Source organism: Silvimonas soli, assembly GCF_030035605.1.
Lineage (GTDB): Bacteria > Pseudomonadota > Gammaproteobacteria > Burkholderiales > Chitinibacteraceae > Silvimonas > Silvimonas soli.
Genome location: NZ_CP106736.1, coordinates 2,536,059 through 2,651,401 on the forward strand (window position 1 = coordinate 2,536,059; position 115,343 = coordinate 2,651,401).

The 115,343-nt window shown below is 57.9% G+C and carries 107 protein-coding genes and 2 tRNA genes (1 of these 109 only partly in view); 51 read left to right on the forward strand and 58 right to left on the reverse strand.

The annotated features are described in order from the left end of the window. Window positions 1-93: 93 nt before the first annotated feature. From N7220_RS11675 to N7220_RS11720, 10 genes are all read left to right on the forward strand, one after another. A complete protein-coding gene (locus tag N7220_RS11675; protein ID WP_283147699.1) occupies window positions 94-1,773 on the forward strand; it encodes a tetratricopeptide repeat protein in 1,680 nt (559 codons plus the stop codon). After that, window positions 1,773-2,327: a lipoprotein insertase outer membrane protein LolB gene (gene lolB, locus N7220_RS11680; RefSeq protein ID WP_283151434.1), complete on the forward strand. Its 555-nt coding sequence runs from the start codon at window positions 1,773-1,775 to the stop codon at window positions 2,325-2,327. Before N7220_RS11675 ends, lolB begins: the two co-directional genes overlap by 1 nt. Continuing rightward, a complete protein-coding gene (ispE, locus tag N7220_RS11685) occupies window positions 2,309-3,229 on the forward strand; it encodes a 4-(cytidine 5'-diphospho)-2-C-methyl-D-erythritol kinase (RefSeq protein ID WP_390901490.1) in 921 nt (306 codons plus the stop codon). Before lolB ends, ispE begins: the two co-directional genes overlap by 19 nt. A gap of 19 nt (window positions 3,230-3,248) precedes the next feature. Continuing rightward, a tRNA-Gln gene (locus tag N7220_RS11690) sits at window positions 3,249-3,325 on the forward strand. Between the two features lie 61 nt (window positions 3,326-3,386). Then, window positions 3,387-4,337 (forward strand): ribose-phosphate pyrophosphokinase, encoded by a 951-nt coding sequence (locus N7220_RS11695; protein ID WP_283147700.1) that lies wholly within the window; start codon window positions 3,387-3,389, stop codon window positions 4,335-4,337. Between the two features lie 137 nt (window positions 4,338-4,474). Then, window positions 4,475-5,056: a 50S ribosomal protein L25/general stress protein Ctc gene (locus N7220_RS11700; protein ID WP_283147701.1), complete on the forward strand. Its 582-nt coding sequence runs from the start codon at window positions 4,475-4,477 to the stop codon at window positions 5,054-5,056. A gap of 157 nt (window positions 5,057-5,213) precedes the next feature. Then, window positions 5,214-5,804: a hypothetical protein gene (locus tag N7220_RS11705; protein ID WP_283147702.1), complete on the forward strand. Its 591-nt coding sequence runs from the start codon at window positions 5,214-5,216 to the stop codon at window positions 5,802-5,804. 132 nt (window positions 5,805-5,936) lie between these two features. Then, a complete protein-coding gene (pth, locus tag N7220_RS11710) occupies window positions 5,937-6,545 on the forward strand; it encodes an aminoacyl-tRNA hydrolase (protein ID WP_283147703.1) in 609 nt (202 codons plus the stop codon). Further along, a complete protein-coding gene (locus N7220_RS11715; protein WP_283147704.1) occupies window positions 6,542-7,189 on the forward strand; it encodes a ParA family protein in 648 nt (215 codons plus the stop codon). The genes pth and N7220_RS11715 overlap by 4 nt, the downstream gene beginning before the upstream one ends. Beyond that, window positions 7,156-8,244 (forward strand): CobW family GTP-binding protein, encoded by a 1,089-nt coding sequence (locus tag N7220_RS11720; protein WP_283147705.1) that lies wholly within the window; start codon window positions 7,156-7,158, stop codon window positions 8,242-8,244. The genes N7220_RS11715 and N7220_RS11720 overlap by 34 nt, the downstream gene beginning before the upstream one ends. Here the strand turns inward: N7220_RS11720 and N7220_RS11725 are convergent. The 4 genes from N7220_RS11725 to N7220_RS11740 all read right to left on the reverse strand — a co-directional run bounded on the left by N7220_RS11725 (window position 8,241) and on the right by N7220_RS11740 (window position 12,918). Beyond that, window positions 8,241-8,804, reverse strand: a complete 564-nt coding sequence (locus tag N7220_RS11725; RefSeq protein ID WP_283147706.1) for a hypothetical protein — start codon at window positions 8,802-8,804, stop codon at window positions 8,241-8,243. The genes N7220_RS11720 and N7220_RS11725 overlap by 4 nt on opposite strands. 246 nt (window positions 8,805-9,050) lie before the next feature. After that, the gene (ccsB, locus tag N7220_RS11730) at window positions 9,051-10,172 is read right to left on the reverse strand and encodes a c-type cytochrome biogenesis protein CcsB (RefSeq protein WP_390901491.1); all 1,122 of its coding nucleotides are present in this window, start codon (window positions 10,170-10,172) and stop codon (window positions 9,051-9,053) included. Further along, a complete protein-coding gene (locus tag N7220_RS11735; RefSeq protein WP_283147707.1) occupies window positions 10,169-12,226 on the reverse strand; it encodes a cytochrome c biogenesis protein ResB in 2,058 nt (685 codons plus the stop codon). Before N7220_RS11735 ends, ccsB begins: the two co-directional genes overlap by 4 nt. 74 nt (window positions 12,227-12,300) lie before the next feature. Beyond that, window positions 12,301-12,918 carry a c-type cytochrome gene (locus N7220_RS11740; RefSeq protein ID WP_283147708.1) on the reverse strand — a complete coding sequence of 206 codons (618 nt, stop codon included), beginning with the start codon at window positions 12,916-12,918 and terminating at the stop codon, window positions 12,301-12,303. A gap of 104 nt (window positions 12,919-13,022) precedes the next feature. Between N7220_RS11740 and yihA the strand changes: the two genes are divergently transcribed. After that, window positions 13,023-13,640, forward strand: coding sequence for a ribosome biogenesis GTP-binding protein YihA/YsxC (gene yihA / locus N7220_RS11745; protein WP_283147709.1), 618 nt, complete (start codon window positions 13,023-13,025; stop codon window positions 13,638-13,640). Window positions 13,641-13,938: 298 nt separating this feature from the next. Next, on the forward strand, window positions 13,939-14,451 hold the full coding sequence (locus tag N7220_RS11750) for an O-acetyl-ADP-ribose deacetylase (RefSeq protein WP_283147710.1): 513 nt from the start codon (window positions 13,939-13,941) through the stop codon (window positions 14,449-14,451). Window positions 14,452-14,477: 26 nt separating this feature from the next. Here the strand turns inward: N7220_RS11750 and N7220_RS11755 are convergent, their stop codons facing one another. Further along, window positions 14,478-14,744 carry a hypothetical protein gene (locus tag N7220_RS11755; RefSeq protein ID WP_283147711.1) on the reverse strand — a complete coding sequence of 89 codons (267 nt, stop codon included), beginning with the start codon at window positions 14,742-14,744 and terminating at the stop codon, window positions 14,478-14,480. A 49-nt stretch (window positions 14,745-14,793) separates the two neighbouring features. Further along, a complete protein-coding gene (locus N7220_RS11760) occupies window positions 14,794-15,444 on the reverse strand; it encodes a diguanylate cyclase domain-containing protein (RefSeq protein ID WP_283147712.1) in 651 nt (216 codons plus the stop codon). A 110-nt stretch (window positions 15,445-15,554) separates the two neighbouring features. Here N7220_RS11760 and waaC point away from each other — a divergent pair, with 110 nt between their 5' ends. The 3 genes from waaC (at window position 15,555) to N7220_RS11775 (ending at window position 18,401) form a co-directional block, all read left to right on the forward strand. Continuing rightward, window positions 15,555-16,514: a lipopolysaccharide heptosyltransferase I gene (gene waaC, locus N7220_RS11765; RefSeq protein ID WP_283147713.1), complete on the forward strand. Its 960-nt coding sequence runs from the start codon at window positions 15,555-15,557 to the stop codon at window positions 16,512-16,514. Next, a complete protein-coding gene (waaA, locus tag N7220_RS11770) occupies window positions 16,511-17,797 on the forward strand; it encodes a lipid IV(A) 3-deoxy-D-manno-octulosonic acid transferase (protein WP_283147714.1) in 1,287 nt (428 codons plus the stop codon). The genes waaC and waaA overlap by 4 nt, the downstream gene beginning before the upstream one ends. A 67-nt stretch (window positions 17,798-17,864) precedes the next feature. Then, complete coding sequence (locus N7220_RS11775; RefSeq protein ID WP_283147715.1) at window positions 17,865-18,401, forward strand: hemerythrin domain-containing protein; 537 nt, start codon at window positions 17,865-17,867, stop codon at window positions 18,399-18,401. A gap of 46 nt (window positions 18,402-18,447) precedes the next feature. Here N7220_RS11775 and N7220_RS11780 read toward each other — a convergent pair whose 3' ends face one another. Next, window positions 18,448-19,167: a MarC family protein gene (locus tag N7220_RS11780; RefSeq protein ID WP_283147716.1), complete on the reverse strand. Its 720-nt coding sequence runs from the start codon at window positions 19,165-19,167 to the stop codon at window positions 18,448-18,450. A 274-nt stretch (window positions 19,168-19,441) separates the two neighbouring features. Between N7220_RS11780 and N7220_RS11785 the strand changes: the two genes are divergently transcribed. The 5 genes from N7220_RS11785 to moaC all read left to right on the forward strand — a co-directional run bounded on the left by N7220_RS11785 (window position 19,442) and on the right by moaC (window position 23,452). Further along, complete coding sequence (locus N7220_RS11785) at window positions 19,442-20,176, forward strand: peptidylprolyl isomerase (protein WP_283147717.1); 735 nt, start codon at window positions 19,442-19,444, stop codon at window positions 20,174-20,176. A gap of 246 nt (window positions 20,177-20,422) precedes the next feature. Continuing rightward, on the forward strand, window positions 20,423-21,625 hold the full coding sequence (locus N7220_RS11790) for a molybdopterin molybdotransferase MoeA (protein ID WP_283147718.1): 1,203 nt from the start codon (window positions 20,423-20,425) through the stop codon (window positions 21,623-21,625). A gap of 21 nt (window positions 21,626-21,646) precedes the next feature. Next, window positions 21,647-21,907, forward strand: coding sequence for a molybdopterin converting factor subunit 1 (gene moaD, locus N7220_RS11795; protein WP_283147719.1), 261 nt, complete (start codon window positions 21,647-21,649; stop codon window positions 21,905-21,907). Window positions 21,908-21,909: 2 nt separating this feature from the next. After that, the gene (moaE, locus tag N7220_RS11800; protein WP_390901492.1) at window positions 21,910-22,380 is read left to right on the forward strand and encodes a molybdopterin synthase catalytic subunit MoaE; all 471 of its coding nucleotides are present in this window, start codon (window positions 21,910-21,912) and stop codon (window positions 22,378-22,380) included. Then, complete coding sequence (gene moaC / locus N7220_RS20840) at window positions 22,370-23,452, forward strand: cyclic pyranopterin monophosphate synthase MoaC (protein WP_425326770.1); 1,083 nt, start codon at window positions 22,370-22,372, stop codon at window positions 23,450-23,452. Before moaE ends, moaC begins: the two co-directional genes overlap by 11 nt. 86 nt (window positions 23,453-23,538) lie before the next feature. Here moaC and N7220_RS11815 read toward each other — a convergent pair whose 3' ends face one another. The 3 genes from N7220_RS11815 to N7220_RS11825 form a co-directional block, all read right to left on the reverse strand. Further along, on the reverse strand, window positions 23,539-24,090 hold the full coding sequence (locus N7220_RS11815) for a hypothetical protein (protein ID WP_283147720.1): 552 nt from the start codon (window positions 24,088-24,090) through the stop codon (window positions 23,539-23,541). Between the two features lie 71 nt (window positions 24,091-24,161). Next, window positions 24,162-25,064, reverse strand: coding sequence for a hypothetical protein (locus N7220_RS11820; RefSeq protein ID WP_283147721.1), 903 nt, complete (start codon window positions 25,062-25,064; stop codon window positions 24,162-24,164). A gap of 138 nt (window positions 25,065-25,202) precedes the next feature. After that, a complete protein-coding gene (locus N7220_RS11825) occupies window positions 25,203-26,360 on the reverse strand; it encodes a citrate synthase family protein (protein ID WP_283147722.1) in 1,158 nt (385 codons plus the stop codon). A gap of 94 nt (window positions 26,361-26,454) precedes the next feature. Here N7220_RS11825 and N7220_RS11830 point away from each other — a divergent pair, with 94 nt between their 5' ends. After that, window positions 26,455-27,543, forward strand: a complete 1,089-nt coding sequence (locus tag N7220_RS11830) for a citrate synthase (protein WP_283147723.1) — start codon at window positions 26,455-26,457, stop codon at window positions 27,541-27,543. Window positions 27,544-28,000: 457 nt separating this feature from the next. Here the strand turns inward: N7220_RS11830 and N7220_RS11835 are convergent, their stop codons facing one another. The 5 genes from N7220_RS11835 to N7220_RS11855 all read right to left on the reverse strand — a co-directional run bounded on the left by N7220_RS11835 (window position 28,001) and on the right by N7220_RS11855 (window position 37,943). Next, window positions 28,001-33,976 carry an Hpt domain-containing protein gene (locus N7220_RS11835; protein ID WP_283147724.1) on the reverse strand — a complete coding sequence of 1,992 codons (5,976 nt, stop codon included), beginning with the start codon at window positions 33,974-33,976 and terminating at the stop codon, window positions 28,001-28,003. Between the two features lie 208 nt (window positions 33,977-34,184). Next, on the reverse strand, window positions 34,185-36,356 hold the full coding sequence (locus tag N7220_RS11840; RefSeq protein ID WP_283147725.1) for a methyl-accepting chemotaxis protein: 2,172 nt from the start codon (window positions 36,354-36,356) through the stop codon (window positions 34,185-34,187). A 164-nt stretch (window positions 36,357-36,520) separates the two neighbouring features. Further along, entirely contained in the window at window positions 36,521-37,033 is a 513-nt protein-coding gene (locus tag N7220_RS11845; RefSeq protein ID WP_283147726.1) for a chemotaxis protein CheW, read from the reverse strand. 69 nt (window positions 37,034-37,102) lie between these two features. Beyond that, window positions 37,103-37,465 carry a response regulator gene (locus N7220_RS11850; RefSeq protein WP_283147727.1) on the reverse strand — a complete coding sequence of 121 codons (363 nt, stop codon included), beginning with the start codon at window positions 37,463-37,465 and terminating at the stop codon, window positions 37,103-37,105. A gap of 85 nt (window positions 37,466-37,550) precedes the next feature. Next, window positions 37,551-37,943, reverse strand: coding sequence for a response regulator (locus tag N7220_RS11855; protein WP_283147728.1), 393 nt, complete (start codon window positions 37,941-37,943; stop codon window positions 37,551-37,553). A 386-nt stretch (window positions 37,944-38,329) separates the two neighbouring features. On the opposite strand from N7220_RS11855, the gene N7220_RS11860 reads away from it, so the two are divergent. Next, on the forward strand, window positions 38,330-38,896 hold the full coding sequence (locus tag N7220_RS11860) for a YidB family protein (RefSeq protein ID WP_390901493.1): 567 nt from the start codon (window positions 38,330-38,332) through the stop codon (window positions 38,894-38,896). 41 nt (window positions 38,897-38,937) lie between these two features. On the opposite strand, the gene N7220_RS11865 is transcribed toward N7220_RS11860, so the two are convergent. The 5 genes from N7220_RS11865 to N7220_RS11885 are packed head-to-tail and all read right to left on the reverse strand — an operon-like array spanning window position 38,938 to window position 46,363. Continuing rightward, window positions 38,938-40,263 carry an NAD(P)/FAD-dependent oxidoreductase gene (locus tag N7220_RS11865; protein WP_283147730.1) on the reverse strand — a complete coding sequence of 442 codons (1,326 nt, stop codon included), beginning with the start codon at window positions 40,261-40,263 and terminating at the stop codon, window positions 38,938-38,940. After that, window positions 40,260-41,267: a lysylphosphatidylglycerol synthase transmembrane domain-containing protein gene (locus N7220_RS11870; RefSeq protein WP_283147731.1), complete on the reverse strand. Its 1,008-nt coding sequence runs from the start codon at window positions 41,265-41,267 to the stop codon at window positions 40,260-40,262. Before N7220_RS11870 ends, N7220_RS11865 begins: the two co-directional genes overlap by 4 nt. 10 nt (window positions 41,268-41,277) lie before the next feature. Continuing rightward, a complete protein-coding gene (locus tag N7220_RS11875; protein WP_283147732.1) occupies window positions 41,278-42,264 on the reverse strand; it encodes a glycosyltransferase family 2 protein in 987 nt (328 codons plus the stop codon). A gap of 24 nt (window positions 42,265-42,288) precedes the next feature. Then, window positions 42,289-44,313: a DUF2298 domain-containing protein gene (locus tag N7220_RS11880; RefSeq protein ID WP_283147733.1), complete on the reverse strand. Its 2,025-nt coding sequence runs from the start codon at window positions 44,311-44,313 to the stop codon at window positions 42,289-42,291. 4 nt (window positions 44,314-44,317) lie between these two features. Next, entirely contained in the window at window positions 44,318-46,363 is a 2,046-nt protein-coding gene (locus tag N7220_RS11885; protein WP_283147734.1) for a DUF2298 domain-containing protein, read from the reverse strand. A 319-nt stretch (window positions 46,364-46,682) separates the two neighbouring features. Between N7220_RS11885 and N7220_RS20775 the strand changes: the two genes are divergently transcribed. Continuing rightward, window positions 46,683-46,943, forward strand: coding sequence for a YkgJ family cysteine cluster protein (locus N7220_RS20775; protein ID WP_390901494.1), 261 nt, complete (start codon window positions 46,683-46,685; stop codon window positions 46,941-46,943). A gap of 7 nt (window positions 46,944-46,950) precedes the next feature. On the opposite strand, the gene N7220_RS11890 is transcribed toward N7220_RS20775, so the two are convergent. From N7220_RS11890 to N7220_RS11905, 4 genes are all read right to left on the reverse strand, one after another. Next, window positions 46,951-47,661, reverse strand: a complete 711-nt coding sequence (locus N7220_RS11890) for a DUF899 family protein (RefSeq protein ID WP_283147735.1) — start codon at window positions 47,659-47,661, stop codon at window positions 46,951-46,953. 190 nt (window positions 47,662-47,851) lie between these two features. Further along, window positions 47,852-48,271, reverse strand: coding sequence for an ExbD/TolR family protein (locus N7220_RS11895; RefSeq protein ID WP_283147736.1), 420 nt, complete (start codon window positions 48,269-48,271; stop codon window positions 47,852-47,854). A gap of 6 nt (window positions 48,272-48,277) precedes the next feature. Next, window positions 48,278-49,015 carry a MotA/TolQ/ExbB proton channel family protein gene (locus N7220_RS11900; protein WP_283147737.1) on the reverse strand — a complete coding sequence of 246 codons (738 nt, stop codon included), beginning with the start codon at window positions 49,013-49,015 and terminating at the stop codon, window positions 48,278-48,280. Window positions 49,016-49,107: 92 nt separating this feature from the next. Further along, complete coding sequence (locus N7220_RS11905; RefSeq protein ID WP_283147738.1) at window positions 49,108-49,755, reverse strand: energy transducer TonB; 648 nt, start codon at window positions 49,753-49,755, stop codon at window positions 49,108-49,110. A gap of 279 nt (window positions 49,756-50,034) precedes the next feature. Between N7220_RS11905 and N7220_RS11910 the strand changes: the two genes are divergently transcribed. The 4 genes from N7220_RS11910 to N7220_RS11925 all read left to right on the forward strand — a co-directional run bounded on the left by N7220_RS11910 (window position 50,035) and on the right by N7220_RS11925 (window position 54,362). Beyond that, window positions 50,035-52,203, forward strand: coding sequence for a TonB-dependent receptor (locus tag N7220_RS11910; protein ID WP_283147739.1), 2,169 nt, complete (start codon window positions 50,035-50,037; stop codon window positions 52,201-52,203). 80 nt (window positions 52,204-52,283) lie between these two features. Beyond that, the gene (locus tag N7220_RS11915; protein WP_283147740.1) at window positions 52,284-52,973 is read left to right on the forward strand and encodes a Fe2+-dependent dioxygenase; all 690 of its coding nucleotides are present in this window, start codon (window positions 52,284-52,286) and stop codon (window positions 52,971-52,973) included. Further along, window positions 52,970-53,629 (forward strand): PepSY-associated TM helix domain-containing protein, encoded by a 660-nt coding sequence (locus tag N7220_RS11920; protein ID WP_283147741.1) that lies wholly within the window; start codon window positions 52,970-52,972, stop codon window positions 53,627-53,629. Before N7220_RS11915 ends, N7220_RS11920 begins: the two co-directional genes overlap by 4 nt. Window positions 53,630-53,780: 151 nt before the next feature. Beyond that, entirely contained in the window at window positions 53,781-54,362 is a 582-nt protein-coding gene (locus tag N7220_RS11925) for an acetate uptake transporter (protein ID WP_283147742.1), read from the forward strand. A 136-nt stretch (window positions 54,363-54,498) separates the two neighbouring features. Here the strand turns inward: N7220_RS11925 and N7220_RS11930 are convergent, their stop codons facing one another. The 4 genes from N7220_RS11930 to ilvB all read right to left on the reverse strand — a co-directional run bounded on the left by N7220_RS11930 (window position 54,499) and on the right by ilvB (window position 58,599). Continuing rightward, window positions 54,499-55,047, reverse strand: a complete 549-nt coding sequence (locus N7220_RS11930; protein ID WP_283147743.1) for a hypothetical protein — start codon at window positions 55,045-55,047, stop codon at window positions 54,499-54,501. A 180-nt stretch (window positions 55,048-55,227) separates the two neighbouring features. Beyond that, a complete protein-coding gene (gene ilvC, locus N7220_RS11935) occupies window positions 55,228-56,244 on the reverse strand; it encodes a ketol-acid reductoisomerase (RefSeq protein WP_283147744.1) in 1,017 nt (338 codons plus the stop codon). 80 nt (window positions 56,245-56,324) lie between these two features. After that, window positions 56,325-56,816, reverse strand: a complete 492-nt coding sequence (gene ilvN, locus N7220_RS11940; RefSeq protein ID WP_283147745.1) for an acetolactate synthase small subunit — start codon at window positions 56,814-56,816, stop codon at window positions 56,325-56,327. A 16-nt stretch (window positions 56,817-56,832) separates the two neighbouring features. Then, on the reverse strand, window positions 56,833-58,599 hold the full coding sequence (gene ilvB, locus N7220_RS11945) for a biosynthetic-type acetolactate synthase large subunit (RefSeq protein WP_283147746.1): 1,767 nt from the start codon (window positions 58,597-58,599) through the stop codon (window positions 56,833-56,835). Window positions 58,600-59,265: 666 nt separating this feature from the next. Between ilvB and N7220_RS11950 the strand changes: the two genes are divergently transcribed. The 4 genes from N7220_RS11950 to N7220_RS11965 are packed head-to-tail and all read left to right on the forward strand — an operon-like array spanning window position 59,266 to window position 61,199. Next, the gene (locus N7220_RS11950) at window positions 59,266-59,847 is read left to right on the forward strand and encodes an RNA polymerase sigma factor (protein WP_283151439.1); all 582 of its coding nucleotides are present in this window, start codon (window positions 59,266-59,268) and stop codon (window positions 59,845-59,847) included. A gap of 1 nt (window position 59,848) precedes the next feature. Continuing rightward, complete coding sequence (locus N7220_RS11955) at window positions 59,849-60,256, forward strand: DUF3619 family protein (RefSeq protein ID WP_283147747.1); 408 nt, start codon at window positions 59,849-59,851, stop codon at window positions 60,254-60,256. After that, a complete protein-coding gene (locus tag N7220_RS11960; protein ID WP_283147748.1) occupies window positions 60,223-60,639 on the forward strand; it encodes a DUF3106 domain-containing protein in 417 nt (138 codons plus the stop codon). The genes N7220_RS11955 and N7220_RS11960 overlap by 34 nt, the downstream gene beginning before the upstream one ends. Next, entirely contained in the window at window positions 60,639-61,199 is a 561-nt protein-coding gene (locus N7220_RS11965; RefSeq protein ID WP_283147749.1) for an RDD family protein, read from the forward strand. Before N7220_RS11960 ends, N7220_RS11965 begins: the two co-directional genes overlap by 1 nt. On the opposite strand, the gene lnt is transcribed toward N7220_RS11965, so the two are convergent. From lnt to N7220_RS12020, 11 genes are all read right to left on the reverse strand, one after another. After that, window positions 61,143-62,621 (reverse strand): apolipoprotein N-acyltransferase, encoded by a 1,479-nt coding sequence (gene lnt / locus N7220_RS11970; protein ID WP_283147750.1) that lies wholly within the window; start codon window positions 62,619-62,621, stop codon window positions 61,143-61,145. The genes N7220_RS11965 and lnt overlap by 57 nt on opposite strands. Before the next feature lie 97 nt (window positions 62,622-62,718). Then, entirely contained in the window at window positions 62,719-63,585 is an 867-nt protein-coding gene (locus tag N7220_RS11975; RefSeq protein ID WP_283147751.1) for a CorC family transporter, read from the reverse strand. Window positions 63,586-63,590: 5 nt separating this feature from the next. After that, a complete protein-coding gene (gene ybeY, locus N7220_RS11980; protein ID WP_283147752.1) occupies window positions 63,591-64,073 on the reverse strand; it encodes an rRNA maturation RNase YbeY in 483 nt (160 codons plus the stop codon). Continuing rightward, window positions 64,070-65,098 carry a PhoH family protein gene (locus N7220_RS11985; RefSeq protein WP_390901583.1) on the reverse strand — a complete coding sequence of 343 codons (1,029 nt, stop codon included), beginning with the start codon at window positions 65,096-65,098 and terminating at the stop codon, window positions 64,070-64,072. Before N7220_RS11985 ends, ybeY begins: the two co-directional genes overlap by 4 nt. A 164-nt stretch (window positions 65,099-65,262) precedes the next feature. After that, window positions 65,263-65,913, reverse strand: coding sequence for a UPF0149 family protein (locus N7220_RS11990; RefSeq protein WP_283147754.1), 651 nt, complete (start codon window positions 65,911-65,913; stop codon window positions 65,263-65,265). 20 nt (window positions 65,914-65,933) lie between these two features. After that, complete coding sequence (locus tag N7220_RS11995; protein ID WP_283147755.1) at window positions 65,934-66,416, reverse strand: NanQ anomerase/TabA/YiaL family protein; 483 nt, start codon at window positions 66,414-66,416, stop codon at window positions 65,934-65,936. A 37-nt stretch (window positions 66,417-66,453) separates the two neighbouring features. Further along, window positions 66,454-67,818, reverse strand: a complete 1,365-nt coding sequence (gene miaB / locus N7220_RS12000; RefSeq protein WP_283147756.1) for a tRNA (N6-isopentenyl adenosine(37)-C2)-methylthiotransferase MiaB — start codon at window positions 67,816-67,818, stop codon at window positions 66,454-66,456. After that, complete coding sequence (locus tag N7220_RS12005; protein ID WP_283147757.1) at window positions 67,815-68,156, reverse strand: hypothetical protein; 342 nt, start codon at window positions 68,154-68,156, stop codon at window positions 67,815-67,817. The genes miaB and N7220_RS12005 overlap by 4 nt, the downstream gene beginning before the upstream one ends. 303 nt (window positions 68,157-68,459) lie before the next feature. Next, window positions 68,460-68,726, reverse strand: coding sequence for a GlsB/YeaQ/YmgE family stress response membrane protein (locus N7220_RS12010; RefSeq protein WP_283147758.1), 267 nt, complete (start codon window positions 68,724-68,726; stop codon window positions 68,460-68,462). Window positions 68,727-68,791: 65 nt separating this feature from the next. Beyond that, window positions 68,792-69,664 carry a Kdo hydroxylase KdoO gene (gene kdoO / locus N7220_RS12015; RefSeq protein ID WP_283147759.1) on the reverse strand — a complete coding sequence of 291 codons (873 nt, stop codon included), beginning with the start codon at window positions 69,662-69,664 and terminating at the stop codon, window positions 68,792-68,794. Window positions 69,665-69,867: 203 nt separating this feature from the next. Then, window positions 69,868-70,086 (reverse strand): hypothetical protein, encoded by a 219-nt coding sequence (locus N7220_RS12020; RefSeq protein WP_283147760.1) that lies wholly within the window; start codon window positions 70,084-70,086, stop codon window positions 69,868-69,870. A gap of 287 nt (window positions 70,087-70,373) precedes the next feature. Here N7220_RS12020 and N7220_RS12025 point away from each other — a divergent pair, with 287 nt between their 5' ends. Continuing rightward, window positions 70,374-70,556: a hypothetical protein gene (locus tag N7220_RS12025; RefSeq protein WP_283147761.1), complete on the forward strand. Its 183-nt coding sequence runs from the start codon at window positions 70,374-70,376 to the stop codon at window positions 70,554-70,556. Window positions 70,557-70,742: 186 nt separating this feature from the next. Here the strand turns inward: N7220_RS12025 and N7220_RS12030 are convergent, their stop codons facing one another. Continuing rightward, complete coding sequence (locus tag N7220_RS12030) at window positions 70,743-71,777, reverse strand: HD-GYP domain-containing protein (RefSeq protein WP_283147762.1); 1,035 nt, start codon at window positions 71,775-71,777, stop codon at window positions 70,743-70,745. A 325-nt stretch (window positions 71,778-72,102) separates the two neighbouring features. Between N7220_RS12030 and N7220_RS12035 the strand changes: the two genes are divergently transcribed. Beyond that, window positions 72,103-73,080: a sensor domain-containing diguanylate cyclase gene (locus N7220_RS12035; RefSeq protein WP_283147763.1), complete on the forward strand. Its 978-nt coding sequence runs from the start codon at window positions 72,103-72,105 to the stop codon at window positions 73,078-73,080. A gap of 61 nt (window positions 73,081-73,141) precedes the next feature. Beyond that, window positions 73,142-73,708, forward strand: a complete 567-nt coding sequence (locus N7220_RS12040) for a dihydrofolate reductase family protein (RefSeq protein ID WP_283147764.1) — start codon at window positions 73,142-73,144, stop codon at window positions 73,706-73,708. Between the two features lie 23 nt (window positions 73,709-73,731). On the opposite strand, the gene N7220_RS12045 is transcribed toward N7220_RS12040, so the two are convergent. From N7220_RS12045 to N7220_RS12065, 5 genes are all read right to left on the reverse strand, one after another. Continuing rightward, window positions 73,732-74,136: a GFA family protein gene (locus tag N7220_RS12045; protein WP_283147765.1), complete on the reverse strand. Its 405-nt coding sequence runs from the start codon at window positions 74,134-74,136 to the stop codon at window positions 73,732-73,734. 22 nt (window positions 74,137-74,158) lie between these two features. Next, the gene (locus tag N7220_RS12050) at window positions 74,159-74,650 is read right to left on the reverse strand and encodes an SRPBCC domain-containing protein (RefSeq protein WP_283147766.1); all 492 of its coding nucleotides are present in this window, start codon (window positions 74,648-74,650) and stop codon (window positions 74,159-74,161) included. After that, entirely contained in the window at window positions 74,631-74,981 is a 351-nt protein-coding gene (locus N7220_RS12055; RefSeq protein ID WP_283147767.1) for an ArsR/SmtB family transcription factor, read from the reverse strand. Before N7220_RS12055 ends, N7220_RS12050 begins: the two co-directional genes overlap by 20 nt. 260 nt (window positions 74,982-75,241) lie before the next feature. Continuing rightward, window positions 75,242-75,318 (reverse strand) — tRNA-Met (locus N7220_RS12060). A 57-nt stretch (window positions 75,319-75,375) separates the two neighbouring features. Further along, window positions 75,376-76,545, reverse strand: coding sequence for a class I SAM-dependent methyltransferase (locus N7220_RS12065; RefSeq protein WP_283147768.1), 1,170 nt, complete (start codon window positions 76,543-76,545; stop codon window positions 75,376-75,378). A gap of 111 nt (window positions 76,546-76,656) precedes the next feature. Here N7220_RS12065 and N7220_RS12070 point away from each other — a divergent pair, with 111 nt between their 5' ends. The 7 genes from N7220_RS12070 (at window position 76,657) to N7220_RS12100 (ending at window position 83,737) form a co-directional block, all read left to right on the forward strand. After that, window positions 76,657-77,391: a pteridine reductase gene (locus tag N7220_RS12070; protein WP_283147769.1), complete on the forward strand. Its 735-nt coding sequence runs from the start codon at window positions 76,657-76,659 to the stop codon at window positions 77,389-77,391. Window positions 77,392-77,495: 104 nt separating this feature from the next. Further along, window positions 77,496-78,023: a superoxide dismutase [Cu-Zn] SodC gene (sodC, locus tag N7220_RS12075; RefSeq protein ID WP_283147770.1), complete on the forward strand. Its 528-nt coding sequence runs from the start codon at window positions 77,496-77,498 to the stop codon at window positions 78,021-78,023. Between the two features lie 186 nt (window positions 78,024-78,209). After that, window positions 78,210-79,157 (forward strand): tRNA 2-thiocytidine(32) synthetase TtcA, encoded by a 948-nt coding sequence (ttcA, locus tag N7220_RS12080; RefSeq protein ID WP_283147771.1) that lies wholly within the window; start codon window positions 78,210-78,212, stop codon window positions 79,155-79,157. Beyond that, complete coding sequence (locus N7220_RS12085) at window positions 79,157-79,945, forward strand: fused MFS/spermidine synthase (protein ID WP_283147772.1); 789 nt, start codon at window positions 79,157-79,159, stop codon at window positions 79,943-79,945. The genes ttcA and N7220_RS12085 overlap by 1 nt, the downstream gene beginning before the upstream one ends. Window positions 79,946-80,113: 168 nt before the next feature. Next, window positions 80,114-80,611: an RNA pyrophosphohydrolase gene (locus tag N7220_RS12090; protein ID WP_283147773.1), complete on the forward strand. Its 498-nt coding sequence runs from the start codon at window positions 80,114-80,116 to the stop codon at window positions 80,609-80,611. A 200-nt stretch (window positions 80,612-80,811) separates the two neighbouring features. Then, window positions 80,812-82,407, forward strand: a complete 1,596-nt coding sequence (locus N7220_RS12095; RefSeq protein ID WP_283147774.1) for a sensor histidine kinase — start codon at window positions 80,812-80,814, stop codon at window positions 82,405-82,407. Beyond that, window positions 82,382-83,737 carry a sigma-54-dependent transcriptional regulator gene (locus N7220_RS12100; protein WP_283147775.1) on the forward strand — a complete coding sequence of 452 codons (1,356 nt, stop codon included), beginning with the start codon at window positions 82,382-82,384 and terminating at the stop codon, window positions 83,735-83,737. Before N7220_RS12095 ends, N7220_RS12100 begins: the two co-directional genes overlap by 26 nt. Before the next feature lie 410 nt (window positions 83,738-84,147). On the opposite strand, the gene N7220_RS12105 is transcribed toward N7220_RS12100, so the two are convergent. Next, window positions 84,148-84,969 (reverse strand): PhzF family phenazine biosynthesis protein, encoded by an 822-nt coding sequence (locus N7220_RS12105; RefSeq protein WP_283147776.1) that lies wholly within the window; start codon window positions 84,967-84,969, stop codon window positions 84,148-84,150. Between the two features lie 107 nt (window positions 84,970-85,076). On the opposite strand from N7220_RS12105, the gene ppc reads away from it, so the two are divergent. From ppc to N7220_RS12120, 3 genes are all read left to right on the forward strand, one after another. Then, window positions 85,077-87,836, forward strand: a complete 2,760-nt coding sequence (ppc, locus tag N7220_RS12110) for a phosphoenolpyruvate carboxylase (RefSeq protein ID WP_283147777.1) — start codon at window positions 85,077-85,079, stop codon at window positions 87,834-87,836. 44 nt (window positions 87,837-87,880) lie between these two features. Beyond that, window positions 87,881-88,375, forward strand: coding sequence for a hypothetical protein (locus N7220_RS12115; protein WP_283147778.1), 495 nt, complete (start codon window positions 87,881-87,883; stop codon window positions 88,373-88,375). A gap of 671 nt (window positions 88,376-89,046) precedes the next feature. After that, window positions 89,047-91,032, forward strand: coding sequence for a glycosyl hydrolase family 18 protein (locus N7220_RS12120; protein WP_483409568.1), 1,986 nt, complete (start codon window positions 89,047-89,049; stop codon window positions 91,030-91,032). 444 nt (window positions 91,033-91,476) lie between these two features. Here the strand turns inward: N7220_RS12120 and N7220_RS12125 are convergent, their stop codons facing one another. Continuing rightward, complete coding sequence (locus N7220_RS12125) at window positions 91,477-92,526, reverse strand: FUSC family protein (RefSeq protein ID WP_283147779.1); 1,050 nt, start codon at window positions 92,524-92,526, stop codon at window positions 91,477-91,479. 171 nt (window positions 92,527-92,697) lie between these two features. Here N7220_RS12125 and murB point away from each other — a divergent pair, with 171 nt between their 5' ends. After that, window positions 92,698-93,711, forward strand: a complete 1,014-nt coding sequence (gene murB, locus N7220_RS12130; protein WP_283147780.1) for a UDP-N-acetylmuramate dehydrogenase — start codon at window positions 92,698-92,700, stop codon at window positions 93,709-93,711. Window positions 93,712-93,769: 58 nt separating this feature from the next. On the opposite strand, the gene mpl is transcribed toward murB, so the two are convergent. Next, window positions 93,770-95,143, reverse strand: coding sequence for a UDP-N-acetylmuramate:L-alanyl-gamma-D-glutamyl-meso-diaminopimelate ligase (mpl, locus tag N7220_RS12135; RefSeq protein ID WP_283151441.1), 1,374 nt, complete (start codon window positions 95,141-95,143; stop codon window positions 93,770-93,772). Between the two features lie 102 nt (window positions 95,144-95,245). On the opposite strand from mpl, the gene N7220_RS12140 reads away from it, so the two are divergent. Beyond that, window positions 95,246-96,217, forward strand: a complete 972-nt coding sequence (locus N7220_RS12140; RefSeq protein ID WP_283147781.1) for a GGDEF domain-containing protein — start codon at window positions 95,246-95,248, stop codon at window positions 96,215-96,217. 86 nt (window positions 96,218-96,303) lie between these two features. Here the strand turns inward: N7220_RS12140 and N7220_RS12145 are convergent, their stop codons facing one another. From N7220_RS12145 to def, 9 genes are all read right to left on the reverse strand, one after another. Further along, the gene (locus N7220_RS12145) at window positions 96,304-97,758 is read right to left on the reverse strand and encodes a TrkH family potassium uptake protein (RefSeq protein WP_283147782.1); all 1,455 of its coding nucleotides are present in this window, start codon (window positions 97,756-97,758) and stop codon (window positions 96,304-96,306) included. After that, window positions 97,758-99,137 (reverse strand): Trk system potassium transporter TrkA, encoded by a 1,380-nt coding sequence (trkA, locus tag N7220_RS12150; protein WP_283147783.1) that lies wholly within the window; start codon window positions 99,135-99,137, stop codon window positions 97,758-97,760. The genes N7220_RS12145 and trkA overlap by 1 nt, the downstream gene beginning before the upstream one ends. 226 nt (window positions 99,138-99,363) lie before the next feature. Then, window positions 99,364-100,671 (reverse strand): sigma-54-dependent transcriptional regulator, encoded by a 1,308-nt coding sequence (locus N7220_RS12155; RefSeq protein ID WP_390901495.1) that lies wholly within the window; start codon window positions 100,669-100,671, stop codon window positions 99,364-99,366. Next, a complete protein-coding gene (locus tag N7220_RS12160) occupies window positions 100,668-102,806 on the reverse strand; it encodes a sensor histidine kinase (protein ID WP_283147784.1) in 2,139 nt (712 codons plus the stop codon). Before N7220_RS12160 ends, N7220_RS12155 begins: the two co-directional genes overlap by 4 nt. After that, on the reverse strand, window positions 102,807-103,427 hold the full coding sequence (locus N7220_RS12165) for a DUF4390 domain-containing protein (RefSeq protein WP_283147785.1): 621 nt from the start codon (window positions 103,425-103,427) through the stop codon (window positions 102,807-102,809). Then, window positions 103,387-104,664: a 16S rRNA (cytosine(967)-C(5))-methyltransferase RsmB gene (rsmB, locus tag N7220_RS12170; RefSeq protein WP_283147786.1), complete on the reverse strand. Its 1,278-nt coding sequence runs from the start codon at window positions 104,662-104,664 to the stop codon at window positions 103,387-103,389. The genes N7220_RS12165 and rsmB overlap by 41 nt, the downstream gene beginning before the upstream one ends. Further along, window positions 104,665-105,531 (reverse strand): zinc metalloprotease HtpX, encoded by an 867-nt coding sequence (htpX, locus tag N7220_RS12175; protein ID WP_283147787.1) that lies wholly within the window; start codon window positions 105,529-105,531, stop codon window positions 104,665-104,667. Window positions 105,532-105,694: 163 nt separating this feature from the next. Continuing rightward, window positions 105,695-106,618, reverse strand: coding sequence for a methionyl-tRNA formyltransferase (gene fmt / locus N7220_RS12180; protein ID WP_283147788.1), 924 nt, complete (start codon window positions 106,616-106,618; stop codon window positions 105,695-105,697). Between the two features lie 111 nt (window positions 106,619-106,729). After that, on the reverse strand, window positions 106,730-107,233 hold the full coding sequence (def, locus tag N7220_RS12185; protein WP_283147789.1) for a peptide deformylase: 504 nt from the start codon (window positions 107,231-107,233) through the stop codon (window positions 106,730-106,732). Window positions 107,234-107,435: 202 nt separating this feature from the next. Between def and N7220_RS12190 the strand changes: the two genes are divergently transcribed. The 5 genes from N7220_RS12190 to N7220_RS12210 all read left to right on the forward strand — a co-directional run bounded on the left by N7220_RS12190 (window position 107,436) and on the right by N7220_RS12210 (window position 115,254). Then, entirely contained in the window at window positions 107,436-108,491 is a 1,056-nt protein-coding gene (locus N7220_RS12190; RefSeq protein WP_283147790.1) for a LysM peptidoglycan-binding domain-containing protein, read from the forward strand. Next, the gene (gene dprA / locus N7220_RS12195) at window positions 108,491-109,612 is read left to right on the forward strand and encodes a DNA-processing protein DprA (protein ID WP_283147791.1); all 1,122 of its coding nucleotides are present in this window, start codon (window positions 108,491-108,493) and stop codon (window positions 109,610-109,612) included. The genes N7220_RS12190 and dprA overlap by 1 nt, the downstream gene beginning before the upstream one ends. A 97-nt stretch (window positions 109,613-109,709) precedes the next feature. After that, window positions 109,710-110,162 (forward strand): DUF494 family protein, encoded by a 453-nt coding sequence (locus N7220_RS12200; RefSeq protein WP_283147792.1) that lies wholly within the window; start codon window positions 109,710-109,712, stop codon window positions 110,160-110,162. A gap of 52 nt (window positions 110,163-110,214) precedes the next feature. Further along, window positions 110,215-112,518 carry a type I DNA topoisomerase gene (gene topA / locus N7220_RS12205; RefSeq protein ID WP_283147793.1) on the forward strand — a complete coding sequence of 768 codons (2,304 nt, stop codon included), beginning with the start codon at window positions 110,215-110,217 and terminating at the stop codon, window positions 112,516-112,518. Between the two features lie 111 nt (window positions 112,519-112,629). Then, window positions 112,630-115,254, forward strand: a complete 2,625-nt coding sequence (locus tag N7220_RS12210) for a sensor domain-containing phosphodiesterase (RefSeq protein WP_283147794.1) — start codon at window positions 112,630-112,632, stop codon at window positions 115,252-115,254. Window positions 115,255-115,309: 55 nt separating this feature from the next. Here the strand turns inward: N7220_RS12210 and N7220_RS12215 are convergent, their stop codons facing one another. After that, a protein-coding gene (locus tag N7220_RS12215; protein WP_283147795.1) for an anti-sigma factor crosses the window boundary here: on the reverse strand, window positions 115,310-115,343 show its 3' portion. It continues 770 nt past the right edge of the window; only the last 34 of its 804 coding nucleotides appear in the window; its start codon lies beyond the right edge, outside the window — the gene reads right to left on this strand; its stop codon occupies window positions 115,310-115,312.

Below are 115,343 nucleotides of genomic sequence, written 5' to 3' on the forward strand. Positions count from 1 at the left end.
CCGCCGGACTGTGCCATGCCCCTGCCGTTTTCACGGAAGCTGATCCTTACCCCCATTTGTCTGAGCCTGTTAGTGCTGTCCGGCTGCGCATCAATGGGGCGGCCGCCGGCAGAAACCGCCGCCGTTGCAAGTGCCCCCGCTGCGGCGGCTGCACCCGATGCCAATGCCGATGGCCCTTTGCCCAATATGGAGCTCAGCGACGAGCTGGTGATGCGCTTCCTGGTGGGTGACATCGCCCTGCAACGTGGCCAGCCTGGGCTGGCAGCGCAAACCTGGAACGATCTGGCCAAGCGCACCCATGATCCACGCGTGGCCAAACGTGCGACCGAAGTCGCCATTGGCGCGGGTCAGCTCAATCTGGCCATGGATTCCGCACGCCAGTGGATCGATGCCTCGCCCAACGCCGTCGGCCCGCAACAAGTCATGCTGAGTTTGCTGCTACGTGCCAACCGCTTGGACGAAGCCAAGCCGCATCTGGAGGCGCTGCTCAAAGCCAAGCCGCAAGATGTGCCGTCGTTCTTTATGCAGATGCACATGCTGTGGGACAAAAACACAGACCGCAAAGCTGCCGCCAAGCTCACCGAAGAAGTCACCACGCCTTATCTGAATTTGCCGGAAGCGCATTTTGCTCGCGCCGTGGCGTACGCCAATATCGAGCGTGTGCCGGATGCGATCAAGGAAGTCGACGCGGCTCAGGCCATCCGCCCGGGCTGGGAGCCAGCGGTGCTCTACCGGGTGCAGTTGATGTCAGATCAGCCTGCGCAAGTACGTGTTGATTATTTGCGCAGTGCGCTGCAAAAGAATCCGGATTCGCTGCCCATCCGCAATGCGCTGGCGCGCGAACTGGTGCTGAACCGGCAAATGAAAGAAGCGCTGCAGATGTATAACAGCGTCTTGCAGGTTCAGCCCGATAACCTGGAAGCGCTGGTTGGTTCTGGCCTGGTTTCGCTAGAGCAACATGACCTGCAGACTGCAGAAATCCGGCTGAATGCGGCAGTGAAGAAAAGCCCGCGTACAACCAATAACCTGCGTATCTATCTGGGCCAGATTGCCGAAGAACGTAATAGTTACGACGATGCCATTGCCTGGTATCAAAGCGTTGAAGGCGATATGCGCGATGCCGCCAACCAGCGCTTGATCCGTTTGTATGCGCGCACTGGCAAAACCGACGCCGCTTTGGCGCTGGTCCACGAAAACGTGGCGCTGACTACCGAGCAGCAAACCCAGCAGGCATTGCTTGAGTCGCAAATCTACCGCGAAGCCAAGAATTACGACAAAGCCTATGCCGTGCTGACGGCGGCCATTGCCAAGCAGCCCAAGAATGCTGATCTGCTGTACGAGCGCTCGCTGATTGCCGATCTGCAGCACAATGTACCGGGCGCCGAGGCCGACTTGCATAAATATCTGGAGCTGCAACCAGGTAGCGCACAAGGTCTGAACGCGTTGGGCTATACGCTGGCCAACCGCACGGATCGCTACGACGAAGCCAATGGTTATCTGGAAAAAGCCGTCGCGCTGGACCCGGAAAACCCGGTGATCCTCGATAGCCTGGGTTGGCTGCGCTACAAGCAGAATCGTTTGGCCGAGGCTCGCGATTTGCTGACCAAAGCCTACAAGGCCATGCCTGATCCGGAAGTGGGCGCGCATCTGGCGGCAACGCTCTTCAAACTGGGCAACAAGAGCGACGCCCACAAGGTGCTGGCTGAAGCGCAAAAGCTGGACCCGGATAACGAATCGGTTATCGCCATCGGCCAGGAAATCGGCAAACCGTGATGCGGCGGTTTTCCACAGGGCTGTTGATTGGTGCCGTGCTGCTGCTGGCGGGCTGTGCCACGCCGCCGGCAGCGCCCAAAGCGGGTGAATTGGTCGCGACCGGCCGGGTGGCGGTAAAAGTGCCCAACGATTCGCAAATGGCCAATTTCACCTGGCGTGATGATGGCCAGCAAGCCGCGCTCGACCTGGGTACACCGCTGGGTCAGACTGTCGCCCGGCTGACCTTCACCGCTGATAGCGCAAAGCTGCAAGATTCCAGCGGCAAAGAAACGGTCGCTCAAAGTGCCGAGGACCTGCTGCAACAGCGCACCGGCTGGAATCTGCCGGTGCAGGGTATGCGCTGGTGGTTGCGTGGCAAGCCGGACCCTGCGGTGCCCGCGCAGGTCACGGTTATTCCCGACGGTGGCGTGCATATTGTGCAAAGTGGCTGGCAGATTGACGCCACTGACCTGCGTGATGCGGGTGTGCAAGGCAAGCTGCCTTATCGAGTTCATGCAAGCCGTGACGGGCTTGATCTGCGTATTGTGGTATCTGATTGGCAATGGCAACCGTAACTTCCGTGTCTTCTTCCAATTCTTCTCATTCGACGCTCTTGTCGGCTTTTCCGGTATCGGCAGAGGGCTGGCGAGCCTTTCCTGCGCCGGCCAAGCTCAATCTGTTTTTGCACGTCATTGGACGGCGCGCAGATGGCTACCATCTGCTGCAATCGGTATTCCAGCTGATTGATCTGGCCGACACCATTCATTTGCGATTACGCGATGACGCGCAGGTGATTCATCACAATCCGCTGTCCGGTGTTCCGGCCGAAACCGATCTGACGGTGCGCGCGGCCCGTTTGCTGCAACAGGAAACGGGCTATACCAAAGGCGTGGATATCCGCGTCGACAAGCGCATTCCCATGGGCGGTGGTCTGGGCGGCGGCAGTTCAGATGCGGCGACGGTGTTGTTGGCGCTGAACCGGTTGTGGGGCGTGAATCTGTCACGGGCGCAGTTGATGCGGCTTGGCTTGGCGCTGGGTGCCGACGTGCCATTTTTCATCTTCGGACGCAACGCGTTTGTTGAAGGTATCGGCGAAATCATGCAGGAAATCACCACGCCTGAAGCTTGGTATGTCGTGCTGCATCCGCCTGTGCACGTGTCGACACCAGCAATTTTTAAAGATGAACGCTTGACAAGAAACACTCCCTCCCTCAAACTGCGCGACCTCAACACCACTGCAAGCAGGAACGATCTGCAGGCGGTGGCAGTGAGTCAGCATCCGCAGATTGCTGAATTTCTGGATTGGCTAAGCCAGTTTGGGGATGCGCGGATGACTGGATCAGGAAGCTGCGTTTTCACGAAATGCGCTTCACAAAGCGCCGCGGATCGTGTAATATCCCGGCTTCCTGACGAGATGACCGGTTTTACAGCGAGGTCACTCAAGCGGCACGAGTTAAGCGAATTTGCTGATGAGTAGGTAGATCAGCAGTTTCGATAGGGGAGTCGCCAAGTTGGTTAAGGCATCGGATTTTGATTCCGACATGCGAAGGTTCGAATCCTTCTTCCCCTGCCAGTTCGAAGATAGAAAAGCGTGTACACCAGTTACACGCTTTTCGTTTTTTCAAGGCACAAAAATGGCTTACGACAGCCTCATGGTATTTACCGGCAACGCTAATCCCAAGCTTGCCGAAAGCGTCGTCAATCACCTGGATATTTCGTTGGGGCGAGCCACTGTTGGCCGCTTCTCCGATGGTGAAGTGACAGTCGAGTTGCTGGAGAACGTTCGCGGTCGCGACGTTTTCGTCCTGCAGTCAACTTGCGTGCCTACCAACGACAATATTATGGAAGTGATGCTGATGGTCGATGCGCTCAAACGCGCTTCAGCCGGTCGCATCACTGCGGCGATACCGTATTTTGGTTACGCCCGGCAAGATCGCCGCCCTCGCTCCGCACGTGTCCCGATTTCTGCCAAAGTCATCGCCAACATGTTGCAAGTAGCTGGCGTTGATCGTGTGCTGACGGTAGATGTCCACGCCGACCAGATTCAAGGCTTCTTTGATATCCCGGTCGACAACATCTACTCCACACCGGTGCTGTTGGCCGATATCCGTGCCAAGAATCACGACCAGTTGATGGTTGTCAGTCCGGACGTCGGCGGCGTGCTGCGCGCGCGTGCCATGGCCAAGCAACTGACCACCGACATGGCCATTATCGACAAGCGTCGTCCGAAGGCTGGTGTGGCCGAGGTGATGCACATCATTGGTGATGTCACCGGTCGTACCTGCGTGATCATCGATGACATGATCGATACCGCCAACACGCTGGTGAAAGCCGCGCAAGCGTTGAAAGCCCATGGCGCCGCTCGCGTCATCGCTTATGCTACGCATGCGGTGTTCTCGGGTGCAGCGGTTGAGCGCATTGTGCAGTCCGAACTGGATGAAGTGGTGGTAACAGATACCATCCCGTTGTCTGAAGCGGCCAGCCAGTGTGAACGGATTCGTGTGGTGTCGATTGCCGGGTTACTGGCAGAGACCATGCGCCGGATCAACAACGAAGAGTCCGTTTCTTCGCTGTTTGTAGATTGATCCGGTAGTACAGATTTTTACAGCGGTGAGCGGGCTGGTGCCTACTCGCCGCTTCGTCATTTGAGGGGCTTTCCCTCAAGTCCTTTGCCAGTCTGGTCGCGGGTGGCAAAGTGTTAACATGAAATGGAGCAACAACCATGTCTTACGAAATTCAAGCCCAGGCCCGCGTGGCGCAGGGTACCGGTGCGAGCCGCCGCCTGCGTAACACCGGCAAGCTGCCTGGGATTGTTTACGGTGGCAGCAAAACCCCGGTTGCGATCGAACTCGATCACAACAGCATGTGGTACACCCTGAAAGAAGAAGCTTTCCACACCGCGCTGATCAAGCTGGTTGTGGACGGCGCTACCGAACAGGTTCTGGTTCGCTCGGTGCAATACCACCCGTTCAAGCAACTAATTCTGCACGTTGACTTCCAGCGTGTTGACGAATCCACCAGCGTTGAAATGAAGGTGCCTCTGCACTTTGCAAACGCTGAAATCGCTCCTGGCGTTAAGCTGGACGGTGGTTCGATCGGTTACATCCTGAACGAAGTGCTGGTTCGCTGCTCGGCAACCAAGCTGCCGGAATTCATTGAAGTCGACTTGGGCAACATGGGCGCTGGCAATGGTTCCATCCACTTGTCCGATCTGAAGCTGCCAGAAGGCGTCGAACTGATGTCCCTGGTTCGCGGCGAAGATCTGGCAGTGGCCAACTACAACGCACCGAAGGGCAGCGATTAATTCGCAGCTGTTCTGTACGTTGTTAAAAACCGGCTGGGTTATACCAGCCGGTTTTTTTATGCCCATACTGCCCGGTTGACCAAGCGTGCCTACCTAGACCTGACACCGTCCTGCTATTGTTTGAAAACAACATCAACAAACAATACCGAGGATGACGATGTATCAGAGCGAACAGGAAAACGATAGCCGGACCGATATCTACCAGCGATATCGCAGCAGCCCGCTGGAATGGCTGGCCTCCATGCCGGTGCTGTCACCGCGACAACGCCCACTAGTTCGTGGTGCGATGGCGCTGCTTGCGTTGGTGTTGTTTACGTATTGGCTTGGCCCGCGCTGGGGGCATTCGCCGTTTTATTCCCGCAACGTGGATTTCGACAGCAACTTCAGCTTGTTGCAAGAAGTGGCATTGCCAGATGTAGCCATTGAAACCGCCCCATTGAGCACCGTCACACTGAATCTGCTCGGCAGCTGGCCTGGCTGGCGAGTGGCGCAATATGCTGATGGTCGTCATTACCTGGTGACCTTGTCCGATCATCTGGGGCAAATGCAGTGGGCGCAGCGGGTAGATCAAAAGCCGACCTGGACGGGTGACTGGCGCCTGGTGCAGCAAGACAGTGGCTGGGCGTGGTTTGGCGGCTGGCGCGTGGCGATTGCGTCACCGCAGATTGCCCAAAACAGCGCGTTGTTTCTAAGCCCGGGCGGCGATGCGCGTGTGGTGCGTCATCTGACGCTAACCCCACCCAAGTGATCTGGCCATTGCGGGTTGGCGTGCAGTGCATTGAACCCTTATCATGGCTGCTTGCCTCAAATACCTGGGCACGCGGCATCAGGCCAAAGCCTGAGGTCGCGCCTGCCCGCATACGGTCAAATCAAATACCCCATGTCTGCAATCAAATTAATCGTCGGTCTGGGTAACCCCGGGGCCGAATATGCTGCCACCCGTCACAACGCCGGATTCTGGTGGGTGGATGAACTGGCGCGCGAAGGTGGTGTCAGTTTGCGTCATGACAGCAAATTTCACGGTCTGGCTGGCAAAGCCAGGCTGCATGGCGAGGAAGTCTGGCTGCTGCAGCCGCAAACTTTCATGAATCGCAGTGGTCTGTCGGTAGTGGCGCTCGCGCAATTCTACAAAATCCTGCCCGATGAAATTCTGGTGGTGCACGATGAACTGGATATTCCGCCCGGTCAGGCCAAGCTTAAACAAGGTGGCGGCAATGGCGGCCACAATGGTTTGAAGGATATTCAGGCGCATTTGTCGACGCCCAATTTCTGGCGTTTGCGTCTGGGCATCGGTCATCCGGGTGATCGCAATGAGGTGGTCAGCTTTGTGCTCAAACCGCCGCGGCGTGAAGAGCAGGAATTAATCGATGACGCCATGGTCCGCGCCCAGAATCTGCTGCCCCGCATGCTCAAGGGCGAGATGAATATCGCCATGCAGCAACTACATACCGATGAAGGTAAACAAAGGCCACATAAGCCCGCACCATGACCTGTCTATCCATATTGATCGCCAACCCCAAAGGCGGCAGCGGCAAATCCACGCTGTCTACCAACCTGGCCGGCTATTTTGCCTGGCAAAGTGAACGGGTCGTATTGGGCGATCTGGACCGACAGCACACGGCGCGTTACTGGCTGGGCCAACGCCCGCCACAGTATCCGTTGATTGGCGATTGGGATGTGGAGGCGGATGAGTTGCTGCGCCCATCCAAAGGCGTCACGGTGGCTATTCTGGACAGTCCCGCCGGTTTGCATGGCAAAAAGCTTGAATCGGCACTCAAGCTGGTCGACCGGGTGCTGGTGCCAGTGGTGCCGTCAGCTTTCGATATGTGGGCGCTGGAAGGTTTCTTCGCCCAGTTGGCCGAAGAAAAAGCGGTACGCAAAAAACAGGTCGAGATCGGCATCGTCGGCATGCGTGTTGATCCGCGCACTCACGCCGCGCGCCAGTTGGAAACCTTCCTCGCTGGTTACGGCTTTCCGGTACTCACTTATCTGCGCAACACCCAGCTGTATGTGCAGCTTCAACCCAAGGGGCTCACGTTGTTCGATCTGCCAGCAAAGCGGTTCGAGCGTGACCTTGAACAATGGCAGGCAATTCCCAAGTGGCTTCGCAACCCCGCATCCCCGTCAATCTGATCACCGGTTTTCTTGGCGTCGGTAAAACGACGGCTATTTCCCGTTTGCTGGCCGACAAGCCCGCCAACGAATTCTGGGCCGTGGTGGTCAACGAATTCGGCGAGGTGGGTATTGATGGCGCCACTTTGTCTTCTGCGGGCGAAGGTTTGCAGGTTGCCGAAGTGCCGGGTGGTTGTATCTGCTGCACCACCAGCCCGATGTTGCGGGTCAACCTCAACAAGCTGGTGCAAGGCAAGCGCCCGGATCGCATCCTGATCGAGCCGTCGGGGCTCGGCCACCCGGCGGGCATTATCGATTTGCTGCGTGACCCGTTCATGAGCGCCACGTTTGAAGTGCGCGCCGTGTTGACGCTGATGGATGCCCGGCATCCGGAAGATGCCCGCTACGCCCGCAATGAAACCTGGCGTGACCAGATCGAATTGGCGGATGTGCTGGTGATCAACAAAACGGACCTGGCTGACGCGCCGCAACTGGAACGCGCCCGGGCGATGGCCAATGCGGCCTTTCCGCCCAAAATTGCCGTGGTCGAAACGCGCCAGGGACTGATTGATCCGGACTTGCTGGATGCGCCGTTACTGGCCGAGCGCTGGCAAGAGCCGCAAGCGCACGCCAGTAGTCACAGCCCGCTGGCGCCGCGGCGCAAGGCTGAAGCGCCTGTTGCAGCTGAAGTGCCGCAAGGTAATGAGCCGGTACGTAAAACCCAATCCAGCCTGGGTTCACATGCCTGTGGCTGGATTTTTACCCCGGAAACCCTGTTTGATAGCGGTGCGCTGGCAGATTTGTTTCAGGCGCTTAACCAGGCCGATGCACTCGCGTTGCTGGGTTTGTCACGCGCCAAAGGCGTGTTTCATACCGAGCGTGACTGGTATCGCTTTGACTGGGTCGACCAGTACCCGTCGGCCAACGTCTCGGCATACCGCCGTGACAGTCGCTTTGAGGTGATCGTTGAGGCCGCAGCAGCACCAGACTGGTCGCAACTGGAAGCGCGCCTGCTGGCCGCACGGATACGGCCAGGCAGTGCTGAGGGTGAGAGTGGCGCTGGCGTACCGGTTTAACGCAAAACGGTACGAATCTGCGCCAGGTAGGTTTGCGCGGCGCTTTCCATGCCGCGCTGCTTCATGACGGTCATGTAACGGCTGACGCGTTCTTCGATCTCGGCCACGGACGTGATGTTTTCCATGTTCTGGATCATGTCATCAAGTTCGCCCGACAGATGATTCTGGTTGGTCATGTGCAGAATCGAGCGGATGCGCGCTACCTGGCCCGCACTGATGCGTACTGCGGTGGTGCCCAGCGAGACAGTCACGGCCCCGGCAACCGGCGCAGACGCGGTAACCGCGGCCACGGGCGCAGCAGCGGTGGCGGCGGACTTGGAGGGCAAAGAGCCGGCGCGCTCGATCAGGCCATCCCATTCCAGTTCCAGCAATTTATGGACGAGATCTTTTTCCGGCATGGTCATCGGCAGACCATGCGCCGGGGTCTTGCCGTCGATCATGATCAACAGTTGCCGCTGCTTGAGCGAGAGGCCACTGGCGCGGGTTTGAATCTCCGCTTGTCCTAATTCGGTCTTGCGATAAATCACGTCCAGCATTGCACTCCCCCTGGTTCTTTCCATGCGATGGAATCCGGCGCTTCTTGGGCGAGGCCGTAATTCATAAAAAGCTGATGCTTGGCAAACAGGGTTTTTACTGCAATCGGGCGGTAACGGAAAGGTGATACGGGGATTTGTGATTTGAATGAGACAGACGACCGCCAATCGGCGGAGCGCGGCATCACAGTAGCGGATGTTTGCTGCGCGCAATAAAAAAGGCGGATTCGAAATCCGCCTTTTTTATTGATACTGAAACGACATGCAAACGGCCTACAGTCCGCCGTACGAATGCAGGCCAGACAAGAACATGTTCACACCGAGGAAAGCGAAGGTCGTGACGACCAGACCAATCACCGACCACCATGCCAGTACGTTGCCGCGCCAGCCCTTGACCAGACGCACGTGCAACCACGCTGCGTAGTTCAGCCAGACGATCAACGCCCAGGTCTCTTTAGGGTCCCAGCTCCAGTAGCCGCCCCAAGCATCAGCCGCCCACGCCGCACCGAGGATGGTGGCAATGGTAAAGAACAGGAAGCCGACCGACACCGCCTTGTACATCACTTCGCCCAGCGTTTCGTAGCTCGGCAAACGGCTGGCCAGTACGCCTTTGGATACCAGCAGTTGCGCCACACCCAGCATCGCCGACAGGGCAAAAGCGCCGTAGCCGATAAAATTGGCGGGCACGTGTATCTTCATCCACCACGATTGCAGCGCCGGAATCAGCGGCTGGATTTCATGCGCGCCGCGATCCAGCGAATACCACAGGATGAAGCCGACGGCGGCGGTGATGACCAGCAACACAAAGGCACCCATCGCACGCGCTTTGAAGCGAGCTTCGTAATACAGGTACATCAGCGTGGTAATCAAACAGAACAGGATGAACACTTCGTATAGATTGGAAACCGGAATGTGCCCGACATCCGAACCAATCAGATAGCTTTCGTACCAGCGCACCAGCATGGCGGTCAGCGCGGCCAGCGCCGCGGTCCAGGTCAGGCCCGAGGCAATGGACAATGCCGTGCCGGAACGCGACAGCATCCCTACCCAGTACAGCACGGTGGCGATCACATACAGCACGCACATCCACATCACGGCCGACTGGCTGGCGAGGAAATACTTCAGCAGGAACGAATGCTGCGCCGTCGCCAGATCACCGTGGTAACTGGCAGTGCCGATCAGCGCCAGCACCGCGGCGGCGGGCAAGAAATAACGCATGGCGGGCCAGAACCAGCCGAACCAGACAATGCCAATGGTCGCGCCGAGCAAAATGCCGTGCTCGTAGTAATCCATGTACTGGCCATAGCGGGCGTAGGCAATGCCGCCCGCTGCGATCATCAGGATCGCAAACACGAAATCCAGCGGCGAGCGCCGGGAAAGGGGGAGCGTCATCATGTCGCGGACTCTTCATTTTTGGGTGCAGGAAGCAACGCGGTGCGGTGCTGTTCAAACGTTTTGCTCAGGTCGCCCGAGCGACGGTTACCAGTCAATGCCAGCAAGGTGCTGTCTTTTTCGGCACGCAACCACACGCGTTCTTCGCGCAGATAGAACATGCAGAATATGCCAATGACAAGCAGGATGGAACCGAAGAACACAATCTGTTTGCCGGGCGAGCGGGTAAGCTGGAAACCGCTGGATTTCACCTCGGTAAAGCCAGTCATCTGGATATACACCGGCGCGCCATATTCAAAGAAACCGCTGGTGGCCACCAGGCTGTCCATCAAGAACCGGTACTGATTCTGGTCAACTGCCAGAGGCGGCAGACTGGCGCGTTCCTGGGCGATATCCATGGCATCGACCGTCGCACCTTGCAGAATCTTCAGATAGGTTTGTGCCACTGGCTGACGCTTGTCTTCCGGTACTTTCTGGCGAATGAACTGGTCAATGCGCGCGAAGCCACCCTGGGCAAACTGGTTCAGGATGGTTTGCGTTACCGCCTGGAATTCATCGCGCTTGGTGGCCGAGAAACCGCCATTCTGAAAAGCCTTGTCGGTGGTGCGCTTGGCGATCTCGGGCCACGCTTGCGGGTCCATCATTACATTGCGCAAGCGCATGTAGGTGTCGACCTTGGCATCGTTATCCAGCGGAATGCGCACGTACTGGAACGAGGCGCCAATTTCCTTGCGTACGCCGGTCAGCAGATACAGCGCGCCGTCATCCAGAAACGGCGCCATGTAATTCTGGAATTCCACAGCCTGGCCAGACGAATCGCGCAGCTTGAACTGGATGGTGGGGCCGAGATTGCGCACATTGTGGCTGGATTTCACCGATTGCGACGACGCCAGCGCTTGTTCCAGCTTGCTGACGGCCACTGCGGATGTATCCGCCCCGGCATCCTTGCCCATGTTCTCCACGTTGTTCACGCGCAGATCGCCGAACTCCAGCGTGTATTGCTTGTTGTCATCCAGCGTGATGTTCTGGGTGCTCTTGGAGCGGGCCTCAAATTTTTGCGACGCCGCCCGGTTCAGATGCCAGCCAGTCAGTTGCAGCGGCGAGCCACCATCGCCAAAGCTGGCCTGGTAAATGGCAATGCCGTCGTAAACCAGCGGTTTGTTGACCTCAACGGTGCCGCTTTGCACCACTTTGCCCGATTGCCGGTCAAGTACGTCGATATCAGACGCAAAGCGCTTGGGCATGCCGGTGCTGTAGTAATCAACCTGGAATTGCTTGAGGCGAATGGCAAACGGCAGGTCTTGAACAAAGTAACCTTCGCCCGAGTTCAGAAACACCACGTCGCCCACTGAGCCTTCCGGCAACGTGACATTGCCGCGGAAAGACAGGTTGCCCGCATCCAGCCGGCTTTGTGCGGGCACCTGGCTTTGCGGGATATCGCGCAGTTCGGCGGTTTTGTTGCCGACAATCTCGCGCAGTTTGAGCGGCAGATTGCCGTCGATCAAACCACCAATACAGATCACCACGATGGCGGCGTGCGCAAAGAAATAACCCAGGCGCTGGCCCACGCCTTTTTTGGCGGCCAGCATCCAGGTACCATCGGTTTCCAGTATCCGCCAGCGATAACCAGCTTGTTTCAGATAACTCTGCGCGGCTTCGCGATCAACCGCACCGGTGCTCTCGGCGTGGTGAGCCATCAAGCGCAAGGAATTGCGGGTGGCGTGTTCACGATAGCTGCGAATGTCGCGCAGCATGCCTGGTGTATGGCGCCAGATGCACAGCGAGGTAGAAATGACCAGGAACGCCAGAATCAGCAAGAACCAGCCCGCATGGTAGACATCGAACAAACCCAGTGGCTTGAAGATGCCAAACCAGAACTCGCCGAACTCGATGCGGTAATCGATGTACTGCTCACCTTGCTTGAGCACGGTACCGATAATCGATGCGATCGCCAGTACCGTCAGCAGGCTGACGGCAAAACGCATGGATGAAAAGAGTTCGAACAGGGCGCGGCTGAACGAAACGTGGCGAGGATTGCGGGTGGCTGTCTGAGTCATAAAGCAAAAGAGGGGCGGTTGTCCGCCCCTCTAGAGTAGTGTGCCTGGGTTAAGATTGCATGGCACCGGGTAAATCAGTGCAGTGACTGGATGTATTCGGCCACGGATTTGATTTCCTGGTCGGACAGGCGTGCCGAAATATCGTTCATGGCCGGGCCATTGGTGCGATCGCCCGAGCGGAACAGGTTCAGCTCGGTAATGATATATGCCGAATGCTGACCAGCCATGCGCGGATATTGCACTGGCATGCCAGCGCCGCTTGGGCCGTGACAGGCCATACAGGCTGGCACATTCTTGGCTGCAATGCCGCCGCGATAGATTTTTTCGCCAGCTGCGATCAGTACTTTGTCTGATGCGCCACCGTCTTTCGGTTTTTGCGAACTGAAGTAAGCAGCCACATTGTGCATGTCGTCATCCGACAATTGCGAGGCCATACCCAGCATGACCGGGTTCTTGCGCTTCTGCGTTTTGAATTCGGTCAGTTGCTTGTAGATGTATTCGGGATGCTGGCCAGCCAGTCTTGGATTGGCCGGGACGACACTGTTGCCATCCGCGCCGTGACAGGCGGCACATACCTTGTCGACGATTTCCTTGCCTTTTGCAGGATCGCCTTTGGCTGTTGTGGCGGCGAAAACGCCGGTGCTCATCATCGTCAGTGCAGCAAACAGGGCTGCGACGGGCGCAACGCGCATAACTAGCTCCCTTATGAATTTTGGTATGCCCGTCGGCGTTTAAGGCCGGGCGACGGATCAAATCCTGATATTCTATATCAAGACCAAATACCAGACTACACACCATGTCGCTGTTTCGCGGACTCCGCTTCCTGACCACTGTTAATGAACTTCGTATGTTGCCGGTTGATGGCATCGAAGTTGCCTTCGCCGGGCGCTCCAACGCCGGTAAATCCAGCGCGATCAATACGCTCGCCAATCACACCCGTCTTGCCTACGTGTCCAAAACGCCGGGCCGGACACAGCATATCAACTATTTCGAGTTTGGGGATGGGCAACGCAGGCTGGTTGACTTGCCCGGCTACGGCTATGCCGCCGTGCCTGCCGCGGTGCGCAATCACTGGGAAGGGCTGCTTGGGCGTTATCTGAAAGAGCGCGAAAACCTGATCGGTCTGGTACTGATCATGGATTGCCGCCGCCCGCTCACCGAACTGGATCGACGCATGCTGGACTGGTTCTTGCCCTCGGGCAAACCGGTGCACTGTCTGTTGACCAAATCCGACAAGCTTTCCACCCAGGAAAAAACCAACGCCTTGCGTGGCGTGCTCAAGGAATTTGAAGGAAATCCGCAAGTTACCGCGCAGCTTTTCTCCAGTTCCAAGAAGCAAGGTGTCGAAAATGTCGAAAAAATCGTCGGTGCCTGGTTCGATGCTTTCACCATCCAAGTGACGGACGGTGAATAGCATTCCTTGAACTTTGCGCGAAGCTTTCTATTCTGATAGCTGGGTGCGCCCCTGCACCTCCCGCTTTTCCTCCCTGAGCGGGTGCCTTGGCTAAATGCCAAGGCGTATTACACCCCGGTCATTCTCCCCTTGGGCCGGGGTTTCTTTTTTTCTATGCCAACGTCATTAAGTTTGTGTGAAACGCGCCAGACGGCCTTGCATAAACGGGTGGCGACCTGGCGTCTTGGACCTGCAGATTGATTCATCCGGCTACTGATTCTGCATAATGGATCAGTCGTGTCGCTTGCCGGAGGGTACTGTGTCCACTTTGCGTGCCATTCAGGCAGATATCACCACACTTGCTCTGGATTGCATCGTCAATGCCGCGAATGAATCACTACTTGGCGGTGGCGGCGTAGACGGCGCAATTCACAGTGCGGCTGGCCCGCAATTGCTGGCGCAGTGTCGTACGCTCCGTGGTTGCGCTACGGGAGAGGCGAAAATCACTGGCGGTTTTAAGCTGCCTGCACGCTTTGTGATCCACACCGTTGGCCCGGTCTGGCACGGTGGCAATGCGGGCGAAGCTGAACTGCTGGCCGCCTGTTATCGCAATAGTCTGGCGCTGGCCGCGACGCACCATATACAGAGCATCGCCTTTCCCGCCATCAGCACCGGGGTTTATGGCTATCCGCTGGCCGCAGCCACGGATATCGCCGTGCGCAGTGTGCGCCAAGTGATGGGCCAGCCAGATATGCCGCACGAGATCGTGTTCTGCTGTTTTTCAGAGCGGGACTTGGCGGTTTACCAGGCGGCCTTGCTGCGCCAGGACTGAGTTGCCGGCGTTATCCTGCAGCGGCCTCAATCAGTGTCGGGAACGCCATAAGCGGTCAAGATGTAGTCGTATTGATCCGGTGCCAGCTGTTGCGCCACATAGGGCTGCAACAAGGCCACGCGCGCAGCGTCCAGCATGTACGACAACTTCATGTCCGGATCGGGTTTGTCTTGCTCATGAGCGAACAAACCGTAGAGAAAAGTTGTGGAGATCGACGCGGCAACGGGCACGTGGCCGATAAAGGCGCCCTCCATCCCTTTGCCCCAAACCTCAATAGTGCGAACAATCTTCATGGATTTGCGCCAGCGCGCTGCAGGTGAACTGGCACAAGCCAGCCGCAAATTATAAACCGACCGCCTTGCCGCCCGCGATCAATTGCAGTTCGGGCCGATTGCGTCGGGTGCGGTTGGCTACCAGATCGGCATCGGCGGCCAATAACAAGTCTTCCGCAGTGTCGGCCTCGCTGCGCAACTGCGCCAGGCCCCATTCCAGTTCGAAATCCACCACGCGGCCATCCGGCATTTTCACCACGTGTGCCGGTTTGCGTGCCAGCAACCGTTTCGCCACCACGTGCCCGCCGGAAAGCTCGCTATCCATCAGTACCAGTGCGACTTCGTTATCCGAGAAACGCCCGACCAGATCGAAATCGCGCACATTGGAGCGGCAGAGTGTGGCCAGTTGCTTGAGCGCCAGATCGCGCGCCAGCGGGCCATAGTTTTGTTCCAGCAATTCCATACGCTCAATGGCAATCAGCAGAATGCAGATCGCTGCATGGGTGCGATGAGCGCGGTTGATGGTGGCGGTGGTTTCGGTCAGAAAGCGGTCACGGGCACTCAGGCCGGTTTGCACATCCAGCCCCGCGCGGCTGGCCTGCTTGCTGATGAAACTGCGGTGCTCTATACGCACCAGATTCCAGCCGATCACGGCAGCAATGGCAATGGCCCAGCCGGCGGCGGCCAGAAACCAGACAAAAGAGACAGGAACACTTGGCATGGGTACAAACTCACTTTATCCAGACGGAATATCTGGATGGCATATCAAGTTCATAGTGTAGCGTGCCCGGAGCGATCCGCCAGTGCCGTTGGCCTGCTAGAATGCCGCCCATGCCGAATATTCTGATCGTTCGCCTTTCTTCTATGGGTGATGTCATCAACGCCATGCCTGCCGTGACTGACATGGCGCGGGCTCTGCCTGGCTTGCAACTGGACTGGGTAGTGGAAGAAAGTTTCCAGAGCCTGCCGCGTTTGCATCCAGCGGTAGCGCAGGTGATTCCGGTCGCGCTGCGGCGCTGGCGCAAAGCGCCATTCAGCGCGCAAACCTGGCGTGAGTTCAGTGCCGCCCGAGCGGCTTTGCAGGCCAAACCGTACGATTTGATTCTGGATGTCCAGGGCCTGCTCAAGAGCGTGTTCTTTGCCCGCATGGCCAATGGCCCGATCGCCGGCCCGGACCGCAGCAGCGCGCGTGAAGCGCTGGCCAGCTTTGCCTATCAATACAGCTATCCGGTGGTATGGCAGCAACATGCCATCCAGCGGGTACGCAAGCTCTCGGCGGCGGCGCTGGCTTATCCGCTGCCCGATAAAATCGATTACGGTTTGCCGCGCCCAAAAGTGGAGTTGCCGTGGCTTAAACCGCAGCCGTATGTGGTGCTACTCACCGCCACCAGCCGCCCCGAAAAAGAGTGGCCAGAACCGCACTGGATTGCTTTGGGCACGCGCTTTGCCGAGCGTGGTCTGGCCTGCGTGCTGCCTTGGGGCAGTGCGCCGGAGCGCGAGCGGGCAGAGCGTCTTGCCGCTGCTATTCCTGGAGCGCAGGCCGCGCCGAAGATGGCGCTCGATGCCGCTGCCGCCTTGCTAGCCGATGCGCGAGTGGTCGTGGGGGTCGATACCGGGCTGGCTCATCTGGCTGCGGCCATGGCCACGCCGGTAGTCGCAGTGTTCCTGGCATCAGACCCCGAACAGAACGGCGTGCTGGCATCTACCTACGCGGTGAATGTTGGCCACGATGGTGCTTCGCCTGATGTCGAGGCCGTCTGGCAAGCAGCCACGTCGGGCATGCGTTCATGATCCGCGCGTTGTATTCGCTGCTGCTGTGGCTGGTCACACCCATTGTCATGCTCTATTTATGGCGCCGGTCATTCAAACAACCGGCCTATCGCCAACATTGGCGAGAGCGCTGGGGTTTGTTTGGCGCGTGCAGTGCGAATACGCAGCCCGTGATCTGGTTGCATGCGGTATCGGTAGGTGAGGTCCGTGCCGCAGCGCCTCTTATCAAAGATGTGATGCAGGCGTGGCCGGATCATCGCGTTTTGCTCACCTGCATGACGCCGACCGGTCGCGAAACCGCACACGAACTATTGGGCGAAAGCGTGCAGATCGCCTATCTGCCTTATGACTACGCTGGCGCCACGCGTCGCTTTATCCGCCATTTCAAGCCGGTTTTTGGCTTGCTGATGGAAACCGAAATCTGGCCCAACCTGGTTCATGTATGCCGTGCGCGTGGCGTGCCGTTATTTTTGGTCAATGCCCGCCTTTCTGAAAAATCCGCTACCGGTTACCAACGTTGGCGCTGGCTGGCGGCACCCGCTTTTGCCGAGCTAACCGGGACCTTTGCCCAAAGCGCCGCCGATGCTGAGCGCTTGCGCGCACTGGGTGCACGCAATGTGGCCGTGACCGGCAACGTGAAATTCGACTTTGAACCGGCGCCAGCCAAGGTAGAGCACGGTCAAGCCTGGCGCGCAGCGCTGGGTCCGCGTTCGGTATTGCTGTTTGCTTCTAGCCGCGAAGGCGAAGAAACGCTGCTGCTGGATGCGCTGGAGCTGGCGCAATTGCCAGCCAATACCCTGTTGGTGATCGTGCCGCGCCATCCGCAACGCTTTGATGAAGTGGCCGCCATGCTGGCCATGCGTGGCGTGGCGTGTCTGCGCCGCAGTGAGTGGAATGAACCCGATATTGGTGACGCTCAAGTGTTGCTCGGCGATAGCATGGGCGAGCTGACGGCCTGGTACGCCTTGGCCGACGTCGCCATTATTGGCGGCTCGATTTTGCCATTTGGTAGCCAGAATCTGATTGAAGCGTGCGCCGTGGGCACGCCCGTGGTGATTGGGCCGTCCACTTTCAATTTTGCTGAAACAGCACGTATTGCTGTCGATGCCGGGGCGGCTCGCCAAGGCAAAGACGCTGTGGAAGTGGCCCGGCTGGCCGTCCAACTGCTGCAAGATGATGCGGCTCGCAGCGCCACCAGCCAGGCAGGGCTGGCGTTTGCCGCAGCGCATCGCGGTGCCACCGGGCGTGTGCTCAAACAACTGGCCGAACAACTGGCGGTGCCGACAGCCACTGGCAAGCCGTAATCCGACCATTAATTGCGCAGGCGGTCGGGCATACCATCACGTTTTACGCGCCGCCAGGATGCTTGCCATGCTTAACCGGTTCTCTGACCGTCACGCCGGATTCGATGATCCAGTTTCTCTGCTGCTGGCCTGCCATGAACGGGTACGCCATTATCTGGGCTTGCTGCAAAAGCTGTCCGCCCTTTTACCGGTAAATGGTTCGGATGCCCAGGCGCAAGACGCTGCCAAAGCCATCCTGCGTTACTTTGATGTTGCCGCGCCGCTGCATCACCAAGACGAAGACGACGATCTGTTCCCCCTGTTGCAGCAGCGCGGCGATCCGCAACTGCAAACAACCATCCTGACCTTGCAGAATGAGCATCCGCATTTGCACGCACAGTGGGCGGCGACGCGGAGCCTGCTGCTTGCCATTGCGGCTGGCGAGGCTGTGTTGCTTGATCAGGCCAGGGTGGATGCGTTTGCGCAGCAATATGTGACTCATGCCGGGCGCGAAGAAAATGAAGTCTATCCACAAGCCGCACACTTGCTGAGTGAAGCAGAGCGCGAAGCAATGGGTCGCAATATGGCTGCCCGGCGCTCAGTGGCACCCGTGGTGATTCGCTGATCTTTGTGATCTTGGGGTTGCGGTCACCCGAGCGGGCAATGGCCGGTTAGCCTTGGCCAGTCGGGCTGAACTGCCATGGGTGCAATGTCAGAAATTCCGCCGCCAGGCCGCTGGCGCCATCCCAGAAAATTTGCGCACCCAGACACAGCAAAATAAACGCCGACAGCCGCAGAAACACGACGGTGCCGGTTGAGCCAATCAGCTTGAGCAAGCGATCACCATAGCGGTAGCAGACATAGATGATGGCGGAAAGGACCGCTACACCGATGGCGCTGGCCAGTTGTATATCCCACTGATGGCGGTCCTGGCCGCGTATCCCCACCCCAAGAGTAATCGCGACGGTGATGGAGCCGGGGCCGACCGTAAACGGAAATGTCAGCGGATAAAACGCACGCTTCTGCAGCTCAGCGGAGCGGCGGGCATGATCACTGGCATTGCCAATGGGCTCACTTGCGCCGCCCGAGTCTTCCGGACTATTGAGCAGCTTCCAGCCCGCAGAAGCGACCAGCAAACCACCACATACCCGCACAATGGGGATTGAGACCCCGAAAAAATCCAGCACATACGAGCCGATAAACATGCTGAACAACAACAAGCAAAAACAGAAGAACGCAATCCGTCGCGCCAGAATCGCCCGCTCTTCTGAGGTATAGCGCTCGGTCAGTGACAAAAAGATCGGCATTGCCCCAAGCGGATTCAAAATGGGAATCAAGCCCACAATCACCAGGATGATCTTGCCAAGGAACATTGCGAAGAATTGCTGCATGGACTAACCCAACGTCATGAAGTGTGGATGACAATGCCCGGATTGTAGTTGTGTGGCGTCCGCTTTGTAGCGGACAAACTGCGGAACGCCCCAAAAAACCGGAGTATCCGGGGCGAATGCCAAAAAATACCCGCTGGCTGGCTGTTTTCGAATGACGACGAACGGCATGGATTGAGCATTTCCGCTGCATATTTTGCGTCGGGCAGATACAATTTAGCGCTGAAGCCACCTGAATGCAGGTGGCTCGATTTTTATGGAACCCCGGGAGCAATAGATGGCCATCACCGTCAACGGCGTCGAAATTACCGACGCCATGATTGAAGCGGAACTGCCGCACCACGAGGACGCACCGCGTCCGGTCGATGGCGCAGTGCAAGAACTGATTTTGCGCGAATTGCTGCTGCAGGCAGCCAAAGCCAAGGGTCTGGATGTCGCTGTGCCGGAAGAAGCCATCGGCACGCTGCTGCAAGGCGAAGTCAAATCTGAAGACGCCACCGACGCAGAATGCGAAGCCTTCTACGCCGAAAACCCGCAAGCGTTTGTGCGCGGCGAACAAGCCGAAGCCAGCCATATCCTGTTCACGCCAGAGAACGGCGTTGAGCCGTCACTGTTGCGTGCCAAAGCCGAACGCATTCTGGCTGAAGTCAAAGCCCAGCCGTTTGCATTTGAAGCGCTGGCCAAAGAGCACTCGGCTTGCCCGTCGGGCAAACAAGGTGGTGCCTTGGGTCAATTTGGTCGTGGCCAGATGGTGCCGGAATTTGACGCTGCCGTATTCGGCCTGGGCGAAAACCAGCTGTATGACGGTCTGGTAGAAACCCAGTTCGGTCTGCACATCATTCGCACCGGCAAGAAAACCACTGGCGAGACAGTCTCCTACGACGAAGTGAAAGATCGTCTGGGCGAATTCCTCACCGAAAGCAAATCCCGCCGCGCCATGCATGAATACCTGCAAACGCTGGTACAAGCTGCTGACATTCAAGGTTACGAACTCAAGCCGATGTCGGCCTGATTTTTCGCCTGACCGCAGCCAGACGCCGCACCCTGAGCAAGGGGCGGCGTTTTTTATTGCCGACTGGTGAGAAGTCATTCGTTCGAGCTATCAATCCCCGGTGGATTTATCGGCCGACGCGGGTCAGTTCGAACAACAGCGCGACCCACAAATCTGGCTGCGCTGGCAATACCTCCAATGGCTGCCTTCTGCCCACTCGCGCTGACGCGTATCATCAACGGTATTCAAACGACATGACTGAGCTGCATGCAAACCGTCGATCAAGCGCTCTCGCAATTGCTGGCCACAGCCCGCCCTCTGACTGAGACCGAAACAGTCGCGCTCGCCGCCGCGCATGGCCGCGTACTGGCCGCAGAAGTGGTCTCACCCATTGCGGTGCCGGGGTTTGATAACAGCGCCATGGATGGTTACGCGCTGCACGTACCGGATTTTGCCGTGCCACCTGCCGTGTTCCAGCTCACCCAGCGTATCGCCGCTGGTGAAACCGGCAGCGCCCTGGGTGCGGGTGAGGCGGCGCGGATTTTTACCGGCGCACCCATTCCGGCCGGGACCAATGCGGTCGCCATGCAGGAAGATTGCACCGTGGTGGATGGCAAGGTGCAACTCAGCCAGCCGCCACAACAGAACCAAAACATTCGCCGCGCCGGTGATGACGTTCGCCAGAGCGGCATCGTGCTGGCCCGGGGCGCCTGTCTTGGCGCTGCCCAACTGGGTTTGCTGGCCTCTATCGGCGTGGCGCAAGTAACGGTTGTTCGCCCTTTACGGGTGGCACTGCTGAGCACCGGCAGTGAACTGGTCGAACCAGGGCAACCCTTAGGCGCGGGACAAATCTATAACAGCAATCGTTACCTCCTTGCAGCCATGTTGCGTGAAGCAGGGTGTGAGGTTACCGACTTTGGGATCGTCGCCGACACACTGATTGCAACGCAAAACACACTGCAACAGGCCGCAGCTGGGCACGATATCGTAATGACCAGTGGTGGGGTTTCGGTGGGAGAGGAAGATCACGTCAAGGCCGCCGTCGAAAGCCTGGGTCAACTTGACTTGTGGAAAATCGCCATCAAGCCGGGTAAACCGTTCGCGCAAGGACGCATTCGCGGTGCTGACGGTAGCGAGGCCGATTTTATCGGCTTGCCAGGCAATCCGGTCTCCAGCTTTGTCACTTTCTTCGTCCTGGTACGGCCTTTCCTGGCCAAGCGACAAGGGCGGATTGGTGCAAGTGAACCCGCTCAACTACACGTGCCTGCCGGGTTTAGTCGGCCTGCTGGCGCGCGCCGTGAATACCTGCGAGTACGCATTGAAGCCGGAAAACTGGTGCCTTTCGGCAATCAAGGCTCGGGCGTGCTGACATCAGTTGCCGCATCAGATGGCCTGGCCGTAGTGCCAGAAAACATCCCCGTTGCGGCAGGGGACCTCCTGACCTTTTTGCCCTACGACTTGCGCTTGTAAACATCATCGGAAGACATCGCCATGAAACACCTGGAACTACGCTATTTCGCCCGCCTGCGTGATGCGCTGGGCACGGAGGCAGAAACCGTAAGCGTGCCGCTGGATGTCGCCAGCGTGCGCGATCTGGTTGCCTGGTTACGCCTGCGTGGCGGTGCGTGGGATGAACAATTCAGCGGTGCCAGGCCGTTTCGTGCGGCGGTTAACCAGGACATGGTGCAGCTGGATGAGCTGATCCCCGATCACGCCGAGGTCGCGTTGTTCCCGCCGGTTACCGGAGGCTAAACGTGACCACTACGCCGCAAGTGCACATCCAGGTGGGCGAGGCCGATTTTGATCTGGCCAGCGAATATCAGGCCGCCAAAGCCATTCCCGGTTCCGGCGCCATTGTGGCTTTTGCCGGGCTGGTGCGGGATTGGCACGGTGGCCGCGCTTTACGGCTGGAGCATTATCCCGGCATGACGCAAAAGGCGCTGGCGCACATTGTCGACCAAGCCGCCGCCCGCTGGCCGCTTAACGCCGTGCGCGTTATTCACCGCGTCGGCACCTTGCAGCCAGGTGAGCAGATTGTGTTGGTTATCACCGCCAGCGCGCATCGGGTTGCAGCGTACGAAGCAAATGCCTTTATCATGGATTATCTCAAAACCGAGGCCCCATTCTGGAAGCAAGAGATTGGGGACGCCGGAGCCAGTTGGGTAGAAGCACGGGCCAGCGATGACGCGGCGCGGCAACGATGGGAGCAAAACAGTGACGATTGATGCAGTGATTCTGGCCGGAGGCGAAGGCCGTCGCATGGGTGGGCAAGACAAAGGGCTGGCTATGCTCAACGGCCAGCCGCTGGTGGCATGGGCGGCTCACGCCTTGTCGCAGCAGACCCATCCCATCGGCCAGGTGCTGGTCAGTGCCAATCGCAACCTGGCGGATTACTCACGCTTTGGCTTTCCGGTACTGCATGACGTTTACACCGGTTTCTGCGGCCCGCTGGCAGGCATTCATGCCGCGATGCTCGCCTCGCCTGCGCCATGCCTGTTGGTGGTGCCATGTGACGTGCCGCAACTGCCGCATGATCTGTTGCAACAACTCGCCAGCGCGCTGAATGCGCATCCGCAAGCACAAGCTGCTGCCGTCAAAACCGCCGAGCGTACCCATCCGGCGCTGTGCCTGGTCAAGCGCAGCGCCTTGCCCGGGCTGGTGGAGCGTTTGTCGCAGAATCAATTGAAACTGGGCGACTGGCTAGAAACACTTTCTCCGGTGTGGGTTGAGTTTGCCGATTCGGCCTTCCCCAACCTCAATTCGCTGGATGCGCTCAACGTCGCGGCCACCCAGTTGGCCTACGAAACCCCGCCAGTTGCCAACGGTGGCCTGACGCACTTTGATGCCAGCGGCCAAGCGCACATGGTCGGCGTCGGCGCCAAACCCGAAACCACGCGTCTTGCCCGCGCCACCGGCGAAATCACCATGCAACCCGCCACGCTGGCGCTGATTGCAGGCGGTAACCACAAAAAGGGTGACGTGCTGGGCATCGCCCGCATCGCCGGCATTATGGCCGCCAAAAAAACACCGGAACTGATTCCGCTTTGTCATGCCATCGCGCTGACTAAAGTCACGGTCGACTTCCAGATCGACACCCCCCGCAATACCGTGATCTGTGAAACCACCGCCGAAACCGTCGGACGCACCGGCGTAGAAATCGAAGCCCTCACCGCCGCGCAAATTGCGCTGCTAACTATCTACGATATGTGCAAAGCGGTGGACCGGGGGATGGTGATTAACGGCGTGCGGTTGCTGGAGAAACAAGGCGGGAAGTCGGGGCATTGGGTGGGGGAATGACTGGCGGCGTTTAGGCGTCCCTGGCTGGCACCATTGACGCCATAAATATGCACGAATTGCCGCAAATCTGCCCAACACCCTCAGACTTAAACCCGGCATTCCCGTTTGAGAAACGGGTTGGCTTGCTCGAGTAGATTCTTTAGCGCCAGATTGAATGAATTGTTAATGGCCGACTCGCTGTTGGTCCAGTTCACGCTCACATCGACGCCTCGTAAAGTGGTGCTCGCCAAGAGGCCATCCTGTGCATCGACTACATCCAGTTTCATGACAATATTGCTGACGTGCGAAACCGACTGCGCATCAATATAGAATTTTTTCAAATGCAATTTTATGCTGGATTGCGCCCCGGCAGTATTTGAAACCTGATAGTAGGTTTTGGGCAATTTCAGAAAGCCATTGTGTATAAGCTGCGGGACGTTCTCTGCCACGATTTCTGTCCCATATGGCATCCCCAACGTTTCATCAGCTTTTCGTTCGTCTGCGATTCCGGCAAAGGTGATAGGGCAAACTCGCTGAACGGTTGTTTCTCGCGCGGAAGTAATATCGTTTGCCTGGTAATCAGAATTGAGGGTGGCTTTAGGCGGTGCAGCACAGCCAGCAAGGCTCGCGATCAAACATGGAATAAGCAGTTTTTTCATAGTATGAACCGGGCAGGTAGCATCAACATGCAGGCGCACCAAGGGCGCCTGCATGGTTTCGGCCAGCAATATTATTTAACGACGACCACCACCAGCGAGCCCAGCTTGTCGCGGGTGGCAGACATTTTCTGACCATCGATATCCGTCAAAAATGCGTCCGGCTGTTTGGAAATCGCACCCGCTACTACTGGCGTATTGGCAGCGATAAAATCGCGTGCCAGCAAACTGGCAACGACATCTACGCCATGATCAAGCGCCTTGCGTGCCAATTCGCCCCCGTTGGCTGACCACAGGGCAATGGCCGCCGATCGATCTTTGATATCGCCGGGCAATGTTTCATGAAAGACAACGCGATCACGATAAATGGAATTAACCATCAGCGTTTTCATGGCGCTGGGGTCATTTACTTTACTGGTTCCCTGGTACAAGCTCAATTGCAAGGCTTTCAGTTCATCGGTGTTGGGGAATGCATTGGCATGACCAATAACGGTTATGGTCTTCATGTCTGGCGACAATTCGTAGGCAAAAGCGATGGTGGTGAACACATCCTTTTTGGATTCGGCAATGGCTTTTTCTACATTTTGATTGGTGACCTTGGTCAGCAACATGACGTTCTTTTCGGCAATCCACGAGATGTTGCCGGTTTCACGTTTTACTGCTTCCATGGCTTGATCATTAAAACTGTAATCAAGTAATGCATTGCGCAAAGGCACAATCAAATGCTGCGCGTCATCTTCACGGCTGTTATTGACTGCTGTATCGATCAAGGCAAACAACAACCCACCACCGGCTGCAGCGGTCAGATTTGAATTGTTAATAGAGGCATTCAATTCTTTTTGCGAAATAAGTACTTCAATGTCTGAGTTTTTTACTTTCTGCACGGCGGCAGCAGGCATCGGTTTAAATGCCGGTTGCACGGCGCAACCGGACAACAACGCCACCGCTGTTGCGAAAGGAATGAGGAAAAACCGCATTTTTGGCTCCGGCACAATTGTTTATAATAGATTTCTAATCTAGTCAGATTTTAAATGACAAAACCCTTACATGCTGCGGATTTGCGCTGCCGTGTTGTTTGAAAGGCACAGATGACAATTCATCTGCCAAAATCGCAGTCATGGGCCGGCAAACTCCGCCCGCGGCCGGATCAACTGGCCGCTATCACGCTGTTCCAGTACATGGGCAATCCAGCCCACGCAACGGCCCATGGCAAACAGTTTTAGCGCGCTGCCAGCGGGCAGTTTGCCGTAACGCTCCAGAGCCACCAGTGCCAGATCAAGTGTGGGATATCCGCCTTCGCTGCTTTGCGCGGACTGGATCAAATGGCTCAGTCTGGAGTCATGCGGCATCTTGTTAAGCAAATCGCGGGCGCGGGGGTCGCCATCGGGATATAGCGGGTGTCCAAACAATTCGGCCATGCGGCTAGCCTGGTCGATTTTGACTTCATCATCATCCGTTGAGTCGGCGCTATCGAGCAACGTAGCCAGTACTCGTGAAACCTTCTCTGTCATACCCCCGTGACGTGGGCCGCTGAGTGCGGCTAGCCCGGCTTGCAGGCAGGCAGCCAGGCTGGCGCCCGTGGACGCGGTGACGCGCACGGCAAAGGTCGAGGCATTCAGTTCATGATCGGCGCACAACACGAGCGCGCGCCGGATCAGCTCCGCCAGATGAGTTCGCCCCCAGCCTTGCGCTAACGCTTGGTGTACCGGCAAGCCGGGCGCGCCGCCCAAGGCCAGGCAAACCGTTCGCATCAGGGCGATACCTTCCATGGCTTGAGCCGCGACCGGAGCATCGATCGGCAGCGCCTTGTTGGCGGCGTGCAGGGCCAGTGCAACGGTGGCTCGTTGCAGTGCGGGCAACCGGCCAGGCAGGCGGGGTAAAGGCGCGTCTTCGGGCACCCAGTCCAGCGAAGGTTGTTCCCACAGAATGGCTGCGGCTTCTTCCAGCGACGCAAATTGCGCCAGGGCAATCGCGTCATGACCGCGATATTGCAGCTGCTGGTTCTCAATGCGCGTGATACGCGTACGCAGCACTGGCAAGCCCCAGTCCAGCGCGGTTCTGGCGGCCTCTTTGGGGCGGCGCTGACGTTGTTTGCGGGCCAGATAGGCACTGATGTCACTCTCTACATACCAGCGCTGGCGCGGGTCGGCGGCGGCTCCGGCCGTGCGGATCAAACCCCGGCTGACATAGGCGTAGAGCGTATTCAGGCTAATGCCAAGGCGGGCGGTAGCAGTGCGAGCGTCGATCAGGCCACGTGGCGGTGAGGTATCCATAAGCTAAATATATTGATTTATGTATTCAATATTTTTATTAAATCAATGTATGGATAAGCTGTCCACGTCTGCATGTATTTGAAGGAGATGAATAATGGCAGTGGGACTGGATGGGATCATCGCCGCGCAAACGCGCTTGAGTCACGTTGACGGTGAGGCGGGACGTTTGATTTTGCGCGGCCACGAACTGGAAACGTTGGCCGGGCAGTGGCGTTTTGAGCAAGTCACTGCATTGCTGTGGCGCGAGTTGGTGCCGCATGCCGCGGATTTATCCGCCGATCTGGGTCGTGGTCGGATGCGGGCGTGGCAGCATTTTTCTCCGCTGCTGCCCACGCTGAATGGCATGTCGGCCATTGAAGGCATGCGTTTCTTGCTGGCGTTACTGCCGGATGAGCCCGCTGATGCCAGTCTGTTGCTGGCGGCAGCGGGTGTTGCCATGGCGACAAGCATCCGCAGCGCGCAAAACCTGCCCGCACTGGCACCCGATGCCGCGCTCAGCCACGCTGCTGATTTGCTGCGCATGTTGCGGGGCAAAGCGGGAGATGCGGCCGAAGTTAAGGCATTTGAAACCTATCTGGTCGCGGCGGCGGATCACGGTTTGAACGCGTCGACTTTTACCGCGCGGGTAGTTGCATCAACTGGCGCTGGTTTGGTCTCGGCCGTGGTGGCCGCAATGGGCGCATTAAAAGGGCCATTGCACGGCGGCGCACCAGGGCCAGTGCTGGATATGCTCGATGCCGTCGGCCAGGCGGACAAAGCTCCGGCGTGGATTGATGCGGCTATTGCACGGGGCGAGCGGCTGATGGGATTCGGGCACCGCATCTATCGGGTGCGCGATCCGCGAGCCGATGTGTTGAAAGCAGCCGTGAACGCGCTGCGTGGTCGCAATAACCGCATCGCCTTGGCTGAAGCGGTGGAACAAGCGGGTCTGGTGGCCTTGGCCAGACACAAACCCGGGCGGCGGCTGGATGTGAATACCGAGTTTTACACCGCGTTGTTGCTGGAAGCGCTGGATATCCCGCGAGCCGGATTCACGCCCGTATTTGCCGCTGCCCGTACTGCGGGCTGGATCGCGCATGCTTGTGAACAGCAACTGGATGGACGCTTGTTACGACCCGCTTCGGAATATATCGGGCCCATGCCGCAGGCCGTGGCAGCGAGTGAATGGTCAGAAGCTGGATAGATTCGGCATAGCCCGGCAGGGCAGTAACCATCTGTCATTGTGGCTCCAACATCTGCGAACTCAGGTGTGGCATTGGCCGTGGCATGGTGGATTGTCCCGGTTTCCTGGGCCGAATCCACCCTACGTTTCGGCATGTAATCGCGGGTGATGTCGCAGACCAAGGGACGCTCTTGGGCAGGTTCCACTCACCCTACGCAGCCGGAAGAGTTGAGGAAGACGGTGGTCAGACCATGTCGCAAGAATACCCTGATGCCTCATCATTCCCGCGCAGGCGGGAATCCAGAGGCTTCGCTAACCATCGTCGCTGGACCCCTGCCTGTGCGGGGATGACGAATTGGGATGCGTAGCCCTGCCCGGGGTTGCTCAAGTCCTAAGTACTGAGACAAGTCCCTGAAAACAACAAAGCCCCTTGCGGGGCTTTGTTGTTGGTTCAGCTGCACAAATCAGATCAATCAGATCAGGCCGGAATAAAGCTACGGATATGCGCCATCAGCTCGTCTTCCTGATACGGCTTGCCCATGAACACGTTCACACCCAACTCGGCCGCGTAGTTGCGGTGTTTGTCGGCAGTACGTGAGGTGATCATGATGACCGGAATGTGGCGGGTGTCATCGTTGGCGCGCACGTTACGGGTCAGCTCAAAGCCATCCATCCGTGGCATTTCGATATCCACCAGCATCACCGCCGGTTTGATGTCCTGCAACTGCTGAAGGGCGTCTACGCCATCTTTGGCGGTCAGCACCTGGAAGCCTTCGCGGGTCAGCAAGCGGCTGGCGATCTTGCGCACGGTCAGCGAATCGTCCACCACCATGACCACCGGTGTGGTTTGCAGTTGTTCCGGCGCAATCGAGATCGCACCGGCTTGCTGAGTCGCCACTTCACCGCGTGCCAGCAGGGCCAGCGGATTCAGGATCAGCACGATATCGCCGTTACCCAGCACCGTGGAACCGGCCACGCCTGGAATCCGCGCCAGTTGCGGGCCGATGGATTTCACCACCACTTCCTGGTTCTTCACCAGTTCGTCCACGTGCAACGCCATGCGGTTGGCACCGGAGCGCAGCAATAGCACGGTAGAGAAGCGCTTGGTTTCCGGCATGCTCGCGCCGTCACCCAGCAAACGCGGGAAGTACGAGAACGGATAGCGACCACCGAGCCAGTCTTGCGAACGGGTTTCGTACAAGCGAGCCAAGGCTTCTTGCTTCAGTTCCTGTACCTGTTCGATCATCACCGACGGAATCGCGTATTGATGATCACCGGACTTGATCAGCAGCACTTGCGTTACGGCCAGGGTCAGCGGCAGGTGAATGGTAAAGCTGGTGCCTTCGCCGGTGACGCTATCGACGTCGATACGGCCACCGAGGTTACCGATTTCGTTCTTCACCACGTCCATGCCGATGCCGCGACCGGAAATCTGCGTCACGGTAGAAGCGGTGGAGAAACCTGGCTCAAAGATCACCTGCATCAGATCGCGGTCAGCCACGGTGACACCGGCTTCGATCAGCCCGCGTTCCAGCGCCTTGGCGCGAATCCGCTCAATATTCAGGCCTTTGCCGTCATCCTTGAGCATCACTACCAGTTCGTTGCCTTCCTGGCGCACTTCAACCTGGACTTCACCAAACTCGCTCTTGCCAGCGGCAGCGCGTTCTTCCGGTGTTTCCAGACCATGGTCAATGGCGTTACGCAGCATGTGCTCGAATGGCGAAACCATTTTTTCCAGCACGCCACGGTCAATTTCCACGCGACCACCGCGCAATTCCAGGTTGACCTTCTTGCCCACCTCTTTACCGGTCTGGCGGGTCAGGCGATACAAACGGTCAGAGATGCTGGAGAACGGCACCATGCGCACGCGCATCAGGCTTTGTTGCAGTTCTTTGGTCATCCGGGCCTGCGCGGTCAGCGCGGCGGCGGATTCATCCACGTTTTTCAGCAAGTTATGCTGAATGGTTGCCACGTCGTTCACGCTTTCGGCGATGAAACGGGTGACTTCCTGCAGACGGGTAAAGCGGTCGAATTCCAGCGGGTCGAACGACTGGTTCGATTCCTGGAATTCACGCGTGCGCGCCTGCATTTGCGATTCGGCCTGGATTTCCAGTTCACGCATTTGCGTGCGCAGACGCGTCACGTTTTCGGTCAGATCCAGCAAGGAGCTCTTGAGCGCCAGCATTTCCGATTCGATGCGCGAACGGGCAATCGACACTTCACCGGCCTGGTTAACCAGATTGTCGACCAGTTCAGAGCGCACGCGAATGGTGGTCTTGCCTTCGGCATCCGGCGCGGCAGCCAGCAATGGTTGCTGCGCAGTGCGGTTTTGCGTAGCGGCAACAGCCTGCGCGCTTTGCCCAACCACATCAGACGGCTTGGGCGTACGGCCAGCCAGTTCGTCGAACAACAGGTTGATCAGGTCATAGTCGGCTTCGAGCTCATCGACCAGCGGGCCGGATACGGCCGCCCCGCTCGCCAGCAGGCGTGATTCCATGCGGTGAGTCGCCTCACCCATGCGCATCGCGCCCGACATCCGTGCGCTACCTTTGAGGGTATGCAGAATGCGTTTGAGCTTGTCGGCGTCTTCTGCCTCGCCTTCGCGCAGGCCGCGCAGAGCGCCGCCGATTTGCGGCAGCAGCTCATCGCCTTCTTCCACAAACACCGGCAGCAACTGATCGTCAATTTCATCGGTCAGTGTTTGATCCAGCTCGGCTTTGCGTTCGGTCAGCGAGTGACCCATGCCCAGCAGCACTTCGGGCAGCGAGTCATGCGCAATGGCCAACGGGGTCAGCAGTTGTTCCAGTTCGGGCGAAGTGTGATCTTCGACGACCAGATCGCTTGCTGCAGGCTCTGCCAGCAATTCGCTGATCGCAGGTGTCACCTCATCCACCGTTACCGGTTCGATTTCGGCGGCAGGTTCTTCGACGACTTCTGGCTCGGCATCGGCGACCACGGCTTCCAGCGGCGCTTCTTCAGCAACCGCTTCTTCTTCCGCAGCCACCTCGGCAATTGCCGGCTCGACGTGTTCAGCAGTAACGGTGTCGGTAGCGTTCGTCGCGACCAGCTCAACGACGGTTGTGCCGTGAGTCGCCGGTGCGTCAGCTTCTGCCAACGTATCTTCATGCAAAGCAACGTGATCAAGCTCGGCGGCGTGCTCTTCCAGTGCTTGCGGGAACGAAGTCAGCAACAGCTCGTCGGCAAACTCCGGTGTTTCAGTGGCATCGACAATTTCGTGTTCAGCCGCTTCAGCCGCTGAGTGATCTGCAAGCTCGGTGAACTCCGTGGCTTCAGGAACCACCAGCGCGTCTGCCGTAGCCACAGGCTCAACCGATTCAGGCGCGCTGAGTTCGTCCAGTTCGCCCAGATCATCCAGGTTCAGCTCGTCCAGCGACAGCTCGCCGATATCCAGTTCCAGCGATTCATCAGTGGCGGGCGCCGCGAAGTGCAGGGCGTGATCCAGTTCCACCGGAGCGCCGTCCGCATCCAGCTCAGCGCCATCCAGCAGCGCCAGAGCGGCCAGTTCGTCATGGTCAGGTTCGGTTAGCTCGAACTCATCCAGATTGATCTCGCCGAGCGACAAGGCATCGGCGCTGGCTACGCTGTGGCTGGCCTCGGCCTGCGCTGGCTCGACTTCATCCAGCGTGAGTTCGTCCAGATTCAGCTCGGCACCATCTTGCGGCAAAGCGCCGAAAGAAATTTCTTCATCCAGCGAAATCGACAGCGGTTCGTCGCTGGCGGCCAACGCGGCGATTTCTGCGGTGCCGGTGCCTGGGTCACGCTGCGCAAAAATCTCCTGCAGCATGGTTTCCAGGCGGTTCACGGCAGCAATTTGCGGTTCGGTAGCGTCTGGGTTGGATTTTTGCAGCGATTGTTCCAGCGCATATGCCAGATCGCCCAGGCCACTGAAGCCGGCAGTGGCTCCAATGCCACCCAAGGTATGTGCGGCCAGCAAGAACGCGGGCGGCTGTGCGTCGCCTTGTTCCAGCGCAGTGCGACCTTGCGTGAGTGTCTGCAGATGGCGCGCCGCTTCGTCGCAGAAAATGCCGAACAAGGTGCGGGACACCGCGACATCGCCAATCTGGATATCGTCGGCTTCGACTTCGACAACCGGCTCACCCGCCATATCGACGGTCAGTGTGTCTTCTTCTACGGACTCAACGACGGGTTCAGCTGCAATCTGCGGCTCAGTGGCGACAGGTTCAATTACCGGTGCATGGACCACAGGCGCAACGGACGGCGCAGCCAGCGCAGTACCGTGATCCAGTTGTTGCTTGAGCGCTTCGGCGCGGGCCGTCAGTACGCTTGGGTCTACTTGCGCGCCGCCGGTTTCGGACAACTGCGCCACCCAGCCACGGAAGGCATCGTGGGCGTCGCCGACCAGAGCCAGAACTTCCGGTGTGGCTGGCGTTTCGGCTTGCAGCCATTTGTTCATGACCTGTTCAATGGCCCAGGCTACTTCGCCCAGGTTGAACAGACCGACCATGCGACCGCTACCTTTGAGGGTGTGGAAACCACGGCGAATCACCGTGAGCGATTCGCGATCGTGCGGCGCGTGACGGCTGATATCGAGCTGGCTGGAAATGGTGGCCAGCACTTCGGCCGCTTCTTCCAGATAGACTTCCAGCAACTCGGCATCGACCGCTTCTTCGGATGCGGGCAGTGGCCGGCTTTCTACCGGTTCGCTGATCTCGATGTGTTCCGGCTCGGCGCTCGCGGCTTCGCCCATGGGCGGCTCGGCTTCCAGCGCAGCAGCCAGTTCAGCATGCTCAACGGGTGCCGGCGCAATGCCAGTCAGGCGGGTCAGCATCGGGCGCAACAGCGTGGCGCCATCGTCGCGGCCTTGTTCCAGCCCATCCACATAGAAGCCAATGGTGGAGAACGCTTCGGCCAGTTCTTCCAGCTCGGCGGCTTGCGGATCTTCGGTGGCGGCGGCCAACGCGTGAACGCGTTCGTGGCAGGCCAGCAGTAGCGAGACTGCATCCTGGCAATCGAGCATCATCAGGGCGCCTTGCACCTGATTGATGGTGCCATCCAGACCGGTCAGCGCGGCACGCTGGCTTGGGTCGCGGAAGAAGGCGTCCAGAGTGTCTTCAATATTGCGCAGGTTGCTGCGCATTTCTTGCGCCAATTGCGCGACCAGCAGTTTTTCTTGCGCTTCGCGGCTGACGGCATCCAGTTGCGGCAGATCGATTTCTGCGGCCATGGCCGGGTTAGCCAGGCGCTGCAACATGGCATCGACTTGCGGCGGGAAGTCTGACGATTGCTGCGGGTAAATGGCCAGGGCGCTGTCGGCCAGCAACAGGGCAGTGGCCAGTTCCAGCGCTTCGGGCTCGCTGATGCCGCGACCGGCACAACGTTCAAACACGCCCGATACGCCTTGCCACAGCTTTTGCAGGCCAGGGATATCCAGCTCTTCGCAATGCGCGGCCAGGCGATTGATGTCGTTGGCCAGTTGCGGCAGGCGATCTTGCTGACCAGCGGCCACGCGGCTCCACAGGTCTTTGGCGTTGCTCAGTTCTTCACGCAGGGCACGGGCCGTTTGCGCGCGGGCCTGGGCTTGCGGCGACAAAGTGCTGGCACCAGCATCGGCCAGCATGCCTTCCAGTTCGAAAGCCTGTTTCAGGCGCAGTGCCAGATGGCTCTGGCTGCGGTCATGCGCCAAGAGATACAGCAAGTCGCGGAACAAGCGCTCGGCAACGCGGCTGGAACCGTCGGCCAGTCGTCGCAGTTGCAGGTTCAGGCGCATCAGCAGCAGGCGCGGGTCCAGATCCGGCGTGTTGTCGTTGCTTGGCAATGCGTCGACCACCGCAGCAGCACTCCACCAGAAGGCGCGCGGCAGCATATTGTTTTGGGCGCTGGCCAGTTCGGTCAGGCTTTTGGCCATGGCGGTAGCACCCGCGGCATCGCGGGCACGCAGCCAGCGCAGCAGGCCGGATTCATAACGAGTACGTTGCTGTTTCACCCAGGCCGGAACATCGGCTTCGGCTACGGCATGGTGCGGAAAGTCAGCCGGTACCACCAGTTGGCCCAACTGCGGAAAGAACAGTTCGGCGCCACTGATGGTGTGGCCACGCATGGCCGCTACTTTGGACAGTTGTTCGCGCAATACCAGCGGTACGTTCGGCGCACCGGCAGAAATCCGTTCCAGATAACTGATCGTATCTGCGGTAACGGCGATGGCGGTTTCCAGCGCGTGGTTGCCGGTTTCTTCACGGGCCACGCTGGCAACCAGCAGTTCAGCTTCTTCGCAATAACGCGCCAAGCCTTGTAGTTCGACCATTTGCAAGGCGCCTACGGCCTGGTGCAGATGGGTTTGCGCATGCTTGAGCAGAGCGGCGTCCTGGACGCTGCCAAACTGCTTGAGCGCCTCGGCCGCACGGCTCAAGGTTTGTTCAAGCTCTCCCTTGACCCAGATCAGGGAGCCTTGATCGAATTCGGTATGCACGCTCATGAGGATGACCCGGTTCGTTCAAGGGGCCGACATTCTCGCGCTGACCGTCGCGCGCTGACTGAACCTGGCAAAGTACAGCGCAGGGCAGGGCGAAATGGTCATTGCGGTTTGTCAGCCCCTCAAAATTAATGCTGTGGAGCCAGGCACCGCGCAACCCGATGCTGCATGGAAGCACCAAGGGGTTACGCGGGTGCAATACGCCCGATGTTTAGTTGAGTTTGAAGCCGGACACCGAGCTCTTCAGCCCTTCTGCCAGTCCGTTCAATTGACCGACCACGACCGCAGACTGTTTCACACCGGCGGAGGTTTGTTCGGTCACCGACAAAATGTCGCGCATGGAGGCATTCACGCGGGCGGCCAGTGCGGCTTGCCCTTCGGTTTCCTGCGCAATCGACTGAATCTGCACCGCCAGATCGCGGGTAACGCGTTCGATCTCGGTCAGTGCGCGACCGGCCGCATCAGACAGCTTGGCCCCTTCGACCACGCCCTGTGTGGACACTTCCATCGCCGCTACCGCGTCATGGGTATCGGTCTGAATGGTCTTCACAATCGCGCCGATCTGCTTGGTCGCTTCGCCGGAACGTTCCGCCAGACGCTGAACTTCTTCCGCAACCACCGAGAAGCCGCGACCGGCATCACCCGCCGCCGCCGCCTGAATCGCCGCGTTCAACGCCAACACGTTGGTCTGTTCGGTAATGTCGGAAATCAGTTCAACGATTTCACCAATTTCCTGTGACGATTCACCCAGACGTTTAATCCGTTTCGCGGTTTCCTGAATCTGTTCGCGAATTTCGTTCATGCCCTTGATCTGGTTGTTTACCGCAGAGGCGCCCTGTTCAGCAGCAGCCAGTGAGGACTGCGCAACCTCAGCCGACTGGTTGGCGGTGGCAGAAACGTCCTGGATCGAGCGCACCATCTGTTCAACGGTCTGGTTGGTGCTGACAATTTCGCGCGACTGGCGATCCGCCGCCGCGATCAGTTCGGTCGACACGCCTTGCGCTTCGCCGGTGGCCTGACCCACCTGATCGGTTGCCCGGTTAATACCGGTAATCAGCGAGCGCAGCTCTTCAATGGTGTAGTTGATCGAGTCGGCAATCGCGCCGGTCAAGTCTTCAGTCACCGAAGCGCGCACGGTCAAGTCACCGTCGGCCAGGTCGGACATTTCGTTCAGCAAGCGCAAAATCGCTTCCTGGTTCTTTTTGTTTTCGCCTTCGATCTGCAAGCGGCGACGTACCGAATCCTGGTTGTACACGCGTTGCAGGAAGTACAGCGCAGCCAGCGCAGTGCCGATGAACAAGAATTCGAGCACCGTCACCAGCACGCTACCGGCGGTGTTTTCGTACACGCTGGCCAGTTCGATGGAGTTCTTCAGCAGCGGTTCGGAATCACGCACGATGGTCTGGTTGGCCAGACGCGTGTTCACCATTGGCTGCATGTTGTGCGAGAAGGACGTCACCACCGTCTGGAAGCGGGTGAAGTAAGTGCGGATTTCCTGCAGCTTGCTCACCATGGCCGAGGTGTTGGCCGGGCGAATCTGCAACTCGTCGCTGCCATCAATAAAGCCGGTGATGATGTCGCCGAAGGTCGAGGTATCTTTACCCAGCAAGAACACGGTTTCCGGGTTGATCAACTCACTGGCCAGCAGGGCGTTGGCGTTCTTGGCCATACGCTGCGACAACATGGCCAGCTGGTTGGCGTAGTCCAGTTCGTGCACTGTGCCACCGCCTTCCGACAACATGGCGGCAAATTGCTGAGTCAGTTCCAGCAAGCGCGCATCGTTCTCGTTAATACCGGCAACGCTCTTGCCCACGGTAATCAGCGGCTGCTTTTGCTTGATGATGGTGTCAACGGTCGGGCGGCTGGGGTTGGGGCGGAAAGACTGGGTCCAGACCTGATCCACCGCATCCAGCGTGCCGGACGGGTTACGCACAAACACGCCAAACAGACTGTGACCGGACAGGCTCATCAAATCCTTGTCGAAACGACCATAGGCGTCTTCCAGAATCTTGAAGGCCTCCGGGTCACCCCGTACTGCCAGCGTGGATGCCCGCGCGATCCGCTGCGACAACATCTGCATTTCCGTAGCGGTTGAACGACGTTCCGCGTTCACACCAGAAGCCTGGAAAGCGAAGAAGGCAATCAGCGCGGCGCCGACACCGGCTACACCCACGGTACCGAGCAACCACGCCACTTGCTGGCGCGCCGGCAAGTGGCCAATCAGTGGAACCGGACGCAGAACGGAATCTTCGTTGCCTTCTGGCAAACGCAGTTTTTCCAGAATCCACGTGGTTTTTGCTGAGTCCAGCTTGGCGCCAGACGCGTCAACTGACTTGTTCTTGCGGCCAAATAAACCCTTCAGGCCATCCGCTTTCAATGCCATTTGGTGCTTCTCCCTGATACTGCCCCTGTCCGCCTACGCGCTCTGTGGTGCGCGTTTCACGTCAGTCGCTTGCGCGAATTATGCAATTAGTGATGCGTGATAATCCGTTGTTCTTGCAGCGTTTGTCCACGCCACCCGGTGTGCCGGGCAGGCAGTGGGCGCTGTCAGTTCACACCGGCCTGTAGAAAATGTGGGTCGACCGCCAGACGGGCTACATCCAGGGTTTGCCATTGTCCGCCTGCAGCATCGCGGAACTGCGCTTGCGCCCACGGATGCAGGCTTTGCGTCGCCTCGCCCTGCATATCGGCCAAATGCTTCAGACCGAGCATGCGATCAACCAGCACTGCCGAGTGCAAAATGTGGCGCGGGTGCAACAAAATCAGGCGCGCCGCAGCACTGGTAGTGAGTGTCGGCCCGCCAAAAAATGCAGAAATGTCGGATACGCTGACCAGATTGCCCCGCACATTGGATACGCCGCGAAACCAGGGCTGCGCCAGCGGCACGCCAGATACCTGAGGCACCGGCATGACCTCGGCCACGTCGGCCAGATCCACCAGCCAGTTGGCATCGCCAATGCGCACGCCCAGATGGGCGTCGACATGCTCGGCGGATGCCGCCGTTTTCAGGCGCGCAACCACCCCTTCCTGGTACTCGCGCAAGCTGATGCGCTTGGCCATGTTCATTCCCCCCGGAATCTTGCTCTTAGCCTGCTTGTTTTAGTCTGGCCAAGTGAGTCGCCAATCTGCTTACAGTGCGGCGATCTTGTTGAACAGCTCTTGCGGATCGACCGGTTTGACGATGTATTCCACCGCGCCTTGTCGCTTGCCCCACACCATGTCGGTCTCCTGGTTCTTGGAGGTACACATGATGATCGGAATATGTTTCGTTACTTCATCACGCGAAATCTGGCGTGTTGCCTGGAAGCCATTCATGCCTGGCATCACGACGTCCATCAAGATCAGGTCGGGCATGATTTCTTTAACCTTGCCTACTGCTTCTTCGCCTGATTCGGCGGTCAACACCTGGTATCCGGCTTTGCTGAGCAGCTCGCCGAGGAAGTGACGCTCGGTTGGAGAATCATCAACAATCAGCACTTTTTTGATAGACATGAGACTGGGTTCCGTTTTTGAGGTGTTCCGGGTATTACATGCCAGCCGGGATTTTGGGGCCGGCCAGGCAACAACTAAACAACGATTAACCTGGCTGCCGCGCCTTGGCGTGCTGGTCGACGGCAGTCAGTAAACTGTCTTTGGTAAATGGTTTGGTCAGATATTCATCCGAACCCACCATGCGCCCGCGGGCACGATCAAACAGGCCATCCTTGGATGACAGCATGATCACCGGCGTGGCTTTGAATCTCGGGTTTTTCTTGATCAGCGAACAGGTTTGATAGCCATCCAGCCGCGGCATCATCACATCCACAAAAATCACGTCGGGGTTGTGGTCGCTCACTTTGGACAGCGCGTCAAAACCGTCTTCTGCCAGGATGACTTCGCAACCGGCCTGCCCGAGAAAAATTTCTGCACTACGACGGATGGTGTTGCTGTCGTCAATCACCATCACTTTGACCCCGGTAAGACTGGGCATGGTGTTTCTCTCCTGATACTGCAACAACTTGGGTGCGGTCGTTCCGACGCTTTTGGGCCTTGCTTACAACGCGACTCAGCGCACTCTGAACAGGCGATGGGCATGATGTGTCGAGGATCATACCGGCGCATTCTCGAATTAGACAAGGCTAATGCGCGCACGGTGTTGCGAGCGGCGCAGCCAGCGTGATATCCGGTATCCCGAACCCGAAAAGCCTGTGATTTTCAAGAGTTTCTGCGTTTTCTGCCTGACTGGGTGACACGCGGCAGTAACGCAGCGACGTCTGGCGGAAAAGCGCGCCGGGCGGGTTGAATTCTGATTATTGCTTTCCTTATATGATCGTATGAAAGCATTTGATCTGAATCAGTCTGGCGCCTGTTTTCGCGGTGATATTGCCCAAGTCGGGTAAAACCACTGCCCATCTGCCTTCTCCCCAATTCATACCTTTCGGGATTCAAAGGTTGTTCTTTCGCCCGTGCTGCCTGGCTCGAGAATCGGTAAAGGCCGGGTCAAGCGGCGACCATCACAATATTTCCAACGTAACGCAAGGAGTCATCATGTCTTTGATCGATCAAATTGGCAGCATGCTGGGCGGTTCAAGTGGCGATGAGGCCAACGCGGGCGCATTGAAAACGCTGCTGGATCAGAGCGGTGGTATCAGTGGCCTGATCAGCAAGTTCCAGCAAGGCGGACTGGGTGAAGTGGCGCAGTCGTGGATCAGCTCTGGCCAGAATCTGCCTATTTCGGCAGATCAGCTGCATCAGGTACTGGGCAGCGATACCGTTGCCGCCGTGGCGCAAAAACTGGGCGTGGACCCGCAAGAAGCGGCCAGCCATCTTTCGCAATTGTTGCCTAAAGCGGTGGATACGCTCACACCGAATGGCGAATTGCCTAGCTCGGACAGCCTGTTGTCATCCGGACTGGATATCCTGAAGGGCAAGTTGTTCGGTTGATTGCGCAAAGACATCGGGCGCCGCGCAGGCACCCGATGTCTTTATGCCAGCAAACGGGCCGCCACTGCGCGGCCCGTTTTGCGTCCTTCGCGAATGGCGTAATTGGTGCCGCGATCTTCCGGGTAAATCTGCGCCATTGACGCCAGCGTCATGCCCGGCACCGGGCCTTGTTCGGGCGGAATCAACTGGCTGTAGTGTTTTTCAACTACTGGCTGCGACCAGCGCGCCTTCCATACGTGATGGCGCAGGATCCAGTCGCGGGTAAATTCCGGGAACATCTTTTGCAAATAAGGGATGGAGAAATCCAGCACCTCATCGGCGCTCATGGCATACAGCGCGTCGGTATGCGGCAGGTATTTGGAGAGATAAACAATGTGCCGCCCGCCATAAGTCTCGGCTTTCTCGAAGTTGGTATGTTCGATCACGCCCACAAACGGGAAGGTCGGGTCATTCACGTTCAGCCAGTAGGTTTTGGACAAACTGCGGTCCAGTTCCAGCACCAGACATACGTTGGCCAGATAGTGGATGCGGTTCAGCTTGGCCAGGTAATCCGGCGCAGCCCAATGCTGGATCATCCCGGCAATCAGCGGCAACGCCGGCGTAGCGATGATCTCGTCGGCAATCAGCAAACCGGCCGGGGTTTCGATATGGAACTTGCCGTCGATGCGCTCAAAACGTTGCACTGGCGTATTGGTCAGCACGCGCCCGCCCAGACGCTTGAGTTGAATGGACAGTGATTCAGCCAGCGCCACAAAGCCGCCTTTGAAATAGGCCAGCCGTTCTTCGCCTCCTTTGCCACGACTACCGCCGCGCAACTTGAGCTTGTTCCAGAACCACACGGCGGAGATATCGTCGGCCACCGGACCGAATTTGCCCTTGAGCAACGGCTCCCACACCACCTTGTAAACCTGCTCGCCGCCCAGCTCCTTGAGCCACTCGGCGGCAGTTTTACCTTCCAGCTCCATCCAGTTTTTGACCTTGCGTGCCCGCAGGGCCAACAGGCCTAGCCGGATGCGGTCGGTAAAGCACAGTGGCGTAAAGCGCAGCAGATCGCCCGGCGTGGAGAGTTTGAAGAAGTGATTGGCGAACCACACGCCGGTATTGGTGGGGTTGATCGCTACGTGTTCGTTCAGATGCAGCTCATCAATCAGCTGCATCACTTCGCGGTCATTGGTAAACCAGTGGTGATAAAAGCGGTCGAGCTTTTCACCGGCCACATCAAACGCTCCGGCCAGACCGCCGATTTCGCTGTCCGCTTCCAGCACAGTGACGTCGATGCCCGCTTTGGCCAGTTCATAAGCGGCAGCAAGACCAGTAAAACCGCCGCCGATCACGGCAACGCGAGTGGTAGTGGGTAGCGCGGTCATTGTTCTTCTTCTCTTTCTTGTTCTTTTGCGGCGCGAATATCGCGGGCCAGCGGGTTAACGACGAGATAAAGGCCGCCCAAAATGGTGGGCGGCAGCCACAACAACAGATGGACGACCAAGGCAAACGCAGTAGCGGCGACGGTGGAATTTGCCAGCGCCGTCATCGCGTGCACGGTGAAGTAATCAAAGGTGCCCACATAACCGGGCGTGGAGGGGATCAGCGTGGCCAGCGTGCCCACCGGCAAGGCCAGCCAGCCTGCTTGCGGGGCGATCAGATCCGGCAGCGCCAGCCCGGCAAAATAGAACACAAAACCTTCAGCCAGCCATGCCGTCAGCGACCAGCCTACCAGCCGCAACATGCTGCCGCCTTTGGCCAGATGCGCCAGTGTGGCCAGACCTTTGTTGACCTCGGCGCGCAGCTTTTCGCCAATGCCTGGCGCGAAGTGGGCGATGAGCGCAGTGACGCCACGCGCCAGCGGCGAGAACGCTTGCGGAAACACCAGTACGCCAAAAATCGCCAGCGCCAAAGCAAACAGAAAACCCGCGCCCACACCGGCAAAGCTGGCGGCGTTCAGACTGAAAGCAGTTAGCGCGGCGCCCAGCAACACCAGCACCATCAACAGGTCCAGCAAGCGCTCGACAAACAACGTCGCCAGCACCGTGCCGGAGGTAGTCCCCAGACGGCTGTTAAAGGCGAACGCGCGCAACACATCCCCAGCCCGAAACGGCAATACGTTGTTGGCGGCAAAACTGGCCAGCAACGGACCGGCGCAAGTGAACCAGCTAATGCCGGGAACATCTTTGGCCAGCATGGAACGCCAGCGCGCAATGCGACACGAATACCCGACGCAGAACGCACCCAGTGCGGCCAGTACCCAGGCGTATTGCGTGGCGGCGAGGGCTGCGACCAAACCATGCCAGTCGATCTGGCGGACGATCAGCCACGTGAACAGCACTGCCAACAGCGCGCCCAGCAACAGCCGAACTAGCGATTTCGAATTCATTGACGGCTCATTATTTGCGATCCACTACCGGGCTGCGGCTGCTCTGCGGGCCATCGGTGCCGGCATAGCCGATATATTCGTCCACCACGTACAAAGGGCGGCGTTTGACTTCGCTGTAAATGCGGCCGACGTACTCGCCCAGAATGCCGACGCACACCAGTTGTACGCCACCAATAAACAGCACGGCGATCATCAAGGCGGTCCAGCCTTCGACCCAGATATCGGTAAACAGCCGTAAACCGATGGCATAGAGAATGCCCAGCAGCGCCAACGCGGCAGCGGTCATGCCTACGCCAATCGACAACTGCAAGGGTTTGCTGGAGAACGACAAAATGCCGTCGCTGGCAAAGCGGATCATCTTGCGCAGCGGGTATTTGCTTTCACCGGCAAAACGTTCGGCGCGAGCGTAGGGCAGGGAGACCTGTTTGAAGCCCGCCCAACTGACCATGCCGCGCACAAAGCGGTCGCGCTCCGGCATGGCGCGCAGCACGTCCACCACTTTGCGGCTCATCAGCCGGAAATCACCGGTATCCAGCGGGATAGGCACATCTGACAGCTTGTTCAGCAGGCGATAGAAAGTGCGGGCGGTGGAGAGCTTGAAAGCCGATTCGCCCGGTCGTTCGGTGCGGGTGCCATAAACCACGTCGTAGCCTTGACGCCAGCTGGCGATCATCTGGTGGATCAGCTCGGGCGGGTCTTGCAGATCGGCGTCGATCAACACCACGGCATCGCCGCGTGCGGCATCCAGCCCGGCCGAAACCGCAATCTGGTGGCCGAAATTGCGGGCGAAGGCCAGCAGGCGCACGTTTGGATTGGTGGCGGCGATCTCTTTGAGCAACACGCGAGTTTGATCGCGACTGCCGTCGTCGATGAACACCAGTTCGTAATCCAGATCAGTCAGCTCGCTGCAAAAGGAATTCAGACGGCGGATGGTTTCGCCGATGACTTCTTCCTCGTTGTAGCAAGGCACCACGATTGAAATGAGCGAGCGCGTCATGATTGAGGTCCGGTCACTTTTTGATCACTTTTTGATCCACAGGCCAACTTGCGAGCCGCCATCGGCATAGAACGGATGCCAGCTGTACTGGCTGCCAATGGCAGTATTGATGTTCTGCCACGCTGGTAAACCCATGCCCGCTTCGGCACGCGTCCAAGCGATATAGCGCACGTGATTCAGTGCCAGCCAATCGAGCGCTTCCGGGAAAGTGCCGTGGTAAAACGCCTTGGTTTTGTCCGACTGCATCCAGACATCACGCGGTGCGCCATGCCACAGACTGACGTGATTAGGCCAGCCTTGCATGGAAATCTGGTTGGAGAACAGCGCCACCAGTGTCTGGTTGGTATACGCGTCGCCATACCAGTTCTCCAGCAACACACCGCGTGGCGCGTTCTTGAGGTAGCCGACCATATCGCGCATCGGTGGGTCGTTCAGGAACGAGCGTGAGCCTTCCAGATGACCCGCGTCGGCTTTGCCGGTGCTCATCAGGTAATTAGCGGTGTCCCAGGCGTAAGTGCAGGTCAGTGCAAGCGATGCATAGGCAATCCAGCGCGTTACCTTGCGTTGACTGGCTAACGCCATGGTGCCCAGCGTGAGCAGCGCACCGCTGTACATCCAGCCCCACCATTTCATGGTGGTATTGGTGCGGATGAACTTGCCGCCGGAAGGGTCCTGCACGTAGATGAATTCGGAGATCACCAGCATGGCGCCAAAGGCAATAACCAGCATCAAAGCCAGCGGACGGGCGCGCTTTTCCAGCAGGGCCAGCCCCAGCAACACCAGCATGGGCCACAGAAAAGCGATAAACCGCAACACCGGGGTGTGATCCATCCAGCGTACAGGGTAGATCGGCGTGTTGATGGCCTGATTGGCCAGCCCGCTCAGATACGGATAAACCAGCAATGCGCTCAGCAAGCCGCCACCGATGATCGCCGTCCAGTCTGGCGGATTTTTCTGCTGATAACGCCAGCCGATCCAGCTCAATAGCAATACGGCAGAGAACGGAAAAATCCACGTATTGGTGATCAGCATGACCGGCACTGTGCCTGCCAGCAAAGCTTGCCCCAGCCGCGGCGACAGGGCGACTGCGCCCGCAATGGCCGGTGCCTCTAGCCACGCGATCAGCGCCAGTGCCAGGAACAGCAAGAAGTAACTACCCAGCGGCGGATGGAAATCGCCCAGATAGAACTGATAGCCAAAGTTCTCCATCGGGATTTCACGCGTTTCGAAATCCGGCGTGGGTTTGTTGGCCTCAGTCAGCGGCGGGAACAAAGCGCGACCCAGCGTGGTGCCTTGGTCCTTGATGCGCAATTCGTAGTTACCGATAAAGCGCGCGCTGCCCCACATGAAATCGTTGGCAACCCAATCCGGCGGCGTGGCCGGGTTGGGGTCGGCCACCAGATGCATGATCGGCGTGATGCCGGTGCCGCCCAGCGCCAAAGCCGCAATCAGCAGCAAGCGCGGGGCTTTGCGGGAGATGAAGCGGCTGGCGAAATCCCAGGCCAGCGACAGCGACAATGCCATGACCAGCACAAAGGCGATGTTGTAGGCAAAACCCGGCTGCCAATTGAACAAGCGGCCCATCAACGCCGCGCCATAGTGCTGGAAGGCGTAGTAAAAATCGAAATGATGCGGCGGATACCAGATATCCAGCGGCGGCAAGGTATCGCCTGGATAATAGTTCTGCATGAAGTACAGATCGGTCACGCGCTCGGAGGTCGGGTAAATGGAAGGCAGTACAAACTTCCAGGCCAGACCGTAGATAAACGCTGCTGCAAACACCCGCTCGGATGCCTTGAAGGCGGCGCTGCGGCATTCGATCTTTTGCAGCCACAGCGCGCCCAGTGCCAGCGCGCTGGTCAGTGGCCACGCCCAGCCAATCTGGCCCAGACCCACAAAGTGTTCCAGCGCGCACAACACCAATGTAACGCCCAGCACGCCCACCGCGCGGGCGATGGGATACGGCAACCAGTGGCCCAGCGTGGCCGTCAGCCCGGCCAGGTGCAGCCAAAGTAAAATCAGGCTGCCCAACAAGAAAATCATCGTCATGGTGTTATTGGCCCCGCAATTCCCACAGCCCGAATTCAATGCCGTTGTTGTTGGATAAACCACGCCAGATATAGCGGCTGGCGAGCAAGCTTTGCATGCGGGCAAAGGCGCCTGGGTCGCGCGTCTGGTCGTAGCTGCTCCAGACCACGTAGCGCACTTTGCGGCTGGCCAGCCACTGCGCCGCATCGGGCAAACCGCCGTGGTACAACGCGCGGATATAGTCGGCGTCGCGGTTGATAAACCACGGATGATCGCGCCACAGGCCTTCATGATCTGGCCAGCCCAACGCCGACGGCTGGCCGCTGTGCAGCGCAAAGGCGCCATGCACCGTGTATGAACCACCATCCAGCCCTTCCATCACCAGGCCCTTTGGCGCGCTGCGTAGATAACTGAGAATGGCGCGTTGGCCCGGATCGTCCGCCAGCCAGGCATCGCCCGCCAGTCGTCCCGCGTGATTCTTCGGGTGATTGATCCAGTACTGCGCTTGCGGAATAACATACAGGCAGGTCGCCAGCAGTGGCAGCCATGCCACGCTGCGTATCCATTTTCGGCTGGATGCCAAGGTAAGAGTGCCCAGCAAGGCAATGCCTGCCGGGAACAACCACGACCACCATTTGAGCGTGGTATTGAAGCGGTTGTACTTGCCGCCCAGGGGGTCATCGATAAAGAAAATCTCGGTGATGATCAGCAGGATCAAAACGCCCCAGGCTGCCCACCAGCTGCGCCGATCATCCCGACCGCTGGCCAGGCCCAGACCTGCCAGCACCAGCACCGGCCACCACACTGCAATGAACTGGCGGATCGGGGTGTGATCCAGACTGGTAACCAGGGCAAAGGCCGTCGGTACCGCGTTGGGGGCGAAATGCGCGAGGAATGGGTAAATCAGCACGCCTGCGGTAACCGCGCCACCCAGCAAGGCCCGCCAAAACACCGGCAAGCCGCTACGCCAGCGATAAGCGCACCAGCCCAGAATCAACAGCGCCTGCAATGGCAGCGTCCACGGGTTGAGCGCCAATAACAGCGGCAGGCTCAGGCCCAGCAGAAACACGCCGGTTTCATCACGCCAACCGTAGGCATCCGTTTCGGTGTTTTCGGAAGAGTTGTCCGCGCGGCGAGGCTCAAGTGCGCCAATCAACGCCAGCACAAACAACAACAATGCAAAGCCACCGACTGGCGGATGCAGATCGCCCAGGTAGGTGTAATAAGAGATGGTTTCCAGCGGCAAATCCCTTGTTTCAAAGTCCGATGTGGGCTTTTGCTCGGGAGTCAGCGCCGGAAATAGCGCACGGCCCAGTTCGGTATTGACTTGCTGATCATACAAACCGGTAAAGCGGGTGTTGGACCACAGCAGCGTTACCGCGTTGCCATCAGCTTGCTGGGCGTTGGTGGAGGGCAGATCGTAGATCAGCGGCAGCAGCGGCGCGACGCCGGTACCGCCCACCGTCAGCGCGGCGACCACCAGCAAGCGTCCGGCGCGACGTTGCAAGAAGCGCCCGGTGAGGCTCCAGGCCAAGCTGGCGGTAAAGGCGAAGGTGGTGCAAAAGCCCAGGTTCATCGCCCGGCCTGCATCCAGATTCAGAAACCGTCCCTGCAACGCGGTGGCGTAATGCAGAAAGCCGTAATAGATATCGAAGCGATAACCCGGCAGCCATTGATCCGGCGGCGGCAAAGTAGAGCCGGGCAGATAGTTGGCTACAAAGTACAGGTCAGTCAGATGCTCGGATTGGGCATCCAGATCGGGAAAGACAAACCGCCAGGCCAGCGCAAACAGAAATGCGCAGGCAAAGGGCAGTTGTCCGCGCCACCAGGCGGCGTCCGCCAGCCGCTTGTTGAGCGTCAACACTGACAACGCGGTGCAGATGGGCCACAGCCAGGCCAGATGCCCCAGCCCGGCAAAGTGTTCAACAAAGAACAGCGCCAGGCACAGCAGCAGCACGCCGGTGGCGCGCGCCAGATCGATATCGCCCAGGCGACGTTCAAAACACTGCGCCAGTCCTGCCAGATTAATGAACAGAATCAATAGCGTCAGTGCGAGGGCAATCAGGCCCATGGTCTCCCTCCTCCGGGTACCGGATCGCTGTTGGGATCAACAACTGGAAGACCGGCTGGCGTTGGTATCCACGCAACACCCAGGCAGAGGCGGGTTAATCGAGGCGGGAGATGGCGGCAGCGGAATTCCGGTTGCGCCCGTGATTTTTGGGTGCGTCCGGCGTTTTATCATGCTTTGCGCGGTAGCGGAACATGCAACCGGCAAGCTTGTTTTAAGTTGCGCAGCTTACTATGCCAGAACTTGCCAATTGCAGGGCAAGTCACCGTAAAAGGACGGATGGCGCTTGCCACAAGGCTGAACGGCGGTTCCAATGCGGGCCATGACTTTATCTTGCCGTCCCGGCTGCGGTGCCTGTTGCATTGCGCCTTCAATCACCAGCCCCTTACCCGGCATGCCAAACGGCAAGCCCGCTGGAGTTCCGTGTGTAAATCTGCTGCCCGATTATCGCTGCGCGGTATTCGGCAAACCCGAACGCCCGGCCTTTTGCGGCGGGCTGCAGCCAGAAGCCCAGATGTGTGGCGACTCGCGTGCTGGGGCGTTGATATGGCTGGCGCAGCTGGAAACCGCCACTGCGCCGTAACGCGGCGCTAACGGGCAGTGTCGTAGCTGAGTTTCGGATACCAATCCTTCCCGCGACCGGCAGGCGTCAGATCGAGGATGGTCCACAGCGGCATCAGGTCCGGCGCACCGCGTGGGTCCTGGCCGGGATCGGCGGTTTCAAAGCCCATTTCATCGCCATAAAAATGGCGAACCTGATCTCCCGAGCGGGTGAATACGTTCAAGCCGGGCACGTCGTCGCCAGCCGGGTCTTCGCCGATGTAATCGCGGTTAAAGCTGTTGCCGACGGATGAATACAACCGTAGATGTCGCCAGCCACGTTCTTGTTTGAATGCCTCCATGCGTTCAATCGGCGCGCGGGCGAAGACGGCAAAGCCGACGCGTTGCAAGATGTCGGGCATCTCGCCATCCCAAGCGCTGAGCAAACAGGTGCACATCGGGCAGGGACGTTCGCGCCGGGGGCCGAACATCCAGTTGTAGACGATCAGGGTGTCATGCTCGCCAAAAATCTGGCTGAGGGTGACTGGGCCATCGATACTTTCAAAGCGGTAATTTTCTGGTACCAAACCACCTGCTGGCAAAGCGCGGCGTTGCTCGGCGACGCGTTCGATCTGCCGTCGCAGTTCGATTTCTTCAGCCAGCAGGGCATTACGCGCCTGGCGGTATTCCGGGGTCTCGCCGGGAAAACGGCGGGGGGATTGTGCCAGTTCGGTGGCGGGGACGAGCTGAGGTTGATTCATGGAGGTCTCCATGAGGTGATCGCAGCTGTGATCCTGGCCTGGCCTTTGGGGGTTGTGGCTGGTAACGCCTGATTGCGCCCGCTGCACGGTCAGCGGGGTAGGCATGCGCTGGCAAATGACGTGTTTGCGGCCAACAAAAAGGCCGGATGGTGATCCGGCCTTTTTGGCGAGTCTGCTGCAAGAGAGCGGCTTACTGCGCGCCCGGCTCCGTAACAAAGCCCAGCTTCTCAATGCCTGATTGCTGAATTGCCGCCATGGTTTTGGCGACGTATTCATATTGAACTTTGCGATCACCACGCAGGCGGATTGTCGGTTGCGGGTCTTTGGCTGCTGCGGCGGCCAGATGTTCTTTGAACTCGGCTTCGCTCAATTTGGTTTCGTCCCAGAAAACCGAGCCATCTTCCGTCACCGAGATATTCACCGACGCCGGTTTGACCACCTCCGGCTGGTTGGCGGCGCGCGGCAGGTTCACTTTCACCGCGTGCGTCAGTACCGGTACGGTGAGCATGAAGATAATGAGCAGCACCAACATCACGTCCACCAGCGGAGTCATGTTGATCTCGCTCATGACTTCGCTGTTGTCGCCACCGATTGATTTGCTGAATGCCATCTGACCTTACTCCGCGTGTTTGGACTGACCGTTCACCACCGCCAGTTGCGGGCGGGATTGATCGCGGGCCACGGGGGCGCCGGTCACAAAGTAGGCATGCAGGTCCTGGGCAAAACGGTTGAGCTTGCCGGTAATGGAACGATTGCCGCGTACCAGCGCGTTGTAGGCCAGCACAGCCGGGATCGCCACGGCCAGACCAAACGCGGTCATCACCAGCGCTTCGCCCACCGGGCCCGCAATTTTGTCGATGCTGGCCGCGCCGGCAGCAGAGATGCCGATCAGCGCGTGATAGATGCCCCAAACAGTGCCGAACAAGCCCACAAACGGCGCCGTGCTACCGACCGATGCCAGGATCGACAAGCCACGTTGCATGCGCTCGGTGCCTTCTTCAATCGCGCCGTTCAGGCTGCTGATCAACCAGTCAGAAAGTGCCAGCTGGCCGTGCAGATCAGCCTGGTTGTCGCGGTGGTGTGCCACAGCGGCCTGGCTTTCCAGTGCCAGCAGGCGGAACGGGTTGTCCTGGGTTTTGCCGGTCAGTTGCGCCAGACCTTCGTCAAAGCGGTGGGCATGCCAGAAGTCGTGCGCGGCGGCCGCGCGACGGCGATTGGCCACGAGGCGGAAAGCATGCGTGACGATCACATACCAGCTGGCAATCGACATGATCAACAAGATGGTGGCAATGGCATGAGTGACGAAATCGCTCTGAGCCCACAGGTGGGCAAGGCTGAACTGTTGCGGTTGCATGGATGAGGCTCCTGTCTATTTGAGTGTTTGATCTCGCTGTGGCGTGAGTCGAGTGCCACAGCGTGTTTTGTCTTTGGTGTGAAGTTTGTGGATCAAGGCGCGTTAAGCGAGAACGTCACCGGCTGCACGTACCACATGGCAATCGGCTGGCCGCCTTGTCTGGCTGGCGTGAATTTCCATTTGCGAACGGTTTCCAGCGCGGAGCTGTCCAGCCGGCCAAAACCGCTGCTTTGCTTGAGCTTGATATCGCCCACCGTGCCGTCGGCCTGGATATAGACCTCTAGCAACACGCGGCCTTCTTCGCCCAATTTGCGGGAAATGGTCGGATAGGGCGGCTTCATGTTGCCGGTGGCGGCGGCATCGACTCGCGGTTGCGAGATCGCCGCCGGTGCAGGCGCTGCTGGCGCTGGTTTGGGCTCGGCCGGTGGTGGCGCCTCGGGTGCTGGTTTGATTTCATGCACTGGCGGTTCAGTCGCAACCTGGTTCGGTTTGGCGACCGGAATCGGCGGCAGCGGCTTGGGCACTGGAGGCTGTTTCACCACAGGCTGCGGCTTGGGCTGAACTTGTTGTTTGGGCGTGGGTGGGGCGACCACAGGCAACGGTGCCGGGGTTTCCAGAGTCACCGTAATTTCTTTGGGAGGCTGCGGCGGTTGCGTTTGCACCGTATGCAGCAGCGCACCAATCAATAGCACGTGTGCTCCGGTTACCAGCCCCAGTCGTGTTGCCTGGTTGCGATTCATATCTAAATGAGAATTACTTGCATTTATTCGAAGAGGCATATGATAATGATAACCCTTCGCATTTGCAAAGAAATTGCAAGCGAAACGAAATTAAATCCGCTTGCCAGCTTCGGTGCTGGTCTTGATCTGCCTTAAAGCTGCAAAGACAGCGGGCGATCAGTCACTCGTTCAGATCGCAGTCTGGTTTGTTCAGGACTTCCGGGGTGACATGGCGGGCGGAAATAAAACAGGCGGTAAACGCCACAAAACAGCCAGATCATTCCCTCGGAGACATCCCTCATGCCTTTGGCCAAAAAGCCACTCGCTGCCTTGCTCGCGGCGGCATTCACTGCGTCTTTTGCCTATGCAGATGACATCACCTCGACCACTAAACCTGCTGCATCCGAACAAGCACTGCCATCGGTCAACGTTAACGCCACGGCGGACCGTGACGAGGCCCGCACCGATTACAACCCCGGCGTCAGCACTGTGGGCGGCAAGGTGCCAACGGCAATTCGCGATATTCCGCAAACGGTAACGGTGGTGAATCGCGCGGTAATGGACGCCCAGGGTGCTGCGTCGCTGACTGATGCGCTGCGCAATGTGCCCGGCATTACCATTGGCGGCGCGGAAGGCGGCCAGATTGGTAACAACATCAATCTGCGTGGTTTTTCGGCGCGTACGGATATTTATCTGGATGGCGTGCGTGATCGCGGTCAGTACTATCGCGACACGTTCTATCTGGATTCGGTTGAGGTGCTCAAAGGCCCGTCATCCATGCTGTTCGGCCGAGGCTCGACCGGTGGTGTGATCAACCAGGTCAGCAAGAAGCCGCAACTGGCACAGGTGGGCGAAGTCAACGTCACCGTGGGCACAGATGACCGCTATCGCACCACTTTTGATGTCGGCCACGCCATCAACGATACCGCGGCCTGGCGGATCGAAGGCATGGCGCAAGATCAGCATTCCAGCCGTGATGTCATCAACAACCAGGATATCGGCATTGCGCCGTCGGTGACGTTTGGCATTGGCGAGCCGACCACCATTACCCTGTCGGCGTTGCTGCAACATAACAACGATATGCCGGATTACGGTGTACCCACCGTCAACAAGCGCCCGGCCAATGTTGACCAAAGCAACTTCTACGGCCTGACCGATGACCGTACCGTGCAAGACGTAGCCACCGTCAGCGCCAACATCGAGCACAAGTTCAACGACAGTCTGACCCTGCGCAACAACACGCAGTACAGCCACTACACCACCGATGCGCGCGAAACCGCATTGAGCACCGTGGTGACACCTGCAGGCGTCGCGCTGGATCGCACCAAGGGCAACCCAACCACCTTGCCGCAAGATTTGCTGCGCGTGCAACTGGCCAGCCATGACCGCGACATTACGGACGAATCGATTTACAACCAGACCGATCTGATCTGGAAAACCAATACCGGCAGCATCAAACACACCGTATTGGCTGGCGCAGAAATCGGCTACGACAAATACGAGAACCAGACCTACTCGCGCAACAACCTGCCGATTGTCTCGTTGATGGACCCGGCGCATTTGTCGAGCCCGGCCAATTCGGTTAGCACCAAGGGCAACTTTGCTGAGTCGACCGCTAACACGCTGGCGTTTTATGCCAACGACACGGTTGAGATCACCAAAGAGTGGAAAGCCGTGGCTGGCCTGCGTTGGGATCGCTTTGATGGCGAGATCAAGAACAGCATCAGCTTGCCGCTGTCGGCCAGTAACGACACGACCTTCACCAGCGTGCGTGCCGGCTTGATTTACCAGCCGACCGACAACCAGTCGTACTACATCAGCTACGGCACCTCGTTTAATCCCTCGCTAGAGGCTTTGACGGTCACGAACGGCACCCAAAACCTGGACCCGGAAAAAAACCGCTCTTATGAAGTGGGCGGCAAGTGGGACTTCCTGGCGGGCGATTTGTCGGTGAACTCGGCCTTGTTCCGCGTACAGAAAACCAATGCCCGCACCCAAGACGCCACCACCGGTTTGTACCAACTGGATGGCGACGTGCAGGTGCAAGGTTTTGAAGTCGGCATTGCCGGCCGGATCACCAAACAGTGGCAAGTGTTCGCGGGCTACACCTACCTGGATGGCACGGTAGAAAGCGCGCTCGACGGCACCACCGGCAATACGCTGGCCAATACGCCGAAGAACACCGCCACGCTGTGGTCGACCTACAACATCACTCACGACTGGGAAGTGGGCGGTGGCTTTGTAACGATGTCTTCGCGTTATGCGGCCAATAACAACATCGTCTCGGTGCCTGGTTACACCCGCTGGGATGCCACCGCGGCGTATCACCAGAAGAACTACGACGTGCGCGTAAACCTGCTGAATCTGACCGACAAGTACTACTACGACTCGGTGATTGCCTCAGACGGTGGCCGCGCTACACCGGGGATCTCCCGCACTGTACTGGTGACGCTGGGTTATCACATCTAAAGGCCTGAAGATTGTTGCGCCGCCTTGATGCATGGCCATCAGGGCGGCGCAATGCATCCAGAGATTGAACAAGGAACAACATGCTGGTCCGAATTCCTCAAGTGCTGAACGCTGAACAACTACGGCTGGCCCGAGCTGCACTGGAAAACGCCGGTGCCGCGTGGGTGGATGGCCGGGTGACGGCGGGTTATCAGGGCGCACCGGTTAAACAGAATCAGCAGATTGACGAGATGTCGCCGGTTGCACGCGAACTGGGCGATCTGATTTTGTCTGCGCTTGAGCGTAATCCACGCTTTATCAGCGCCTGTCTGCCCGACGTGATCTACCCACCCATGTTCAATCGTTACGGCGAAGGCATGACGTTTGGCAGTCACGTCGATGGCTCTATCCGCATTATCCCGGGTAGCGGTGGCCGCAAACTGCGTACGGATATCTCCGCCACGCTGTTTCTGGCGGAGCCGCATGAATACGACGGTGGCGAACTGCAGATTGAAGACAACTACGGTTCGCACTCCGTCAAGCTGGCTGCGGGCGACATGATTATCTACCCGGCAACCAGCCTGCATCGGGTCACACCGGTAACGCGCGGCACCCGGCTGGCCAGCTTTTTCTGGATACAAAGCATGGTTCGCGACGACGCCCAGCGCACCTTGTTGTTTGACCTGGACAATGCCATCCAGACGCTCAATCAAACCAACGCCGATCAAAGCGCCCGCACGACGCTAATTGGCAACTATCACAACCTGCTCCGAATGTGGGGAAACACATGATTAACAGTTTACTGGCCGAAAACCATAAAGGATTTCTGCCCGACCGCCTGCGTACCGGCAATTTTCTGAAATGGCTCAAGCGGGTGCATGCCTGGCTGGGCTTGTGGGGCGCCGCGCTGGGGCTGATGTTTGGCGTGTCGGGCTTTGTGCTTAACCACCGTGCGCAACTGAAGATCAACGCCGTCACCCCGGTGGAAAGCACAGTGCAGATCGCCATCCCCGATGACGCGCACGATGATCCCAAAGACTTTGCCAAGTGGTTCAGCGAATACACCGGCATCAAAGGGCATCCGCGCACCAAAGTCACACCAGCAAAAGAAGTGATCTGGAACGAGAAACCAGTGCAAAAACCGGCGGAGTGGTCGGTGACGCTGGCCAAGCCGAATTTCTCGGTGAGCGCTACCTATACCGAAGGCAACAAGCTGGTAGAGGTAAAACGCAGCGAGACCAATTTCTGGGGCGTGATTACCAATCTGCATAAAGGCGTCGGCGCGGGTGTGGGCTGGATTCTGCTGGTCGATACCCTGGCCGGTGCCTTGATCACCCTGTGCATCACCGGCTTTCTGTTGTGGAGCCGTTTGCACGGCCCGCGCCTGGCTGCGCTCGGATTGATTGGTGGTGCCATTGCCTGGGGCTGCTGGTCGGTGCTGTCGTAAGGCTGGCACGAATGGCAATAACACCAGCATTTGACATGGGCGACATCGCCGACTGTTGATGCAATCGGAGTCAGGACCAAAGGGCGGCATTGCAAAATGGCCGCCCTTTGCGCATTCGCAAGCCATTTACTGACTTCCCAAGGATTGCACCATGTCTGCCACTCACGGCAACGACCATACCGCCAACCCCGCACCTCTTGGGTTGTTGGGTTTCGGCATGACCACCGTATTGCTCAACCTGCACAACGCGGGTTTGTTTGAATTCAACGCCATGATCCTGGCCATGGGCCTGTGCTATGGCGGCGTGGCGCAGATCATCGCCGGCATCATGGAGTGGAAGAAGGGCAATACCTTCGCCTGTACCGCATTCACCTCGTACGGTCTGTTCTGGTTATCGCTGGTGGCGTTGTTGCTGTTGCCGAAAATGGGTATGGGGACACCCGCTGCCACGGGCGCTATGGTTTCGTACTTTGTGATGTGGGGCTTGTTCACTGGCGTGATGTTCATTGGCACGCTGGCACTCAACCGTGCCCTGCAAGTGGTGTTCGGCTCGCTCACCATTCTGTTCGCGTTGCTGGCGCTGGGTGACGGCTTGGGTTCCGCAACCATTGGCCAGATCGCAGGCTGGGAAGGCATCTTCTGTGGCTTCTCTGCCATCTACGCCGCACTGGCGCAGGTGCTGAACGAAACCCACGGGCGTGTGATGTTGCCGCTGGGCGAAAAGGCAGCCTGATTCGCCGAACGGCCAGGTTATTCCGTAGCCCGGATGAAGCCCGCAGGGCGGGAATCCGGGGGCAATGTTGGCAAGATCGAACGCAGGTTGTGGGTTGATGCATTCCTATCCCGGATTCCCGCTGCGCTCATCCGGGCTACGGAGCTGGGCAAGGCCCTTTGAGCGCGGGTTGCCCAATCAGTATGCCCTCAAGAGTGGTGACGGCCAGGTAACACATCTTTCCATCCTGATAGCTGCGGGTTTCGTAATCTTTGTTTGCTTCTGGCACGAAGGTCCAGTCTGTATTGCAAACAAAAGTATCAACGGCAGCGGTGGCTTGCTTGCCTGCGCCTTGCTGGGACATGAAACTCACGTCTATAGGTTGCCCAGCCGGAATATAAACTTCTGATACCGCTTGATATTTGGCGGTTGCATCACCGGACATGCCCAGTTTTTGGCCATTAAGATGACTATCAGACAAGCCGGTGAAAGCGTTGTTGGCCACGATACCTCCTCCAGCATATTCGTCATGGCATGCGCGGTTTGGTATAAGTCGCACGACGCCACCGGTTACCGTGCGTAAACGGGCGCGATCACCACTCTCAGGTTCTTTGTATGCGCTCACCAGAAAGCGGGGATTGGATATCTGGGCGCAGGCTCCCAGGGTCAACAAGGTGAGCAGCAAGAGAGGGGTAAGCGGTTTCATACGTCTTGAGTTCATGGGGTTTGGGAAAGTCCTATTTTATGCAGAACAGCGTTGGCAGAAATTGATGCTAACGGCAGTTGTTCTATGTAAGCTGCGCTCGCTTTTAATCAAGATGCAGAAAGTCTGAAAATAAAAAGACCCGCATAAAGCGGGTCTTTTTATTCAAGCTATTAAACAGTCTTAGTTCTTGGACTGATCAACCAGCTTGTTCTTGGCGATCCACGGCATCATGCCACGCAGTTGGGCACCAACCTTTTCGATTGGGTGTTCTGCGTTCAGACGACGGCGAGCGGTCATGCCTGGGTAGTTGGTCTTGCCTTCCAGGATGAACTGCTTGGCGTATTCGCCGGACTGGATGCGATACAGCGCTTTCTTCATCGCTTCTTTGGTAGCAGCGGTGATGACTTCCGGGCCGGTCAGGTATTCGCCGTATTCGGCGTTGTTGCTGATCGAGTAGTTCATGTTGGCGATGCCGCCTTCGTACATCAGATCAACGATCAGCTTCAGTTCGTGCAGGCATTCAAAGTAAGCCATTTCCGGAGCGTAGCCCGCTTCGGTCAGGGTTTCGAAGCCAGCCTTCACCAGTTCCACCGCGCCGCCACACAGCACCGCTTGTTCGCCGAACAAGTCGGTTTCAGTTTCTTCGCGGAAGTTGGTTTCGATCACGCCGCCCTTGGTGCCGCCGTTGGCTGCAGAGTACGACAGAGCGACATCACGGGCCTTGCCGGACTTGTCCTGGTACACAGCGATCAGGCTAGGTACGCCACCGCCCTTCAGGTACTCGGAACGCACGGTGTGGCCTGGGCCTTTCGGGGCGATCATGATGACGTCCAGGTCAGCGCGCGGCACGATCTGGTTGTAATGGATGTTGAAACCGTGAGCGAAAGCCAGCGCAGCGCCTTGCTTGATGTTCGGAGCGATATCTTTGTTGTACACGTCTGGCTGGTTTTCATCCGGCAGCAGAATCATGACAACATCCGCGCCCTTGACGGCTTCGGCAACTTCTTTAACCGGGAAGCCGGTGCTTTCTGCCTTGGACCACGAAGCGCCGCCTTTACGCAGGCCGATGGTCACGTTCACGCCGCTGTCTTTCAGGTTCAGCGCGTGGGCGTGGCCTTGCGAGCCGTAGCCAACGATGGTGACTTGTTTACCCTTGATCAGGGAGAGGTCAGCGTCTTTATCGTAATAAACTTTCATTTGGTATCACTCCTGTGAGGTGTAAGGAGTGAGGGGTAAGGGGCGGACACAATGCCGCACACCTCAAGCCTCACAAATCATCAGATTTTAAGAATACGTTCACCGCGACCGATGCCAGAAGCGCCGGTACGCACGGTTTCCAGAATCACGGCCGAATCCAGAGCCTTGATAAAAGCATCCAGCTTTTCACCAGGGCCGGTCAATTCAATCGTGTAGGTCTTTTCGGTCACATCGATGATACGGCCACGGAAAATATCCGCCATCCGTTTCATTTCTTCGCGATCTTTGCCGGTGGCACGGACCTTGATCAGCATCAGCTCGCGCTCAATGTGCTCGGACTCATTCAAGTCGATCACCTTGACCACTTCAATCAGCTTGTTCAGCTGCTTGGTGATCTGCTCGATCACTTCGTCCGAGCCATGCGTGACAATCGTCATGCGGCTCAGTGTCGGGTCTTCAGTGGTCTGAACGGTAAGCGAGTCGATGTTATAACCGCGGGCCGAAAACAAGCCCGTCACCCGGCTCAAAGCCCCGGCTTCGTTCTCGATGAGGGTGGACAGAATATGGCGCATGTTCACGTTCACTCCCTTAGCACAAGTTGCCGTAGTCACGGTTGTTTTCAAACGGCACTTGCTGCATGCCGGCCATGTGCGGGGGCAGATCCATCTGGTTCAGCCCGCGCCCGTTTTGCACCATCGGGAACACGTTTTCGGTTTGATCGGTACGGAAGTCGATAAACACCAGGCGATCTTTCAGCTTGGCGCTGAAGGCTTCCTTGAGTACCGGCTCAACGTCGGCCGGGTTTTCAACCAGGAAGCCAACGTGACCGTAGGCCTCGGCGACCTTCACGAAGTCTGGCAGTGCATCCATGTACGACTCGGAATAACGCGTGCCGTAGAAGAACTCTTGCCACTGACGGACCATGCCCAGATAACGGTTGTTCAGGCTCAGCACCTTGACCGGCGTGTGGTACTGCTTGCAGGTCGAGAGTTCCTGAATGTTCATCTGGATCGAGCCTTCGCCGGTCACGCAAGCAACTTGCATGTCCGGATTGGCCAGTTGCGCGCCCATGGCGGCAGGCAAGCCAAAGCCCATCGTGCCCAGACCGCCGGAGTTGATCCACTGCTTGGGGCGACGGAATTTGTAATACTGCGCCGCCCACATCTGATGCTGGCCGACGTCGGACGTCACAATCGCGTTGCCCTGGGTCACATCCCACAGGGTCTGGATGACGTGCTGTGGCTTGATGACCTCGGTCGACGGTGTGTACAGCAAGCTGTTGGGCTTGCGCCATTCATTGATCTGCTTCCACCAGTCTGCCAGCGGCTCGGCGGCCGGGCGGATGCCGGTTTCGCGCAGCAAGGCCAGCATGTCGGTGAGAACATGTTTGACATCACCAACGATAGGAATATCCACCTTCACGCGCTTGGCGATGGAGGAAGGGTCCACATCGATATGAATGATTTTCTTGGCGTTGGACAAGAACTGGTTCGGCACCGAGATGACGCGGTCATCAAAGCGTGCGCCAACGGCGATCAGCACGTCACAGTACTGCATGGCCAGATTGGCTTCATACGTACCGTGCATGCCCAGCATGCCAACAAAGTTGGGGTGAGTGCCGTCAATGGCGCCTAGACCCATCAGTGTGTTGGTCGTCGGCAGATTCAGCAGCGTGGCCAGTTCGGTGACTTCTTTGGCGGCACGGCCCTGAATGGCGCCACCGCCCACGTACAGGAACGGCCGCTTGGCTTCAGCAATCAGCTGTGCCGCTTTCTTGATCTGACCCGGGTGACCCTTGGTCGGCGGGTTGTAGCTGCGGATCGTGACCGATTCCGGGTATTTGAACTCCGTCTTGAGCATCGACACATCTTTTGGGATGTCGATGACGACCGGGCCCGGTCGACCGGTTGCCGCAATGTGGAAGGCTTTTTTGATGGTTTCGGCCAGATCGCGCACATCCTTCACGAGGAAGTTGTGTTTCACGATAGGACGCGAACAACCCACCATGTCCACTTCCTGGAAGGCATCCAGGCCGATGGCATTGGTACCCACCTGGCCAGAAATGACCACCAGCGGGATCGAGTCCATATAAGCAGTGGCGATGCCGGTCAGCGCATTGGTTGCGCCTGGGCCGCTGGTGACCAGCGCTACGCCAACCTTGTCGCTGGAACGCGAGTAGGCATCAGCGGCGTGGACAGCAGCTTGCTCATGCCGGACCAGCACGTGCTTGAATGCGTCTTGGCGGAAGATGGCATCGTAAATTTCCAGAACAGCGCCGCCAGGATAGCCGAAGACGAATTCAACGCCTTCTTCCTGCAGACAGCGCACCATTATTTCAGCGCCCGAAATCTCCATGGGTCAACCTTTGTGCTAACGAGTTAACGGAATCGGGAACGCAATGAGTCGACTACTTGGGCATGGCAGCGGGATGCAGCAAGGCGCATGTTCAAAAACATGCACATGAGAGCGCGAATCGTCCGCCGGGCTTGAGGCCCATGCCATGTTCCAGGGAACACGCATTGCGATCCTGATTGATCTGTACCGGGCTTGCCGCCGTCAAAGAGCTTGCATAAACGGTAAAACCGGGTCGTATCGAAGAAGCTTTGCTCAAGCACACGAAAACGATTGCTATGGTGTGCAAACGTCTGTGCGTGCGGCGTGGCTCTCCTTCTCGACCAGGGGGGTGACCCGTTTGTGCAACCCTACATGCAAAGGCTTGTGGCCCGCAAAGTGACGACCAGATGATAAATGCGCTGGCGGTTGCCGTTCGGCGCGGGCAGGCTGAGTAGGCCTGAACGCTATTACTTGACTGGTGTAGAACGCAAAACCCTACCGGAATCCAAAACGCTTGGCAAGTTTTTCGGGTGGTAATTCCTGGCTGGTAATGCAATACGCGAAGCTTTTTACAGAATGTAAATCGCTAAAATAATCAGGGACATCCTTACTGCGCTTTGCTACCATTCGCGGCTACCTGACAAACCCCTCGATGGCTTTCCAAGAGCCCTGTACGGAGAAACTGACCTGGACGCAACGGAAAAGCTGGCGGCATTTCTTGCCGAAGTAGAGCGCCGCGCGTTCAAGCAGGCGCAATACGCCGTGCAAGACGAAGACACCGCCCTGGATATTGTGCAAGACGCCATGATGCGTCTGGCCGACCGCTATAATGCGCGCCCGCCGGAGGAGTGGCCGATGCTGTTTCAGCGCATACTGCAAAATGCCATCCGTGATCATTTCCGCCGCCAGAAGGTGCGTGGCTTCTGGGTTACGCTGTTTTCTGCCTTCGAAAGCAAAGACGACGATGGCGACGCCGGCGACCCGATGGAATGGCTCGGCGCTGACATGCAGGCACCCAGCCCGGAAGAAGAGCACGATCAGGCGCGCACCATGGCTCTGATCGAAGAAGGGGTGGCACAATTGCCTGCACGTCAACGTGAGGCCTTCATGCTGCGTTACTGGGAAGAGCTGGACGTTGCAGAAACCGCCGCTGCCATGGGATGTTCGCAGGGCAGTGTCAAAACGCACTGCTCACGCGCCACGCATGCACTGGCAATCTGGCTGCAGCGGCGAGGCATCGATTGGTATGGTACACGGGGAGGGACATAAGATGGATCGTCCGTCTATGCAAGAACGCGAATTCGGTTTGAAAGTGAAATCGGTGCTGGATCAAGCGCCGGTGAGTGCAAATGCCCAGGCTCGGCTGAACACGGCCCGACGCCAGGCGATTGCGCGCGCGGCCGAATTGCAGCGCCGCCCCGTGCTGGTTTCCCGCCTGGCTGGCATGTCGCACTGGTTATCCGAAAAATGGCATGAGCATCCAGCAGCGTGGGGGACCGGCGCCGCTTTTGTTTTGGCGATTGCCGTGGGTGGCTGGTGGCAGCTGCAGAACCAGGCGCTCGGTGATGCTGACCATGCGGTAGACGTACAACTGCTGGCAGACGAAGTGCCGCTGGACACCTTTATTGACACCCGGTTTGAGCAATGGACCAATACGCCATCTACCGCCCGCGATTGATCATTGCCCATGTTTTGCTGCTAGGCGCTTTGTTGCTGCCTGGATTGGCGTTGGCTGACCCGGCTGAATGGCAAGGGCTGGACGCGGCTCAACGTCAGGTTCTGGCGCCCGTCGCCGGGCAGTGGGACCAGTTGCCGGAAGATTCCAAAACCATGCTGTTGCATGTGGCCAAGCGCTACGACACGCTTTCGCCAGAACAGCAGGATCGCGTGCGTGACCGCATTGGCCGTTGGGCGACCATGAGTCACGAAGAGCGCGAACGCGCTCGCGAAAACTACAAAAAATTCAAAGCCATGACACCGGAACAACGCCAGCAGATCATCCAGCAAACCTCTGTCGTTAAACAGCAGCAACCAGCCCCGGCCGCTGGCAAGAAGCGTTAATGACTGAGCTTGCACATCGCGCCGGCTGGTGGCGCCGCTTTTTCGCCTGGTGGTATGAACTGCTGTTGCTGATCCCCGTCTTGCTGCTCGCAGGGGCCTTGTTCCAGGGTGTATTCCAGTTGCTGACCCAAGTGCCGGTTGACCAGATCTCCCAATTGCCATGGGCGCGTAATCTGTCGTTTGGGTGGCTGCTGGTGGTGATGTTTGGTTATTTTGCCTGGTGCTGGAAGCGCGGCGGCCAGACGCTGGCCATGAAAACCTGGCGGCTTAAACTGGTAGCGCTCGAAGATGGCGGGCCGCTCAGCTGGCGCGCGGTGTCGATCCGTTTTCTGGTGTGTTTGATCTGTTTTGCGCCGGTCGTGCCATTGTGGGTTGAAGTCCGGGTCGATCATTCATGGCTGCCATGGGCGCAAATGTCGCTGGCGTGGTGCGTAATCCCGTTTGCCTGGGCGTGGTTCGATGGCGACAAGCAGTTTCTGCATGATCGCCTCGCAGGTACGCGTTTAGTGTTTGCGCCGAAGAAACCGCGCCAGAACCAGCAAGAGCCCGCCCAAGCCTAAGGCCAGCCAGTCACTGCAGCGCGCATAGGGTGTCATCCCCACATAATTGCGCGCAGTGCCTTCCAGAATTCCGCGTTTCCCTTCTGCCAGTACCGACACCAGCTTGCCGTGGTTATCAATGATCGCGGTCATGCCGGTGTTGGTCGCGCGCAGCATCATCCGGCCGGTTTCCAGAGCTCGCGCCTGTGACATCTGGGTTTGCTGCCACGCCGCCCAGGAGCCATCAAACCAGGCCAGGTTTGATACGTTCACCAGCAGTGTAGCTTCGGGCAGTGCATGGATGATTTCGCGGCCATACACGTCTTCGTAGCAGATGTTGGCAGCAAGGCGGGTGGTCGGGCCAATGGCAAACGCCGCTTGTTTGGTGCCGCCAGGCGTAAACCCCGACAACGGCATGTTCAGGTAGTGATACATCCAGCCAAACAGCCACGGCAGCGGCACAAACTCGCCAAACGGCACCAGATGGTGCTTGCTGTAGGTCGGCATTTTCGGGTCGGTCAGGAACATCACCGAGTTGTAGTATTCCTCAACATGCTGCCCGGTGAGTGGCACGCCGGTGACCAGCGCCCGTGGAGCAACCGCAGCACGCAGGTAATCCAGATACCAGTCGGGCGTGTCCGACAAGAAGGACGGAATTGCCGTTTCCGGCAGAATGACAATCTCGCCCTTGGCCTGGCGCGTTAACCGCAAATAGATGCGCAGGTTATCCAGATAATGCTCTTGCGCCCATTTCTCATCCTGCGGGATGGCGCCCTGCACCAGACTCACTGTCACTGGCTTGCCGATGGGTTGGGTCCATTCCACGTGCGTCAAACCCCAGCCAGCCAGCCAGGTGAATGCCACTGCACCCCACGCTTTGGGATTGCGCGGGAGTGCTGCGATCACGCCAAGCGACAAGGCCAGAATCAAGCTGATGCCATACACGCCCAGAATCGGCGCATAACCCGCCATCGACGTCATCGGCAACTGTGACGTGCCGACGGTGGCCCAAGGAAAACCGGTAAACAACCAGCCACGCAGCCATTCGGTCAAAACAAATGCCGTGGGTAAGGTCAGTCCGACCCGGATGCAGCGAGTATTGCCCAGCTTGTGGCCTAGCCAGGCGCCCAAGGCCGGGAAGATGGCCAGATAAACTGCCAGCAAAAACACGCAACCAGCCGCCATCCACGCTGGCATGCCACCAAATGTATGCAGGCTGATGAAGATCCAGTAGATATTGGCGCAGAAATAGCCGAGCCCCCACACATAACCCAGCAGTGCCGCCCGCTTTGGATTTTCAGCTTTCCCGGCAACCAGGAACAGCGCTGCCAATGCCAGCCACATCAAGGCAAAAGCGTTAACCGGGGCATAGGCAAAGACGCTGATTGCGCCGCAAGCGGTCAGCAGGAGTGGTGAAGCGTAGCGGGCCGGGGTAAAGCGCATGTCGTTCTTTTAAATGAAGCGACGCGCTCAGGCGCGCGTCGTGGTGCTGTTTGATATGGCCAACTGCCAATGAGGCAGATTGCCGGTATTACTTTGATTAGTCGTCGCCGGTAACGGGGATCAGTTCAGGCAGTTTCTCGATCAGCACGCTATGCACGCGACGGCTGTCGGCGCGCACGATCTGAAAGCGAAAGCCCTCAAAAGCGATGGTTTCGCCGCGCTTGGGTACGTGACCGAACTTGTTGGTCACCAGGCCCGCCACCGTATCGAACTCTTCATCCGAGAAATCCGCGCCCAGCGCTTCGTTCAGGTCTTCGATCTCGGTCAGACCTTTAACGCGCCAATGCCCTTTGCGGTCCAGCACGATATTGTCTTCAGATTCGTCGTAGTCGTATTCGTCTTCGATATCACCAACGATCTGTTCCATGACGTCTTCAATGGTCACCAAGCCCGCCACGCCGCCGTATTCATCCACCACAATCGCCATGTGATTACGGTTATTGCGAAAGTCTTTCAGCAGCACGTTCAGGCGCTTGGATTCGGGGATAAACACCGCCGGACGCAACATGTCGCGCAGATCGAACTCTTCATCCAGCGCGTAATAACGCAGCAGATCTTTGGCCAGCAATACGCCCAGCACATTGTCTTTACCGCCATCAATGACCGGAAAGCGCGAGTGCGCGGTTTCGATCACAAACGGAACGAATTCATCCAGCGGGGTAGAGATGTCGATCACGTCCATCTGGCTGCGCGGCACCATGACGTCGCGCACTTGCATGTCGCCGACATTAAGCACGCCTTCAATCATGGCCAGCGCATCGGCATCAAGCAGATGGCGCTCAAAAGCGGAATGGAGGATTTCTACGAGTTCGCCGCGGTCTTCAGGTTCACGCAGCAGGAAGTGGGTCAGTCGCTCAAGCCAGGACGACTTGTGCGACGAAGTAGGCTGTGAGGCCTCGTCCATAAGGTTTACTGCTCCATGTCCATGCGATACGGGTCATCATAACCCAAAGAAATGACAATCTGGGTCTCCAGAGCTTCCATCTCTTCGGCCTCTTCGTCTTCCAGGTGATCAAAACCCTGTAGATGAAGCAAGCCGTGTACCAGCAGGTGGCAGTAATGGGATTCGAGCGATTTGCCTTGTTCGGTGGCCTCGCGTTCAACCACCGGCGCGCACAAAACCAGGTCGCCCATCAGCGGCAGGCCGGGAATATCGGGCATGTCGCCGTCTTCATCGAAGGTAAAGGTGAGCACGTTGGTGGCGTAATCCTTGCCGCGATATTCGCGATTCAAGGTCTGGCCTTCTTCTGCATCGACCACGCGCACGGTGACTTCAGCTTGTTTGACATTGGGTCGCAGCGCGGCTTCGGCCCAAGTCTTCAAGAGTGATTTGGCCGGGATATTGGCCGCTTGCGATTCAATCTGCAGCGCCAGTTTCAGTTTCTTGCTCATTCGATTTCTTTGTGGGCGTGCTCGGCGCGTTTTTGCGCTTCACGTTCAGCTTTGCGTTGAGCCGCTTCAGCATCACGCAATTTGCCGGCGCGGTCATAGGCATCGACGATTTTCTGCACCAGCGGGTGGCGCACCACATCGGCCGAGGTGAAATAGTGCAGGGCAATGCCGCGCACGCTGGCCAGCACTTCCTGGGCGTCGGCCAGGCCAGACTTTTGATTCTTGGGCAAGTCGATCTGGGTTGGATCACCGGTGATGACCGCTTTGGAGCCAAACCCGATCCGCGTCAGAAACATCTTCATCTGTTCGGGCGAACTGTTTTGCGCTTCGTCCAGAATCACAAAGCTGTGATTGAGGGTGCGGCCGCGCATGAACGCCAGTGGGGCGATCTCGATGATGCCTTTCTCGAACAGCTTGGTGACTTTGTCAAAGCCCATCAGGTCATACAGCGCGTCATACAGCGGGCGCAAATAAGGGTCGACCTTTTGCACTAGATCGCCGGGCAGAAAGCCCAGCTTTTCGCCTGCCTCCACCGCTGGACGGACCAGCACCAGACGTTTGACGAGGTCACGCTCCAGCGCATCTACTGCACAAGCGACGGCCAGGTAGGTTTTGCCAGTCCCAGCCGGTCCGATACCAAAGGTGATGTCGTGCTCTTGTACGGCGCGGATGTATTGCGTCTGGCGCGGAGTGCGGCCACGCAGATCGGCGCGGCGCGTACGCAATTGCGACACGCCTTCACTGGCTTCATCGTAAACCGATGGGTTGGTCAGTTCGATCAAACCTAGCTGGATGTCATCCAGCTCCAGCACATCGTCTGCTTCGTTGTAGAAGTGTTCCAGCGCGGTGATCGCCAGTTCCAGCTGCTTGGCGTGGCCGGAAACCTTGAAGTTTTCCTGGCGACGGGCAATGGTCACATCCAGCGCGGTTTCGATCTGCTTGAGATTTTCGTCCAGCGCACCACACAGATTGGCCAGGCGGCGATTGTCGACCGGCGTGAAGGAGACGGTTTGTGTATTCAAAATGAGGTATTCATCCTTGGGCAGTCATTTCCGGTTGCGACCTTGCGCAAGGTCGCCAAAACGATCAAACACGTTCTGACCATATGCTGGCCGTACCGCAAAAAACAAGAACAAGCAGCGACCCGATACGAGTCTGCTGCTTGTTCAGAACTGCAAATCGTACGCGCTTAGTGGTGTGTCGGGCGCTTGCCGCCGCGCGGCGTGATCGGTGCCGCCGCAGCTTCAGCGCGTTCCAGCCAGTATTCGCGAATGGTCGGGATCACTTCGGGCAGGGCAGCGGCCAGATCATGTTCGAACTGAGCCAGGTCTTCGCCGTCGGCTTCCGCTTCGGCGCGGGCATCTTCGTCCGAGCAATCCAGAATCGGCGCGATCAGTTGCATGGCTTCTTCATCATCCATGAACGGTTTCCAGCCACGTGGATTCAGCGACGTGCCCAGCATGAAGCCGTAACACCATTGCTGGGCGATATCCAGATTGCGTTCCTGATCCAGATACACCAGCGGCGTGAATGACGGCGGCTCAGCATTTAGTTCATCGGTTAGATGGTTGTACAGACGCAGGATCAGGCCTTCAATGCGCTCTTGCTGGGCGCGGCTTTCCCACTGCGGCTTTTCATTGTGCTCACCCCACACCAGACTAAACCAGGTGTCTGGCGGGAGTTCTTCCGGGCCGACCAGTTGTGCGGTCAGAAAACCGTGCAGCATGGAAATATCCATGGCCTGGATCGGCGCGGCGTCAGATTCCAGAAACGTAGCCAGTTCTTCGACTTCCGCCTCGGTGAGCGTGGCAAGCAATTCGCTGTCTTTGGGCGAGGGCATGGATGTTTTTCCTTGATTACTCACAGCCCGAACAGGCTGCGATGAATTTTGACGACGACTTTGCGCACGGCTTCCGGCGCTTCTCCCGCCTGGCAGCATGGCCGGTGGATATCGCTAGGGAAGAACACGGCAAACATGCCGGGTGCAAGGTCAAAAAAGGCTTCAGTCTGTGGCGGTGCAAAAAAGGCGATGTCGTGACGTTCCCAGCGGTCTTCCAGTACGTGTTCGCCGGTCTGACCGCGCTTGGCCACGCCGTAACGCTCGTTTCCCGACAATACCAGCTGGATGTCCACATGCTGCTGGTGCGCTTCCGGGCGCAAGGTATCTGCGGGCGCGGTAGTCGGCGTCTGGATCATGAAAAACGATCCTTCCGTTGGCAGCGGGTATTTCCCCGGCGTCATGGTGGAGAGATCGAGTCCAGCCAGCGCTTCCAGCGCAGTATTGACTGCTGGCGGGAAAGCGCCTTTTTCGGATTGCCAGTTTTGCAGATTGCTCAGAATCATGGTGTGTCTATCCGGTTCCACTTTGGCGGGCCGGTCTTCAGGCGCTGACACGTTCCACCGTCACAATCTCGCCTTTGAGACTGTGCGGCAGGGCGGCCGTGACGCGTACATTGACAAAGGTATTGAGCAAACGCGCGTTACCGTCGAAATTGACGATACGGTTGTTGTCGGTGCGTCCGGCCAGCTGGTTGGCATCCTTGCGGGAAATGCCTTCCACCAGCACGCGTTGCACCGTGCCCACCATATTGCGGTTCACTTCATCGGCCAGATCCTGGATGCGCGTCTGCAAGCGTTGCAGGCGTTTGGACTTCACATCATCTGGCACATCATCTTGCAGATCGGCGGCAGGCGTACCCGGGCGACGGCTGTAAATAAAGCTGAAGCTGGCATCAAAGCCGACATCGTCGATCAGCTTCATGGTCTTTTCAAAGTCTTCCTCGGTTTCACCCGGAAAGCCGACAATGAAGTCGGAACTCAGGCAAATGTCCGGACGCGCTTCTTTCAGTTTGCGTACCAGCGACTTGTATTCAAGCGTGGTGTACCCGCGCTTCATGTTCACCAGCACGCGATCTGAACCGGCTTGTACCGGCAGGTGCAAATGGCTGACCAGCTTGGGCAGCTTGCGATAGCAATCGACAATGCGCGCAGTCATTTCACGCGGATGGCTGGTGGTGTAACGAATGCGTTCGATGCCTGGCACTTCATGCACGTATTCCAGCAGCATGGCGAAATCGGCGATGTCATCTTCTTCGCCGTTCACACCACTATCGACCATGCGGCCGCGATATGCATTGACGTTCTGACCCAGCAGCGTCACTTCCTTCACGCCTTGCTGGGCCAGACCGGCGACTTCGGCCAGCACGTCTTCAAACGGACGGCTCACTTCCTGGCCGCGCGTGTACGGCACGATGCAGAACGAACAGAACTTGGAACAGCCTTCCATGATCGACACAAACGCGGTGGCGCCTTCAACCCGCGCTGGTGGCAGGTGGTCGAATTTTTCGATTTCCGGGAAGGAGATATCCACCTGGCTTTTGCCGGAGCTGCGGCGCTCGGCAATCATGCCTGGCAAGCGATGTAGCGTTTGCGGCCCGAACACGACGTCAACATACGGGGCGCGTTTGATGATCTGCGCGCCTTCCTGGCTGGCCACGCAGCCACCCACGCCAATCACCAAATCAGGGTTGAGCGTTTTCAGATGCCGGACACGACCGAGATCGCTGAAGACTTTTTCCTGCGCTTTTTCGCGCACCGAACAGGTGTTGAAGAGGATCACATCCGCTTCTTCCACATTATCGGTTTTGGTCATGCCTTCGGTGGCACCCAGCAAATCTGCCATTTTGTCCGAGTCATACTCGTTCATCTGGCAACCGAAGGTCTTGATAAATACTTTTTTGGTCATTGCTGTAACTTCTTTTGTTCCTTGAGCCAGGCCTTTTGCTGCTTGAACTCGTCTTCGGTCAGTACCCAGATTTTCCAGACGTTACCGTTGGCTTCGGTGGTGTACCAGATGTCCACATCGGTGGGTACTTGCTGCGGTGGCAGCAGTAAATTATTGGTGCCGTATACGCGAATTGCCGCAGCCGGCATGCGATTTTCGTCGTCAATCGTGACAGATCCAATCTGATAGCTGTTCAGCGTACCCAACTGCCCATTCGGTGGCAGTACGCGATCGGCTAATGCCAGTGTCGAAACAAACAGTGCGACAACGGCCAGTACAACGGCAAAGGACTTACGCATAGGGTGTCTTATCCCGTTGAAAAACAGACAATTTTAGCAATTTGGCGCCAGCTTTGAAAGCCGCGTCGGCGGATGGGGTAATTTGCCGGACTGCAATCGCATGGCCCGGTTCCCGAAAAGTGACTTTAGCCGGTGTCCGGCCAGTTTTTGCGGCAAATCCGGTTTATCCAGACTGAAGGCCAATGCGGGCGGATCAGTGCCGGGATGAGGACTCAAGTCGTTGCACTTAAAGCAGAAATGACCGGAAAACCGATGATCTCGGCCTTTGCCAGCAGTAGTGCGCAAACGCAGCGAACGAATCCGTCAGCGCAGGATGCCCAGCCATTTCAGGATGGCAATCAGGATGACCGAACCGAGCACACCAAAGACAATCCCCGACAATGAAAATGCCCCGGCACGCCAGGCGGCACCAATGTGCAGCACTTCGCCAAACAGCCAGCGACCGACCGCTGAACCGATGATGCCGATCAGGATGTTGAGTATCCAGCCTTGTTGTTGTCCGGTTTCCATGACTTTTCCGGCAATCCAGCCGATAAATGCCCCGATGAGCAGCGTGATAATCCAGCCCACAATGGCTCCTTGCCAGTTATTGGTCTTTTTTATGCGAGAGGTATCAAGTATGGGCGCAGTGGCGATTAAACCAGAGCGCGCCCGGTCAGTCGTTCCAGCGTCGCCAGCGGCGCCTTGTCTGGGTCGACCATTTTCGCTGCGGGCAAGAAATAGGTCTGCTCCATCATGAACTGGCCTGACATCACCGCATGCGAGGTCTGGTCTGAAAAGCAGATCCACGCGCAACCAGGCGGAAACGGCATGGTTTCTTGCGGGCAGTCTTTTTGGTAGGCCAAGTCCGCTTTCATCGCATCGTGCAGATTGAGCATGATGTGGTCATAAGCACTGCGCGGGCTTTTGGTGATCTTGAGCGCGGCCAGCACTGCGGCCGAGCCCGGCCATTGGCGCGGTACCCGGGGCAACATGCGCTTTGCCATGTCGCCAAACGGTTCACCCACACGCCAAACGCGGGGCTGGCCTTGCGGGTTTACATTGGTGAACACACGCAAAATGCGTTCGCCATAATTGGGGCGGGATGGAAAAGCGTCCACATGCAAGCGGCTATCGTCTTTGCGCCAGGAGGTTTCCCGCGTTTCCACGCGATGCAGCCGCAAACTGGTGGGCGCGATACGCAGTTTGCCGGTGTATTCCGGAAACAGCCGCGCAACCAGGTCATTGGCTTGCGTGTAGTAGCGCTCAATCAGTGCTCGCACGGCGGCTTCGTTTTCCGGGCCGCCGATCACACCATTGAGTTTGCCAGTCAGCGGATCAAGGCTGATGTTCTTGCGCTTGGGATCGGCAATGGCCGGGTCCAGCAAGCGCTTTTCGGCATCGGCAACCTGGAAATCAATCGTCGGAAAGAACAGAACTTGCCCGCCTTCAACCGCTGCCAGCAATTGCTCGCGTGGCGGAGAAAACGTGGGGCTGGACTGGCTGACGGTGATGATCTGACTGGTCATGGCTGCGAGGTATCCGGGATAGGCAGACCGACATGTTACAACAATGCCCGGCGCAGCTTTTCATCAGAACGCGCGACAGAATTGACGCTGCGCTTTTCCGGCCACTTTCTGCATGCTGTTGAATCATTGGATTTGCCGCTTTTTTGTGCAGCAAATCCGTAATCAACCGGGATTTCAATGACAGAAAGTGTTACTCTGCAAAGTTACGCCAGCTTGCGCAGGTGTACGCTAGCGCGTTGTTTTGCCGTGCGAACTGCGTGATGCACGATGCCAATGGGCTCGCCCGGGGCACGCAGCCAATCCGTTACCGGAACACGTTGTGTGCCTTCGCACCGTACGATCTGGTACCAGCCAGCAAGGCCGGCGCCAATGGAAACGGGGCGTACTTCAATATTTACGTCGTAAGAGTTTGTGTTTGCCACGATGGGCTCCTTCAATAGGTCTAATTGTTTTGGGCCACGAAAAAATGGCCAATTGGACTGAGTGACAGGAGCTGTAGAGGAGTGGAAGTCAGAACTTGCGGCTAGCGTTGAAGCTGGGAGGAAGTACAAACAGGGGACACTTTGGAACTGCACCTGAACTGAGTCAGACCGGCAACAATAATGAGAAATATGTGATCCGTCAAGTATTTATCTGTTGTGCCGGATGTTGAACCGTTTCGGGTGTCTCTCAAAATGACGAGTTTGTCTTACTTATAAGGGGTTATGCCATGAATGCAGAAGATATCCTTGAGAAAGAAGTTGCTCAATTGATGGGTGCCAAGGCTCAACCCAAACGGCGCGGACCAAGCGAAGAAGCGATTGCCAATGCCAATCGCACCAAGACCCAGCGCCGCCGCCAGCTTGAGGACATTATCGAAACCCGCCGTTCGACCGATACCAGCGATTTCTGAGTTCGTACTGTTGGTGCATCAGCCGGTGCATCGGCGCTGATTTTTTCGGGATATTCCGGCTGGACCGGTCCGAAAGCCCCGCGTTGCCGTGAGTCCATCCGTAAAACCGATGGTCATACGGTTTGCGGGGTTTTTTTATTGGCTGCGCATTGGTGACGGTGTGGCCGCCAGCTGTCGCCTTGGTATTTAGAAAGGCCAGAACGGCACCAGTGTGGCGAAGTGGCGCGCGGACGGTTGCGACGCCACGCTCTCCTGGATCAGCCGCCCAGTCGTTGATGTGTCAACCGGCGTTGGTCCATTGGCTGGCACTGCCACCATCGGTTTGTCGGCCGCATCGGTTTGCGACACGACCAGCGCGGTCTGGCCATCTTCCAGTTTCACAAAGCTGCCGCACGGGTAAATGCCAAACACTTTCACCAATTGCGCCGCATATTGCGGATCGAGTGGTTCTTTGGGGGCCGCATAGACTTGTGCCAGCGCTTGGCGGGCCGGCAAGCGGCTGCGATAACTACGTGGCATGAGCTTGGCGATGACGATGTCCAGCACATGCAGCAGATGTGCGAGTGGATCAATCTCATCTTCCCGCAGATGAAACGGGTAGCCGCGCCCGTCGCGTCGCTCGTGATGGGTTAAAACCAGCGTATGCAAGCGCTCATCTTCCAGCCCGGCTGCGCGCAGCAACGCTGAACTGATCAACGGGTGGGCGTTGATCAATTGGCGCTGACCGGTACTTAACGGGGCATTCTGGCTGGCCAGTTCATTCTGCAAAGCCACCGCTCCCAGATTCATGCCCAGGGCAGCCAAGACCAGCGCAGTTTGTTCTGGCTCCGGCAAGCCCAGCGCAATCGCCATGCGGCAGGCCAGCAGGGCGGTGTTGATGGCATGATGGGCGACATAATCCTGCCACGGGCACAACAAAATGGCGGCTATCGCGCCGTCCGGGCAACGGGTGGCCAAATCAATGACCCGCCCGGCGAGCAACTGCAGTGGCTCGGCGCTCAGCTGCCCCGGTGCCAGTTGGGTGTAGGGGGCGAAGTACTGCACTAGCGAAATCGCTTCAACCAGCGCGTGCGGGGCGACCGGCGGGATCACCGGCAATGGGGACTGCGGCGCAGTTGCGGCCAGTGACTCCTGAAAACGCGGGTCGAGCCGAAAATCCAAGTCGCCGTACTGCACCACGCGATTACGGATAAAAATAAAGTCGGGTAGTTCCAGTTTCACTGTTTAAGCCTTGCTGCAGGATGAGTTGAGGCAAGTAAGCAATGTACGATATTTCTGACAGTCTTATTTATCCTCGCACCAATTTTCACACCGGTAGAAAGTCCGGAATAACCAGGCGTACGGTCATTTGGGCGAGGTTTTGCTACAAATCCGATGCGCCGCTGCTGGCTTGAATGGGCGCGATTTGGCAGATGGTGGGCAGGGCGGGGCTGTTTCGCTACCAGTCGGCATATTTTTAAAAAGGTTGCCGGGTTTTGCGTAATGAAAAACCAGTCATTACGCTATGCTGGGGCCAGATCAAGTTCAACGTCGCGTGGGGGGAACCATGCAGGCACCCGTCAAACCCGAAGACGAAGGTGTTCGGGTGAACACGCTCAGAGCGCTGGATATTCTGGATACGCCGCCAGAAGAGCGCTTTGACCGGCTAACACGGCTGGCGCGCCGTGTTTTCAATGTGCCAATTGCCCTGGTCAGTCTGGTCGATACCGAGCGGCTGTGGGTCAAATCCCGCATGGGCGAGGCGATGACTGAAACCGCGCGCGAAATCTCGTTCTGCGGTCACGCCATTCTGGGGAACGAGCTTTTTCTGATTCCCGACACGCTCACTGATGTGCGTTTCTTCGATAACCCCTTGGTGCAAGACGATCCGCATATCAGGTTCTATGCGGGATATCCGTTGGCGGTACCCAACGGCAGCAGGCTGGGCACACTTTGCCTGTTTGACATGCAACCGCGTGAGCTGGATGTGGAAGAGCGTGCGTTATTGCGGGACCTCGCGCAGATTGCCGAGCAGGAACTCGCGGCGGTGCAATTGGCTACGCTGGACGAAATGACCCGCTTGTCTAACCGGCGCGGTTTTGAAGCGCTGGCGGGACACGCCCTCAATATGGCGAGGCGGCAGCACAGGCCTGCCTCTTTGCTGTTTTTTGATCTGAATGACTTCAAGAAGATCAACGATACCTTCGGGCATGCTGAAGGTGATCGGGCGCTGATTGCCTTTGCCGAACTGTTGCGCACCGCCTTGCGTGAAAGCGATGTGATTGGCCGCCTGGGTGGCGACGAGTTTGTTGCTTTGCTTTCCGATGCCGACGCCACTCATACCGCAGAAATCATCGGCCGCATGCAAGACGCCTTGAACGAGCTTAATCGCGAACAGGCACGCGGTTACGACATCCGTTTCAGCGTGGGCATAACCGAATACGACGCAGCCAGGCATGCCAGCTTCGAGGCTTTGCTGGCTGAGGCAGACGTTGCAATGTATGCCAACAAAGAGCAAATCAAAGCCAGACCTGCGCAACGTTAGGCGCCACGTTTTCTGTGTGAACAAGCAAACGTACATCCGGACTAGAGACAAGGAGTTCCCAATGGCCCGATTACTTGCGTTCTTCCAGGTCAGTCTTGACGGTTATTTTGCGGATGCGGCTGGCGGACTTGACTGGGCTCGCCCGGACCCACACGACGCCGAGTGGAACGATTACGTCAGCGCCAATGCCACGGGCGGCGGCATGCTATTGTTCGGGCGCGTTACTTATGAACTGATGGCCAGTTACTGGCCGACCGCTTATGCGTTAGAGAGTGATCCAGTCATTGCGGGGCAAATGAACCGCCTGCCCAAACTGGTGTTTTCGCGCTCGTTAGAAAGTGTGGCGTGGGCAAACACCCGCCTGGCGCAAGGCGACCTGCCGAGCATCGTGCGCCAGCTCAAGGCCAACGCCGGTGAAGACATGGCGATTCTGGGTAGCGGCAGCATCGTGCTGCAACTGGCACAGGCCGGGTTAGTCGACGAATTCCAGTTGGTGGTGAACCCTGTCCTGCTGGGGCAAGGGCGCGCCATTTTTGCGGCCATGGCGCAACCGCTTAGATTGCGGCTGACCAGCACGCGCGCTTTTGGCAATGGCAATGTTGTGCTCGGTTATGCCCCCGCCACGTAAAAGCCCGATTGGGATGCCTGGGGCTAGAGATGGCTGGTTTCAGCGGGCGTGGCACCCCAGTCGTCGTGCCGGCCATTTACGTATCTTACCGGCGCCGCGGCTAATTCTTGTGCCGGCACATCGTCAAGACAGGCGATATTGATCGCGTAAATATCGCTGCCCAATTCGGGTTTATAGCGCGTGCCGAATGGTTTGATGCCGCACCGCAGACAGAAGCGATGGTGAATCTGCTGTGCGCCAAACTGGTAATCGGCCAGCAACTCATGGCCTGCCAGTAACTCAAATTGGGCCGCTGGCACAAATCCCAGCCAGAAGCGGCCCTTGCTGCAGACCGAACAATTGCAGCGCGTTGTACCTGCCGCCAGATCAAGCTCACACCTGAACTGCACCGCGCCACAATGACAACTGCCGTGATAAGACTTTTGCATGGCACTTCTCCCGCAAATGAATTCAGACGGTTTGAGTGGCCAGATAGGCAGCCAGCCGGTCGACACATTGCGTCCAGCCTTGAATATGGCCATCGCGTTCAGCTACAGAAGGCAGCCCAATCTGCGTGAATGTCATTTGGGTCTGGCTGGGGCCGTGCGCAGCAAAGATCACAGTCACAAGCGTTTCCCAACCCATATCCGGCAGGTTGTCCCACGCAAAAGTGAAAACCAGTCGCTCGGGTGCAATGATCTCCAGATAGCGCCCGCGCTGCCATAATTCGCGGCCAGCCGGGGAGCGGATGCATATGCGGTAGCTGCCCCCGACCTGGAAGTCCATTTCGCACACCGGCGTGGTGAAATCCTCTCCTCGCTCACGTGGCCCCCACCAGCGAGCCACATGCACCGGATCGCTCCACACCTGGAACGCCAGCGCCGGTGGTGCGTCCAGCAAGCGGGTAATGACCAATTCATGCTCGCCCGTAACGGCGGGCCACTCATTCTTGAGAATCATCATGTTGCTCCTCAGTCTGTAGTGCGTGGAGATACTGGTTCATCTGATCAAAATTCTGTTCCCAAAACTGGCGGTACTGTTCCACCCACCCCGCCACTTCCTGCAATGGCGCGGCCTGCAAGCGTCGAGGCCGCCATTGCGCTTCCCGTCCTTGCACAATCAACCCGGCTTTTTCCAGTACCCGCAAATGTTTGGAAATACTGGGCAGCTTCATATCAAACGGCTGCGCCAGTTCTCCTACCGTGGCTTCGCCCAGCGCCAACCGTGCCAGAATCGCCCGGCGAGTCGGGTCAGCCAGGGCGGCAAAGGTGGCACTAAGGGAATCGGTGGACATTTTATTTAGCCAATTGGTTATGTAGCTAAAAGGCTAAATAAATGAGCCGATGATGTCAACGCTAGATGCCAATGGCGCCGACCAATGGATTGATTGAGGTTTGTTATCTGGCTGCGCGATGAAGTCAGCGCTCGAACGCGTGGCCGCTGCGAACCAGAAAAGTGGCGTATTCTCAAGCGCAACCGCAAAACAAGAAGCCCCCGAAAGCTAGGCTTTACGGGGGCTTCTTGTACTTCTTCGGTTGCCCTTGGAAGGTATCCTGGTGGCTATGGCGGGACTCGAACCTGCGACCCCAGCATTATGAGTGCTGTGCTCTAACCGACTGAGCTACATAGCCATGAGAGCCCGAGATTCTGACGGGCGAAGGGTGGGCTGTCAAGCAGCTTGTCGCAATTTATAGCTTGTACGAGTCGTCGCCGTGTTCAAATCCGGCCAGCATCGTTGATAACTCAAGGTTTTTCGAGAATGCAATGACTTTGAAGAGTTCACCCATTTCGGCGGGGCTGGTCAGTTTTTGTACGGCGGCGGCGACTGGGGCGTACTGCTTGATGTTATCCGGGCCTACTGCGGCAAGGCGGGCGGTGAGACCGGCGTTGAGCAAATACTGCGCTTGCGAGACATAACCTTCCAGTTGCAGGCCATGATCAGCGCCTTGCTGGTACACCGCCGTGAAGTCGACATGGCAAGTCAGGTCTGCCAGTCCCGGCAGGTAGAACGGGTCGGTCATGCTGTGATGGCGGTAATGCGCCATCAGCGTGCCTTGCTTGCGTTGCGGGTGGTAATACTCGATGGCAGGAAAGCCGTAGTCGATGAACAACGCGGCACCCCGTTGTAGCAGGTGGGCGGTGCTGGCGATAAAACCGGGCAGTTCGGGCTGGATTTCGGTGAGATAGTCGCTGGGCAGTTCGAGTGCTTGAGCGGCGTCGCGCAACGGGCTATCGGCGAGTGGTCGATCGTCAAAAGCCAGCGCGTTGTCGCGCCAGACCACGCCACGTTCCAGCAATTCGCCATCTTCGGAGTTGTAAATCAGGGCGCAGGGGATAGCATCGAGCACTTCGTTGCCGACTACAAAACCGGTGAACTGTTGTGGTAAAGAATCCAGCCAGACCACCTTGTCGGCCAGATGCGGTACTAAAGCGTGCAAGGTGGCGCGCTGGCGTTCTTTTAACTCGGCGGACAGATCAACGATATAGTAGTGGCGCGGCAGGGTATCGAGCCGTTCCAGTTCGGTGAGGATCTGCGCGGCAAGCTTGCCGGTGCCCGCGCCAAATTCCAGTACGTCGCCAGTGCCGAGTGTTTGCAGCACTTGGGCCACGCTAGTGGCAATGCAGGCGCCATACAATGGCGAGAGTTCTGGCGCGGTGACAAAGTCGCCGGCCTCGCCAAATTTGGTGGCGCCGCCGGAATAATAGCCAAGGCCCGGTTCGTACAGCGCCATGCGCATGTAATCGCTGAAAGGCAGCCAGCCATCGCGGGCGGCAATGGCGTTACGGATGCGCTCGACCAGTTCGTGACTGGCGGCAAGGGCTTCGGGCGTGGCGGCGGGCAGTTGCGAGGAGGTCATGTCGGCAGCAGAATCGCGCTATGGCTTTGAAATCATCAAGCCGACAATTCTAAATGATCTTGCCTGGGTCGGCTCATGCATGGGCACCCGGGTACAAGCGGAGAGACAAATATGGAAAAGGTGGCGCTGATCACCGGTGGCGCCCGCCGTGTTGGCGCGGGAATCGCCCGTTATTTGCACGCACGGGGCTGGCGCATTGCGCTGCATTACCGCAGTTCGGCCAAAGATGCCGAGCAACTGGCGAGTGAACTGAACACGATTCGCGCGAATTCGGTGCTGACGGTGCAGGCGGACTTGCTGGATATCAGCGCCTTGCCGGTGCTGGTCAACGCCGCAACACGCCATTTCGGGCGGCTGGATGCCGTGGTGAACAACGCGTCATCATTCTTTCCGACGCCGGTGGGCGAATTCACCGAAGCGGCCTGGCATGATTTGCTCGGTTCCAACCTCAAAGCGCCGATCTTTCTGGCGCAGGCCGCTGCCGAAGCATTGCGAGAAACGCGTGGCGTGATTGTGAGCATTGCCGATATCCATGCTGATCGGCCTTATCCGCAGCACACGCTGTACACGGTGGCCAAGGCCGGGCTGGTGGCAATGACGCGCTCGCTGGCGCGCGATCTGGCGCCGCACGTGCGGGTCAACGCGGTGGCGCCGGGCTCCAATCTCTGGCCCGATGGCGACAGCGTGTTTGACGCCGCGGAACGCGCCCGTATCGAAGCCAGCATTCCATTGGGTCGCACTGGCACCCCGGAAGACCTGGCGCAGGCAATCCACTTTTTGCTTGAAGCACCTTATGTAACGGGCGTGATTCTGCCGGTGGATGGCGGGCGCAGTATCGTCCTGTAATGCCTGCATCATGGTCTGAATGCAAACTGCATGGAACGTGCGGCGCATAACGGTCTCAAACCCGCTTCGATGCCCGATCCGCTTTCTTCAGTCTGGAGGTTCGCATGAAAAACGTGATGGTTGCCGCATTGTTGGCTGCAGGTCTGGCTGGTTTCGCCGGCGCCGCGACGCTGGATGTCCCGGTAAGAGCAGCTACCGCTGAAGGAACAGGCCCGGCGCTGGGGACGATCAACATCGCCGAAACGCCATATGGCTTGGTGTTTACCCCGCATCTACAGGGCTTGCCGCCAGGTGTGCATGGTTTTCACGTGCATGAAAATGGCAGCTGCGAGCCGCGAATGAAAGATGGTAAAGCCGTTGCTGCGCTGGCTGCAGGTGGGCATTTTGATCCGCAAAAAACCGGCAAGCATCTGGGGCCTTATGGCGATGGGCACCTGGGCGATTTGCCCGCGCTATACGTCACCGCTGACGGCATGGCCGATTACCCTGTACTGGCGCCTCGGCTGAAGAAAATCAGTGAAATCCAGGGCCACGCTTTGATGGTGCACGCCGGTGGTGATAATCACTCGGACATGCCGCAGCCGCTGGGCGGCGGCGGTGCACGCTTTGCTTGTGGCGTGATTGGCGGCTAAGCCAGCGTTTTAACGGTCTGTCGCAACCAGCAAAAAACGTAAAAACTTCGAATTGCCCGGCGCAGCGCGTGGTTGCTGAGTGCGCATTGCCGGGCGCGTGCGCCTGAGTGTCAATATTTCAGGTAAAATCGCCGTCAATTCAACCATCTATCAACGGGGCGCCTGGCGCCCCGTGAGCTTTTCATCATGAATGCAGCGACCGAAACTGCCGCTTTGTCCGAAGCGGAACAAAAGCAGAAATACAATCTGAACAAGCTGGCCAAACAGCTGCGCCACGCCGTGGGCGACGCCATCAACGATTTCAACATGATCGAGCAGGGCGATAAGGTCATGGTGTGTCTGTCCGGCGGCAAAGACAGTTACACCATGCTCGATATCCTGCTGAGCCTGCAAAAATCGGCACCGATTGATTTCTCGATCGTGGCGGTGAATCTGGACCAGAAACAACCCGGCTTTCCCGAGCAAGTGCTGCCGGAATACCTGAAAGCGCTGGGCGTGGATTACCGCATTATTGAAGAAGACACGTATTCCATCGTGACTCGCGTGGTGCCGGAAGGCAAAACCACCTGTGGTCTGTGCTCGCGTTTGCGTCGTGGCATTCTGTATCGCGTGGCCGATGAACTGGGCGCAACCAAGATCGCGCTGGGCCATCATCGTGAAGACATCCTGGAAACGCTGTTCCTGAACATGTTCTACGGCGGCAAGATGAAATCCATGCCGCCCAAACTGGTCAGCGACGATGGCAAGCACGTGGTGATCCGTCCGCTGGCGTATTGCCGCGAGAAAGATATCGTGCGCTTCGCCCAAGCCAAGCAATATCCCATCATTCCGTGCAATTTGTGCGGAAGTCAGCCCAATCTGCAACGCGAAGTGGTGGGCGACATGCTCAAGGACTGGGACAAACGCTTCCCCGGCCGCATCGAGAGCATGTTCCGCGCCATGCGCAATGTGGTGCCGTCGCACATGGCCGACACCAAGCTATACGACTTTGCCAATGCCCGCGCCGATGGCGTAGCGCGGGAAGATGGCGACAAAGCGTTTGATCGCGAAAGTTTTAGTGATCCGGCGCGCATCTCGATTCTGGCCAGCCGCCCGGACGAGGCGCCGTCAGCCTCGGCCTGCGGGGATTTCTGATGCTGTTTCGCTCCAAACGCATCAGCCCGGCGGCGCATGAAGAAATCCAGATTGATATCTCTGATTCTCTAGGCATTCGTAAACTGCATTTCGGCGGTGATGACACGCAAAGCGCCATGCGGGTGAATGACCCGATTGAACTGGTGCTGGCGTATACCCGCTGTTTGTTTGGTTTTTTGTTGTTCGCCGAGCCACCAAAACAAGCGTTGTTGATCGGCTTGGGCGGAGGGTCCATTGCCAAGTGGATCCACGAAAAAATGCCGGAGACACATCTGAGGGCGGTCGAACTGCATCCGCAAGTGGTCGCCGTTGCCCGCAGCATGTTCCAGACGCCTGCGGACGACGACCAGTTTCAGGTCATCGTGGGCGATGGCGCGGCGCATGTCTACGGCATGGCGGATGACAGCGCCGACCTGATTGTCATGGACGCCTACGGCCCCTCAGGCATTGCCGAATCATTGGCGACCTCCGATTTCTTCAGTGCCTGTCGCGATCGGCTGACTGCGGACGGGATTCTGGCCGTGAATCTGTGGGGTTCCGACCGACGGTTTGAGACCTATCGCGAACGCCTTTCGCAGGTTTTTGATGGCCGGGTGCTGCTGTTGCCCGCGCGCCAGAAGGGTAATGTCATGGCGTTTTGCTTTGCCCGTGGGTTAAACAACCCCACCTGGCAGGCGCTGGCAGCCAGGGCAGAAGTGCTCAAACCCCGCTACGGGCTCGAATTTGATGAATTTGTGAGCGACCTGGCGCGGTTGAATGCGCACAACGATCGCAAGCTATTCATTTGAAGTGATCTTTCGCTGAAGCGGCTTGCCAGCTATGACATTGGCAATATTTACCGCTTCACCCGGCCCGGGAATGGCTTCTGATTTTGGTCAAGAATCATTTGCAGGTTTCCAAGCCTGGCCGGATGTGAAAAAATCAGGGTTAACCAAAGCTTAACAAGGTATTACCCCATGCTCGACCGAGACGGTTATCGTCCGAACGTCGGCATCATCATCATCAACCACAGGAATCAGGTCTTCTGGGGCAAACGCGTACGCGAGCATTCCTGGCAATTCCCGCAAGGCGGGATCAAACAGGGTGAAACACCGGAACAAGCCATGTTCCGCGAGCTGATGGAAGAAGTCGGCCTGTCACACCAACAGGTCGAGATCATCGGGCGCACGCGTGAGTGGTTGAAATATGATGTGCCGACTAACTGGGTTCGCCGCGAATGGCGCGGCACTTATAAAGGACAAAAGCAGATCTGGTTTTTACTGCGGCTCAAAGGGCATGACTCCGATGTCTGCCTGCGCCGTACCAACCACCCGGAATTCGACGCCTGGCGTTGGAATGACTGGTGGGCACCGCTGGAAGCCGTGATTGAATTCAAGCGCGGCGTCTATGAAGCGGCGTTGTCTGAACTGGCGCGCTTTCTTGAGCGTACGCCAGATCGACGGGCGCATCTTTAAGCACCTGCGCCGGTTCAACCTGGCCTGGTTTTATCCGGCAGCGTGTTTTTTTTGAAGCTGTAAAAAGTCGTAAAGCATTTCAGGATCGCCCCGGCAGAGCCCGTTTTCTGCCGGGGCGCCTGTTTATTTGTCGGGTTGGTTTACAAACCCGGACGGCCCGTTCCGGGCTGCGCAACAAGGCTCACCAGAAGGCCCGCGCCATGCCAGAAGCATCTGACCGCTCTCCCTCGGAAATGCACTGGCGCTCGCTCGCCGGGCTTAATCTGTTTCGTTTGCTGTGCGTGGTCGGCCTGATCATCAGCATCGTGTTGTTCTCCCGCCGACTGGTGCTTGATCCGGAGCTGCGCCAACCCTTTGTGTGGCTGATCAGTGGCGATCTGATCCTGATTGCGCTATTTGCCATCACCATCCGCAAACGCATTCCCAATTTTGAAATCCAGCTGAGTGCGCAAGTCGTCACGGACGTGATCTTTCTGGTCAGTCTGATGGATTTGTTTGGCGGGGTGAAAAGCGGCCTGGGCATTCTGTTATTGCCATATCTGGCCGCTGCCGGCTTGATCTCGCGTGGCCGCATGACGCTGTTTCACGCTGCAGTGGCCAGTATTGCGCTGCTGATTGAACAAGGCTGGCGGGTGCTCAATTACCAGTCCAGTTTTGACGAGAATTTCACCCCGGCTTTGTTGTGTATCGCTTGTTTCGCGGTGGCGTGGCTAGGACATCGTCTGTCGCGTCTGGCCGAAGCCAGCGAAAAACTGGCCGAGCAGCGCGGCGTGGATTTGCAGAATCTGGCACAGGTGAACCAACGCATTTTGCAAGATGTCTCGGATGGCGTGGTGGTGGTGGATGGTGCCGGGCATATCCGTCAGTTCAACGAGCGGGCGGAGCTATTGACCGGGCAACGTTTACAGATCGGCGAGCGGCTGGCCGCGTCCTTGCCGTTGCTGGGTAAGGCGGTAACCGGTTGGCAGGCGGACCGGCAACGCCCGCTGGAACTGGTGGCTGGCGTGTCACCACAAAACACCTTGCGCTTGCGCATGGTTGGCTTGTCTGCCGCCGAGCCGGGTGATGTGATGGTTTATCTGGAAGATATGGACCGGCTACGGCAGGAGTCGCAGCAACTCAAGCTGGCAGCGCTGGGACGGCTGACCGCCAATCTGGCCCATGAGATCCGCAATCCGCTGTCGGCAATTTCTCATGCGGCTCAATTGCTGGGCGAAGAAACACATTCCGATCCACTCTATACCCGGTTGACGCGCATTATTGACGACAACGCCAACCGGCTCGAACGCATGGTGCGGGATGTGCTCGAGTTGAATCGGCGTGACCGCCTGCAGATGACCGAAATCGACCTGGCTAACTGGTTGCAAGGCTTTTTGCTGGAGTTTCGTCAGGTAGAAAACATCGTTCCGCAGTTAACGCTGTCTTGTCCGGCCAATGCGGTGATACGGTTCGACCCCGGTCATTTGCATCAGGTGTTGTGGAATCTGGCGCGTAATGGCTGGCGTTATTGCAGCCAGGGCGAAAACAGCCTGACTTTTACCGTCGAGTTGCTTGACGGCCGCTGGCAACTGGACGTGTTTAATGACGGGCCGCCCGTGCCGGCTGATGCGCAAGTGCAACTGTTCGAGCCTTTCTTTACTACCGAATCCAAAGGCACCGGGCTTGGCTTGTATATTGCACGGGAAATCTGCGCCGCGAACGCAGCGCAACTGGAATACGCGCCCCCGCCAGATGGCGGAGCGCGCTTTCGCATTACCTTCGGAATGAATGATGGCCAGAAAAACACGAACGGATAAGCGCGTATTGGTGGTCGACGATGAGGTCGACCTGGCCGAGTTGCTGGAGCTGACGTTGCTCAAAATGGGCCTGTCGGTCGATACCGCCAACAGTGTGGCCGAGGCTCGGCATTGCCTGGATCGCCAGCGTTACGATTTCTGCCTGACCGACATGCGCATGACCGATGGTGACGGGCTGGAAGTCATCCAGTACATCCAGAGTAAAAAGCTGGATTTGCCCGTGGCCGTGATTACCGCTTATGGCAGCACCCAGAATGCCGTGGCCGCACTCAAGGCCGGCGCGTTTGATTATTTGGCCAAGCCGGTGTCGCTGGAGCAACTGCGCACGCTGATCAAATCCGCCCTCAGTCTGGATGACGAAACAGACGAAGCAACCACCTCCGGTCAACCGCCGCGCATGCTGTTGGGCGAATCGCCGGCCATGAAACAAGTGCTGGAATTGATCGACAAACTCGCCCGCAGTCAGGCGCCGGTCTATGTCAGTGGCGAATCGGGTTCGGGCAAGGAGCGTGCGGCGCGGCTGATTCACGCCCAGTCAGCGCGCGTCGAAAAGCCGTTTGTGGCCGTTAACTGCGGCGCTATCCCCGAAAACCTGATGGAAAGCGAGTTTTTCGGTTACCGCAAAGGGGCGTTTACCGGCGCCGATGCCGATCGCGACGGTTTTTTCCAGGCCGCACATGGCGGCACATTGTTTCTGGATGAAGTGGCCGATCTGCCGTTGCCCATGCAGGTCAAACTGCTGCGGGCCATTCAGGAACGCAAAGTACGCAAGGTTGGCGCCACGCAAGAAGAAGCCGTGGACGTGCGCATTATCAGCGCCACGCATCAAAACCTGGCACGCTGCGTCGAAAGCGGCCGGTTTCGCCAGGACTTGTACTACCGGCTTAATGTGATTGAACTGCATATGCCGCCATTGCGTGAAATGGGCGCAGATGTCGAGCTGATTGCCCGCAATCTGCTTGTCCGACTGGCACAGCAAAGCGGGCAAACTGTTCCGACTTTTGCGCCAGAAGCGCTCACCGCGCTACGCCACTACGCTTTTCCCGGCAACGTACGTGAGCTGGAAAACATGCTGGAACGGGCGCTGGCGCTGTGTGACGGCGCGTTGATTGTGGCCGATGATTTGCAGATCAACCCCGCCGCCGAATCAACGCGTGAAGGCGGAGCGCTGGATGTAACTGACTCGCTGCAGGACTATCTGGACCGGGTTGAGCGTGCGGCAATTCTGGATGCGCTGGAGAAAACCAGCGGCAACCGCACTCAGGCCGCCAAGGTGCTGGGGGTGACTTTCCGGTCGTTCCGCTACCGAATGGAGCGTTTGGGGATTTGATTTTTGCTGGGAGCGGCGGATTGGGCGTGCAGGGCGGCTGTAACTCGCTTGGCGTCGTTGGTTTCTTGTTGCGCCGACTTCAAAACTTGCTGCGTTAGTGCCTTCAGCACAGGTTTGCAAGGCGTTTGATACCCGGGGGTACCCGGGAGCACGCTTCTTTTCTTTGCGTCGCCAAAGAAAGGTGTCCCAAAGTCCCGCAGGGCAGGATAGCAAAAGGCGACCCCGCTGCCGCACGGGGGCCTGAAGTCAAAAGACGAAGCAAATTCGTTTGTTTACCAGGTTTTTGTAGCCCGGATGAAGCGTAGCGGGAATCCGGGGTAGCGATGCCGATCAATGCTGATGCAGCGACCTTTGTTGCCTGCCATGCGCTCGTTGCCATGCTTTATTTACGCTGGCTCGCGCGCTGCGATTCAAATCCCGTCCACTTCCAGTTCGCCACCACCCAATTGCCACACGCGCCCGCCCACGGCGACCCGACGCTGGGCATCGACATCCAGATACAGCACCGACAACGGTGAGATTCGGCGGTGGATGGTGTGGCCTTGTTCTATGCGGAAAGAGAATGGCGGCGCGTTGCCGTTGGCGATAAACCAGTGGCCGATGGCCGCCGCCGCGCTGCCCGCACCAAAATCTTCCTGCAGATGGAACGGGTCCGCCGTGAAGGCCCGCAGCGTCAGCACTTCGCCATCGTTACTCCACAAAGCAATCTGCAATAAATGATGCGGATTGCCCAGACTCTGCATCAACAGATCCAGTCGGGGCGCCACTTGCAGCACATGCTGACGCGCACGCAGCGGGATGACCAACTGGGTGAAGTCGCTATCCACCCATAAAAGCGGGCCGGACAAATCGGCAGGGTTGAGTCCCAAGGCAGCTGCCAGCGCCAGGTTATCCACTTGAGCCGCGCGAGCGTGGGCTTGCGGCGTTTGCACCCACCACAAGTCGTTCTTTTTGTAGCCGATGGTGGGGGCGCCGATGGCAATTTGCGCGGCAATGCTCGAAGCACCGAGCGCCACCATCGTGGAATAAGGCAGCGCCAACTGCGGCGTGTAGGCCGACCAGGACTGGCTGCGCGTTTCCAGAAAACCGGTTTCCGGAGCACAAAACTGATAGGCCAGGCGCTGCGCAACCGCTGCATCCGGGCGTTTTGCGGTCTCACAAATGACCAGCGGACAGCCGCCCATGCGACGTTCGCCAAACACATTCAAAAGGTGAAACGGGATTTTTACCATTTTTGATAACCATTCATGCCGCATAGCGCCGAGGAGGGGGTGTTATTTGTTACAATGCTCGGGTTTGTCCCAACTGTCCGATCAACGTCTTTCTGATAGCGAATCCCATGTCTTCTGCACTTGAACTGATTGCCGAAAAAGACCTGCCACTGGCGCGTGACCTTGAAATCCTGGCCGATGTGCTCGAGAGCACCATTCGCGAACAAACCGGTAATGCCGCCGCGGACCAGATCGGTGCCATTCGGGATCTCGCAATTCGTTATGTGGAAGGCCGCGATCCGGAAGCCAGTGTGGCGCTTGCCCGCACATTGTCGACGCTTGATCTGTCCAACGCCATGGCGCTAGTGCGAGCATTCAGTTATTTCTCGCATCTGTCCAATATAGCGGAGGACTTGCATCATAACCGTCGTCGCCGTATCCACAAAATGCATGGCTCGGAAGCGCAACGTGGCAGTATCGAAGCGGCTATCAATGCGCTGATCGCCCGCGATATCAAGCCATCTGAAATTCTGGCGATGCTGGGCGAAACGCTCATCGCGCCGGTGCTCACTGCCCACCCGACTGAAGTCAAACGTAAAACCATTCTGGAATGCCACGCTGCGATTTCCGAATTGCTGGTAGCGCGTGACCGCAATGCCATGACGCGCGAAGAAGAGCGCGCCAATCGCGAAGCACTGGAACGCGTGGTGCTGACGCTGTGGCAAACCCGCGAAATCCGTACCTTCAAGCTCAAGGTGCAGGACGAAGTCGAAAACGGTGCCACGTTCTTCCGCAGCACTTTCCTGCATGAAGTGCCACGTTTGTATATCGATCTGGAAGACAAACTGGCCGCGTTGTCCGGCGCCGATGTCGAGCTGCCCAATTTTGTGCACATCGGTTCGTGGATTGGGGGCGACCGCGACGGTAATCCGTTTGTGAATGGCGATGTGATGCGCTACGCCGTGTCGCGCCAATCGGGTATCGCGCTGGATTACTACTATCAACAGTGTTCCAAATTGGGCGCTGAACTTTCCATGTCGACGCGCCTGGTGCAAGTCGACCAGGCGCTGCAACGCCTGGCAGAACAAGCCGCAGAAGACGAACGCAAGACAGAAGAGCCGTATCGTCTGGCCGTGGGTCATATCACCGCGCGTATTTTTGCCACCGCCATCAAGATCGGCACTTTCCATCATCAACTGCATGATGTGGCGCGTGCGCCGGAATACGAAAGCGCCGCCGAGCTGGAACGCGATCTGCAAATTGTGTCGGATTCGCTCAAGTCGCATGGCGCCGCCAAACTGGCCAATGGCCGTCTGCGTCGCTTGCTGCGTGCCGTGTCGGTATTTGGTTTCTACCTGGCACCGGTGGACATGCGCCAGCACGCTGGCATGCATGAAAAGGTGATTTCGGAACTGTTCCAGAAAGCCGGTCTTGAGGATTATCCCAAGCTGGATGAAGCCTCACGCCGCGTGGTACTGCTGCGTGAACTGGCCAGCCCGCGCCCGCTGATCTGCCCGCATGTGGATTACACCGAAGATACCCAGAAAGAAGTGGATATCTATGCCGCCGCCGCTGAGTTGCAGGCGCGTTATGGCTCCGAAGTACTGCCCAATTACATCATTTCCAACTGCGAGTCGGTCTCCGACCTGCTGGAAGTGGCGGTATTGATGAATGAAGTCGGTCTGATTCAACTCACTCCGATTCCAAAAGCAAAGATCAACGTTATCCCGCTGTTTGAAACCACCGCCGACCTGCGTAACAGCGGCCAGATCATGGCTGAACTGTTTGCCTTGCCGCAGTGGCGCACCATCGTGGCCGCACGCGGTCAGGTGCAGGAAGTCATGCTGGGTTATTCGGACTCCAACAAGGACGGCGGTTACCTCACATCCAACTGGGAGCTGTACAAAGCCGAACTGAACCTGGTCAAGGTGTTTGAGGGCGTTGGTATCAAGATGCGCCTGTTCCATGGTCGCGGCGGTACGGTGGGTCGTGGCGGTGGTCCGGCATTTGATGCCATCGTGGCGCAGCCAGTGGGTTCAGTGAACGGCCAGATTCGTATTACCGAGCAGGGCGAAGTGATTGCCTCCAAGTTTGCTGACCGCGAAGTCGGTCGCCGCAATCTGGAAATCATGATCTCCGCCACGCTGGAAGCCAGCTTCCCGACGGATGAACAAGCCCGCGTTGATACGCCAGAGCGTCACAAGCTGGCCGAGCGCCTGTCGCTGCGTGCGTATCAGGCCTACCGTGATCTGGTTTACGCCACACCGGAATTCATCACTTATTTCCGTGAAGCCACGCCGATCAACGAGATCCCGAACCTGAACATCGGTTCGCGTCCAAGTGCGCGCAAGAACACCAATTCGATCGCCGATCTGCGGGCGATTCCTTGGGTGTTCTCCTGGTCGCAATGCCGTTTGATGCTGCCGGGCTGGTTTGGCTTTGGCACGGCGATTGCCGAATACCTGGCCGAGACCGACGAAGCGGGTCTGGCCGTCTTGCAAGAACTGTATCGCGAATGGCCGTTCTTCCAGGTCACCGTATCCAATATGGAAATGGTGCTGGCCAAGTCGGATATCGCCATTGCCGCGCGTTACTCCGAACTGGTGCAGGATCAGGACCTGGCTCGCCGTATCTTCGGTCGTATCCGTGATGAATGGCAACGCGCTGTAGACGCCGTGCTGGCCATCACTGGTCACAAAGAGCTGCTGGGTGATAACCCGATGCTGGCGCGCAGCCTCGATAATCGTCTGCCGTATCTGGACCCGCTCAACCACTTGCAAGTTGAATTGCTCAAGCGCCTGCGTGCGGGTGATGAAAGCGAAGACCTGCAACACGCGGTGCATTTGACGATTAACGGGATTGCGGCCGGTTTGCGTAACAGTGGTTAATACCGCTCAGCAATAAACGCCCGATCCGGCATATACTCGCCGCCATGATCCGTCCCTTTGTTTCTTTCAAGGCTACCGGGTTGATGGCGGCGATTTCTTTTGCCTGTGCCACTCACCTGGTCAACGCTGCTGGACTGCCTAGCCACTTTGGCGAGCAGATGGAGGCCGCGCTGTCTTGCCATTCCGAGTGGTCCACCAGTTGGTGGCGGGCGTATTTCCGCAATTACCTGGGAAAGCCGCTGCGCACCTGGGGCGATGCGGAGTGGTTCGACGCCAAAAACGCCCAGCTGGCGGGCAATACAGCCAGCGAAGTATTCGTCAATCTGCCGGAAAGCGGTGCCTTGATGGTCGGCGTGCTGATTCCTTCCCCGGTGGATACGGTGCGCAAACAACTGGAAGCCACCCTCAACACCCAGTTCGTTCCTCTGGCCGGGCCTTACCCGCGCTATCTCTCCAAATTCGGCAGTGTGCTGGTGGGTTTGTCCAACAAACAAACCAAGTGGTATTGCGCGCGCTGGAGTCTGGGCAACCGTCCCTGAATTACCCGCTACCGCAATTTTGAGTTGTTCATGCAGACCTCTGTGATGCTTTTGGCATAACAGGTCGGTCATGTTTATAGATACCACTTTGTCATAATTCCACACCCCTGCCTTTTGGTTGCCACGTCAACGTTGACCGATTTTTCTCGGGCACAAGTTGTTGACGGTTCCTTAAAGAAAAAAGACTGGGTGGTGAAAATATTCATCACCAGGCCGATGCACAGGCACAACAAACACCCTGCATTTCGTCGGCGACAAACGTCATATATATCCGCCTGGCGGGCGCTTCGGTTTGCGCAATTCTGGATAATTCTTTTCTTATGTTGCAACGCAATAGTAATAAATAGTCCTTTCCACACAGCAATTTGAGCAAATAATTCATCTATTGCTGCAATGCAGCATCTTCGTTGAGCCAGCTGAAGCTTGCTGACGGCAATAGACGGTACCGAACGTCTGTCCAGGGTAAAACCCGTACGTCGGTCGCAGGCTTGACGTCAGATTCCGGTTTGGCGGCTAATGGGCGCCGTGGAACCCGAAGGCTGCATAAGGGTGTCGGTTACCGTCAGCACAAAGCACTGCGAGCAAGGTGCAAAAGAAAACATCATCTGACGACCAGACCACTGGATGCGCATGAATAGCGCCAATACAAGAAGGATGGAGACTTGCCTATTATGAAAATGAGACGTTTAAACCTTGCAGCGATTCCGGCCGCCCTCGTGGCGGCCCATTCTTTTGCTGCATATCCGGCCTGGGTAGACGGCGGTACTTATACTGCTGGCACCATCGTTGTTTACAACGGCCATGATTATCAAGCGCTGGTCACCCAGACTGATTATGTGGGTGCCAACTGGAACCCGGCTGCGACGCCAAGTCTGTGGAAGGATCTGGGAGCGGATGCTGGCGGTTCGCCAACGCCTACTCCGACACCTGCGCCGACGCCAGTCCCGACACCGGCTCCAACGCCGGCTCCAACGCCAGCGCCGACCCCGGCACCAACGCCTGCTCCTACTCCCGCACCTACACCAAGTGGTAGCTGTGCGGCGGTCTGGAATGCAACCACTGCCTACAACACCGGCAACACCGTTAGCCTGAATGGCGTTAACTATGTGGCCAACTGGTGGACGCAAGGCCAGAGCCCGGCCACCAATTCGGGTGCCAGCGGTAGCGGCCAGCCATGGACGATCGTAGCGAACTGTTCGGGTGGCACGCCGACTCCGACACCTACTCCAACACCGGCGCCGACACCTACTCCGACGCCAACTCCTGCTCCGACGCCTACCCCAACGCCGGCTCCAACCCCGACACCGACACCGACTCCCGCGCCGACACCTACCCCGACTCCAGCTCCAACTCCGTCGGGCAAGTATCAAGTGGGTTCGTACTTCGCGCAGTGGGGTATTTACTCGCTTGGCTATAATGTGAAGAACATCGACACCAGCGGTTCCGCTGCCAAGATGACCTTCCTGAACTACGCCTTCAACAACATCTACAAGCAAGCCGACGGTACCTATCAATGCCAGGGTCAAGTGACCGTGACTGAGCAAGGCGCCACCAACCCGAACGCAGCAGGTGCTGGTACGGGTGGCGATGCGTGGGCTGATATCCAGAAGGGCTTTGACGCAACCACTTCGGTGAGCGGCGTTGCAGACACCTGGAACCAGACCGTGAAGGGTAACTTCAACCAGCTCAAGCAACTGAAAGCCAAGTATCCAAACCTGAAAGTGATCATGTCACTGGGCGGCTGGACCTGGTCCAAGTACTTCTCGGCAGCTGCTGCCACCGACACTGGCCGCAAGGCGCTGGTTTCCAGCTGCGTCAACTTGTACATCAAGGGTAACTACCCGGTTGATTCCGGTTCGGGTACCGGCGGTACTGGTGTACTGGCTGGCATCTTCGACGGTATCGATATCGACTGGGAATACCCGGGTATCCAGGGCGTTGGCTACAACACGGTTGATCCGGTCAATGACAAGCACAACTACTCGCTGCTGATGCAGGAATTCCGTAGCGAACTTGATGCTTATGGCGCCACCACCGGCAAGCATTATCTGCTGACGGCGACCACCGGCGCGGGTTCAGACAAGATCGCTCAGGAAGAACCGGCCGCATTGGCTTCCTCGGTAGATTGGCTGAACCTGATGGCGTACGACTACCACGGTGGCTTTGAAACCACCGGTCCGACGGACTTCCAGGCCAATCTGTATGGCGACCCGGCAAGCCCGAATATCTCGAATGGCGGCACGGTAGCAACGTACTTTACCGATGATGCAGTCAAAGAGTTGGTCGCGGCAGGCTTCCCGATCGCCAAACTCAATCTGGGCATTCCGTTCTACGGACGTGGCTGGACTGGCGTGAAGAACGTGAACAACGGCATGTACCAGACTGCAACCGGCCCGGCAGCGGGTGCTTCTGAGGCAGGCATCAACAACTACAACGTGTTGAAATCCGCCGCAGGTAACATCTTCTACAACAATACCGTGGTTGGTCTGTACAAGTTCGATGGTACCAACTGGTGGAGCTACGATGATCCGTCGATCATCGCCACCAAGCTGAACTACACCAAGACCAAGGGTATGGGCGGTGTGTTCTCCTGGTCGCTGGATGGGGATGACACCTCCGCTACCCTGATGAACGCGATGGGCGCCATCAACCAGTAAGCTTCCAAAGTGTCGACCCGACGACGTATCAAGCAATACTGATACGCTTAGCCCTCCCGGATGTTCGGGAGGGCTTTTTTATGGGCGGAGTGGGTGTGTTCGAAGAGAGGAGGAGAGCGTGATCCGACTTGCGGCGTGGCGTTGATCGCTCGCTTGCCCATACCCGCAGCGGGGTACTAAAGCATGCGACCGCTCAAAAGCAGGAGCCTATCGCCTGCGGCTAAGTATTCCCTGCGCTGCTATGCCATTCTCTGGTCGGTTGGCTGGATAAGCGCTGTCGGGTCATTTAGTTGCTTTGAGAAACCCGGAACCGAGAGCCACGTTGCCCGGATGAAATCAGGTGGCCCGGATGAAGCGTTAGCGAGAATCCGGGGCTGCTGTATTTACACATGCGGTGCGGTCTCTCGCTCAGAGGCGCGGCGTGAGCAGTTCTCTCGCAATCCCTCAATACACGCCCGGCTTATGCTGCTTCGCCTGCCAGGCTTCTATCTTGGGCAGCATTCTCAAGTAAAGCCCCGAACCCACTGCGCACAGTGCGCAGGCCAGCACGGTATTTTCCACGCGTGCCAAGGCGAAATGCATGGGCGAGGCGATCACCCGCTGCAGGCCGAAATCCAGCAGGACCATCACCAACGCGGTAATCGGGATCACCGCCACCCAGTAATTACGCGCCTGCGCTGCCGGGGTCATTGCGGCCATAAGCGTGACCAGCAAGGCCAGTACCCATTCGTTGTTCACGTAATAGATCACTGCGGCGCCAGCGATTACGCCGATCATTGAGCCGACCAGCCGTTGAATAAGGCGATGCACGCTGTGGTGCGCGTCGTAAACGGTGACGATGGCAATGGTCAGCGGCACCCAGTAAAAACGCAGCAAGCCCAGCCATTGGCCCAATAAATAACCCGACAACACCAGCACAGCAAAGTACAGCGCAAAGGCGCCGTTATTGTGACGCCGCCGCATTAAATGCCGGGCCGCTTCGCGCAGCATGGGCGCCGTCTGGTATTCCGGTTCTTTGAACAGTTTCAGCGATAACAGGATCGACAAAATGCCGGAAATCCCGCCAAGAATCAGATAGGTGCCACATAACGGCGGCAGATCCGGCGCGCTATCGCCAAACAAAAAGGCCACCAGCCAGTACTTGCCAATGAACTCGACCGAGCCGCCAGCACCTTGCAGCCAGCCCGCAAACAAGGCAAAGCCCACCAGCAAGGCCAGCCCGGCGCCCGGCACATAATGGCCTGCAACACCGGCAATGCCCGCCAGCAACATCCCTAAGGTCATATAGATAATGGCGGCAATGCGCTCACTGGTTTCGCCGCCATAATCAACGAACAGCGTATAAAAACCGGCAACGCCGCCGTAAACCGCCGGTAAAAACTCTCCCCGCGTCAGTGCAATCAGTAGCGGTAACCCCACGGCAACCGCGCCGCGAAACATTTTGCGGGTGTTGATCGGGGTAGTGGCCAGAATCAGTGAAGGATGCAGCGCCATAGGGACAAGGCAAGCCTGTAAGAGACGAGGGTCGAAATGTAGTCAGACTACATGAACTTGCCCAGGTAAATAAGCCCGCCAACGCGTATAAGCGGCATCTGGCAACAGAGCGGGATTTAGCCTTTGCCACAAGCGGGGCATGCGGGATAATCGCGTTTTCAGGAATCCACCATGCCTTTGCTGCAAAACACCGACCTGTCTGGCCTCAATACCCTGGGGCTGCCATCCCGCGCCCAATTCTTGTGTGAGCTGACCGATATCGGTGAGTTGGCGACATTACGTGCCGATATCGCTTTGGCGGGCTTGCCGTGGCATGTACTTGGCGGTGGTAGCAATCTGGTATTGCCAGATGTGGTGCCGGGCCTGGTGATCAAAGTCGCTATCGCTGGGCGTTCGTTGGCGGGCGAGGACGACACTGCCTGGTACGTCTCCGGCGGTGGCGGCGAAAACTGGCATGAGTTTGTACAGTGGACCCTGGCGCAGGGCTGGGGCGGGTTGGAAAATCTGTCGCTGATTCCCGGTACCGTCGGCGCTGCACCAATCCAGAATATTGGCGCCTATGGCGTAGAGGTAAAGGACGTGTTGTATGGCGTGCATGCCACGCATTTGCAGACCGGTGAACAACGCGTATTCAGCAAATGCGAGTGCCGCTTTGCCTACCGCGACAGTATCTTCAAACAAGAAGAAGCCGGGCGCTGGTTGATCAGCGAGGTCATCTTTCGCCTGCCCAAACAACCGGCGTTGCATACTGCTTATGGCGAGATCGAACGCGAATTGCAGCAGCTTGGCGTACCTACCTCGCCCCAAGCTGTAGCGCAGGCGGTCATCAATGTGCGTCAGCGCAAACTGCCTGATCCGGCTGTGATCGGCAACGCGGGCAGCTTCTTCAAGAACCCGATTGTGGATGTGGCGACGCGTGACCAGATTGCTGCAGAGTGGCCCGAGCTGGTGAGTTATCCGGTGACTGCGGGTTGGGTCAAACTGGCCGCAGGCTGGTTGATAGATAAGGCGGGCTGGAAAGGCAAAACGCTGGGGTCGGCAGGCATGTACGACAAACAGGCGCTGGTGCTGGTCAACCATGGCGGCGCAGGGCGTGCGGATGTCGAGCAGCTGTGCCGTGCAGTACAAGCGTCGGTCAAAGGCAAATTTGGCGTGCAGCTCGAGCCTGAGCCGGTGTTCTGGTAATACGAGTTTTCATCCGGGCGACAAGAATGCCGATTTGCCGCCCGGATGAAGTGGCCAGTTAACGCTGCAAAGCCGCCAACAGTTTGCCGTGAATGCCGCCAAAGCCGCCGTTACTCATGACCAGAATGTGATCGCCCGGTTGTGCTGCGCTGGCGACATCGGCAACCAGCGCTGTCAGGTCATCATGCGCATGCGCTTTCTCGCCCAGTCCGGTCAACGCTTCTGCCGGGTCCCAGCCCAGATTGGCGCCGTAGCAATACACGCGATCTGCATCGACCAGACTGGCTGGCAATTGCGCCTTCATGGTGCCCAGCTTCATGGTGTTGGAACGGGGCTCCAGCACTGCCAGAATGCGTGCTTTGCCTACTTTGCGGCGCAAGCCCGCTAGCGTGGTGGCAATGGCGGTGGGGTGATGGGCAAAGTCGTCGTACACGGTGATGCCGTTGACCACGCCCTTAATCTCCATGCGGCGTTTGACGTTGCGGAACTCGCCCAGCGCCTCAATGGCTTGCGCCACCGGTACACCCACATGCCGGGCCGCAGCGATGGCAGCAACCGCGTTCAAGCGATTGTGTTCGCCCAGCAAATCCCAAGTCACCCGGCCTTGCATCTGGCCATTGAGCAGTACATCAAAATGCTGGCCGTCATCATTGGCCATCGCCCAACCCTGGTCGACCCCAAAGCGCTCGGCTTCGCTCCAGTTGCCGCGTTGCAGTACGCGATCCAGACTGGCTTCGCGACCGTTGACGATCAGGCGACCATTGCCCGGCACCGTGCGCACCAAGTGGTGAAACTGGGTTTCGATGGCATGCAGATCGGCAAAAATATCGGCGTGGTCGAACTCCAGATTATTCAGGATTGCCGTGCGTGGCCGGTAATGAACAAATTTGGAACGTTTGTCGAAAAACGCGGTGTCATATTCATCGGCTTCGATTACAAAGAAGGGAGATTGACCGCCTTTTTCCTGGCGTGGTTCGCCGGGCAGGCGGGCGGAGATGCCAAAGTTTTCCGGGATGCCACCCACCAGAAAGCCAGGTGCCAATCCGGCGTATTCCAGAATCCAGGCCAGCATGGAGGTCGTCGTGGTTTTGCCATGCGTGCCAGCGACCGCGAGAACCCAGCGACCCTGCAGGATATGATCGCGCAGCCACTCTGGGCCTGAGGTATACGGCAGGCCACGATTGAGGATTTCTTCCATTAACGGATTGCCGCGGCTGACCACGTTGCCGATCACGTACAGATCCGCGTTCAGCTGCAACTGGTCAGGAGACCAGCCCTCGATCAGCTCGATACCCAGTGCTTCCAGCTGGTCGGACATGGGCGGGTAAACCCCGGCATCGCAGCCGGTCACCGTGTGGCCCGCCACGCGTGCCAGGGCGGCGATGCCACCCATGAAAGTGCCGCAAATACCGAGAATGTGAATATGCATAATGGATTATTGAAATGTTATTAAAATTTAGAAAATTTAATGGCTTGGCGCGTCAAGTTTGGATTGCGTACAATCCGGTATTCCTTTTACGTTCCCATCTAGATCATGCCTAAAGTGCCGCCGGTAAATCCGGTGGAAATCGCCCGAATTGCCTTAAAACGGTTGGTCGAAAGCCGCTTGCCGCCGACCCCCGAAAACTATACGCAATTCTACAACGCGATTGCCACCATCAAGGCGCCGGAAGAAAAAACCACCGACGAGCTCCAGCAAGCGTGGCAGATTCTGTGCCGGCTGGACGATGCCGTTGGCGATGCAACCGATACCACCGAACAACTGATTGCCTCGCTGGCGGTGAATGGCGAGAGCATGGCCAGCAGTCTGGACCAGTTGCAAACCGCCCGCGAACAGCATCTAGCCAAGGTTGTGCCGCCTGAAGAGACGCATGGTCGCCTTGAAGCTCTGCTGGATCAGATCATCGATTCCACCAGTACCATTCATTCCTCGGTGCAGACCACGCACGTTGATCTGGCTGCGATCCGCGAGTCCGTGCGCCACATTGAAGAAGACCTGGCGCACAACCGGATGATCCTTGGGCTGGACCCGCTGACCGGCGCACATAACCGTCAGGGCTTTGATCACCTGCTGGCCGCCGAAGTAAAGCGCGCTCGCCGCCACAGTGGCAAGCTGAGCGTGGTGATTCTTGATCTGGATGATTTCAAGCTGGTCAATGACCGGTTTGGCCATCTGGTTGGTGATCAGGTGTTGGTGCACATGGCCGATCTGGCCAAAGCGGTGTTGCGTGAAACTGACGCTTTGGTCCGCTACGGCGGTGAAGAGTTCCTGCTGATTTTGCCGGAAACCGACCAGAACGGCGCGCAATATGTGGTCGACCGTTTGCGGGTTGTGGCTGCGCGGACGCCGTTTATGCACAAGTCCGAACGTATTGATGTCACGTTCTCCTCCGGCGTGGCCATGCTCAAGGATGATGAAAACGGTCGTGCCCTGGTATTGCGTGCCGATGAGGCGTTGTATCGGGCCAAACACAGTGGTCGCGGGCGGATCGAGCTGGCGCTGTAGTCCGGCTGCTTTACTGGCTCCAAACAAAAAACCCATGTCATCTGGCATGGGGTTTTTGTTTGGAGCCACACACGCATGCGCCTGGATTAGTGGCGCCAGAACGCTGGCGTGAACAGGATCAGCACCGAGAAGATTTCCAGTCGTCCCAACAGCATGGCAAAGGTGCAAACCCAGATTTGCAGCGGCGCGAAGACTGAAAAATTAGCTGCCGGGCCAACCACGCCCAGACCTGGCCCGGTATTGTTCAGGCAGGCCACGATCGCAGTGAAGCTGCTGAGGAAATCCAGATCAGTCAGCAGCATGACAAACGTCAGCACCACCATGCTGGTTACATACAACGAGATAAATCCGAGCACCGCAAAAATCACACTCGGCGGTACGCTGCGGCCATTGACCTGCACCGGTTGCACGGCGTTCGGATGTAACAGGGTGGTGAACTGGCGGCCCGCTTCCTTGAGCAGCACCAGTGCCCGGAACATCTTGATGCCGCCACCGGTAGAGCCCGCGCAAGCGCTAAAGCAAGACAGGAACAACATCAGCAGCGGTACAAACAGTGGCCAAGTGCCGAAGTCCGCCGTGGCGTAACCCCCATCGGTGGCGATCGACACCAGGTTGAACGCTACATTGCGCAGTGATGTTTCATAGTCGGGATAGACATTCTGCCAATCCAGGTAGGCCGCCAACCCGATGCCGGCTAGCAAGATCACCGCCAACATCGACTTGAACTCGGTATCGCGCCAGTAGGCTAGTAGCGAACGGCGGCTGAAGGCGACGTAATGCGTGGCGAAATTGGTGGCGCCAGCAATCATGAACACAATCAGGATGGCTTCGATGGCGGGCGAATTGAAGTACGCCACACTATCGGTATGGGTGGAAATGCCGCCCAGTGAAATGGCCGTCAGCGCGTGGCATACAGCGTCAAACCAGGTCATCCCGGCCAGCTTGAGCAACAGCAGGCAGAGGATGGTGAGCCCGATATAAACCAGCCATAAATTGCGCGCCGTCTCCCGGATTCGCGGTTTGAGCTTGGCGTCTTTGATTGGCCCTGGCATTTCGGCCTTGAACACCTGCATGCCGCCTACGCCCAGCATCGGCAAAATCGCCACCGCCAGCACGATCACCCCCAAGCCGCCCAGCCAGCTCAACATATGGCGCCAGAGGTTGAGCGACGCTGGCAGCGCATCAAGATCGGCGATTGTGGTGGAACCGGTGGTGGTCAGCCCGGCCATGCCCTCGAAATAGCCGTTGGTAAACGAGACGCTGGGGTCATAAAGCCAGAACGGCGCGGCCGCTGCGAGTGGCAGCAACAGCCAGATGCCGACCACCAGCAAGAAGCCGTCACGTACTTGCAATTCACGGCGAAAGGCATGCGTTGCCGCGACGATTACCAGCGCGCTGACAAACACAATTCCCAAGGCCTGTGCAAACGGCTGCAGGCCAGCATCTTGTCCGAACCAGGCCAGCCCCAGCGGAACCAGCAAGGTGAGTGAAAACAGCAGGGCTATCCGGGCGAGGATATTGAAGGTGGGCAACAAGCGCATCAGAAGAACCCCAGCTTCACGGCGAACAGATGCTCAACTTCGCGGGTACGCATTTTGTCGTGCACGAACAGGATGCAGCGGTCATCGGCTTCGATCACCGTGTCATGGTGCACCATGATGACCTTGCCAGCGCGCACGATGGCGGCCAGAAAAGCGTGCGATGGCATGCGAATTTCATCGACCCGGCGGCCAATTACCCGCGACACCGACTTGTTGCCATGAACGATCAGCTCAACCGCCTCGGCCGCGCCACGGCGCAGTGGTTTGACTGCGGCGATATCGCCTTGCCGGGCGAAGGCGAGCAGGGTGCCGATGGTGAGCTGGGCGGGGGAGAGCGCCACGTCAATGCGGCTGTCTTGCAACAGGTCGACATAGCGCGAGCGGTTGATGATCGAGATCACCTTGCGTGCGCCCATCTGTTTGGCCAGCAAGGACGACATGATGTTGTCTTCGTCATCCGAAGTCAGCGCCAGATATAGATCGGTACGGTCAATCTGTTCCGATTCAAACATCGTCTCGCTGGTGGCATCACCGAGCAGTACCAGCGAGTCGGGCAACTGGTTGGCAATCCATTCGGCGCGAGCTGGATCGCTTTCTACCAGCTTGACGCTGTAATCCTTCTGCAGGGCCTTGGCGAGGCGAAAGCCAACGTTGCCCCCGCCCGCCAGCAGCACGCGCTTGATGGGGCTTTCCACCACGTGCAACGCGGCGATGACTTTGCGCATTTGCCGTGCTTCGGCCAGCACAAATACTTCGTCTCCGGCCTGCAGCTCGGTGTCGCCATCCGGGCGGATGTAATGGTTATTGCGATAGACGCCGACGACGCGCCGGTCGACATTGGGCAGGACCTCGTTGAACTGGGTCAACGCCTTGCCTGCCATGGGCGCGCCTTCGGTAATGCGCGCCACCACCAGTTGCACCAGCCCGTTGGCAAAATCGAGCACCTGCAATGCTTCGGGCATTTTCACCAGCCGCACCAGGTAGTCGGTGACGACCTGGGCCGGTGTAATGGTGTGACTGATGGCAAAACCGTCTTCTTCCGAAAACAGCGCCTCGTGAGCCAATAGATCGGAATTGCGGATGCGGGCAATGCGCGTGGGCACGCGGAACATCTGGTAGGCAATCTTGCAGGCCACCATGTTCAGTTCATCCGTCGGGGTGACGGCCAGCAGCAGTTCGGCGTCTTCAGCGCCAGCTTCGCGCAGCGTTTGCGGGCTGGAGGCAGAACCGGTAATGACGCGCAGATCCAGTCGGCTCATCAGGGGAGCTAGATTGGCCGGGTTGTCATCGACGATGGTGACGTTGTGTTGCTCGTAGACCAATTGCTCGGCCACGGTGGCGCCGACCCGGCCGGCACCAAGAATCAGAATATTGGACACGTTTGGCTGTGATCTCTGTTTTATCTGGAGCCAGGCGCACGCGGGGCGGGCAGCCAGGACTCCGTTTGGTTTTGGCTTGATTGCGATGCCATGGGGGCGATCAGTACAACAACCGGACCAAAGGGCAGGCCAGTGGCCCCCAAAACGCAAAAACGGGAAGCAACCTTGTCAGGTTTGCTTCCCGTTCAGACTAGCACAGCGCTACAGATATGCCGTGCGGGTTATGTCAGTCTTCTTCAACTGGCTTGTTTTTTTTGGGCATGTTGACACCCAACTGTTTGAGCTTGCGGTAAAGGTGCGTGCGTTCCAGCCCGATCCGTTCCGCCACCCGGCTCATATTGCCGCCAGACAACTCGATCTGCCGTTCCAGATAGAACTTCTCGAACTGGTCGCGTGCTTCGCGTAGCGGCAAGTTCATGTCCACTGCCGACAAAGCCGGAGCCGGTGCCGAAATTTGCGCTGCAGTAGCTTCAACGCTGGGCGAGAACTGCGACAAAATGCGCGAAACCGGATTGATATCGATCTCGCCATCGCGGCAGGACAACGCCAGACTCTTCACCACGTTGGTCAGCTCATCCAGATTGCCCGGCCAGTCTTGCTGGGCCAGCAACTGCAAAGCATTGTGGCTGAAGCGACGCGCGCCCAGCTTATGCTGCGCGACTGTATCGGTGAGGATGGTCTCCGCCATGCGCGGGATGTCTTCCTTGTGCTCACGCAGGGCGGGCACCGGCACAATCCATTGCGACAGCTGACGGAACAACTCGGGATCGAGATCGCCGCTGAGCTGATCCAGCGGACGGCTGGAGGCCGACACCAGTCGCACCTTCATTTTGTCCAGCTTGCCCAGCACCGACTTCAGCCCGGCTTGTGCCCGCGCATCCAGATAAGCCAGATCACGCAGGAACAACGTGCCGCCGGTAGCCTTGTTCAGCAACTCTTGCGGCGCCAGCGCGAATTCTTCATTGGAGTGCGGCGCCACAAACGGCTTGCCGTCCGGGTTGACGTAGCGCGCGCAATATTCAAAACCGACACCAGGCGGGCCGATCAGCAGCACCGGCGCGGTTTGCGCTTGTGCGGCTTGCAGCATGCGGGTCAGTTCGCGAATGTGCTCGCTCTCTCCCAGACGATTGAGGGTGACGACCGGACGTGGTGCTTCTTGTTGCAAGGTCACGGCGCGTTTGACGGCGGCCAGTAACTTTTGCAAACCAATCGGCTTTTCCAGGAAGTCCATCGCACCGATCCGCGTTGCTTCCACAGCGGTATCGATGGTGGCATGACCTGACATCATGATCACCGGCATGGTGAGCTGGCCGTTACGTGCCCACTCCTTGAGCAACGTTACGCCATCGGTGTCCGGCATCCAGATATCCAGCAATACCAGGCGTGGTTGCGCCTGATTACGTAGCCGGCGCGCCGCTTCGGCGTTTTCTGCCACCGCTACGCTATAGCCTTCGTCTTGCAGAATTTCGGACAACAATTCGCGAATGCCGATCTCGTCATCTACTACCAGAATATCCTGACTATGCAACTTCATTCCTCCGCCAGCGGCAGATCAATACGAACCCAGGCTCCGCCAGTTTCGCGGTTTCCGGCCTGAATGCGGCCGTGATGTTCGTCGATAATTTTTTTAACTATCGCCAATCCCAAGCCCGTACCTTTTTGTTTTGTTGTGATGTACGGTTCAAACACCCGAGGGAGTATATCGGGTTGAAAGCCGTTTCCGCTGTCTTCTACGACGAGTCTGGCAAATTTATCGGTTTTTTCGGTCCGGACGCAAATTTGTGGTTTATTGAATACGCCATCAACCGCCTGTCCGCTTTCCTGGGAATGGATAGCATCTTGTGCATTCTGCAGCAAATTGTGGATCACCTGGCGTAAATGCGTGGCATCTCCGTCCACAATCAGCGCGCCGCCGGTCAGATCTTCGTATTTCACCGGGGCAGCTTCATACAGTACCAAGACTTCACTGAGCAACTGGCGCAGATCAAGCGGACGCTTCTTGCCCGTGGGTTTGCGGGCGTAATCGCGGAACGCGTCTACCATTTGCTTGAGCGCGGCCACCTGTTTGACGATGGTTTGAGAATTGCGGGTCAGCAGGTCCTTACCGCTCTGGTCCAGTTTGTCGGCCAGTTTCAGTTCCATGCGCTCAGCGGCCAACTGGATCGGCGTGAGCGGGTTTTTGATTTCATGGGCCAGGCGACGAGCCACTTCACCCCAGGCCGCATCGCGCTGGGCGGAAATCAAATCGGTAATGTCGTCAAACACCACCAGATAGCCGCTACGACTTTCGCCCACCGCCAGCCTTGTGCCGCGAATTTGCAAAATGCGTTTTTCGTCGGCGACTTCGGCTTCTTTTTCCCAGTGTTCTTCTTTGCCGGCAAAGCCCATCAACACTTGGTCACACAAGGTGGTGAGCGCTGGATAAAGCTCACTCCAGCGCATCAGCGGGATATCGCCTAGCCGGTTGGGATCAATGCCCAGAATGCGTAGCGCGCTCTGATTGGCAGAGGCCAGCGTCCAGCTATCGTCAAACGACATCACACCCGCGGTGAGCGAGCCAAGCATCGCCTCCAGGTACGCATTGGCGGCCTCTTGTTCGGCCTGGTGCTGTTCCAGCGCGGTGCGTGCATCGCCCAACTGGCGGGTCATGCGGTTGAACGAATGCGTGAGAATGCCCAGTTCGTCGCGGCTGATCACCGGCTGGCGCTGTGAATAGTCGCCCGAAGCCACCGCGCGGGTGCCTTCGGCCAGCACTGAGAGCGGCGCGGCCAGTTTGTCCGACAGATAGATTGCCAGCGCCACTGCGCCCAGCAGGGCCATCAGCAACGCCAGCGTCAGCGTCAGGCTGTAGATGAGTTTGAGGCCTTGGCGCGATTGCGAGAGCTGTTTGTAATCGGCGCGGACTTGTTCGACCAGTTCGGCATCGGCGGCCAGTGAAGGGTCAATTGGCTGGCGTAGCTGCAAGATGCGCGTGCGCTCAGATAAACCGGTGTCATGCACTGGCATCATCACGCGCATGGTCAGACCCTTGTCGGTGTCTGTTTCCAGTTGTTTGACCGGCCCTTGCATGGCCATGCGTAGCTGATTGCGGTCGGGGATACTCGGGAATAACCCGGCGCTTTCGTTACCGATATGCGCAATGGTCTGCCCGGTTTCATCAAAAACGCTGATTTCCTGTACCCCAATCTGATCGCGCAAACGAGTCAGACGGGAAAGAAGCGAGGTGCCGTTTTCATCGTGGATATCCAGGGCGATGACCCGCGCTTTACGTAGCAGGTCGTTCTGCTGGAAATCAATGGCGTTGTGACCGAGGTTCAAGCCGCGATCGAGGGCGCCTTCCACCCGTACGTCAAACCAGGTTTCGATGGAGCGGTTCAGAAACTGCACCGACAAGGTGTACACCAGCGCGCCGGGCAACACCGCCACCAGCGAGAACATCAGCACCATGCGCAAAGTGAGCCGCGAGCCAAAGACCTTGGCTTTGACCTTTTGCACCAGCTGCATCAGGCGCACGCCCACCAGCACGATCATGCCCAGCAACATCAGGCCGTTGATGGTCAGCAGCACGGTGTAATACTTGGCGAAGGCCGAGGTATTGCCGGAAGCGGTGGCCAGCAGGAACAGCAGAATTGTGCCCAGCGAGGCCAGAATGATGAGCGCCCGCTTCATTTACTTGCCGTCCTCGTCACTGCGCAAGCCGACCTCCGACCAGGCCGATTCGAGTTGCCAGTCACTGTGACCAATAGCAGTCAGTTGCCAGGTTTTGGGCAATTGCGAGACATCCAGCTTGAGCCGCATGCGGCCAGAGAAATCACTTTTGTCGTGAGCGATCGAGGTGTCTTGCAGTACGCCCCAGCCACGCAGCACACCCAGTGCCGACAATGCTTCATCCAGCGTATTGAAGCTGCGGTAAAAGCTGCCAAGATGCAGGCGATACTGGCGCGACAAAGCGTGGTAGCTCAAGCGATAGGTAAGCGTAGCGGTCGGGGAGAACCAGTCGGCCACCTGGCGATACCAGGAATACATGCGCGGTCGGGTGAGCTGGAATTCGTAGACAAATGGCAAGCTCAGGCCATTGGTCAAAGAGTCTTCCAGCGCCGGGGAAAGGGTGATCTTGTAACTGGCCGAGATTTCGACCTGGTTGTCACCCCAGCTGGACGCAGCCTGTTGGGCCTTGATGCCGCCACCATCTGCCCAGGCCACGGAAACGGCCAGCCACAAGGCAAGCAGGCCGCACCAACGGCGCCAGCTAGCCAGTGTGTTTCGCAAAAAGGGCGTAGTAAAAACCATCGTGCTCCGGGTTCGGCAATAGCTGCCCATCGGTGGCGGATTCCAGTGTCACCGGCAGGCGTAGCGCATCCGGCGTACGAGCCGCAAAGGCTGCTGCCTGGACTGCGTTTTCTGCCGGGAATACGGAGCACGTAGCATAGAGGAGTTTGCCGCCCGGAGCTACCAAAGCCCACAGCGCATCCAGCATTGCGGCCTGTTGTTGCGCAAACTGGACAATATCTGCCGATCGGCGCAGCCATTTGATATCTGGATGGCGGCGTGCAACACCGGTGGCCGAACAAGGCACGTCGGCCAGAATCCGGTCGAACAGTTTGCCATCCCACCAGTCGGCTGGCTTGCCTGCATCGCCGGTCAACAAAGTGGCATTCAATCCCAGTCGTTTGAGATTGTCAGCCACGCGCGACAGGCGTTGTGCATCCGCATCGACCGCAGTAAGTTCCAGATCGGCCAGTTCCAGCAAATGGCCGGTTTTGCCGCCAGGCGCAGAACAGGCATCCAGTACGCGCATGCCGGGGGCGACATCGAGTAAGCGAGCGGCTTGCTGCGCACCCCAGTCTTGCACCGAAACCAGGCCTTCAAAAAAACCGGGAATGCGATCTACGCCCACCGGATGGCGCAACTGGATGGCGGTGTCGTCCAGGGCGCGCGCTTCCAGTCCGGCCTCTTGCAAGGCGGCCATGCTTTGCGCAACGTTGCCGCGCCGCTGGTTGACGCGCAGCGTGAGCGGCGGATGCGTGTTGTTGGCGGTGAGTATGTTTTCCCACTGCTGTGGCCAGGCTTCGCGCATGGCATCAATCCACCATTGCTGGTGCGACCATTTGCCATAGGGCGTGGTGCGCGCCTGGTTCAGCAGATCATCACGCTGACGCAAAAAGTTACGCAGGATGGCGTTGACCAGACCCTTGCCCATGCCGGTGCCCGTGTGGGAAGCCACTTTCACCGCGTGATCGACCACGCTATAAGGCGCGGCGCGAGTGAACTGCAGTTGATACAGGCACACCAGCAACAGCGCTTTGAGCGCGGATTCGTGCAGCGGCTTGTTGAGCAGCTGTTTCAGTGTGCTGTCGAGCAGGCCGAAGTGGCGCAGCGTGCCGTAGCACAAGTCCTGAATGGCGCCGCGTTGTTGCGGGCGCAAGTCAGGCTCTGCGCGCCATATCCGGGTAAGGGCGTCAGTGAGGGTCTGGCCGCCAAGTACGGCCTCGAGCGCTTGTGACGCCAATTTTTGGGTTGCGAACAATTATCTGAAATCCGTCTGGTTATGACCGCGAGCAATGGCTTGCAAGCGGGCCACGCGCTCTTCAGTGCGTGGGTGAGTGCGGAACAAATCAGCCATGCCGCCGCCATGCAGCGGGTTCATGATCATCATTTGTGCGGTTTCGGGGTGAGCCTGCGCGGTGTGCATCGGAATGCCTTTCGCATAAGCTTCAATTTTTCTCAGCGCGTCAGCCAATGCCAGCGGGTCGCCGGAAATCTGTGCGCCACCGGCATCCGCGCCAAATTCACGCGAACGCGAAATGGCCATCTGGATCAGCGAAGCAGCAACGGGCGCCAGAATGGCAACGGCGATGCCGACCAGCGGATTAACCGCGCGGCCGTTTTCATCGCGTCCGCCAAAAAACATGGCGAAGTTGGCTAGCGCGGAAATGGCACCTGCCATGGTCGCGGAAATAGTCGAAATCAGGATGTCGCGATGCTGCACGTGAGCCAGCTCATGCGCCATTACGCCTCGCAGCTCGCGGTGGCTGAGCACGCGCATGATACCGGTAGTGCAGGCGACCGCGGCGTTTTCCGGATTGCGGCCAGTGGCAAAAGCGTTGGGCTGGTCTTCTTCAATGACATACACCTTGGGCATGGGCAAGCCAGCGCGGCCTGCCAGTTCACGCACCATGGCAACCAGTTCTGGTGCGGTCGTGTCGTCGACCAGATGGGCGTTGTACATCTTCAACACCATCTTGTCGGAGTTCCAGTAGGCGAACAAATTCATGCCGCCAGCAAATACCAGTGCCAGCAACATGCCTTTTTGCCCGCCTATCATGCCGCCAATGATGCCAAACAAGGCAACGATGGCAGCCATCAGCAAGGTGGTTTTAATCCAGTTGTTCATAGTTGTCCTCATAAAAGCGCTGGTTATCAAGCGCCGTGCCAAGCCTTCCAGGAATAGATTGTCACAGGCAGGGATAATTCAACGCACCAGCCATCTGCCTGTAGCTGATCCGGCCTGGCGCCGGCCACCTACGGGTCATCAAGCGAATAACTGAATGACTGGTCTAGCCGAGGATGGTTCCAGGACTTGGTTGCACTCCGGCGAGGAATGCCGCGGCATCCAGCCGTTTGCCACCGGCTTTTTGCAGCTCGGTCAGGCGCAGCGCACCTTGGCCCGTCGCAACAAGCAATGCGTTGCGGTCTGCCTGCAGGATTTCACCAGGCCGACCTTGCCCTTCGGCTAGCTGGGCTCGCCAGATTTTCAGCGCTTCGCCCGCCAGCGTGGTCTGCGCCGAGGGGAAGGGGTTGAACGCCCGGATCATCCGGTCCAGCTGAATGGCCGAGCGCGACCAGTCAATCAGCGACTCTTCTTTTTTCAGCTTTTCCGCATAAGTGACACCTTCACTCGGCTGCACCTGGCGGGCGGCTTGCAGCGCAGGTAACTGTTCCAGCGCTGCGACAATGGCTTGCGCGCCTGCTACGGCCAGTTTGTCGTGCAAGCTGGTGGCGTTGTCGTCAGCGGTGATGGCGACGGGATGAATGCTCAGCATGTCACCGGTATCAAGGCCCGCATCCATTTGCATGATGGTGATGCCGGTTTCGCTATCGCCCGCCAGAATGGCGCGCTGGATAGGCGCCGCGCCGCGCCAGCGTGGCAAGAGCGAGGCGTGGATATTCAGGCAACCCAAACGCGGCAAATCCAGCACGGCTTGCGGCAGAATCAAGCCGTAAGCCGCCACGATCATCAAATCTGCGCCGATCTCTTGCAGCGGCGCCTGTTGCTCTGCCGTACGCAAACGCTCTGGCTGGTACACCGGCAAGCCGTGTTGCAATGCCAGTTGTTTGACGGGCGAGGCGGTCAGCTTCATGCCGCGACCAGAAGGCCGGTCTGGCTGGGTAAGGACGAGGGTAATCTCGTGTCCGGCATCCAGCAGCGCTTGCAAAGCGGCGGCGGCAAAATCGGGAGTTCCGGCAAAAATCAGTTTCATGGCAGGGCACCAAAAAGCAAAACCGCCGGCGGGCGGCGGCTGGGAAAGCGGGATGCAGGTTGCCGGATATGCCATGCAGCGAGGCTCTGGCAATCCGGCGACGCAGGCAGATTACATGATCTTGCGTTCGTTCTTTTTCAGCTTCTGGATAATCCGCGTCAGCTTCAGTCTGGAAAGCTTTTCGACAAATATTTTGCCTTCCAGGTGATCCATTTCGTGCTGAATGCAAACGGCCAATAATCCGCTTGCATCAATGCTGATTTCTTTCCCGTTTCGGTCCTGGGCGGAAACCTTGATATGCTCGGCCCGATCCACTTCTTCGTAAATGCCAGGCACGGAAAGGCAGCCTTCCTCGGATTTGGTCTTGCCGTCCATCTCCAGAATCCGGGGGTTAATCAGCACGATTAAATCGTCTTTGCTTTCAGAAATATCAATGACGATAAGACGTTCGTGCACATTGACCTGTGTTGCGGCCAGCCCGATGCCGGGTGCGGCATACATCGTTTCCGCCATATCATTGATAAGCTGTTGCAGCTTTGCATCAAAAACGGTGACTGGTTTTGCAATTGTGTGCAAACGTTCATCGGGATAATGCAGGATATTCAGAATTGCCATGTTTGCTTGCAGCTCAAAAAGTTTATATGCAGAATCTACGCGGCTTTAGCGCCAGGGTAGATATCGACGAAGAAACAGCAAAAGCAGCCGGTAGTTTGCTGGCTGTTTCCTGGTTTAAACAAATAGTTCAAGTTGGCGAGTCCCGGAAATTTTTATCCGGCCCCATCCGGATCGACCGGAGTAGATGAGTGTGACCACCACCATGCGTAAAACAATTATATCGCTACTTTTCGCCCTCAGTGGCACCACCGGACTGGCTTATGCCGACACGCTGGCTTTGCAGGACAGTGCGCCAGACCGCTACGTCGTGGTCAAGGGGGATACCCTGTGGGGTATTTCGGGTCACTTTCTCAAGCAGCCGTGGCGCTGGCCCGAGATCTGGAACATGAACCGGGAGCAGATCAAGAACCCGCACTGGATTTATCCAGGCGACGTCGTGGTGCTGGATCGCTCCGGCGGTACACCACGTCTGAAACTGCTCAAGAACGAACGCGTGGGCAGCAACGGCGAAGCCAAGCTGTCGCCGCATGTACGCAGCAGCGACATGGATAATGGCGCGGTACCAAGCATTCCGCTGACCTCGATCCGTCCGTTCCTCGACAAACCGCTGGTCGTTGAAGAAAACGAATTGCTGACGGCGCCGCGCGTTGCCGCAGGGCCGGATGACCGTGTTGTGTTCTCGGCCGGTGAGAAGGTTTACGCCGTAGACATGCCTGATGGCAAGATTGGCCAAGTCTGGCAAGCCTATCGCCCCAGCCAGCCATTGTTCGACCCGGATGATCCTGAGCATAAGCGCGTGATCGGTCATGAGGTCACTTATCTGGGCGACCTGGTCGTGGAAAAAACCGGTGACGTCACCACCATGCGCGTGCAGACGGCCAAGGAAGAAATTGGCGTTGGCGCTCGTCTGGTCAAGGCCACCGAGAGCGAATTCCTGAACTATGCGCCGCACGCGCCGCAGGGTGATATCCACGGCAAAGTGGTGTCGACCTACGGTGGCGTGGCTGAAGCTGGCCCGCTGACCACGCTGGTGATTAACCGCGGTGCGCAGGATGGCATCGATGTCGGATCGGTGTTGGTGACCTGGAAAGCCGGGCGTCCGATCAAGAAAGAGTCGAAAAGCGAGCCGGATCGGTTCACACCGGCCGAGCGTAGTGGCAATCTGTTCGTCTATCGCGTATTCCCCAAGTTTGCCTACGGTTTGCTGCTCGACAGCACAGAACCGGTCAACATCGCCGACGAGGTTACATCGCCTTGATGCAAGACGACGCGGACGCAGCCATCTGGCTGCGTTTCGCGCTAGTGCCCGGAATCGGGCCACGCCGCCAGCTAGGTCTGCTGCAAGCGTTCAAAACGCCGCAGACTGCGCTGGCGGCGTCGTTTTATGACATCAGCAATGTGTTGGATAATGAAAAGCTGGCACGTAGCTGGTGCGATGCCGCTCAAGCTGCGGTCCATGACAGCGTCACTCAGGCACTAGCCTGGGCGCAGGAGCCTGGTTGCCGCATCCTCACCATGTCCGATGCGGATTACCCGCCCGCGCTGCTTGAATTGCCTGACGCGCCCTGCGTGCTGTTTTGTCTGGGTGACACGGACTTGCTGGCTCGCGATGCGCTGGCGATTGTCGGTAGCCGTAATGCCACGCCGCAAGGTCTGGAGAACGCCGAACGATTTGCAGAAACCTTGAGCCAGTCCGGCATGGGCATTGTGAGTGGCCTGGCGGCGGGGATTGATGCCGCCGCGCATCGCGGTGGGCTGACGGGATCGGGCGGTACTGTGGCTTTTGTTGGCACCGGGCTGGATCGCGTATATCCGGCGTCGAACCGGGCGTTAGCGCATCAGATTGCCGAGCAAGGGCTGATTGTTTCCGAGTTTGCCTTGGGCACTGCGCCCAAGCCGGAGAATTTTCCCCGCCGCAACCGTTTGATTGCGGCGCTGGCCAAAGGCTGTCTGGTGGTCGAAGCCACGATTGGCAGTGGCTCACTGATTACCGCTCGTCAGGCCAATGATCTGGGGCGAGAGGTGTTTGCCATCCCCGGATCGATCCATTCTCCGCAGGCCAAAGGCTGTCATCAACTGATCAAGCAAGGGGCAAAGCTGGTCGAATGTGCTGAAGATATTCAGAGCGAATTGTGTTGGGATAGCAGCAGTCCGCAGCGTTCGCCCAGCCCGGCTCCGGCAACCTCACAATGGCAGGATGAACTGCAAGGCGAGGAGCGTCTGGTGATCCCGCATATGGGGTTTGACGCGGTCACCATTGACGAGCTTGCTGTAAGGTCCAGCTTGACGGCGGACCGTCTGTGCGCAATCCTGCTCGGTTTGGAATTGAAAGGCGCGGTATTTGCGCTGCCGGGAAACCGGTATCAACGGCGTGTTTGAGCGGTAATGAGACCGCTTTGCTTGAATTGCCGTTGCGCCGCCATCAGATTCCAGATACAGATTTAAAAAGACACGCACCGAGGTTGACCTAATTTTTATGCTGGAAGTTCTTGCTTATCTTTTTGAACAGTTCTACCACGCCGAGGGTGAGCCGGATGTATCTCTGCTCGCCACGCGACTGGCGAGCGCCGGTTTTGATCAGGACGATATCGCCCAGGCCGTTGGCTGGCTGGCAGAACTGAACCGTATCGACACCACGCGTTACGCAGCGCTGGGAGATATGGCTGGCCGGCATTTCCATCCGGATGAGCTGGCGCGGTTCGATGAAGAAGCACTGGACTACTGGCTGTATCTACAAAGTGCCCATGTACTGGGCGGCCCTGAGCGCGAAATGGCGCTTGATCTGGTCATGCATGCAGCGCCCGGCGAGATTTCGCAGGAACGTCTACAGTTGATCGTGCTGATGGTGGTTTGGCGAAAGCGCGATGAACTGTCTAATCTGCTGATCGAAGAGATCCTGTTCGGTCGTGAAGGTCTGACCCAGCATTGATGCGCACTGCGCGCAATCAACTCCCTACACCTTTGGATCATTACGGCAAACCATGCCCGCAAATCTGCTGATTGTTGAATCGCCGTCCAAGGCGAAAACGCTTAAGAAATACCTGGGGCCGGATTTTGAAATCCTGGCCTCCTACGGTCACGTCCGCGGCTTGGTGCGCAAAGATGGCTCGGTGGATACCGAGCACGACTTCAAAATGAAGTATCAGATCATCGACAAGAACAAAAAGCATGTCGATGCCATCTGTGCCGCCGTAAAAGACGCCCAACACGTGTTTCTGGCAACTGACCCGGACCGCGAAGGTGAAGCGATTTCCTGGCACATCATGGAAATCCTGAAAGACAAAAAGCTGACCGGTAAAGACCGCACCTTCAAGCGCGTGGTGTTCCACGAGATTACCGAAGCTGCCGTGACCAACGCTGTGGCCAATCCGCGTGATATCGACAACGACATGGTCGACGCGCAGCAAGCCCGTAGCGCGCTGGATTACCTGGTGGGTTTCAACCTGTCGCCGCTGCTGTGGCGCAAGGTGCGTTCCGGCTTGTCCGCTGGCCGCGTGCAGAGCCCGGCATTGCGTTTGATTTGCGAACGCGAACTGGAAATCCGCGCCTTCACCGCCCAGGAATACTGGACGATCCATCTGGACAGCCACAAGGCCAAGACCAAGTTCGGCGCCCGACTGTCGCAATGGCAAGGTAAAAAGCTCGACCAGTTTGATATTCCCAACGAAGCGACCCAGGCCGACATCCTGAAAAGCCTGCAAGGCAAGGATGCCAAGGTCGCCAGCGTTGAGAAGAAAAAGAAATCACGCAGCCCGGCCGCGCCGTTCACCACGTCCACGCTGCAACAGGAAGCCGTGCGCAAGTTGGGCATGACGACCGACCGCGCCATGCGTACCGCGCAGCAATTGTATGAAGGTGTCGACGTCGGTCAGGGTACGGTCGGTTTGATCACCTATATGCGTACTGACTCGGTGAATCTGGCGAACGAAGCGCTGGACGAGATCCGTGCTTATATCGAATCCACCTTCGATAAAGACTATCTGCCCAACGCGCCGGTGACGTACAAGAACAAAGCCAAGAACGCGCAAGAGGCCCACGAAGCGGTGCGCCCGACCTCCATCCTGCGTACGCCGGATGCGGTCAAGCCGTACCTGTCGGCTGACCAGTTCAAGCTCTATCAGATGATCTGGAAGCGTACGCTGGCTTGTCAGATGACCCCGGCGCGTTTTGACACCGTGGGTATCGACATTCAGGTCGGCCCGGATGCCGTATTCCGCGCTTCTGGTCAGACGCTGGTATTCCCCGGCTTTATCGCCGTGTACCAGGAAGATCAGGACGACGTTGAAGACGACGCGGAAGACGAAGCCCGTCTGCCCGCGCTGGAAGAAGGCGAAGAACTGCCGGTCGACAAACTCGCTGGCGAGCAACACTTTACCCAGCCGCCACCGCGTTACTCGGAAGCCAGTCTGGTCAAGTCGCTGGAAGAGTTCGGCATTGGTCGTCCGTCTACCTATGCCTCGATCATCAAGACGCTGAAAGACCGCGAATACGTTGATCTGGATAAAAAGCGTTTTATTCCGACTGACACTGGCGAAGTGGTGAACAAGTTCCTCACTGATCACTTCACCCAATATGTGGATTACAACTTCACCGCCAAGCTGGAAGACCAGCTGGATGAAATCTCCAACGGTACGCGTCAATGGGTGCCGGTGCTGGATGAATTCTGGAAGCGCTTCCACGAAACCGTGGTGGAAAAACAATCGCTGTCGCGCAAGGAAGTCACCCAGGAAGAACTGGATGAAGCCTGCCCGAAATGCGGCAACAAGCTGGCGATTCGTCTGGGCAAACGTGGCCGTTTCATTGGCTGCACCACTTACCCGGAATGCGATTACACCCGCAATCTGAATGACGATGCCGACGCTGCGCCGGTTGAGCCGGAAGTGGTCGAAGGGCGCGTGTGTCCGGAAGATGGCGGTCAGTTGCTGATCAAGGTCGGCCGTTACGGCAAGTTCATTGGTTGCGCCAACTACCCGAAGTGCAAGCACATCGAGCCGCTGGAAAAGCCGAAAGACACCGGCGTGGAATGCCCGGAATGCCACAAGGGAACGTTGACCGAGAAAAAGAGCCGCTACGGCAAGCTGTTTTACTCGTGCTCGACCTACCCAAAGTGCACCTATGCAACGTGGAATCCGCCGATCGCCGAGGCTTGCCCCAAGTGCAACTGGCCGGTGCTGACGCTTAAGACCACCAAGCGTCGCGGTCTGGAAAAGGTCTGCCCACAAAAAGAGTGTGGCTTTACCGAACAGATCACCCCGCCAGAGGCCATGCCCAAAGCGGAAGATTGACGTCCAGGCTGAACCACGCCAGACTCCCGAAAATATAGTTGATACTTACAAGAACCGGCCCCCGCTCTTTGCGGCGGCCGGTTTTCTCTTGAGATTGCATAGAGTTGATTGATGGTTAAACCGGAACAGCCGGATTGCGAAACATTGGCAGTCATCGCGCACAGCGATATCGGCTTGTATCAGACGTACTTTGCTGCCCTTGAGGGCGTGGTGGCGCAGCTGCAGGCGCCTGATCACACCGCAGGTCTGGCAGGCGCGCTGCAACAACTCGGCCACGTTTCGCGGGCGAGTCTGGTCAGTCTGTACCTCAATCCGTCGACGCAAACTGATCACGCCCGCCTGGTCTCGGTCTGGCGCGACAAGGTCTGTCGCATTGCACCGGTAACCCCGGACTATCTGCGCAGCATTGATTACGCGGCTTTTCCGTTTCTGACCAAGACCCTTGAAACGGGCAAATTACTGAATACTGCGTTGCCGGAACTGCCGCTGGCGGAGCAAATGTGGCTGGCGCAACTGGGCGCACGACGCCTGCTGAGTATTCCGCTACTCGATCACGGCATGCTGTTCGGGTTTCTGTGCTTTCTGGATGAAGACGAATCGCTGCAGCGCGGCAGCACCGAGCTACAGCTGCTCGCCATGCTCGGCACCCATATTGCCCAGGCATTGGTGCGGCGACAGCTGGAAGGGGCCTTGCAAGGCAGCCAGCAGCGTTTGCAAGCGCTGGTTGGGGCCACCGGCGACATGGTATTTGAATTATCGCCCGATGGCTTGATCGGCACCGCATGGGCCAGCCATCCCGCCTTGCCCGGTACGCACGCCCTGACTGGACGTTCGTTAGCCGAGGCGCTGCCCGCCAATCTGGCGAGCCAGTTGACCAAAGCGGTGCCCGTCGCACTGCTGACCCGACGCAGCCAGGCATTCAACTGTACCGTGCCAGCCAGCAATGGCCTCGCATGGCTACGGGTGCGAGTACAGCCGGTCAGCGTCGATGAGCCGGGCGTGGTGGTGCTGGTGCACGATATCTCCGGCCTGATGCAAGACACCGCCAAGCGCCAGACTCTGCTGGATACGCTCAATCTGCTGGAAGAAGCCATTGTCGATCTCGCTCCCGCTGGCGAATTGCTAGAAAGCAGCTCGGCGTGGGCCAGATTGCGGGGCGTTGATCTGCGCGAAGCCTTGCGTGACGTGGGCAAGAGTCTGTTTACCTGGATTTTCCCGGATGATGCGCCGCAAGTCGCCCAAACGCTGACACAGTTGCTGCAAACGCACGCTGAAACCGCGCATGTGCGTTTTCGGCTGATGCAACAGAGCGGCGACTTCCTGTGGGTTGAGGCCCGTTTACTGGCCCGCTTTGACGAAGACAACCGGTTGCAAGCGATTCGCGCCGTTTTGCGCGACGTGACCGTGGCGCATGTCAGCGAAGAGCATCTGACCCAACTGGCCCTGTACGACGGCCTGACCAAGCTGCCCAACCGCTTGATGCTGGATGACCAGCTGGCCAGTGCCATTGAACGTGCCCGCCGCAACAACACCAAAGTGGCGCTGGGCTTTCTGGATCTGGATCAGTTTAAACAGATCAACGACGCCTTTGGCCACCGCACTGGCGACCAGTTGCTGGTCGGGCTGGCGCAACAGCTGCAAAGCGTGCTGGGCAAGCACGATGTCCTGGCGCGTTGGGGGGGCGACGAATTTGTGGTGTTGATGCCCGATGTGGTGGACACCAACGAGTTGAAAGAGCGCGCCGAAAAACTACGTAGCATTACCCGCCAAGGCCTGGCGCTGGATGGTCTGGATGCCCGGCCAACGGTAAGCGCCGGTTTCGCGATCTTTCCGGACAACGCCACTTGTGGCGAAGACCTGCTATCCGCCGCTGACCACACCATGCATCACGCCAAGCATGTTGGTCGCAACACGGTCTGTTTTTACGGCGACTTGCTGCATGTGAAATCGCTGGGTCGCGAACACGTCGCGATTCAGGCACGGCTGGCCGATGCCATTCGCCAGAACAAGCTGCAAGTTTACTATCAGCCCATCGTGCGGGCTCGTGATGGCGAAGTGTTTGCCGTCGAAGCGCTGGCACGCTGGCAAGACGAAAAGAACGGCTGGATCAGCCCGGAATTGTTTATCCCGATGGCCGAGAAAGTTGGCTTGATCCAGGAGTTATCCGACCGCGTGGCCGGGCTGGCGTTTGCCAAGCTGCGCGAATGGCGTGACGCCGGTTTGGCCCAGCGACTGATGCTCAATATCTCGCGCAGCCAGTTGTTTGCACCGGAGTTTGTCTCCGGCATGCTCGACAAGCTCTCCCAATATCGTCTGCGCCCGGAAGATGTGATTCTGGAAATCACGGAATCGGTGGCGGTGACCGACTACTCGCGCCAGCTCAAGCATTTGCGGCAGCTGGCAGCGGCCGGTTTCCAGCTGGCCATTGACGATTTCGGCACCGGTTATTCTTCGCTGTCGCAGTTGCACGAAATGCCCGCCACCATCATCAAGGTGGATGTGTCGTTCGCCCAGCGACTGAACACCGAGGAAGGCCGCCGGGTGATGCAGGCCATCGTCCAGCTGGCGCAGGGTTTGCAAATGCAGACCATCATCGAAGGCGTCGAATCAGTAGAAACCGCCCGTTTCCTGCAAGGCATGGGCGTGGATTATCTGCAGGGCTTTCACTTCAGCGAGCCGGTGCCGTGCGGCGTCGCCGAGTTGTGGATGCGACTGGGGCTGGGAAACAAGGCCTGACGTCCGGCCTGGCCTTGTTCTTCATGCCAGGATCACCCCGTAATCCATCGGCGCATCAGCTATACAACGCAGGCACCTTGCCACTGCGG

Coding starts and splice junctions, on each gene's coding strand:
- N7220_RS11675 (WP_283147699.1), top strand. CDS start 94: ATGGGGCGGCCGCCGGCAGAAACCGCCGCCGTTGCAAGTGCCCCCGCT.
- lolB (WP_283151434.1), top strand. CDS start 1,773: ATGCGGCGGTTTTCCACAGGGCTGTTGATTGGTGCCGTGCTGCTGCTG.
- N7220_RS11695 (WP_283147700.1), top strand. CDS start 3,387: ATGGCTTACGACAGCCTCATGGTATTTACCGGCAACGCTAATCCCAAG.
- N7220_RS11700 (WP_283147701.1), top strand. CDS start 4,475: ATGTCTTACGAAATTCAAGCCCAGGCCCGCGTGGCGCAGGGTACCGGT.
- N7220_RS11705 (WP_283147702.1), top strand. CDS start 5,214: ATGTATCAGAGCGAACAGGAAAACGATAGCCGGACCGATATCTACCAG.
- pth (WP_283147703.1), top strand. CDS start 5,937: ATGTCTGCAATCAAATTAATCGTCGGTCTGGGTAACCCCGGGGCCGAA.
- N7220_RS11715 (WP_283147704.1), top strand. CDS start 6,542: ATGACCTGTCTATCCATATTGATCGCCAACCCCAAAGGCGGCAGCGGC.
- N7220_RS11725 (WP_283147706.1), bottom strand. CDS start 8,804: ATGGAAAGAACCAGGGGGAGTGCAATGCTGGACGTGATTTATCGCAAG.
- ccsB (WP_390901491.1), bottom strand. CDS start 10,172: ATGATGACGCTCCCCCTTTCCCGGCGCTCGCCGCTGGATTTCGTGTTT.
- N7220_RS11735 (WP_283147707.1), bottom strand. CDS start 12,226: ATGACTCAGACAGCCACCCGCAATCCTCGCCACGTTTCGTTCAGCCGC.
- N7220_RS11740 (WP_283147708.1), bottom strand. CDS start 12,918: ATGCGCGTTGCGCCCGTCGCAGCCCTGTTTGCTGCACTGACGATGATG.
- yihA (WP_283147709.1), top strand. CDS start 13,023: ATGTCGCTGTTTCGCGGACTCCGCTTCCTGACCACTGTTAATGAACTT.
- N7220_RS11755 (WP_283147711.1), bottom strand. CDS start 14,744: ATGAAGATTGTTCGCACTATTGAGGTTTGGGGCAAAGGGATGGAGGGC.
- N7220_RS11760 (WP_283147712.1), bottom strand. CDS start 15,444: ATGCCAAGTGTTCCTGTCTCTTTTGTCTGGTTTCTGGCCGCCGCCGGC.
- waaC (WP_283147713.1), top strand. CDS start 15,555: ATGCCGAATATTCTGATCGTTCGCCTTTCTTCTATGGGTGATGTCATC.
- waaA (WP_283147714.1), top strand. CDS start 16,511: ATGATCCGCGCGTTGTATTCGCTGCTGCTGTGGCTGGTCACACCCATT.
- N7220_RS11775 (WP_283147715.1), top strand. CDS start 17,865: ATGCTTAACCGGTTCTCTGACCGTCACGCCGGATTCGATGATCCAGTT.
- N7220_RS11780 (WP_283147716.1), bottom strand. CDS start 19,167: ATGCAGCAATTCTTCGCAATGTTCCTTGGCAAGATCATCCTGGTGATT.
- N7220_RS11785 (WP_283147717.1), top strand. CDS start 19,442: ATGGCCATCACCGTCAACGGCGTCGAAATTACCGACGCCATGATTGAA.
- N7220_RS11790 (WP_283147718.1), top strand. CDS start 20,423: ATGCAAACCGTCGATCAAGCGCTCTCGCAATTGCTGGCCACAGCCCGC.
- moaD (WP_283147719.1), top strand. CDS start 21,647: ATGAAACACCTGGAACTACGCTATTTCGCCCGCCTGCGTGATGCGCTG.
- N7220_RS11815 (WP_283147720.1), bottom strand. CDS start 24,090: ATGAAAAAACTGCTTATTCCATGTTTGATCGCGAGCCTTGCTGGCTGT.
- N7220_RS11820 (WP_283147721.1), bottom strand. CDS start 25,064: ATGCGGTTTTTCCTCATTCCTTTCGCAACAGCGGTGGCGTTGTTGTCC.
- N7220_RS11825 (WP_283147722.1), bottom strand. CDS start 26,360: ATGGATACCTCACCGCCACGTGGCCTGATCGACGCTCGCACTGCTACC.
- N7220_RS11830 (WP_283147723.1), top strand. CDS start 26,455: ATGGCAGTGGGACTGGATGGGATCATCGCCGCGCAAACGCGCTTGAGT.
- N7220_RS11835 (WP_283147724.1), bottom strand. CDS start 33,976: ATGAGCGTGCATACCGAATTCGATCAAGGCTCCCTGATCTGGGTCAAG.
- N7220_RS11840 (WP_283147725.1), bottom strand. CDS start 36,356: ATGGCATTGAAAGCGGATGGCCTGAAGGGTTTATTTGGCCGCAAGAAC.
- N7220_RS11845 (WP_283147726.1), bottom strand. CDS start 37,033: ATGGCCAAGCGCATCAGCTTGCGCGAGTACCAGGAAGGGGTGGTTGCG.
- N7220_RS11850 (WP_283147727.1), bottom strand. CDS start 37,465: ATGTCTATCAAAAAAGTGCTGATTGTTGATGATTCTCCAACCGAGCGT.
- N7220_RS11855 (WP_283147728.1), bottom strand. CDS start 37,943: ATGCCCAGTCTTACCGGGGTCAAAGTGATGGTGATTGACGACAGCAAC.
- N7220_RS11865 (WP_283147730.1), bottom strand. CDS start 40,263: ATGACCGCGCTACCCACTACCACTCGCGTTGCCGTGATCGGCGGCGGT.
- N7220_RS11870 (WP_283147731.1), bottom strand. CDS start 41,267: ATGAATTCGAAATCGCTAGTTCGGCTGTTGCTGGGCGCGCTGTTGGCA.
- N7220_RS11875 (WP_283147732.1), bottom strand. CDS start 42,264: ATGACGCGCTCGCTCATTTCAATCGTGGTGCCTTGCTACAACGAGGAA.
- N7220_RS11880 (WP_283147733.1), bottom strand. CDS start 44,313: ATGACGATGATTTTCTTGTTGGGCAGCCTGATTTTACTTTGGCTGCAC.
- N7220_RS11885 (WP_283147734.1), bottom strand. CDS start 46,363: ATGGGCCTGATTGCCCTCGCACTGACGCTATTGATTCTGTTCATTAAT.
- N7220_RS20775 (WP_390901494.1), top strand. CDS start 46,683: ATGACTTTATCTTGCCGTCCCGGCTGCGGTGCCTGTTGCATTGCGCCT.
- N7220_RS11890 (WP_283147735.1), bottom strand. CDS start 47,661: ATGAATCAACCTCAGCTCGTCCCCGCCACCGAACTGGCACAATCCCCC.
- N7220_RS11895 (WP_283147736.1), bottom strand. CDS start 48,271: ATGGCATTCAGCAAATCAATCGGTGGCGACAACAGCGAAGTCATGAGC.
- N7220_RS11900 (WP_283147737.1), bottom strand. CDS start 49,015: ATGCAACCGCAACAGTTCAGCCTTGCCCACCTGTGGGCTCAGAGCGAT.
- N7220_RS11905 (WP_283147738.1), bottom strand. CDS start 49,755: ATGAATCGCAACCAGGCAACACGACTGGGGCTGGTAACCGGAGCACAC.
- N7220_RS11910 (WP_283147739.1), top strand. CDS start 50,035: ATGCCTTTGGCCAAAAAGCCACTCGCTGCCTTGCTCGCGGCGGCATTC.
- N7220_RS11915 (WP_283147740.1), top strand. CDS start 52,284: ATGCTGGTCCGAATTCCTCAAGTGCTGAACGCTGAACAACTACGGCTG.
- N7220_RS11920 (WP_283147741.1), top strand. CDS start 52,970: ATGATTAACAGTTTACTGGCCGAAAACCATAAAGGATTTCTGCCCGAC.
- N7220_RS11925 (WP_283147742.1), top strand. CDS start 53,781: ATGTCTGCCACTCACGGCAACGACCATACCGCCAACCCCGCACCTCTT.
- N7220_RS11930 (WP_283147743.1), bottom strand. CDS start 55,047: ATGAAACCGCTTACCCCTCTCTTGCTGCTCACCTTGTTGACCCTGGGA.
- ilvC (WP_283147744.1), bottom strand. CDS start 56,244: ATGAAAGTTTATTACGATAAAGACGCTGACCTCTCCCTGATCAAGGGT.
- ilvN (WP_283147745.1), bottom strand. CDS start 56,816: ATGCGCCATATTCTGTCCACCCTCATCGAGAACGAAGCCGGGGCTTTG.
- ilvB (WP_283147746.1), bottom strand. CDS start 58,599: ATGGAGATTTCGGGCGCTGAAATAATGGTGCGCTGTCTGCAGGAAGAA.
- N7220_RS11955 (WP_283147747.1), top strand. CDS start 59,849: ATGGATCGTCCGTCTATGCAAGAACGCGAATTCGGTTTGAAAGTGAAA.
- N7220_RS11960 (WP_283147748.1), top strand. CDS start 60,223: ATGGACCAATACGCCATCTACCGCCCGCGATTGATCATTGCCCATGTT.
- N7220_RS11965 (WP_283147749.1), top strand. CDS start 60,639: ATGACTGAGCTTGCACATCGCGCCGGCTGGTGGCGCCGCTTTTTCGCC.
- lnt (WP_283147750.1), bottom strand. CDS start 62,621: ATGCGCTTTACCCCGGCCCGCTACGCTTCACCACTCCTGCTGACCGCT.
- N7220_RS11975 (WP_283147751.1), bottom strand. CDS start 63,585: ATGGACGAGGCCTCACAGCCTACTTCGTCGCACAAGTCGTCCTGGCTT.
- ybeY (WP_283147752.1), bottom strand. CDS start 64,073: ATGAGCAAGAAACTGAAACTGGCGCTGCAGATTGAATCGCAAGCGGCC.
- N7220_RS11990 (WP_283147754.1), bottom strand. CDS start 65,913: ATGCCCTCGCCCAAAGACAGCGAATTGCTTGCCACGCTCACCGAGGCG.
- N7220_RS11995 (WP_283147755.1), bottom strand. CDS start 66,416: ATGATTCTGAGCAATCTGCAAAACTGGCAATCCGAAAAAGGCGCTTTC.
- miaB (WP_283147756.1), bottom strand. CDS start 67,818: ATGACCAAAAAAGTATTTATCAAGACCTTCGGTTGCCAGATGAACGAG.
- N7220_RS12005 (WP_283147757.1), bottom strand. CDS start 68,156: ATGCGTAAGTCCTTTGCCGTTGTACTGGCCGTTGTCGCACTGTTTGTT.
- kdoO (WP_283147759.1), bottom strand. CDS start 69,664: ATGACCAGTCAGATCATCACCGTCAGCCAGTCCAGCCCCACGTTTTCT.
- N7220_RS12025 (WP_283147761.1), top strand. CDS start 70,374: ATGAATGCAGAAGATATCCTTGAGAAAGAAGTTGCTCAATTGATGGGT.
- N7220_RS12035 (WP_283147763.1), top strand. CDS start 72,103: ATGCAGGCACCCGTCAAACCCGAAGACGAAGGTGTTCGGGTGAACACG.
- N7220_RS12040 (WP_283147764.1), top strand. CDS start 73,142: ATGGCCCGATTACTTGCGTTCTTCCAGGTCAGTCTTGACGGTTATTTT.
- N7220_RS12045 (WP_283147765.1), bottom strand. CDS start 74,136: ATGCAAAAGTCTTATCACGGCAGTTGTCATTGTGGCGCGGTGCAGTTC.
- N7220_RS12050 (WP_283147766.1), bottom strand. CDS start 74,650: ATGATGATTCTCAAGAATGAGTGGCCCGCCGTTACGGGCGAGCATGAA.
- N7220_RS12055 (WP_283147767.1), bottom strand. CDS start 74,981: ATGTCCACCGATTCCCTTAGTGCCACCTTTGCCGCCCTGGCTGACCCG.
- N7220_RS12065 (WP_283147768.1), bottom strand. CDS start 76,545: ATGACCTCCTCGCAACTGCCCGCCGCCACGCCCGAAGCCCTTGCCGCC.
- N7220_RS12070 (WP_283147769.1), top strand. CDS start 76,657: ATGGAAAAGGTGGCGCTGATCACCGGTGGCGCCCGCCGTGTTGGCGCG.
- sodC (WP_283147770.1), top strand. CDS start 77,496: ATGAAAAACGTGATGGTTGCCGCATTGTTGGCTGCAGGTCTGGCTGGT.
- ttcA (WP_283147771.1), top strand. CDS start 78,210: ATGAATGCAGCGACCGAAACTGCCGCTTTGTCCGAAGCGGAACAAAAG.
- N7220_RS12085 (WP_283147772.1), top strand. CDS start 79,157: ATGCTGTTTCGCTCCAAACGCATCAGCCCGGCGGCGCATGAAGAAATC.
- N7220_RS12090 (WP_283147773.1), top strand. CDS start 80,114: ATGCTCGACCGAGACGGTTATCGTCCGAACGTCGGCATCATCATCATC.
- N7220_RS12095 (WP_283147774.1), top strand. CDS start 80,812: ATGCCAGAAGCATCTGACCGCTCTCCCTCGGAAATGCACTGGCGCTCG.
- N7220_RS12100 (WP_283147775.1), top strand. CDS start 82,382: ATGGCCAGAAAAACACGAACGGATAAGCGCGTATTGGTGGTCGACGAT.
- N7220_RS12105 (WP_283147776.1), bottom strand. CDS start 84,969: ATGGTAAAAATCCCGTTTCACCTTTTGAATGTGTTTGGCGAACGTCGC.
- ppc (WP_283147777.1), top strand. CDS start 85,077: ATGTCTTCTGCACTTGAACTGATTGCCGAAAAAGACCTGCCACTGGCG.
- N7220_RS12115 (WP_283147778.1), top strand. CDS start 87,881: ATGATCCGTCCCTTTGTTTCTTTCAAGGCTACCGGGTTGATGGCGGCG.
- N7220_RS12120 (WP_483409568.1), top strand. CDS start 89,047: ATGAAAATGAGACGTTTAAACCTTGCAGCGATTCCGGCCGCCCTCGTG.
- N7220_RS12125 (WP_283147779.1), bottom strand. CDS start 92,526: ATGGCGCTGCATCCTTCACTGATTCTGGCCACTACCCCGATCAACACC.
- murB (WP_283147780.1), top strand. CDS start 92,698: ATGCCTTTGCTGCAAAACACCGACCTGTCTGGCCTCAATACCCTGGGG.
- N7220_RS12140 (WP_283147781.1), top strand. CDS start 95,246: ATGCCTAAAGTGCCGCCGGTAAATCCGGTGGAAATCGCCCGAATTGCC.
- N7220_RS12145 (WP_283147782.1), bottom strand. CDS start 97,758: ATGCGCTTGTTGCCCACCTTCAATATCCTCGCCCGGATAGCCCTGCTG.
- N7220_RS12155 (WP_390901495.1), bottom strand. CDS start 100,671: ATGAAGTTGCATAGTCAGGATATTCTGGTAGTAGATGACGAGATCGGC.
- N7220_RS12160 (WP_283147784.1), bottom strand. CDS start 102,806: ATGAAGCGGGCGCTCATCATTCTGGCCTCGCTGGGCACAATTCTGCTG.
- N7220_RS12165 (WP_283147785.1), bottom strand. CDS start 103,427: ATGGTTTTTACTACGCCCTTTTTGCGAAACACACTGGCTAGCTGGCGC.
- htpX (WP_283147787.1), bottom strand. CDS start 105,531: ATGAACAACTGGATTAAAACCACCTTGCTGATGGCTGCCATCGTTGCC.
- fmt (WP_283147788.1), bottom strand. CDS start 106,618: ATGAAACTGATTTTTGCCGGAACTCCCGATTTTGCCGCCGCCGCTTTG.
- def (WP_283147789.1), bottom strand. CDS start 107,233: ATGGCAATTCTGAATATCCTGCATTATCCCGATGAACGTTTGCACACA.
- N7220_RS12190 (WP_283147790.1), top strand. CDS start 107,436: ATGCGTAAAACAATTATATCGCTACTTTTCGCCCTCAGTGGCACCACC.
- dprA (WP_283147791.1), top strand. CDS start 108,491: ATGCAAGACGACGCGGACGCAGCCATCTGGCTGCGTTTCGCGCTAGTG.
- N7220_RS12200 (WP_283147792.1), top strand. CDS start 109,710: ATGCTGGAAGTTCTTGCTTATCTTTTTGAACAGTTCTACCACGCCGAG.
- topA (WP_283147793.1), top strand. CDS start 110,215: ATGCCCGCAAATCTGCTGATTGTTGAATCGCCGTCCAAGGCGAAAACG.
- N7220_RS12210 (WP_283147794.1), top strand. CDS start 112,630: ATGGTTAAACCGGAACAGCCGGATTGCGAAACATTGGCAGTCATCGCG.